A 92,315-nucleotide genomic window follows, 5' to 3' on the forward strand; every position below is an offset into this window, starting at 1 on the left:
CACTTCAATTTTAAATCGAGGAATGAATATTGTTGGTTGAAGCTGTTTAATTTTTAATCATGCCGCGTCGGTGGACGATGATTCCCGTGGTGGTCAGTGCCGTGGCAAAGATGACCAGCAGCCAGATCACCGGCATCCAGGAGCCGCTGAACTGTTGCAGGTAACCAAAGAGAATCGGGCCGACCGCAGCCAGCAGGTAACCGGCAGACTGGGCCATCCCCGAGATGGCGGCTGTTTGGTAAGGGTTCGTCGTCTTCTCCGTAAAGAACATAATAGCGAGGTTAAAGGCCACTCCGGACCCCAGACCAGTGACTAACGAGACGATAGTGAGAAAGGGAACGGAGTTGGTATCGATCAGCCACGTGAGCGGAGCGACGACATATCCTAGTGTCATGATACTCAGTAGGATGCTGACGCCGTGGCGTTTGTTGAAGAGAAGCGGCACCATAAATGAGAGCGGTAGGCCACTGATTTGGAGCAATGTCAGGAGATTACTGGACGTGATGGTCGAGACGCCGTGAACGGCTAGAATCGATGGCATCCAGGTAATAATTGCATAGTAGACTAATGACTGGAGCCCGAAGAATAAGGTAATCAACCACCCTAGGGGCTGGTGCCAGACACTCTGGTAGTGAGGAATGTGGGAACGTTGCTCGTCGGTCAGTGGTTCCTGACGTTTCGTACGAATGTTTGGAAACCAGACAAAGATGGCGATGATGCTGATGATTCCGAGATAGGCTTGAGTCGCAGCAAGACTGGTTCGAGAGATCAGGATTCCCGAAACGGCGGTTCCAATCGCCCCGACGAGAAGCATCGACAGGGTGTACAGGCTCGTTCCCAGGCGAATCTTGTAAGGCATATGTTCCTTGATCAAAGCGGGGACCAGAACGTTACCGCTGTCGATCCCAATGCCGACCAGAAATGTCCCAAAGAGCAGGGCTGGTAAGGTGGGGATGATTCGGAGGTAGGTTCCGATGATCAGTAGCAAAAAGAGGCCAAAGACGGTGCGCTCGTTGCCCCACCGTTGCGCTAATTTCACGATGATCGGTGAAAAGATAGCGAAGGTCACTAGCGGAATCGACGTAATCAGTCCAGCCATCGAACTGGGAAGATTCAGAGATTTTTCAATGCTGGGGAGTAAGGGTGGAATAATAGTGATGGGTAAACGGAGGTTGGCGGCGATCAGCATCATGCCAATCAAGAACCAACGAGGTTGGGTTTGTTTCAAAGTAAGTGCCTCCTATGAATTGTTCGTCAGTCCATTATAGCCCGGGCGGCGGATGGAAGAAAAGGGGCTTGGCGTGATTTCTTTCATGAAAGCAAAATTAAATATAATGTTTTTAGTGTAAAGCTTCTGAAACACAAAAAAGCAGAGAGGGGAGGACCTCTCTGCAAACTTTAGTTGACAACTTAAGGCTGAATCGACACTACTCGTGCGGTTCGGGTAGGTCGTTGACGACGATAACGTTGGGTTCAGCGTGCTGGACCACGTAATTCGTCGTGGAACCCACGATCATGCGGGAGAACGCGTTGGTCCCAGACTTACCCATGACGATGAGGTCGATTTGACTATCTGCGGCGTTAGCAATTTCTACAATAACCTGTTTGGGCGCGCCTTCGCGTACCAGCATCGCGACTTCCAGATTCGCTTCTTCAGCGTGATCACGAGCCGCTTCTAAAATTTCTTGGCTGGTATCGCGGAGACTCTTGATTACGGCTGCGTAGCCACCACCCAGGCCTTGCGCGGAGAACTGGGTAATGTCGATGACCTGCAGAAGAATCAATTTGGCATGCCAGTCCTGAGCCAAGTCAATCGCGGTCTTGAGCGCTTCATTAGCGTTACTGGAGCCATCGAGTGGAACGAGTAGGCGTTTATACATGGGTGTTACCTCCTTCGATATGGTCGGGGGCAGCAGGCAATATGTGGTGACGCTAGTCGATTAACGCTAATCCACTGACGATAAAAGTACCTGGGAGTAACGTCAATGGATTGATTAACTAATGGATTAGATTAGTTAATGATTATATTATGCATTAAAATGATTAGCTTGGCAAGCAAAAAATGGTAAAAAATAAAAAAAGAGACTGGGACAAAATCCCAGACCTCTTTGCTTATCTCAATATTATATGGTTGAAACGTGCGCCAAAAGGCAGCTGGTTCCGCTTAAAACCGCTAACCAAACAATCCAAGTTCGGGATTATTCGGTTAGCGGCCTTAATGCTTGCCAGCTAACCGCCTTTTGTCCCACTCTCGGGGGTGATGAATGCCTGAATCTATTGATTATGTCTGGCAAGAAAATAACTGTAGAGGGCAATTCCTAAGGCAATGATGATGAGGATCAGGCCGATGAGTTTGAACATGAAAATTCTTCTTTCTAAATGAAATGATTATTATTTAGTATAATATACTTTTTCGGGTGGTGTCTAATCTGATTAATTTTCGGCAAAAAAAAGGGAATTTCAAGGACAAACTTGAAGTTCCCAAAAACGTTATTTAGGTAAGGAGAGTACAGGATTTGAACCTGCGCGCCGGTATTAGCCGGTTCGACGGATTTCGAGTCCGTTGCATTACCACTCTGCCAACTCTCCAAGTCACTACTCATATATTTTACCAATAATGACCATAATTGCAAGCGTATTTTTAAATTACGCCATCCGCTAAAACTTTGGGATCAAATGGGTCAATCCATGCGGGGGCAGTCTCTAACAGACTGAGCGGTGAGATATTGGTACTATCCAACTTGGCTGCCAAAACTTGCTTATCTTCTTGACGGGCCGTAGCAATCTCCCAATCGGTCCATTCCGATTGCCAGGTCTCTCGACTAATGATGACTAGAAGCCGGTGGGAACGTTTAATTTCTTTTCTGAGCTGGCGTTTGATGGCTGCAGCGTGCAACCCAGTAAACTTAGCGGACAAGTGCTGTTCATGAAAACTGATGGTGGGAAACGCCCAATCGCGTTGGGTCCACTCGCAGAGTTGCTCGTAAAACGAATGGGCTAGTGGATCGGCTGACTGGTAGCTGATAAATAGATCACTCATAGGGCTAACTCCTTTCTGATTACCAACAGTGTAGTCCGTTAAGAAGTCAAAACCATTACAGATATATTTATTTCTTATGAATCCTATATAACAGAACTAATTTATAAGTAAAGATTTTGCCTAGTTGTCGTAATTTAAGTATAACCGGTTACTGGTGATAGGTAGCAGAGAAGCATCTTGAAAAGGCGTGTTCGTAAAAAGGATGTCGTTAGGTGTGTGGGCAAGAAAAAACGCTTGGCAAACTTTACCAAGCGTTTACATTAATCATTCAATTATGGTGTGCTTACTTTGCCCCAACTTTTTCCTTAGTCGTCACTTTTTGGTGAGCAGCTACGGCGAGTTCTGGGAACCAGATCGCAATCTCATGGTGCGCGTTTTCCCGACTGTCAGCGGTGTGCACGATGTTTCTCAGAATGCCATCTGGGTATTCGTGGGCAAAGTCGCCCCGAATCGTTCCGGGTTGGGCGTCGTTAGGCCGCGTCTTACCCGCTAAATTGTGAACAGCTTTAACCACGTCAGTCCCGGTCACAATGATCGCAACGAGGGGACCTTCCTGCATGTAGGTCTCGATTTCCTTGAAGTAAGGCTTTTCGACTTGCTCCCTGTAGTGCCGCTTTAATTGGTCAGTTGTTGCGTTGACCACCTTGAACGCAGTGATTTGGTAGCGCTTTCTTTCGAGCCGTGAAATAATATCTCCGATATGTCCTTCCGCAACACCATCCGGTTTAACTAATACTAAAGTTTTTTCTGAATTTGCCATGGTAGAGAACCTCCTTGAGTTTTTTAAAGCGTCCAGGTTATAACGGGTATAACGAGTTGTTAATTCAAATTGTAGACTAACCTTTCCGCAACGTCAATCGAATTGTGAATATTTTGATAGCGTTTTCATTATTTTATTTTTAAGCATGAAAAAAGCCCGAATTTACTCGGACTTTTGGTCGATTATTCGGGATCACCCATGACCATCCACAGGATCAAGTAAACGATGATTCCCGGGAAGATAGGGGTAATTGCCAGTAAGAAGAAAATTAGGCGGGCAATACCGGGATTCCAGTCGAAGTGATCGGCAATTCCACCGATGACGCCGGCGAAGACCCGGTTACTCATAGAACGATGAATATTTTTCATGACGTCGTCCTCCTCTAATTAATTTAGGATTGAAAATCAGTTTTGTTGAAGAAATCCACGTGAATGTCATCATCGGTGATTTCTAGCTTGGTAATACTCCCATTGATCGTCGCAATGCCTTCATCCAAATCGGGGGCGTAGCGGTCAATGATTGACCGAATTGTCATTCCGTGAGAAACGACCATGACCTGATCGCCATCTTTGGAGTTTTCCCGTAGCTTGTTAAAGCCGCGGTCGAGTCGTTCCCAGAACATGTCGTTACTTTCAGCTTCACCGTACAAGTCCGCTTGGTGAATCAGGTCCCGCGCTTTTTCCAAGCCGTAAGTGCCGAGCACCTTTGATTCGGAAGTCAGGCCAACCTGGGCGCCAACGAATTGCCACATCTGATTCAAGTCATTGCCTTCAAAGTAGCCGTGACACTGTTCACGAAATTCGGGGTACTGGTAAGTCACAATGTTCATGTTATCTGGATTTTCCCTGAGTGCGATTCGTGCCGTCTCAATGGCCCGCCCAGAGTCACTGCTGTAGGCAGCGGCGAGAGGGATGTTGCTGAGCTGTTGACCAGCACGCTTGGCATCGGCCCGCCCCTTAGCTGTAAGGGGGGAGTCAATCCAGCCCTGAACCTTGTTGTAGTGATTCAACATCGTTTGACCATGACGCACAAAATATGCCGTAAATTTCTTCATTTCTTCTAGGCCTCCGTTGATCAAGTAAGTGTTTACATCCTCAGTATATCAAGCTTGAAAATAGAACGCGAAGATTTTGCCGCAACTTTTGCAAAAAGTGTGTGTGTTCGCTGGAATCCGTTAGGCAAGCATGCTAAGGTGAAAGATATTAGGAGATGATGTGCATGAGTACTGAGAGCAGTTATCGTTATACGGGTGAGAAATCGATTGATTTAGCGCAGTTGGCAACGCACGTTGAGAAGGGGCCAGATCAGGCCGTTATCAACAGTGCATTGGACGCCAACGTGGCGACACTGAGTGACTTGCAGTCCCGGCTATATTCTCAGAAGCAGCACGGGGTTATCGTGATCCTGCAAGGGATGGATACCGCCGGGAAAGACGGCTTGATTCGACACGTCTTTAGCGGGCTGAATCCCTCTGGGACGAGCGTGGTCAGCTTCAAAGAGCCGACTCACGTGCAATTAGCCCATGACTTTCTGTGGCGGGTTAACCAAGCCCTGCCTTCACGAGGAGAGATTCGGATTTTTAACCGCTCCCAGTACGAAGACGTCTTGATCAGTCACGTCCATCCAGAGATGCTAACCACACAACATTTACCAGGCATCAATTCAGTGGCGGATGTTGATGATAAATTCTGGGATCATCGGTACCATGATTTGAAGAATTATGAAAAATACTTACGACACCAAGGCTTTGAAGTCATCAAAATTTTCTTGCATCTGTCCAAGGATGAACAGACACACCGGTTCGAACGACGCATCGAAGTGCCTAGCAAGAACTGGAAATTTGTCCCGAGCGATATGCAAGAACGGGCCTTCTGGGATGATTATCAGGATGCCTATACCAAGATGCTGGAAAACACGGCAACTAAGAAGAGTCCGTGGTATTTGATCCCAGCCGATGACAAGGGTGTGGCCCGGCTGATTGTGTCCAATATCCTGATCGATCGGCTACAGGGCCTGAACCCCCAATATCCTAAAGTTAGTTCAGAGACGAAGCAAAAGTTGCGGTCTGTCCTTCAAGAGCTAAAGGATCATAAATTATAAGATATTGTTAGATACAAGAAGCTACTGTAAAGGCTGTAGTGGTAGACTAGAATACGTGAGATTGTAACATACAAATACTGATATTTGTGCTGAAAACACCCCCTAAATTTAGGCAATGTTCAGCGTGGATGTCAGTATTTTTGCGTCGAATAGGTTAAGACTTTTTAGAGATTCGATTGGGGAGCGTCGGTGAACGACCATGGTGTAGTACAATGAGAGTTAGCGAAATGGTGGGGGTTGTTCACTAATCTGACACTAGACGTCATGAACACTCCTGAACGACGATGTAACACCAAAGTTGTATAATACATAAAGCCTAACGTAGGAGGAAATAACTGATGACTGTGAGTGTTGGTATTGATAAAATCGGGTTCTACACGCCAGACTTGTATCTAGATATGGCCGAATTGGCCACTGTGCGGGGAGAGGACCCCAATAAATATTTGATTGGAATCGGTCAATCGAAGCAGGCTGTTATTCCGCCGACACAAGACATCGTGACGATGGCTGCCAATGCCGCCAGTCAGATTCTGACGTCCAATCTAAAGGCTGAGGTGGCAATGGTTCTGTTTGGGACGGAGTCGGGTATCGATAACTCTAAAGCCAGTGCGGTCTACCTCGCACATCTACTTGGGTTGTCACCACAGACGCGAGCGATTGAATTGAAGCAGGCTTGTTACGGAGCCACAGCTGGCTTGCAACTAGCCGCCGATTACGTTCGAGTCCATCCCCAGGCCAAAGTGTTGGTTATCGGGGCCGATGTGGCGCGGTACGGTCTGCGTACGGCAGGTGAAGTGACTCAGGGTGGTGGCGCGGTTGCTATGTTGGTGACGGCCAATCCGCAAATCTTGGCGTTGGATGGGGTTAGCAGTTATCACACCGAAGACGTGATGGACTTCTGGCGGCCAACCTACCGAACCGAAGCTCTGGTTGATGGTAAATACTCCACCAACGTTTACCTCGACTTCTTCAAGACAGTCTGGGCTGATTATCAGCAGCAAACCGATCGCACCATCGCAGACTTTAACGCCTTTGTTTTTCATTTACCATTTACTAAGATGGGGCGCAAGGGCCTTCGCCAGATCCTGCCCGAAGCCCAACCAGACCAGCAGGAAAGCTTGAAAGCAGCCTTTGAGGCTAGCCAAGAAGATAACCGAAATGTGGGTAATCTTTACACTGGCTCACTGTATCTCAGCCTATTGTCACTGCTTCGGCATGGGCAGTTGGCATCGGGAGCGCGTCTAGGATTCTTCAGTTATGGTTCCGGTGCCGAAGGGGAATTCTTTAGTGGCATACTCCAACCCAACTATCAACAAGGATTTGATGATGTCGCCCTGACGACGTTACTTGCCCAGCGCAAACGGGTGAGTGTCGCTGAATATGAAGACATTTATCACGCCCAATTGAGCAATGACAGCCGCGATGTTCAACTGCCAGTGGGTGAAGAGACCGCCCAGTACTACCTCGCTGGTCGGCAAAACCAGCAGCGTCAATACCGCGAACAATAGCATTTTGTATGACCCAATTAAAAAAGCGCTCCACACCTTTCTTAAGATGCGGAGCGTTTGGTTTATTCAAATTGATTTTTAACGACGTACCCATCCTTAAACACCAGGACAGGAGATTGCTTGCCCACTCTGATTTGCAAGGTGTAGCCCTTACCCAGTGACTTCTCCAACGAGCCACTAGTCTTAGTGAAGTTCGTGACGAAGCGGGGCCACTTGGCTTGCTTGGCCAAGCTCGGCTTCTTATTCAGCGCCGCGATCGTCTGCTTCAGATCACTGTTGGTGACCGTCAGTGTGTAGGTCTTGCTGGACTTGTCAAAGGTAACGTCCCCCAACTTTGTCAGGGCCTTTGCCAACTGTTGCTTAACACTTTGTTCATTGTCGGCCTGAGTCACACCACTTGAACTGGCTGAGAAGGCTTTGCCCGACTGCGAACTGATCTGACTCTGCATAGCCGTGTGAGTCGCCGGTGTGTTGTCCTGAGACCAGTAGGGCAACTTCCAAATGGCGAAGACGGTTCCCAAGAGGGCCAGCGTCATTAGGATAATCGAGCCAACTTTTGAGTCACCGTGTTGAATTGCCGTGGCGAGTGAAAACGCCGCAATTATTGTGATTAGACCGCCCATAATGGCAAATCCAAGAATCATGATGAATCCCCCCAATTTCTGTTGCTTTCAGTATAGCATGAAACAATTATATCGTGAAAGGGGTTACCTGAAACCGTTAAACTCGAATAATATTAATAAATTAATTAAATTAGGGACCCACAACGTTTTATAACCGAATATTAATTAAAATGTAGTCGCTAATGGTTAACCTTTCCGGTATAATATAAAACACATAAGATAGAAATGAGGAGATTAGTGTGACCAACGTTTATTTAGCAGGACCATTCTTTGATGATGAGCAGATTTCACGGATTGAACGGGTGGAACAGGCCTTAGCCGCTAACCCCCGCGTGACAAACTTCTTCAGCCCCCGGAAGAGCGAAATTCCTGGATTAACAATGGGGACACCTGAATGGGCAACGCAAACATTCCAAATGGACGTGAGCCAGATTGATCAAGCCGACGTTGTGGTTGGCATGGTCGACTTTGTTGATGACCAGGTGGACTCTGGAACGGCATTCGAAATTGGCTACGCTTTTCACAGCAAGAAGCCAGTAGTGATTCTTCACGAGAAAGATACCACGTTGAACCTGATGATTGCTGAGGGCCTGCACGCTTACGTTCAGGAGGCTGAAGCTCTGGCGGCCTACGACTTTTCAACCTTGCCCGAAAGTCATTACCACGGTAAAGTGATCTAAAGCACACTTAAATAAGCTGAACAAATAAAAACGGCTCCCTAGTCAGTGACGGGGAGCCGTTTTAAGTCTAAAGTTAGTGGACGTCATCGCGGAACAGGCCAACAACTTTACCTAAGATGCTAACGTTGTTGAGGATGATTGGTGCCATGGTATCATTTTCTGGTTGTAGCCGGAAGTGATCGGCCTCTTTGAAGAAACGCTTGCACGTTGCTTCATTTTCTTCCGTCATGGCAATCACAATATCGCCATTATCGGCATTTTGTTGCCGGCGGACAATAACCTGATCGCCATTAAGAATGCCAATGTTGATCATACTCTCGCCGCGAATGGTCAACATGAAGAGTTGATCGTCGTCGCGCTCGAATTCTGGGGGAACCGGGAAGTAGTCGGTCGCTTCCTGAACCGCCAGGATGGGTTCTCCGGCCGTAACCGTACCCAAAACGGGAATTCGAGTCTGTTGTTCGTGGACACCCAGTTCTTCTAATCCGGCGGGGGTAACTTCTAAGGCCCGTGGTTTTGTCGGGTCCTTCGTCAACAGGCCCTTCTTTTCTAGGCGGGCGATGTGGCCGTGCACCGTAGAGGTTGAGGAGAGAGAGACGGCTTCGCCAATCTCACGGACAGTCGGCGGATACCCTTTTTCGTTGACCCGTTCCCAAATGAAGCGTAGGACGGCTAACTGTTTACTTTCAGAAGCTTTACTCATTTTTTCTGCCACCTCGTTCGTCATTCGTAGTATAGTTTAACCATAGTGTAGCATAGGTTTCCGGCGTTTTCAAACAGATGTTCGGGTAAATTCAGACATTAATATATTTGTGACGCTATGGGTTGGCAAGATTATGCAGATGGTCAATCGACAAACGTTGCTGTTACGGGATTACTAGCTAATCAGTTATCGCTAGTGTTGCGGCGAACAGAGGTGCTGGCGGAGGTTGATTATTTTGGACAGCATCTTTTTTTCGCCTAAAGGCGCAATCAATTCGCTAAAATCGTGTTGTTTGCGGCCGGATAATTGAAATTTGAAATTAACCCTGATATGATAGGGCTTGTCTTGAAATGGCGACGGCAATGATCGTCAAAGTTTCATTTGGAATGTGACGTGGGAATCAAGTGGTCGTGCGATGTTGAAATCGCGGCTGCGTAATGACCCAAATTCAAAAATAAACTTAAAGGAGGATTGTTCATGGCTGAAGAAACGATGGACACCTTATTAGTTCGCATCAACGAACTGGCCCACAAGGCCAAAACAAGTGAAGGCCTCACCCCTGCTGAAACGGCGGAACGGGCAACCTTACGGAAGAAGTACCTGAAGTTATTCCGGGCCAGCTTTAAGAGTCAGGTCGAAATGATGCAGGTTTACGATAAAAGCGGTAAGGAAGTTACGCCAGAAAAGGTCCGTAATATCCAACGTGAAAAGGGTTTACGGGACAATTAATTGCGAGAGCGAGTCTTTTTAATGGATTCGCTCTTTTATTTTGCGTTAAGTTTGTGTAAAATTGTAAACTGAATGACTTTATAAAGGAGGGGAATACCTTGTCAACTTGGATCTGGATCATTATCGTCATCGTTGTCGGCCTTGGCTGTGCTGCTGGAGGCTTCTTCGGTGCCCGTAAGTACATGGAAAACTACCTGAAAGACAATCCGCCAATTAACGAAGATCAACTGCGTGCTATGATGTTGCAAATGGGACAAAAACCATCTCAACGGAAGTTACATCAAATGATGAATGCGATGCAACAACAATCACACAACAAAAAGTAGATCGGGTTTTACTGACGACTCGCTTCCAGTTTCCATGGGGGCGAGTTTTTTGTTTGCATTTTTATTTAATTTCTGTAAAATTGGAAAGTCTGTTACAATTTAATCATATTTTAATCTTAAAGGAGGGACGTTCGTGAGTATCTTTCGTAAATTGGCTTGGTACTTTCGTCTAGAATGGCGAACGTATCTGGTCGGCATCATTGGCTTGATTCTAACGGCCATCATTGCTATTATTCCGCCGCGAATCATTGGGAACATGGTTGACGGCATTCACGGGCAGACCATGACCGGGCGGCTCTTAGCCATCGATTTGGGTTTGGTTACCCTAGCTGCCTTGGGGCAGTATGCCACGCGTTATATGTGGCGTAACGCCATCTGGAGGGGCGCTGCTCACCTGGAACAACTTTTACGGAATCGGCTGTTCAGTCACTTTATGGTGATGGATCGTGAATTCTACCAACATTACCGGACGGGGGATCTAATGGCCCACGCGACCAATGACTTGGAAGCCGTGCAACGGGTGGCTGGTGGGGGCATTCTCCAGTTCGCTGATGCCATCATTACTGGGGGCACGACCCTGATCGCCATGATGGCGTTGATCGATTGGCGGCTCACCCTGATTGCCATCATTCCATTTCCCTTTCTTGCCGTCATCTCGTGGTTCCTCGGACAACGGATTCACCGGGCCTTTGGATCGTCACAGGCGGCTTTCTCACGTCTGAACAACAAGGCTCAGGAAAGTATCAGCGGCATCAAGGTCATTAAGGCCTTGGGACAAGAGGATGCCGACGTGGCTGATTTCGATAGTCAGGTTGCGCGGACGATTAAGATCAACCGGCGTGTGAACCGGTTAGACTCGTTGTTTGATCCGGCAATTACGTTGGTGATCTCATTATCCTACGTGGCGACCATCGTGCTCGGTGGCTTGTTTGTGACCCACAACGTTATTACCATTGGAAACTTGGTCTCCTTTATCAGCTATTTAGCGATGATGGTCTGGCCGATGTTTGCCGTGGGGATGCTGTTCAACACCATGGAACGGGGGAACGCCAGTTATGACCGAGTCATGGAACTGTTGAACCAGAAGACTCACATTATTGACCGAGTCAACGGTTTGAAGACGCGCCCAACCGGGACGTTAAGTTACCACGTCAATCGTTTTGATTATCCCGATGATGCCGGAGCCAGTCTCCAACGGATTGACTTTGACTTGCAGGCGGGCAAGACCCTTGGAATCGTGGGGCGGGTCGGCGCTGGGAAATCAACGATTATGAAATTGATTCTGCGGGAGTTTGACGCCTACGATGGTGAGATTCAATTCGGCGGCCATCCCATCAAGGATTATGCGCTGGATAGTTACTTACCTGCTATCGGCTACGTCCCTCAGGAGAGTTTCCTCTTCTCCTCAAACATTTTCGAAAACATTCGCTTTGCCCGACCAGAAGCGACTCAAGCAGAGGTCGAAGCGGCCGCAGCTAAGAGCGATTTGTCAGGTCAGATTGCGCAGTTACCTGAGGGCTACGATACCCAAGTGGGTGAGGAAGGGATTTCCTTATCTGGTGGGCAACGGCAACGAATGGCCATTGCGCGCGCCCTCCTGATCAATCCGGAACTGCTGATTTTGGACGATGCCTTGTCAGCTGTCGATGCTGAGACCGAGGCTGAAATTTTGGCGAACCTGAAGGCCGAACGGGCCAACAAGACGACCATCATTTCCGCGCACCGGTTGAGCTCCGTAATGGGGGCCGATGAAATCTTGGTACTCGATCACGGTGAGGTCGTCGAACGCGGCACTCACGCGCAATTAATGGCGGCTCACGGATGGTACCAACGGATGTTTGATCAACAACAATTAGAGACGCAAGTGAAGGGAGGCGTTAGTGATGACTGATAAGCACGAATCTGCATGGGCCCATAGCATGACGACCAGGGAGCAGTGGACGGTCATCAAACGCCTGCTGAAGTTTGCGGCACCGTATAAGTGGTTCTTCATTGGGTCGATTGTCTTGTCGGCGGTCATCAGTGGGATCAACGTTTTCCTACCGTGGCTGTTGCAGACGTACATGGACCGCTATCTGCGGACCAGTAACGCGACAATTGCGATTATGTGGATGTTCGCCGGGCTATACTTCTTCGGTATGGTGACACGGGCGCTCATGCAGTTCTGGCAGAACTATACCAGTACCATGGGTGCGGAGTACATGCTGGAAAATGTCCGCCGCAAGCTCTTTAGTCAACTCCACCAAAAGGGGATGCGCTACTTCGACCAGACGCCGGGGGGCTCGATTCTCTCACGGTTGATGAACGACACCATGACGTTCTCTAACTTCTGGGCGTTGCTCAACACACTGATCTTAGCTATCTTTGCGGTTATTTCGTCCTTTGCGGCGATGTACTTCACCGATGTGACGGTAGCGCTGTGGACACTAGTGTTGGTACCGTTTTTGGGTGTGACGATCTGGTATTACCAGCGTTATAGCTCCAAGGTGTACCGGCGGATGCGGGAACGACTGAGTGAATTGAATACCAAGCTGGCCGAGGCCATTACCGGGATCAGTGTCATTCAGGAATTCCGGCAAGAACGGCGAACCGCAGCTAACTTTGAAACGACTAACCAGGCTTACTACGATACCCGTAAGGCCATGATTCGGACGAACTCCTTACTGTTGAGTCCCATCATTAATCTGTTCTATGCGTTGGGTACCGTAATTGTGTTGGGAATGTTTGGGATGCGCGGTCTGCACGAAGTCGTTGCTGCCGGGGTTATTTACGCGTTCATCACGTACCTGAATAACTTTTACAGTCCAATGAGTAACATGATGGACAGCCTGAGCGACTTTCAAAACGGAATGGTGGCTGGTTCACGGGTCCTACGCGTGGTCGATGATCAAACGTTAGCGCCTGCGCAACATCCCGTAGCGGACGCTAAGATCACTCGTGGTAAGGTTGAATTTCGCCACGTGACCTTTGCTTATGACGAAGAGCATCCCGTCCTGCGAGACGTGTCGTTCGTCGTTGAACCCGGCCAGACGGTAGCGTTGGTTGGCCAAACCGGATCTGGGAAAACGTCAACGATCAACGTGTTGATGCGCTTCTACGAATTCCAGTCTGGTCAGGTCCTAATCGATGACCGTGACATTCGCGAGTATCCCGCCGAAGAGTTACGGACGAAGATGGGGTTAGTGCTCCAGGAACCACAGCTGTTTTACGGGGATATTCAGACCAACATTCGGATGTTCAATCCGGATATTTCGGACGATCAAGTGCAACGTGCGGCCCACTTTGTGCAGGCTGACGAGTTCATCGATCAGTTGCCAGAAGGCTACGCAACGCCAGTCCTGGAGCGGGGAACGGAATACTCTGCTGGACAACGGCAACTGATTACGTTTGCCCGCACGGTGGTGACCGACCCTAAGATCCTGATCTTGGATGAAGCCACAGCCAACGTGGATACCGAAACGGAAACCATGATTCAGACGGGACTCTCCCGGATTCAGGAAAACCGGACGACGATTGCGATTGCCCACCGGTTGTCGACGATTCAAAATGCCGATCTGATTCTGGTGTTGAACCGCGGTAAGATTGTGGAACGTGGAACCAACGATTCGCTGATGCAACAACACGGGTACTATTACGACATGATTCAGCTGCAGAACGCGGCGCACGTCGACTAGTTGTCGTCAATTTAATCGTCACTATTGGCAGCCAACTCGCTTCTGAGTTGGCTGCCTTTTTTAGACTGTTCGAAAGCAGCTGGTTGAATAGAGCCCCTCACTTAGTACTAATGTAATTTTCCCGGAATTTGTCTCATGATTTAGAGTAATAGGCCAAAGATTCGTTTTAATGGGCAATTAGTTTCAGATGGAATCTAAAATACGTGGCTTGAGTCGGTCTATTGCTTAAGCAACGGTAGCAAAAAAAGCCATCATGACTAGCAACGTCCTAGTCATGATGGCTTTCAATTTAATCTTGGTGGTCTTCTTTTTCCTTTTCACCAGAAACATCCACGTACTCGAAGTTCGGATTGATCTGCTTGTCCAGTGCGTTGAAGGCGGCCTGCATCTGTTGCTCGATGTCAGCTTGACCGGCTTCATCCAGCTTCAGCTTGCGGTCGATGGTGATTGGATCGCCAAAGGCCACCGTCACGCGCTTTCTGGAGAACAGTCGCTTGAAGGTCAGGGGACCTTGATAGACAGCGGGGACGAGTGGCACTTTTGCCATCTTAGCGATGACGGCCGCGCCCCCCTTGAGTTCCTGCGAATGGCGGGAACCTGAGGGAAACATGATCAGGGATAGGTCACCTTTCCGTAGAATTCGGACTGGCGTTTTGATCGCCGAGGGGCCCGGATGGTCACGATTTACCGAAAAACCATTGACATGGTAGAGCAGCCATCGGAAAATGGAATTTTGGAACAACTCTTCCTTGGCCATGAAACTAAACTTCCGGGGACTGGCGGCCAGCGCAAAGTAGACAGGATCAAACCAGGTCCGGTGGGGCCCCACTAGGACATAGGGGCCATCTGGTAATTTTTCACGGTTGAGATATTTAGCTTTTCCATTTACGATGAATAAGATAACGCGGATGACATTCCGCAGAAACGAATAAAACATAAGTCGTGCTCCTCTCGCAGCGAATCTTCAATGAATCTAGTATGCAAAAAAACTGCCGGGGTTGCAAGTAATCTTAACCAAAAATGAAAGAAGGTGGCAGTCATGACCACGCCAGAATTACAGGCCGGTGAACGAATCGACCAGCTTTATAGCCAAGATATTCAAATTATCCAGAGTCCAGAGGTCTTCGCCTTTTCGTTGGATGCAGTCCTTCTAGCCGACTTTGCCAAGCTCCCACCGCGCCAGTCCAGTCAGACCGTGGACTTGTGTGCCGGTAACGGGGCCGTGGGACTCTTCATGAGCAGTAAGACCAGGGGCAAGATTGCCGAAGTCGAGATTCAACCGCGGCTGGCGGATATGGCCCGGCGCAGCGTGGCGTTGAACGACCTCACGGAACGGGTCACCGTTTACGAGGGCGACTTGGCCCAGGTCAATCAGTGGATTCCTAAGGATTCGGTGGACGTGGTGACCTGCAATCCACCGTACTTTGAGGACCTGCCAGATAGTCAGAAAAACCCCAATCGCTATCTAGCAATCGCACGGCATGAAATCACGACAACACTCGCCACGGTGGTCCAGACGACCAGTGGCCTGTTGAAGATGAATGGCAAAGTCTATTTCGTCCACCGACCAGACCGCTTGCTTCAGCTCCTAGACCTGATGACGGCCCACCGGTTGGCACCGAAACGGATTCGTCTGGTTCATCCCAAACCGGGGAAGGAAGCCAACATGGTCCTGGTCGAAGCCATCAAGGACGGTAAGCCAGGGGGATTACGCTTCTTAGACCCTCTGATCGTGTATGACGGGCACGGCGAATATTCTCCAGAAGTGAAGGCGTTACTCTATGGAACCGACTAAGGAAACAAGCGAAGAACCGACAAAAAAATATTACTTTTACGTCTTGCTCTGTGCGGACAACTCTCTTTACGGCGGATTCACCACTGACGTTGCCAAGCGCTTTGCCACCCACGTTGCCGGTAAGGGCGCTAAGTATACAAAGGTCCACCGACCACTGAAGGTGCTATTTAGCCAGTCCTTCGATAGCAAACACGATGCGCTCCACGCCGAGTGGGCCTTCAAACACCAGTCCCGCCAACGGAAGCTAGCGTTCTTAAAGGCGCAGGGGATTTCCGTCGAAAAGTAGGCGTATTCCCCCTTTAATGGTAAGGACTATGGTACACTTGTGGCGGGTAGTAGATGTTATTTTTCAGACAAGCGAAGGAGGAACTTACTGTGAAAATTATTGCTTATGGCATCCGTGACGATGAACGACCTTACTTAGAAGAATGGTCCCAGGACCAGGGCATCGAAGTTAAAGCCGTGAGTGAATTACTAGACGAATCAACGGTTGATTTAGCCAAGGGTTATGACGGGGCAGTGGTTTACCAACAAAAGCCTTACACAGCGGCGGTCTTAGACCAATTAGCTGCCGATGGTATTACGAATTTATCTCTGCGAAATGTTGGGGTCGACAACGTTGATGCTGATGCGGTTAAACGCAACGGCTTCAAGGTAACCAACGTTCCGGCATATTCACCGGAAGCCATCGCTGAATTTACGGTATCACAACTGATGCAGTTATTACGGCGGGCACCAACGTTTGCACGGAAGCAAGCCCATGGTGACCTGCGTTGGGCACCGGACATTGCCGATGAACTCAACTCAATGACGGTGGGAGTTGTGGCGACTGGCCGGATCGGTCGAGCAGCCATGAAGATCTACCAAGGCTTTGGCGCAAAAGTCATTGCTTACGATGTCTTCCACAATCCAGAGTTGGAAAAGCAGGGCATCTACGTGGATACCTTGGACGAACTGTACGCCCAAGCCGACGTGATCTCTCTGCACGCACCAGCTACCAAGGACAACAACCACATGCTGAATGATGAAAGCTTCGGCAAGATGAAGGACGGTGTGTGGATCTTGAACCCGGCTCGGGGCGCGCTGATTGACACGGATGCACTGATTCGGGCTCTGGATAGCGGTAAAGTTGCTGGGGCGGCGTTGGACGTTTACGAAGATGAAGTTGGTATTTTTAACGCCGACTTCGGTAGCTTTGACGCCATTCCAGACGAACGGCTGAAGAATTTGTTGAAACGTGAGAACGTTCTGGTTAGTCCGCACATCGCGTTCTACACCCGGACGGCCGTTAAGAACATGGTCCAGTTTGCATTGAACAATAACAAACAATTGATTGAAACTGGCAAGGCTGAAAACGAGGTTGCTTTCTAAGCTTAGTTGGGCGAAAAAAGCGTCACGCAATTTGCGCGACGCTTTTATAATGGAAACGTTTAGGCTTCCGAACAGGCAGCTGTGAGCGCCAGGAGTAAGTCCTGCAACTCGAACGAATCCGTCACCGTTTGGTCCGGAATCCACTGCCCGTCTGGAATCTCTAAGTTACGATGATTAAACCAGAAGGCGTGCCAGCCGGCCTGTTTGGCGGCTTTGACGTCCATGCTGTAATTATCGCCAACGTAGGCAACTTCACTCGCCCGCAGGTTAAGCTTGCGGTTCATCAACGTGAAGATCTGGGGATCAGGCTTGGCTAAGCCAGCTTCCTCCGAGGTGATGATGGCGTCCCTAGTCAACCATCGGTGCATCTGGAGCTGCATGACTTTGGCAAGCTGAGCGTCCGTATTGCCATTCGTAATAATACCCAATTGGTACTGCTCGCTGAGTTGATCGAGGGCTGTTTCCAGTCCGGGAAACAACTCGATTTGGCGAAGCCCAGTGGTATAGGCGCGTTGAAAATCAAGCGCTGACTGGACATCGACCGCGGGCAATTGCTGGGCTAAAAGCGCGGTGTTGAGCCGCTTAACGGCCATTTCCTGTTGCGACCACCGGCCATCAGCAACCTGAGCGTAAGCCTGGTCACTTTGCTGGCGGTAAGTCTGGAAGGTCACATTAAGATCAAAATCTTGCGGCAGATTTAAAATCGGCGCAAGGGCGGCCTCGAAGGGCGCTTTTTGATCATAGAGCGTGTCATCGACATCGAAGACGACCGCTTTAATCATATTCGTTTCCTCCTCAGTTATGCCTAAGCAGTTTACCATAACTGGAAATAAAAGCAACGTAAGGTCTGAGATTGTTTTCTGCAGGCGCCTTGCCGGGTAGGTAAAATAGACCGTGACGCGGTGGGCGGACGCCCGGAGCCACAGGGCAGTCTCCAGGCTTGACTTTGAACCTCTGAGAAACGAGTTTCAAGGTCACCAATTGCCTAAGCGGCAAGGTGCGCCACTACGGCAATTCCTTTGCCTACCCTCACGGCTGACAGGGATGAATCTGAGACTTGGGTGGTATCCAGTTGGGACGCGGCTACGTTTGGGGAAAGCAAGTATTTAAGGCTTGTTGTCCACCTGCGGCCGTCAGGGGTTCTGCCGCTGTGGAGACCAGTAAAAGCCATAGGGCGGTCTTTTACCTCGACTTGAAACCTCGAAAACACCGGCGAGTTTCCAAGATCGTCCCATGCCGTAAGAACGGGGAAGACCCACCCGTACTAACGCCATTGTCACGGCTGGCGCCACCCCTGGCGGCCTCCGGTTACCAAGTATTTCTGGTCGCACTGAGCTTTCCATTTTCAGTAAGAGTTTTGTTCTTACGACGAATTTACAAACCGATTAAGACTTCCAGACTTTATTCAGGCGGAGATGGAAAAATGATATTTAAAAACTATGACGCTTATGTGGACTTACAATTGTATACAGCAGAGTGGATAGCGTGGGTTGGACTGATGTTAGCCGTGAGGGAGAGGCAAATTGGCTCAGCCGTGGGACTTACCTTAGCGGCTCGCCGCTTAGATAAGTGGTGGGGCTAAGACTTGGTTCTCAGAGGCTTAGTCCCAAGCCTAAAGACCGATTTTTGGCTTTAGGCGTCCGCCCACCGCGTCCCGGCCGATTTGCCTCTCCCGGTAAGGCGCTGCTCCCATCAGTTCAGCCCATCGGGGGATTAATCGCAGGAATTGTTAACTTTTGCTTGTGTTAGCGCCAGTAGTTTTGTATAATTACTTTCGGTGCGTATGCGCCAATTCACACCTCGCGTGATGACCGGAGGGGTGCTCGCTTGCGAGTTCTCTAGTCAATTGATCGTGGGGGAGGAAATCAAAAACTATTTGGAGGCATTTTATCATGGCTGTTATTTCAATGAAACAACTGCTCGAAGCCGGTGTCCACTTTGGTCACCAAACCCGTCGTTGGAACCCTAAGATGAAGCAATACATCTTTACGGAACGTAACGGTATCTACATCATCGACTTACAAAAGACGGTGAAGTTGATTGACGCTGCTTACAACTACATGAAGGACGAAGCTGCTAAGGGCGCCGTTGTTCTGTTTGTTGGGACTAAGAAGCAAGCTCAAGATTCTATCGAAGAAGAAGCTACCCGTGCTGGTCAATACTACGTTAACCACCGTTGGTTAGGTGGGACTTTGACCAACTGGGAAACCATCCAAACTCGGATCAAGCGTCTTAAAGATTTGAAGAAGATGGCTACTGACGGTACTTTCGATGTTCTTCCTAAGAAGGAAGTTTCCTTACTTAAGAAGTCTCAAGACAAGTTGGAACGGTTCTTAGGCGGTATCGAAGATATGCCTAAGCTCCCTGACGTTATGTTCATTGTTGACCCTCGCAAGGAACAAATCGCTGTTCACGAAGCACAAAAGTTGAACATTCCGATCGTTGCTATGGTTGATACGAACACTGACCCAGACGAAATTGACGTGGTTATCCCATCTAACGATGACGCTATCCGTGCCGTTCGTTTGATCACTTCTAAGATGGCTGACGCTATCGTTGAAGGCCGTCAAGGTGAAGACCAAGTCAACGAAAAGACGTTCGAAGGTAAGAAGTCAGCTGACAAGAAGGGCGACAAGCCTGCTTCTGACAACTCGATGGAAGACATCGTTAACGCCGTTGAAGGCGACAACAAGTAATTAAATGCAAGGTGTCACTCTGACACTTTCCAAATATAAGATTTAAAGCACCTTAGGCTGGCTTAATGTTTAGGACCGATAATGGCCTGAGATTGAGTCAGTCTTTTTTGCGGAATTAGATGAATTCAAAAGGAGGCCATTACACATGGCAAGCAAAATCACTGCAGCACAAGTTAAAGAATTACGGGACAAGACCCAAGTTGGGATGATGGATGCTAAGAAGGCCCTCGTTGCTTCCGAAGGTGACATGGACAAAGCCATCGATTTCCTGCGTGAAAAGGGTATCGCTAAGGCAAAGAAGAAGAGCGGCAATGTTGCTGCTAACGGTTTAGCTCGGGTGAAGGTTAGTGGAAACACTGCTGCCATCATCGAAGTTAACTCTGAAACTGACTTCGTGGCCACTAACGACACGTTCAACGCTTTGGTTGACACGGTTGCTGACACGATTGCCGCACAACAACCAGCTGACTTGGATGCTGCTTTAGCATTGAAGACGACTGATGGCGACACGTTAAACGACGCTATCGTTAAGACGACGCAAATCACCAGCGAAAACGTTCAATTACGTCGTTTCGCTGTTGTGAAGAAGACTGACGGTCAAGTATTCGGTTCATACTTACACCAAGGTGGCCAAATCGCTGCCGTAGTTGTCTTGGAAGGTGCTGACGAAGCCACTGCCAAGGACGTTGCGATGCACGTTGCTGCGATCAACCCAGAATTCGTTTCTAAGGACGACATTCCAGCTGACCGTTTGGCTCACGAACGTGAAGTCTTGAAGCAAGAAGCCTTGAACGAAGGCAAGCCTGAAAAGATCGTTGAAAAGATGGTCGAAGGCCGTCTGCACAAGTTCTTATCCGAAATCAGCTTAGCTGACCAACCATTCGTTAAGGATGGCGACCAAACTGTCAGCCAATTTGTTGCCAGCAAGGGTGGCAAGTTAGTTAACTTTGTACGTTACGAAGTTGGCGAAGGTATCGAAAAGCCTAAGAGTGACTTGGCCAAGGAAGTTAACGACCAAATCAACGGCTAATTTCAGTAAAGAAGCGTAGATTCCGGTTGGAGGCTACGCTTTTTTCATATATTTTTAGCGAAATGTGGTAATTCGTAACCCCTGACTATCACTAGCCCGGGGAATATGATAGAATTATTGTCAGAATACAATAGGAGGAAACACAATGGCGGACGTAAAGTATAAACGGATTATGCTGAAACTGAGTGGCGAGGCTTTGGCCGGCGACAAGGGTTTTGGGATTAATCCGCCTGTGATTAAAACCGTAGCGGAAGAGGTTAAGAGTGTCTATAACTTGGGCATTCAAATCGCTATTGTGGTTGGTGGCGGTAACATGTGGCGTGGTGTCTCTGGTGAGCAAATGGGCATGGAACGCGCCCAAGCCGACTACATCGGCATGCTGGCGACCATCATGAACGCGTTAGCCTTACAAGACAACCTAGAGTCGATTGGCGTACCAACGCGGGTTCAGACTTCTATTGAGATGCGGCAGATTGCCGAGCCGTACATTCGGCGTAAGGCCATCCGGCACTTGGAGAAGGAACGCGTTGTTATCTTTGCTGGGGGTACGGGAAGTCCGTACTTCTCAACGGATACGACGGCTGCTTTACGGGCGGCGGAAATCAACGCTGATGCCATCTTAATGGCTAAGAACGGGGTCGATGGAATCTACTCCGCCGATCCTAACAAGGATCCGGATGCCGTTAAGTTTGACCAATTAACGCAATTGGACATCATCAACAAGGGCCTGCACGTCATGGATACGACGGCTAGTTCGCTTTCGATGGATAATGATATCCCGTTTGTCGTGTTCAACCTCAATGAGAGTGGTAACATTCGCAAGGTTGTTGAAGGCGAGAATATCGGGACTACAGTTAGGGGAAAATAGATATGGCAGATCAGATTATTACAGATGCACAAAGTCGGATGAAAAAAGCCGAAGAAGCTTTGAAGCGGGAACTCGGAACGATTCGTGCCGGCCGTGCCAATGCTAGCATTTTGAACCGGGTCACTGTGGATTACTATGGTGCCCAAACGCCATTGAACCAAGTGGCATCTATCACCATTCCGGAACCACGGGTACTCATGGTGACACCTTACGACAAGTCCGCCCTCGAAGATATCGAAAAGGGTATCTTGGAATCTGACGTGGGGATCACGCCAGCTAACGACGGGACTGCACTGCGGTTAGTGATTCCACAACTGACCGAAGAACGGCGTAAGGAAATTGCCAAGCAAGTTAAGGCTACCGCTGAACAAGGCAAGGTCGCTGTCCGGAATGTCCGGCGCGATGCTATGGACAGCGTTAAGAAGGGCCACAAGAACGGCGATTACACCGACGATGACTTACACAACTTGGAGGACCAAGTCCAAAAAGCAACGGATAAGGCTATCAAGGGTGTTGACGCAATTGCGGCTGACAAGGAAAAAGAAGTCTTAACGGACTAATCCAACTGAGTAAGGAGCGTTTAAAAATGGCAGAAGATAACCAAAATAACCAAGATAACGTTGAAATCACCCCCGGTACTGAGGAATTTGGGAAGATGGTTTTCCGTCTGAACAACCCAGTTAATGCTGAAAATATTTCCGTGTTGAACTACAACGGGGCCGAATTGGAACAGATTCAGGACGGCGTTTATGCCCAACCTGCATACGTTAGTGACGATTTCAACTTATTCTTCGTCGTTACGCAATTAATTGGGGACGACTGGATCGTAGCGTTCTCTAAGGCTACCATTACTAATGGTAACGAAATTACTGATCTTTCAGATCCACTGCCAACTGGGGAAGGCTTGAACCTCTTGGGTCAAACCAGTGCTGACGATGCCAACAATCTCTTGAGCTACTTCGGGACGTTGGTTGACGCTAAGCGCGGTGAATGGCGGTTAATCGAGTAATTCCGGTCAAAAGCTAAAGATTTGCTCAATTTGGGGGCCGGGATAGTTTCCCGGCTCTTTTTTTGTTATGATGAGAGGTTGTAGAGATGAACCTAGAATCAACGGAGGTGCGCAGTGTTTTCATTTTTAAATAAAGATCAAGCCACGGGCGAGGTCACGGAGCGCCAGTTGGACGAACAAAATATTCCGGCCCACATCGCCATTATCATGGATGGTAACGGACGGTGGGCCCAGCAGCGACATTTACCCCGGATTGCCGGCCATAAGCAGGGGATGAATACGGTGAAGACGGTTGCCAAGGCAGCCAGCCACTTGGGCGTCAAGGTGCTCACGCTGTATGCCTTCTCCACGGAGAATTGGAAGCGACCATCTACTGAGGTCAACTATCTCATGAAGTTACCGGTCGATTTCTTTGGCACATTCGTTCCCGATTTGGTGAAGAACAATATTCGGGTAAAGGTCATGGGTTACACGGATCAGTTGCCAGCGGCGACCCAAAAAGCAGTTCGCGATGCGATTGCGGATACGGCCGACTGTACCGGTATGGTGCTGAACTTCGCGTTGAACTATGGTGGTCGGGCCGAACTGGTCACGGCAACGCAGCAATTGGCGGCACAAGTACAGGCCGGCCAGTTGGCGCCCACGGATATTACGGCGGATATGCTCGGACAACAGTTGATGACCGGAGACTTGGCCGAGTTAGCCGATCCCGATCTGTTGATTCGGACCAGTGGTGAAGAACGGTTGTCGAATTTCATGCTCTGGCAGGTCGCCTACAGCGAGTTTGTCTTCATGCAAGAACATTGGCCGGACTTCGATCAAGCAACGCTAGAACAAGCTATTTACACGTATCAGCAGCGTCATCGGCGCTTTGGCGGGCTTAACCCCGCGACTGATACGACTAAAAATTGAGAACATTGAGGAGTTTGTAATATGAAACAACGGGTTATAACGGCGGTCGTTGCCCTGATTATTTTTATCCCCATCATCGTTGAAGGGGGTATCTGGGTCGACATTGCTGCCTTTGCACTGGGTCTTGTGGCCTTGTCAGAAGTCTTAATTATGCGGAAAAAATTGTTAGTGAGTCCGGAGGCCTTTATTTCGGGTATCGGAATCTTATTGGTCATTGCACCACAAGGCTGGTGGGCAGATCTGCCCCATTTCCTAGATCCTTGGTACATCGTTTATTTGTTTGTCCTGCTCTTATTGTTACGGACGGTGGTTTCCAAGAATCGTTTCTCATTTGACGATGCCGGGATGATTACCCTGAGTATGCTGTACATCGGGATCGGTTTTCACTTCTTCATCGCAGCCCGGGCCGTTAGTCTCGTGGCGTTACTGTACGCGCTGTTCATCGTGTGGACCACGGACTCTGGAGCCTACATGATCGGTCGGAAATTAGGGAAGCACAAGCTGGCACCGCATATCAGTCCCAATAAAACCTGGGAAGGATCGATTGGCGGCTCGTTGGTAGCCACGATTGTCGGGAGTGTCTTCTGGTACTTCTTCCCAATTGGCCACTACAGTCTGGTTGTCATGATCATCTTAACGCTGATTTTCTCCGTCGTTGGTCAGTTCGGTGACTTGGTGGAATCTGCCCTCAAACGGTACTACGGCGTTAAGGATTCCGGAAAGATTCTACCCGGGCACGGCGGCATTCTGGACCGGTTTGATAGCTTACTGTTAGTTCTGCCAGTCATTCATTTGTTTGGCCTGATTTAAGTTTTGCTGTTCGCTTGCGCCCCTTGGGGTGGTTAAGGTATGCTATACAGCAGTTAAAAAAACGTAGGATTGCGTCGAACATTAGAAGGGACGACAGCTGTGATTACAACGATTATTACCTTTATTATCGTCTTTGGGATTCTGGTCATCGTTCACGAATTTGGGCATTTTTACTTTGCCAAACGTGGTGGGATCTTGGTCCGAGAATTTTCTATTGGGATGGGTCCCAAGTTGTTTTACCGGCGCGGGAAGGATGGGACGACCTATACCGTCCGTCTATTACCCGTCGGGGGGTACGTCCGCATGGCGGGTGCCGAGGACGACGAGGATGAAATTAAACCTGGGACACCGGTCAGCCTGTATTTAGGCAAGGATGATCAGGTCGAACGGATCAATGCTAGCAAAAAGTCGACGTTGTTTAACGGGATTCCAGTCGAAATCACCGGCTCTGATCTGGAGGATGAACTCTGGATCGAGGGTTATGAAAATGGTGATGAGTCTGAGGTTAAACGTTACCCGGTCGCGCACAATGCGACCATTATTGAGACCGATGGTACCGAGCTGCAGATTGCGCCCAAGGATGTGCAATTCCAAGCAGCTTCGTTAGGTCGGCGTCTCATGACCAACTTCGCCGGGCCGATGAACAACATCATCTTGGCTATCGTGACGTTCATGCTGATGTCATTTGTGCAAGGCGGGGTCGCCATGGGGACCAATCAAATCCAAGTGGCAAGCTCACCGGTGTCCATCGCCAAGAAGGCTGGTATCCAAAACAATGATAAGATCCTGTCCGTGAATGGCAAACAGACCAGGGACTGGACATCATTGAGTACGGCCATTCAACCACGGGCCAACAAGGCCACCAAGGTTGTCATTCAACGCGGTAGCACGCAGAAAACGCTGACGTTGACACCAAAGGGCGAGCAGTCCAACGGTAAAACGGTTGGGATGATTGGGATTACCCAGGCACAGAACAAGCATATCGGGGCCATTTTAGCTTCCGGGTTCACACAGACCTGGACGATGACTAAGGCGCTCTTTGGGGCGCTCTGGAGTATGGTTTCCGGTCACTTTAGTCTGAACGATTTGGGTGGGCCAGTCGCGATCTTTGCAACGACCTCTCAAGCCACTAAATTTGGCCTGGTCGGCGTGTTGAACTTCCTGGCTTTCTTGTCGATCAACTTGGCAATTGTCAATTTAATACCAATTCCTGCCTTAGATGGTGGTAAAATATTATTGAACTTTATTGAAGCTATTCGGCGCAAGCCCCTTTCCGAAAACGTGGAAGCGGGGATTACGCTGGTCGGTGTCGGCTTCCTGGTGATTCTGATGTTACTGGTGACCTGGAACGATATCGAACGCTACTTTATTCACTAGCAAAATAGGGATGTAACGAGAAGGGAATATTTGACTATGAAACAATCGAAATTACTCATTCCAACTTTGAAAGAGGTGCCGAATGACGCTGAGGCTCTGAGCCATCAAATGATGTTGCGGGCCGGCTACATTCGCCAAGTGACGGCGGGCGTTTACGCTTACTTGCCACTGGCCTACCGGGTCTTAGAAAATATCGAAAAGATTATCCGTGAGGAAATGGAAAAGATTGACGCGGTTGAAACCTTGATGCCAGCCATCTTGCCTGCCTCACTGTGGGAAGAATCCGGCCGTTACGAAACGTACGGGCCTAACTTATTCAAGCTGAAGAACCGGCATGACAGTGACTTTATTCTGGGACCAACCCACGAAGAAACGTTTACGATGCTGGTTCGCGATGCGGTTAAGTCTTACAAGCGGTTGCCTTTGGTGATGTACCAAATCCAACCGAAGTACCGGGATGAAGATCGTCCGCGTTACGGGTTATTACGTGGTCGTGAATTTATCATGGAGGATGGTTATTCCTTTACCATCAACGATGAAGATCTCGATCGCATCTACTCACAAATGGAACACGCCTACGAAAACATCTTTGATCGCGTGGGCTTGAACTACCGGGCCATCGTTGGTGACGGTGGTGCCATGGGTGGGAAGGATTCCAAGGAATTCTCCGCCATTGCACCAGTGGGTGAGGACACGATTGTTTACTCTGACTCATCCGACTATGCTGCTAACCTGGAAATGGCACGGAGCCTCTTCATCAGTAAGAAGTCCCACGCTCAATCAGAAGAAATGGAAAAAGTAGCGACGCCGGGGGCCAAAACGATTGATGAAGTCGCCAAGTTCTTAGACGTGAAGCCCACAACGTTGATCAAGAGTATGCTCTACGTGGCCAACAAGGAGCAACCCGTAATGGTGCTGGTTCGTGGTGATCACGCAGTCAACGAAACAAAGCTGAAGAACTACTTGAATGCGGACTTCTTAGACCCCGCAACGCCAGACCAAGCTAAGCAGTTCCTGGGAGCCAACTTTGGTTCTCTGGGTCCCGTTGGTGTGGGTGAAGATGTTAAAATCTTGGCCGACCAATACGTGGGTGACATGGTCAACGTGACCGTGGGTGCCGATGAAGATGGTCACCATTACATCAACGCTAATGCAGGCCGTGATTTCCGGGTCGACGACTATGCCGATTTCCGTGAAGTCCAACCTGGTGATTTGTCGCCAGATGGTGCCGGCGTGCTGAAGTTCACTAAGGGTATTGAAATTGGCCACATTTTCAAGTTGGGGACGCGTTACTCCGATGCTTTGGGCGCAACTGTTCTGGACGAAGGTGGCCGTCAAAAGCCCGTTGTCATGGGATCTTACGGTATTGGTGTGAGTCGTTTGCTGTCCGCGATTGCTGAACAACAAGCTGATGAAAATGGTCTGGTTTGGCCACGGAACATCGCACCATTTGATATTCACTTGGTTCCCGTCAACCTGAAGAAGGAAGACCAAGCCAACCTGACCACTGAACTGGAAGAACAGTTAACGGCCAAGGGTTACCGGGTGCTGACTGATGACCGGAAGGAACGTCCCGGTGTGAAGTTTGCCGATTCCGATTTGATGGGGATTCCGGTCCGCATCACCATTGGTAAGAAGGCCGGCGAAGGCATCGTTGAGATCAAGATCAGAAAGACTGGTGAAACGGTCGAAGTTATTAAGGATGAAGTCGCAAGTACTGTGGAAATTCTCTTTAAAGACATCGACTAGCTTACCGAAAGACCAGCTAGCAGCTGGTCTTTTTAGTCTTTTAGCTTAAAACAACGCGGGCATGTTCGCCTGTGGCTGTCAGGAGCTCCGCCTGCTGTGGGGACCGGTGAAATCCTGAGAAGCGGTATTTCACCTCGACTTGAAACCTCGCTGAAAGCCGCGAGTTTCCAAGCTCGTCCCATGGCGTAAGAACGGGAAGAAACAAGCGCCCGTCCTAACGCCATCGGCACGGCCGGCTACGCTCCTGACAGCCTTCGGCTAAGACTGGTCGTTGTTTTAGGCTACTAGTGGTCGGGTCAAGACCAGCAGCTGGCTGATACTTTACTGGTGGCTGGTACAGAGCTTAAATTTAGCCGAGTTTTGGAAGGCAAATTTGATTCGATGCTTTCAAACCAGTCAAAGTTTTGACCACCATTTTAAATGACAAAATGAGTTTTGGTATTGGATTAATGTCATGGTTAAGAGCAAGCCTAGCCGGAGGAGGCCAGGGATGGAGCCAGCTGTGTCGATGGTCTTGGCTGACGTCTTTTGTCAGCCTAGTCCATGGGACGAGCTTGGAGACGTGTGGTTTTACGCGGCTTCAAGTCGAGCCGAAAGCCCGTTTTTGAGGGCTGAAGGCGGCCCCACAGCAGGTGTAATCCCTGGCAGCCGCAGGCGAAAGCTTCTCGCAACCATCAGTAACCAATGAAAAAGTAGAAGTAAGAAGAGATTCAGACAGTGTGAAAGGAGTTCGCTTGTGGACGAAGATCGCCATGCATTATTTGAAAAATTATTACAACAACTAGATTTGTCCGGTGCGGCCGACCAGCCGTACTACCAAACGGCCACGATCGACCGGTTGACCGTTCACGAACAGTCACGGCGCTGGCACTTTTTCCTTAAAATGCCTAGTATTTTACCCCTGACAGCCTTTGTGGAATTCCACAATCACCTTCAGATTGCATTTCGGGAGATTGCGACGGTGGAGGCTAGCATCGAGGTTGATCAGCCCGAATTGACTAACCGCCTCGTGGGTGATTATTGGGAATGGGTCGTGAAGAACAGTGGCTTGACCAGTAATCTGGTTCAGGAACTCTGTCAATCTCAAGTGCCCCAGCTCGATCCGGATGGCCGGGTCCTGTTATACGCTCAAAATGAAGTTGTGAAGAACTTCTTGGCCAATCAGGCGTTGGGTCCCATTGAGGATACCTACCGCCAGGCCGGTTTTCCGAAATTTAACATCCACGTGATGGTCGATGAATCCAAGTCACAAGCCAAGATCGACGAATTCAAAGCACGACAGGAAAAGACCGACGCTCAGTTAGCCCAACAGGCGGCTGTGGCGATTGAAAAGGCCAACCAAAAACGTGCCAGTCAAAGTAACGGTGACGTTCAAGCCGCCAGTGGTCCGACCCAGATTGGGAAGGCTATTAAGGGCGACCAACCGACGATGCGAATGGTCGATATCACCCAAGAAGAGCGGTCAGTCATTGTTGAAGGGTACATTTTCGACAAGGAAGTTCGAAAGTTACGTTCCGGTCGGCAACTGCTGACGATTAAGATCACCGACTACACGTCTTCCATCGTCGTGAAGAAGTTCTCGCGCGGTGCCGAAGACGAGGCCCAATTTGCCGGGGTTGAAGAAGGTAGCTGGGTCAAGGTTCGTGGGAGCGTCCAAGAGGATAGCTTCATGCGTGATCTGGCTTTGAACGCCTACGACATTAACGAGGTCAAGCACGCGAGTCGGCAAGATACGGCACCCGCCGACCAAAAGCGGGTCGAACTGCATTTGCACACCACGATGAGTCAGATGGACGCAACCAACCCAATCGGGGATTACGTCAATCAGGCGAAAAAGTGGGGCATGCCCGCACTGGCCATCACGGATCACTCTGACCTTCAGGGGTTCCCAGCGGCATTTAACGCGGGAGCCAAGGCGGGTATCAAGATGCTCTACGGGGTCGAAGCGAACCTCGTGGACGATGGGGTGCCGATCGGCTACAACAGCGCTCACGTGCCACTAGATGGCGCCACGTACGTCGTATTTGACGTGGAAACCACCGGACTGTCTGCCATCTACGACAAGGTGATCGAACTATCTGCCGTTAAGATGGAGCACAAGAACGTTATTGCACAGTTTGAAGAGTTCATCGATCCCGGATTCCCATTGTCCGAACAGACGACGAATTTGACCAGTATCACCGATGATATGGTGGCGGGGTCCAAGTCTGAGGAAGAAGTCTTCAAGCTCTTCCGCGAATTCTGTGGCGATGCGATTATCGTTGGGCATAACGTGACCTTCGATGTGGGGTTCATGAACACCGGCTACAAGCGTCACGGGATGTCAGAAATCAGCAATCCAATCATCGATACTCTGACGTTGGCGCGCTTCCTATACCCAACGTTGAAGAGTTACCGGTTGAATACGTTGGCTAAGCGGTTCCACGTCAGTCTGGAGCACCATCACCGGGCCGTCTACGATGCCGAGTCTACGGGTCACTTGAACTACCTGTTCTTAAAGGACGCTGAGGACCGTTATGACATTCAGTATCACGACCAACTCAATGACCATATGACCGATAACGATGCGTATAAACACGCGCGGCCGAGTCATGCCATTCTGATTGCGAAGACGCAGGCCGGCTTGAAAAACATGTTCAAATTGGTCTCGGCTTCCAACGTGGATTATTTCTATCGGGTACCACGGGTGCCCCGAAGTGTGCTCGACCACTATCGGGAGGGAATTATCGTTGGATCAGCCTGTTCATCCGGTGAAGTCTTCACCGCGATGATGCAAAAGGGTCAGGTCGAAGCTGCGGCGAAGGCCAAGTACTACGACTATCTCGAAGTTCAGCCTAAGGCGGCCTATCAGCCGTTGATTGACTCGGGGCTGATTGCCGACGAGTCCAATTTGGAAGAGATCGTGGGCAACATGGTTCAACTCGGTCATGATCTAAACAAACCGGTTGTCGCTACCGGGGATGTGCACTACCTGAACCCCGAGGACTATATTTACCGTAAGATTTTGATTCACTCACAAGGGGGGGCCAACCCACTCAACCGTCAGGAGTTACCCGATGCGCACTTCATGACGACCAACGAGATGCTGGACGACTTCGCCTACCTGGGCGAGGATACGGCCAAGGAAATTGTGGTCACCAATACGCAGAAGATTGCGAACGACGTTGATGAGGTTCACCCGTTAAAGGACAAGCTGTACACGCCGCGGATGGAAGGGGCCGAGGACGAAATTCGCCAACGGACCATGGACACTGCGCACGCGTGGTACGGTAATCCACTACCGGAATTGGTGCAACACCGAGTTGACCGGGAGTTGAAGTCGATCATTGGGAACGGGTTCTCCGTGATCTACCTGATTGCCCAACGGCTGGTAGCCAAGTCCAACAAGGACGGCTACTTAGTTGGGTCCCGGGGGTCCGTTGGGTCCAGTGTGGTCGCAACATTCACCGGAATTACCGAAGTGAATCCGTTGCCGCCGCATTATCGGTGTCCGAACTGTCAGTATTCCAAGTTCTACACTAAGGGTGAATACAGTTCCGGTTACGATTTACCGGAAAAGAACTGCCCGAAGTGTGGCACATTGATGATCGGTGACGGTCATAACATTCCGTTCGAAACCTTCTTAGGGTTCAAGGGAAACAAGGTTCCCGATATTGATTTGAACTTCTCCGGGGACTACCAACCAATCGCCCATAACTACACTAAGGTGTTGTTCGGCGAGAAGAACGTGTATCGGGCCGGAACGATTGGGACGGTTGCCGACAAGACGGCTTACGGTTACGTGAAGGCCTACGAACGGGACACGGAACAGACCTTTAGAGGTGCCGAAATCGATCGCTTGGCTAAGGGCGCGACTGGGGTCAAACGGACCACCGGACAACATCCGGCTGGGATTATTGTTGTGCCGGATTACATGGATATTTACGACTTTACGCCGATCCAGTACCCAGCCGATGACCAAAACGCCGCTTGGCAAACGACCCACTTTGATTTCCATTCGATTCACGATAATATTTTAAAGATTGATATTCTGGGACATGATGATCCAACCATGATCCGGACGCTACAAGATTTGTCCGGGGTCGACCCGCAGACCATTCCAATGGATGATCCGGGCGTCATGGCACTGTTCTCCGGGACGGATTCACTGGGCGTTACGCCGGAACAGATTCAGTCCAAGACGGGGACGCTGGGTGTGCCCGAATTCGGGACGCGCTTTGTCCGGGGGATGCTGGAAGAAACGCACCCGAAGAACTACTCGCAACTACTCCAGATTTCCGGCCTGTCTCACGGGACCGATGTGTGGTTGGGGAACGCTGAAGAGTTGATTAAGGCCGGAACCGCCACCATCGCCAACGTGATTGGGTGTCGTGATAACATCATGACCGACTTGATCAACTTCGGTCTCGATTCCGAAACGTCCTTCCAGGTCATGGAACACGTGCGGAAGGGCCGGGGAATTCCAGACGAATGGCAGGAAAAGATGAAGGCAACGGATTGTCCCGACTGGTATATTGATTCTTGTCTGAAGATCAAGTACATGTTCCCGCGGGCCCATGCCGCTGCTTACGTGCTAATGGCATTGCGGGTGGCCTACTTCAAGGTCTACTTCCCAATCATTTACTATGCAGCGTACTTCTCCGTGCGGGCTGACGACTTCGATGTCGTAGCCATGTCACAGGGAAAATCTGCGGTTAAGGCGGCCATGAAGGCCATCAACGACCAGGGGATGGACGCTTCTACCAAGGATAAGAACCTCTTGACGGTGCTCGAACTCGCCAACGAAATGTTGGAACGGGGCTACGACTTCAAGATGATCGACCTCGAAAAGTCCGATGCTGCGGAATGGATCATTGACGGTAATACGTTGATTGCACCATTCAAGGCGGCTCCCGGACTGGGGTTGAACGTAGCCAAGCAGATTGTGGCGGCTCGAAACGACCGGCCGTTCATTTCCAAGGAAGACCTCGCTAAACGGGGGAAGGTCTCAAAGACCTTGATCGACTTCATGACGGAAAACGGTGTGCTTGCTGGGTTACCAGACGAGAACCAACTCAGCTTATTCGACGATATGATGTAAGCCGCAACTGTTGGAGCGCTCGGTGCGCCTTACCGGGCGGTGTAAATCAACCGGAACGCTGAGGGCGGGCGTCCAGAGCCGAGAAGCGGTCTCTGGACTTGCCTTTGAACCTCTGAGAATCGAGTTTCAAAGGCACCAATTCTCTAAGCGGCATAGCCGCCAAGAGAATTCCCACAGCTGGGTTGATTTACACCGCCCTCACGGCTTACATGGTGTCACCCCACGTAATTGCAGTGACATCAAGTCTCATGTGTAGTTGGACTACAAGTCGGCACTGCGATAATGCCTCCGGGCCGGTTAAATTGGGTAGCCCAAGGCTGATGATGACATCAAATGTGGGTCGTTTAACTGGTTGGTGATACTAAGAGTCATATTGTGCTAGCAAAAGTTAAAAATATGAGGTCCATCACTGTAGCCAAATGGCTGGGTGATGGGCCTTTTTTTATGATTATCCGTGCGCAATGAAAGGAGTCCCTTACTTACTACTAATGTAATTCTGAGGGAATTTGTCTCATTCTTTTGGCAATTAATTGAAAATTCGTTTTAGCTTTGAAGTTATTGTGGAGGGTGAAGAATCTGTAAATCCTTTTGAGGGGAAATTAGTGAATAGAGCCAGAGTGAAGCCTAGTTTAGCCGGAGAAAGCCGGTAGACAGCCTTCGAAATTTCAAAATCCTTGGCAGTTGCAGGCGACAGTCTGCAATTCAATTGCTCAATTAAGAACGCCGGTGAACTAACACAACGTTAAACCCGCTTTTATCAGGATTAATAACGTGGTAAGCGCTTACAGAATCGTTAAATTATGGTACAATAATGGTGAGGAATCAGAGAACCATTACTAAACTTTAACGAAAGCGGGTGTTCACCATGCTACAGCGGTTTGCACGATTACCAGACGGTTGGATGTTTCTGGCAGGCTATTGTTTGATTGGTTTAGGCTATGTGTTGTTTGGCTTGGTATCAACTGTCGCGGCGGTGCCATTCTTGGCAGTCGTCATTGGCTACTTCCTAATTGCATTCATTTTGACCGTAATTAAGGCGATTAGCTTAAAGGAAATGGCATTGAATCGGTTAAACTTATTGGTTTTTGAATTCATTACGATTGCGGGATTCATTTTGCTACTGTTCACCTGCGAACAGTAGCTGGCACAATGGTTGCAATCCCGCGTGAACTGTAGTAAAGTAGGCTTTGTAGTTAAACTCGTTTTTTAAATGAGTGAGCAGTCCATGCTCACTCTTTTTAATGGAAAAATGTAGGAGGCGGAATTCTTTGAGTACAGTCGTTGAGACCGTGACGGACCTGGCCCGGCCAATCGTGGCGCATCATCAGTTTGAATTAGTTGACGTTGAATTTGTCAAGGAAGGTAAAGGCTGGTACCTGCGGGTCTACATTGACAAGCCCGGTGGTATTAACATTGAAGAATGTGCGATGGTGAGTGATGAGTTGTCCGAACAGCTGGACGCGATCGATCCAGATCCCATTCCCCAAGCCTACTTCCTCGAAGTTTCTTCACCTGGTGCAGAACGGCCACTGAAGAAGCCGGAAGATTTTGAACGGGCCGTGGGTGAGTATATCCACGTTTCCCTATATCAAAAGATTGGTCAAAGTAAGGTTTACGAAGGTACGTTGGAAGAATTACGTGACGATGCCTTGGATTTAACCGTTAATTTAAAGGGACGTATCAAGACGTTGACCATTCCACGCGATGCGATTGCCCAAGCCCGGTTAGCCATCAAGTTCTAACTAAATAAGGAGCGAAACACAACATGAGTAAAGAATTATTAGGTGCCCTTGACGTCCTTGAGACGGAGAAGGGTATCCAGAAATCAGTCGTTATCGACGCCTTGGAAGCGGCCTTAGTTTCTGCTTACAAGCGGAACTACGACCAAGCCCAAAACGTTGAAGTTCAGTTCGACCAAAAGAAGGGTGATATCCACGTCTTTGCCGTGAAGAAGGTCGTTGACCAAGTCTACGATTCACGTCTGGAAGTTAGTTTGGATGACGCCTTGGCCATCAGCAAGGGTTACGAAATTGGTGATGACATTAAGTTTGAAGTGACCCCCAAGAACTTTGGTCGGATCGCCGCGCAAACCGCTAAGCAAGTCATCTTGCAACGGGTTCGTGAAGCCGAACGGAACATCATCTACGATCAATACAGCCAGTATGAAAATGAAATCATTACCGGTGAAGTTGAACGTCAAGATTCCCGTTTCGTTTACGTGAGTTTAGGTAAGGTCGAGGCCGTTATGGGCCACCAAGACCAAATGCCTAACGAAACGTACCGGATTCATGACCGGATCAAGGTCTACGTGACCCGGGTCGAAAATGCCACCAAGGGGCCTCAGGTCTTCGTTAGTCGGACGCACGCTGACTTATTGAAGCGTTTGTTCGAACAAGAAGTGCCTGAAATCTTTGATGGGACCGTTGAAATCATGGCAATCGCTCGTGAAGCCGGCGACCGGGCCAAGGTGGCTGTTCGTTCGAACAACCCTGACATTGACCCCGTTGGGACCAGTGTTGGTCCTCGTGGGCAACGGGTCCAAACCATCGTCAATGAACTTGGCGGTGAAAACATGGATATCGTGGAATGGACGGATGACGAAGCCAAATTTATCGCCAACGCCCTGAACCCTGCCGAAGTTCTGGATGTCATCTTTGATCCAAACAACGAACGGGCTTGCCAAGTCATCGTGCCAGACTATCAACTGTCTCTGGCCATCGGTAAGCGGGGTCAAAATGCCCGGTTAGCCGCTAAGTTGACCGGTTATAAGATCGATATTAAATCAGAATCCGAAGCATCTGCTATAATGGAAGCTGATCAGACTGCTGATGCACAACCAGCAGCTGACGATGATGCGCCCGTTGCCACTGATGACACCGCTACAGATACGTCTGTTGACGATGCCCCAGTGACGGAAGACGCACCAGTTAGCGATGAAGTCGCTGACGACGCGACCGATGTAGCTGTTAACGATGATGACGCCACAGATTCAGCAGCTAGTGAGTCAACCACTGACGATTCTTCGTCAGCTGAATAGTACCCATCTAAAGGAGGTTTGGTCCCATGAAACAACGGAAAGTCCCTATGCGCAAGGATATTGTGACTGGGGAAATGGCGCCTAAGAAGCAACTGGTTCGGGTTGTTCGCAACCAGGAACAGGAAGTTAGCGTTGACCCTACCGGTAAACAATCCGGTCGTGGTGCCTACATTGCTTTAGATGTGGACATTGCAAAGCGGGCTAAGAAGGAACGGACCTTCGATCACGTCTTTGGCGTGAAGGTTCCGGATGACTTCTACGATGACTTGATTGCTTACGTGGATCATCAGCAAGCACGGCGGGAATTATTCGACAATGACTAATCCCGAGCGCGCTTTACAACTTTTAGGATTGGTTCGGCGGGCAGGTAAACTGACCACCGGCGAATCCTTCGTTATGGCAGCGGTCAGAGACGGCTCAGCTAAGATGGTTTTAATGGCTAGTGATGCCGGCAAGACCAGTCAGAAGCAGTTTCGTGATAAGACGGCGAGCTATAACGTCCAATTAAACGAGGACTTTACGAAAGACCAGTTGAGCACGGCCATTGGGTCAGCGCGCACGGTCATCGCAATCACCGATCCGGGTTTCGTCCGGAAGTTACAACAATTACTTGCTAAGTAGCCGCCTGACGTTCTCGTGATCGGCAGAATACAAAGGAGTGTGAAGATATGGGGAAAAAGCGAATTTATGAACTCGCCAAAGAAATTAATGTCTCCAGTAAACAGATCATTGCGAAAGCCGAGTCAAAGGGCTTTCCGGTGAAAAACCACATGTCAACGCTCGGCGAGAACGAAGAACGTCAGCTCCGCGAAGCATTTAGCAAGAAGTCTGCTGGTAAGGCAACGACACCGAGTGCCAAGCCTGCTAAGCAACCTGCGACGATGCAAGCGGCCCGGCCTGCTAGTCAGAAGAGTGATCATCCCAAGACCACCAGCCACAAACCTGCTTCACAGGGGAATGGTAACCGGTCAAATGGGGGCAACCGTTCAACCAACAACGGTAACCACAGCAGCAATGGTGGGAACCAGTCGGCTAACGGCGGCAATCGCACCTCTAACCAGCGGTCCAATAGTGGCAACAGCAATAATCGTAATCAACAACGTACGAACAATAACAATAATAAAAATAATAATGGCCAGTCCGGAAGTAATCACACTGAGCAACACAATTCCGGGACCGGCAGATTTGGTGGAAGCTTGAATAATAATACAAATAATAGCAATGGCCGGCGTGGTAGCAGTAACGGAAACAGTCGTGGGGGCCGGAATAACCGGAACAACCGCAACAATCGCCGCCGTAATAATAACAATAACAACCGCTACAAGAAGAACCAACGGATCAAAGACACCAATCAGCACAAGGGTGCACCAGAACGGAAGAACAAGGCATTACCAGATGTATTAGTCTATACGGACGGCATGAACGCTCAGGACTTAGCCAAGATCTTACACCGTTCTTCAGCCGAAATCGTGAAGAAGCTCTTCATGTTGGGCGTTATGGTTAACCAGAACCAATCCTTGGACAAGGACACCATTGAAATCTTAGCCGATGACTATGGCATTCAAGCACAAGAAAAGGTTCAAGTTGACGTGACCGACCTCGACAAGTTCTTCGATGCTGAAATGGCCAACACGGATCATTTGGAAACCCGGGCACCAGTCGTTACCATCATGGGACACGTTGACCACGGGAAGACGACGTTGTTGGATCACTTGCGTCACTCTCACATTACCGAGGGTGAAGCCGGTGGGATCACGCAGGCCATTGGTGCCTACCAAGTCCACTACAACGACAAGTCTATTACCTTCTTGGATACTCCAGGACATGCGGCCTTTACTGAAATGCGGGCCCGTGGTGCTGAGATTACCGATATCACGGTCTTAGTGGTTGCCGCCGATGATGGTGTGATGCCACAAACCATCGAAGCCATTCACCATGCGAAGGCTGCTGGGACGCCAATCATCGTGGCTGTCAACAAGATTGATAAGCCAGGTGCTAACCCGAACCACGTTATGGAACAATTGACGGAATACGAATTAATTCCTGAAGACTGGGGTGGCGATACCATCTTCGTTGAGATTTCTGCGAAGTTTGGAAAGAACATCGACGAATTGCTCGACATGATTCTCCTGCAATCCGAAGTGTTGGAATTAAAGGCTAACCCAGAACAAAACGGGGTTGGTTCCGTCATCGAAGCTAGTTTGGACCAAGGTCGTGGCTCCGTTGCCTCCTTGCTGGTTCAACAAGGGACGTTACGTGTAGGTGACCCAATCGTTGTTGGGAATACCTTTGGTAAGGTTCGGACGATGACCAACGAACGTGGCCGTCGGATCAAGGAAGCCAAGCCATCAACGCCAGTTGAAATCACTGGGTTGAGCGACGTGCCAGAAGCTGGGGATCGTTTCGTGGTCTTTGACGACGAAAAGACGGCCCGGGCCGCTGGTGAAGAACGGGCTAAGGAAGCCTTGGTTCAAGAACGTAAGAACACCAGTCACGTCACGTTGGACAACCTCTTCGACTCTCTCAAGGAAGGCGAAATGAAGGAAGTTGACGTGATCATCAAGGCTGACGTTCAAGGTTCCGTTGAAGCCTTGGCAGGTAGCTTACAAAAGATCGACGTCTCCGGTGTGCGGGTTAACATCATTCACTCCGCCGTGGGTGCCATTAACGAAAGTGATGTTACCTTGGCCGAAGCTTCAGACGCGATCATCATTGGGTTCAACGTGCGGCCTACGCCACAAGCACGGGCCCAAGCCGATAGCGACAAGGTCGACATTCGCTTGCACAACGTCATCTACAATGCCATCGATGAAATCGAAACGGCGATGAAGGGGATGCTGGAACCTACCTACGAAGAAGAAGTTACTGGCCAAATCGAAGTTAAGAACATCTTCCATGCTTCTAAGGTCGGCACAATCGTCGGTGGGATGGTTACTGAAGGTTACGTAACGGCTGACGCCGACGTCCGGTTAATCCGTGACGGCGTGGTCATCTACGAAGGTAAGCTTGGTAGCTTGAAGCGTTTCAAGGACGACGTCAAGCAAGTTAAGATGGGTTATGAATTAGGATTAACTATCGAGAATTTCAATGATATTAAGGTGGACGATGTGATCGAAGCCTACATCATGAAGGAAGTTCCCGTTAAATAAAAATCGGAGGCAAACGTCATGGCACAATATCGAGTTGGCCGGTTGGAACAAGAAATCCAGCGGGAAGTTACGGATATTCTCCTAAAACGTGTCCGCGATCCCCGGGTCGAGGGCGTCACCGTTACCGGCGTGGAAGTCACAGGTGACTTGCAGCAGGCAACGATTTACTACAGTATTTTATCGGACAAGGCTTCTTCAGCGGAAAAGACACAGCAAGGTCTGAACAAGGCTACGGGTCTGATTCGGTCTGAACTGGGTTCACGCTTGAGCATCTACAAGACGCCTGAGTTGAACTTTGAACAGGACTCTTCCGTGCGTTACGGAAGTCATATCGATGAACTGCTGAATGATCTACACCGCCGCGAGTAGTTGCTCACGGTGTTTGAGGGAGGCGTTGGTCCAAGCGGATCAGCGCCTCTTTTTCGTTACTACCGGCGAATGCTGGCAGCAAGACGCCTGCGGCTGCCAGAGATTCTGCCGCTGTATGGACCGGAGCAAGCCAAAGAGCGGTCTTGCTCCTCGACTTGAAGCTTCGTAAAAGACAACGAATCTTCAAATCGTCCTGTCAGATAAATTGGCCCAACACGCCAATTTATCTGACAACCACGGCTGGCGCCATCTCTGGCATCCTCCGGCTATGGTACTGGCAGTATTCGTCGGTGGCACCAGTATTTTCGGTTTGACGATTTAATTAGAGACCGAATATGCCATCATTTAGTATGTAATCAACTAGTATGGGCGAATACTGACGTCCTGACGATATTAGAATCAATTTTATTGGCAAAGGATAGTCGTAACCGGAGGCGGCCAGAGGTGGAGGTAGCTGTGACGACGGTGTTAGCTGAGAATCAGCTTACAGCGTGGGACGTGTTTGGAGACTGACGGTTGGTTTGTGTCGGGCTTCAAACCGAGCCGCAGGACCGCTTCTCAGGCCGCAGGCGGTCCCCACAGACGCCGGAATCTCTGGCAGCCACAGGTGGTTGGATACAACTAAATTTTGCAACGCGAAACGGAGGAAACGAAGATGGATGGGATTATCCCGCTTTATAAGGAACGCGGCCTCACGAGTTTTGACTGTGTGGCGAAGTTGCGCCATATTCTGCATACGAAGAAGGTCGGCCATAGTGGTACGTTGGACCCGAGTGTGGATGGGGTCCTACCCATCTGTATTGGGAGTGCGACAAAGGTTGTGCCCTACCTCATGGCCTCTGGAAAGGTCTACAAGGGCACGGTTACACTGGGCTTGGCAACGACTACGGAGGATTTAGACGGTGAGGTCATTGACCGTCAGCCTTTGACAACGCCGTTTGATCGCGCTAAACTGCTTCAAGCAGCTGCAGCGTTGACTGGTACCATCCAACAGACGCCACCGATGTTTTCGGCAGTGAAAGTGAACGGTCGGCGGCTCTATGAGTACGCACGAGCCGGGGAAACGGTTGAGCGGCCAACGCGGACGATTACCGTGTCCGCCTTTGATCTGGTCGACGATGGCCAGTTCGATGCTGAACAGGGCACCCAGACGATTGCGTTTGAGATTGCCTGCTCCAAAGGGACCTACGTGCGGACTCTCGCCGTCGATCTTGGTCGGCAGCTGGGCGTACCGGCAGTGATGGCCTCGTTGACACGGCTCAAGAGTGGTGGCTTTGACCTGGACCAGACGGTGACGTTGGACCAGGTGGCCGCTGCGATGGCCGCTGAGGACCTTTCCGAGATTCTTCGACCAATCGACTACGCCTTGCGAGATTACCCGCATGTGACGCTGTCAGAGCGGCTCTGGGGCCTCGTAAAGAATGGTGTCTTCCTGGATGAAGAACAGGTCGGTAGTACGGCTCCCGTCGTGGCTCTGACTTATCAGGACCAGACGAAGTGTCTGTACCAGTACCTTCCCGAAAAAAAGCAATATAAGCCGTTGAAAATGTTTACGGTGAATTAAGCGTTAAGAAAGAGGCGTCTCGTAATGGAAGTTATTCGCATACATCACCCGTTGGACCCCCGTCAGATTCCAGCAGATCCGGTCGTTTTGGCCATGGGATTCTTTGATGGTGTCCACCGGGGGCACCAGGCGGTCATTAGGCGGGCTAAGGCGCTCGCTGCGGCCAAACACGTCAAACTGGCGGTGTTAACCTATGATCATCATCCATCGCTGGTTTACCGGCCGTTAGAGGGTGATGATCGCAAATATCTAAGTACGCCCGAACGTAAGCTCCAACAGTTTGACCGGATGGGCGTAGACCGGGTCTTTCTAGTCAGTTATACGGGCGAGTTTGCTGCCCAGAAACCTCAGGAGTTCGTCGACAATTACCTGGTGGCGTTCCACACGGTGACGGCGGTGGCAGGCTTTGACCACACCTATGGTAAGAAAGACGTGGCCACGATGGACCTGTTACCAGCCTATGCGCAGGGACGTTTTGAGGTGGAAACGGTCGCTAAGGAAACTGGTGGTCAGGAGAAAATCAGTTCGACGCGGATTCGCTCGGCCATGAAGGCGGGCGATGTCGATACGGCTAATGACCTCTTGGGTTATCTTTACCGGTCGACAGGGGTCGTTGTCCACGGTGAGGCGCGGGGCCGGACTATCGGCTATCCAACCGCCAACGTCCTGACACCAGAGAATGAATGGTTACCAGGCATTGGGGTCTACACGGCACGATTGAAGGTTGGGGCCATTTGGTATCCCGGCATGATCTCCGTGGGCCGCAACGATACCTTCGGCGATAACCGGCCAATCACGGTGGAGATGAATCTCCTGGATTATCAGGGGAATCTCTACGGCGAAAACGTTGAAGTTGAGTGGCATCACCGTTTGCGGGGACAAGTGAAGTTTGATTCCGCAGAGGGGCTGATCGTCCAACTCAAGAAAGACGAGACGGCCACTAGAGATTATTTCTCTCAGGTCGCCGCAGATTAGACCATTAATTACAGCATAAATAAAGAGCTTGGATAATTTTATCCGGGCTCTTTTGTTTTGAGAAAATAATTGCAAGTCGGGTAATTTTTGATATGCTGGGGACTGGTTAGCAGGTATCTTGAGGTAAAAGACCCGTTTATTGTAGCTGAAATTCGGCTTGTAGGCAGTGAACGACCAGTTGATGGTAAAGGAAAGCTTGAATTTTTTCAGCCGATGGGTGGATAGCGCCGACAATCGTAGCCGGAGGAGGACAAGGGTGGCGCCGGCCGTGACGGCGGTGTTGTCTGACGTTTTTGGTCAGACTACAGCGCGGGACGAGCTTTAAGACGCGTGGATTTCGCGGCTTAAAGTCGAGGTGAAAGACGTTCTTCGGCTTTCACCGGTCCCCACAGCAGGCAGAACCCTTGGCAGCCGCAGGCGGAATTACAAGCAATCATCACAGCCAAGCCAAAAAATTAGCACTTAATTGCAGAGATTGCTAAAAATCCTGCCAGATTTCTTGACTTCAAAACCCGGTTTTGCTACATTATATATGTGTCTTAGCACTTGATTAGTTTGAGTGCTAAAAAAGGGGTGATTGTGATGCTTTCAGAAAGACAAATGATGATTCTGCGAGCCGTTGTCCGCGACTTCACCAATACCGGTGTTCCGGTGGGGTCCAAGGCATTAGCCAAGCAGTTACCCATCCACGTAAGCTCAGCGACAATTCGTAACGAGATGGCAGCCTTAGAAGAGCAGGGCCTGATTAAGAAGACCCACTCATCTTCCGGCCGAATTCCTTCGGTCGAAGGCTACCGGTATTACGTTGATCATCTGGTTAAGCCCGATCCATTACGGCCCAACGATATCGATGTGATTCAGTCATCACTAGGTGGCGATTTTCATAAGATTGACGAAATCATTTCGCAATCCGCGACGATTCTGTCTAACCTGACGAGTTACACGGCGTTCACGTTGAAGCCGGAATTAAAGGATAGTCGCCTCAGCGGTTTTCGGTTAGTGCCTTTGGGCAAGCGGCAAATCATGGCCATTCTCGTCACCGATAGTGGTGATGTGGAGAACCAGACGTTTGACGTGGCCGGAGACGTTGATGGTGAGCAGCTTGAAGCTGTGGTTCGCTTGATTAATGACCAACTGGTGGGACTGACTTTACCGGAAGTCTTACGGAAGTTGCAGGCTGATATTCCCGCAAAGATCGCACACTATCTTCAGAGTCCGCAGGGATTCTTGGATATCTTTGGCGATGTGCTGACGCGGGCCGCTCAGGAGCGGTTCTACGTTGGTGGGCGACTCAACCTACTGAACTTTTCTCAGGATAGCGACGTTGACTCACTGAAGTCCTTGTATTCGTTGATCGACAAGACCGATGACATTGCGAGTGTGCTGGGGCAACCTAGCGATAAGATCTCCGTGCGTATCGGTAATGAAATGACCAACGATGCGTTGCGTAACTTCAGCCTGATCACGGCGACCTATGACGTTGACCAACATGGTCAAGGGATGATCGCGATTCTGGGACCCACGCGGATGCCATATTCTCGGATGCTCGGTATCGTTGGAGCGTTTCGTGAAGAGCTCGCGAAGAAACTATTAGATTACTACCGGTTTTATGACGAGTAAAGAAAGGGAGGGTTTTTATCGTGGCTGACAAGCAACAAGCGTCCACCGATGACCAAACTGCGGCAAAGGCCGCCACGACTAAGCCAGATTCAAAGACTGAATCGGCCGAAAAGGCAGCACCAAAGAAGCCAAAGTTATTTAAGAAGGTTGCGACCGCGGCTGAAGTCGATGAACTCAAGCGCAAGGCCAGTGACTTTGAAGATAAGTATTTACGTGCGGAGGCGGAAGTCCAAAACATGCAAGCGCGATTCCAAAAGGAACAGGCAACGCTTATCAAGTACGATGGCCAACAACTGGCTAAGGACGTGCTCCCCGTAATCGATAACTTGGAGCGCGCTCTAGCAGTCGAAGCAGCGGACGAGGCGGGGCAACAGCTAAAGAAGGGTGTTCAGATGACCTATGATCATTTGGAAGACGCCCTGAAGCGAAACCACGTCACGGAGATTGAAGCCATTGGGAAGACATTCGACCCAACGTTGCATCAAGCGGTTCAATCAGTACCCGCAGAGGATGGCCAAGCGGCCGAAACGATCGTCAAGGTCCTCCAAAAGGGTTACCAACTGAAAGATCGCGTTCTGCGACCAGCAATGGTTGTCGTTGCACAATAAAGCAAATTAAAAAAACTAACAAAGAGGGAATTTTTGATGGCAAGTAACAAGATTATCGGAATTGACTTAGGGACGACCAACTCAGCCGTTGCCGTTCTTGAAGGTAGTACCCCGAAGATTATTGCGAACAAGGAAGGCGCTCGGACGACGCCATCAGTTGTTGCATTTAAAGACGGTGAAACGCAAGTCGGTGAAGTTGCCAAGCGGCAAGCAATCACCAACCCGAACACAATCTCATCCATCAAGAGTCACATGGGTGAAGCAGGTTACAAAGTTTCCGTTGATGGCAAGGATTACACGCCACAACAAATCTCAGCAATGATCTTACAACACTTGAAGTCATTCGCTGAAGACTACATTGGTGACACGGTTGAAAAGGCCGTTATCACGGTGCCAGCTTACTTCAACGATGCCCAACGTCAAGCCACTAAAGATGCTGGTAAGATTGCCGGCTTGAACGTTGAACGGATCATCAACGAACCTACGGCTGCTGCCTTAGCTTACGGCTTGGACAAGCAAGACAAAGACGAAAAGATCATGGTTTACGACCTTGGTGGTGGGACCTTTGATGTTTCCGTACTGGACTTAGGTGACGGTGTCTTTGATGTTCTCTCAACGAACGGTGATACTCACTTAGGTGGGGATGACTTTGATAAGAAGGTCATGGACTGGTTGATCGCTGACTTCAAGCAAGAGAACGGTGTCGACTTATCCAAGGATAAGATGGCTTTACAACGGTTAAAGGATGCCGCTGAAAAGGCTAAGAAGGACCTCTCTGGGGTTACCGAAGCACAAATCAGCTTGCCATTTATTTCCGCTGGCGACAACGGCCCACTTCACTTGGAAAAGTCATTGAGCCGGGCTAAGTTCAACGAATTGACGGCCGACCTGGTTGAAAAGACCCGGATCCCTGTTGAAAATGCGTTGAAGGATGCCGACTTAAAGGCTGGCGATATTGACGTTGTTATCTTAAACGGTGGATCTACTCGGATTCCAGCCGTTCAAGAAGCCGTTGAAAAGTGGACGGGTAAGGAATCTAACCACTCCATCAACCCTGATGAAGCCGTTGCTTTAGGTGCCGCCGTTCAAGGTGGGGTTATCACCGGTGATGTGAAGGACGTTGTTTTACTTGATGTTACGCCATTATCCTTGGGTATCGAAACCATGGGTGGGGTCTTCACCAAGTTGATCGACCGGAACACCACGATTCCTACCAGCAAGTCCCAAGTCTTCTCAACCGCTGCTGACAACCAACCAGCCGTTGATATCCACGTCTTACAAGGTGAACGGCCAATGGCTGCTGACAACAAGACGTTGGGTAACTTCCAACTCGCTGATATTCCAGCCGCACCTCGTGGGGTTCCTCAAATCCAAGTGACGTTCGATATCGACAAGAACGGGATCGTTAACGTTTCCGCTAAGGATATGGGCACTAACAAGGAACAGAAGATTACCATCAAGAGTTCCGGCGGTCTTTCCGACGAAGAAGTTGAAAAGATGATGAAGGAAGCTAAGGAAAACGAAGCTGCCGACAAGAAGCGTAAGGAAGAAGTCGACACTAAGAACGAAGTCGACCAATTACTCTTCCAGACCGACAAGACGCTGAAGGACGTTAAGGGTAAGGTCTCCGATGATGAAATCAAGAAGGCTGAAGATGCTCGTGACGCCTTAAAGAAGGCCCAAGAATCCAACGACCTGGACGACATGAAGGCTAAGAAGGATGACTTGAACAAAATCATCCAAGACCTTTCCGTTAAGTTATACCAACAAGCACAACAAGCTCAAGGCGACGCTAAGGGCGCTGCTGGCCAAGCTGCTGGTGCCGATGGTGCCAAGACTGACGGTAAAGATGGCGACACCGTTGACGGTGACTTCCATGAAGTTCACGATGACGACGATAAGGACAAGAAGTAAAGACTGATTGTCTAATCGCAAATGGTCATGGCAAAAAGTCAGAGTCCGTGGGGCTTTGGCTTTTTGTTTCGAGTATGCTATTCTTACTAGTAGCGAAAAATTTCGGAATGGATTGGGAGGAAAACGATGGCGCAATCGGACTTATATGGCGTTTTAGGTGTCTCAAAGGATGCCAGCCAAGATGAAATTAAAAAGGCCTACCGGAAATTATCTAAGAAGTATCACCCAGATTTGAACAAGGCCCCCGACGCGGCGGACAAGTTTAAAGAGGTTCAGGATGCTTACGATGTTTTAGGTGATAAGGATAAACGGGCTAATTACGACCAGTACGGTTCAGCCGACGGTCCTCAAGGCTTTGGTGGCTTTGGCGGCGGTAATGCCGGCGGTGGCTTCGGCGGTTTTGGTGGCGGAGGCGGCTTCGACGACATCTTCAATCAATTCTTTGGTGGTGGCGGAGGCGGTCAACGCAATCCTAACGCACCACGGCCGGGTCGTGATCTGCAGTACCAGATGGACTTGAAGTTTGAAGAGGCTATCTTTGGGAAGAAGACCAAGATCAAGTATACGCGTGAAGCCCAATGTCATACCTGTGGTGGGAACGGTGCTAAGCCGGGGACTTCACCAGTGACCTGTCACCAATGTGGCGGTTCTGGTTACGTCACGACGGAGACCAACACGCCACTGGGTCGGATGCGGAGTCAACAACCATGTCCTGTCTGCCACGGTACGGGTCAAGAAATCAAAGAAAAGTGCCCAACCTGTGGTGGCTCTGGTCACGAAGAAGAACAGCACGAAGTTGAAGTTTCCATCCCAGCTGGGGTCGATGACGGTCAACAAATGCGGTTACAGGGTCAAGGTGAAGCCGGCATAAACGGCGGTGGCTACGGCGATCTGTTCATTATTTTCCAAGTGACGCCAAGCAAGGACTTCCGGCGTGACGGAACGGAAATCTACTTTGACCAACCAATTTCATTCGTCCAGGCAACGCTGGGGGATGATGTGACGGTTAAGACCGTTCACGGTGATGTTAAATTAAAGGTGCCAGCCGGTACGCAAGCTGGGACGACTTTCCGGCTACGGGGCAAGGGTGCACCGCGCCTACGTGGTAATGGTAATGGTGATGAACACGTCACTGTGAAGGTCATGACACCAAAGAACCTGAACAAGGGTCAACGGGATGCACTCCGCGACTTTGCTAAGGCCAGTGGTGAGACTGTTACAGGTACGGGCAAAGGTAACTTATTTAACAAAATGCGCGATAAATTTAATGAAAATTAGCTTGCGGGCCAACGTGCTCAAATAGCTAATCTATCAAGGCTGCTGAAGATTTCGGTAGCCTTTTTATTTATCATAAAATATAAGAATTTTTATAATTGCAAAAGAAACGCTTAAGCTTGAGTAAGGTTAATTGCAATCCGGTTTTGGCAATGATACTCTCAAAACATAGGGAGCGCGGCTTTGGCTGCGGAACTCCTCACCAATTCACTTGGATTCGTCGGGGAATATACGGGTGAATTGGCTGCGAACGGAAGCTGGTTTGGGGGACGAATCGACCAGCAAAACTTGGGGGTGAATTTCATGAGAGCAAAGTGGCTGGCGTTATGGCATCAGCCGGTGGTGGCCTTCATTGGCTGGACCATGTTTTACTTTGTGATTTTGATGATTTTGGTTTATTTGTATGGTTACAGTGGTTTGAATAACTCGACGTTTATTTACAACGAGTTTTAGTTGCGGGGTCAACTAACCATTAGCCATGATTTCTTCGGGGGGGATATAGAATGATAGAAAACATGATCACAGCGATTGATCAGTTTGCCACTAGTGATCCGGATCGCATCGCTTACGATGATCTGGGGCACACGAACACGTACGGTGAGTTAAAACAGCGCTCGGATGCTTTGGCCGCTCATTTGGATGCCATGCAGCTACCAGCGCACGCGCCCATCCTAGTGTATGGGGGCCAGACGTTTGACATGATGGCGACCTTCTTAGGAATCGTCAAGAGTGGTCACGCCTATGCGCCAATCGATACACATTCGCCGCTCGAGCGGATTACCACGATTAATGAAATTGCCCAACCCGCCGCAGCTATCGCTGTGAGCGCGTTACCCACGACTTTAGGTGAGACGCCGGTACTTACACCGGATAACCTACAGACCATCTTCAGCAGTCCCGTGGTGGACTACCAAGTGGATCATGCCGTGAGTGGGGACGAGAACTACTATATTATCTTCACGTCCGGAACAACGGGGAAACCTAAGGGTGTGCAGATTTCACACAAGAACTTATTAAGCTATGTCAACTGGATGCTGAGCGCCGACTTCGTGTTGCCAACCGCACCGCGGACGCTGTCGCAAGCGCCATATTCGTTTGACCTGTCCGTCATGGATTGGGGGCCAACGCTGGCCAGTGGTGGGACACTCGTCGCGTTGCCGAAGACGGTGACGGATAACTTCAAGCAACTGTTCGAGACGCTACCGCAAATGGATCTGGATGTCTGGGTCTCTACGCCGTCGTTTGTGGACATTTGCTTGTTGGAGCCCACTTTTGATGCCACACATTATCCACGCCTGAGTCGCTTCCTCTTCTGTGGGGAAGAATTGACCCACGCCACGGCACAGAATTTACACCAGCGGTTTCCGGATGCTCGGATCTTCAACACTTACGGGCCAACGGAAACTACGGTGGCGGTGACGCAAGTGGAAATTACGGCAGAAATCTTAGCCGACTACCCACGGTTGCCCATTGGTTATGCCAAGGGTGATACCGAAATCACGGTGGTCGATGACCAACTGCAGCCGGTACCAGCGGGAACTGAAGGCGAGATCTTAATCAGTGGTCCATCGATGTCGAAGGGGTACCTAAATAACCCAGAGAAGACGGCCAAAGCCTTCGTCACTCTGAACGGTAAGACTGTTTACCGGTCCGGTGACCTGGGTGTGGCTATGGCGGATGGTCTGATTATGTATCGTGGGCGAACCGACTTCCAAATTAAGCTCCACGGTTACCGAATCGAATTGGAGGAGGTCAACCACTACTTGTCACAGGAAGACCACATTCAGGTCGGTGTTGCTGTGCCGCGGTATGACCGGAATCACAAGGTCAGCCAACTGATTGCTTGGGTGGTTCCGAGTGGTCATAATTTTGCCAGCGAGTTAGACCTGACCAAGGCGATCAAGGATAATTTGCAAGGTGGCGACATGATGGAATATATGATTCCGCAACGCTTTGTGTACAAGGATAGCCTACCGATGACCCCCAACGGCAAGGTTGATATTAAATCTATTATTGCTGAGGTCAATCAATAATGTTGACTTTTGAACCGTACGGCAACCCAACGTATTTCGCCTTGTTGGGGGTGGCGTTATTGCCACTGATGATTGGTCTTCTGTACGGCAAACGGTCGCGCCTTTACGAAACGTTAGTGTCAATCTTCTTTCTGGTCTTAACCTTTGGGGGTTCTAAATGGACCCAAGGGGTGGCCTTGATAATCTACATTTTGTATGAGGTGGTCTTGACCTGGGGGTATGCCGTTTACCGGAGGAACCATAATTCGGGGCCGTTGTTTTACCTGATGGTGATTCTCGCCATCGCACCATTAACCATCGTCAAGGTGACGCCGGCTGTCGAGAACGGCCAGGCCTCACTGATTGGATTTCTGGGGGTCAGCTACCTGACCTTCAGAGCCGTGCAGACGATGATGGAAACACGGGATGGCACGCTGAAGAACTATAACATCATGACATTCTTACAGTTCATGCTGTTCTTCCCAACCATCTCTTCTGGTCCAATTGACCGGTATCGGCGATTTGAAGCCGATTATCGGTCGGTGCCGGATCGTGACAAGTATCTGGGGATGCTGCAAAAGGGAATTCGTTACCTGTTTGTCGGCTTTATGTACAAGTTTATCCTGGCGTACTATTTCGGGACGATCTTGATGCCGAAGTTGCAGCTGATGGCGATGCACTCGCGCGGTGGCTTCCTGGATATCTCGTGGCCGCTTATCGGCTACATGTACTGTTACAGTGCAGACTTGTTCTTTGACTTTGCCGGGTATAGTTTGTTTGCCGTGGGGACGTCCTACATTATGGGAATCGCTACGCCAATGAACTTCAATCAACCCTGGCGGTCACCGAACATCAAGGATTTCTGGAATCGTTGGCACATTACGTTATCGTTCTGGTTCCGAGACTTTATCTACATGCGACTGGTCTTCTGGTTCATGAAGCATAGGGTCTTCAAGAAGCCAACAACGACCGCCAACGTTACGTATATCATCAACATGCTGATCATGGGATTCTGGCATGGGGTGACCTGGTATTACATCACGTACGGCCTGTTCCACGGGGTTGCGCTAGTGATCAACGATACTTGGTTACGTTACAAGAAGAAGCACCGGCAGAGTGTTCCGCATAATAAGTTTACGCAGATCTTTGCCATCTTCTTAACGGCCAACCTGGTCTGCTTTAGTTTCTTGATCTTCTCAGGGATTCTGGATAAAATTTGGTTTTTGAAGTAAGCAGTAGAGGATGTATTTCATCGAGGGGGAAATAAAAATGGATATCAAAGCAACTGTATTAGACATTTTAAACGATTTAACGGGTAACGATGTTAGTGGCGCAATGGATGACAATCTGTTCGACAGCGGCATCATGGACTCCATGGCTTCTGTTCAATTATTATTATCACTGCAAAGCGAACTGGGTGTTAACGTACCCGTTTCCGAATTTGAGCGGTCAGAGTGGGACACGCCCAACAAAATCATTGCGAAAGTGGAAAGCCTGGCTTAGCCAATGGCAAAGCGATTACTACGGATTTTCGGTCCGTTAATTCTCGCAGCTATTCTGGTTTTTGCGGTACTCGCTTCGCCGGTCACTTTCGGGTTCAAGCACATCAGTACTACCCGAGAACGACAGGCAGCGGTGTCGCTGTCACCCAACGTTTTACGTGGTAAGCACATCAAGGAAGCGGCCTTAAGTGACGGTTACGTGCCATTCTTTGGGTCATCGGAGTGGTCACGAATCGATCCGATGCATCCCTCGGTTTTGGCGCAAAAGTATCACCGAGACTACCGGCCATTTCTATTAGGTGCGCGGGGAACCCAGTCGTTAACGCAATTCTTTGTGATGCAAAACATCCAGGGGCAATTGCGGAACAAGAAGGCGGTCTTCTTCGTTTCACCACAGTGGTTCGTGAAGGGCGGGACGCGTAAGGATGCCTTTGGCTTCTACTACTCACAATTACAGACGGCGGAGTGGTTGACCCACTACCGGCACGATGCAATTGATCAGTACGCTGCCAAGCGCCTCCTGCAGATGCCTGCCGCAAAGTCCGACCATTTCATCTATGCCGCACTACAACGGGTGGCGGCCGGTAAATCATTGACGAAGGATCAGCGGTTCTATCTGCAAACTAGAAAGAACATGTTGACCCAAGAAGATCAATTCTTCTCCGGCATTAATTTACCATCGCAGAACTTGAGTCGTGTCAACCGGCAAGCCAAGAAGTTACCCACTCATTACTCCTATTCGGCGCTGGATCGACTCGGCGGTCAGTTAGGGAAGCAAGCAACGGGCAATAACCCGTTCCAGATCAGCGATAAGTTCTACAATCATGGGCTGAAGCAGGAGATTAAGACGGGGAATTTGAAGGATTTCCAAAAGAACCTGTCTTACCTGCAATCACCAGAGTATAGTGACTTCCAGCTGTGTTTGGATCAATTTGCTCGGCTGCATACCGACGTCTTGTTCATCATTCCACCAATTAATCAACGCTGGCAGAAATACACCGGCTTATCCGAAACGATGCTGAAGCAATTCGACCAAAAGATTCATTATCAATTACAGTCGCAAGGTTTCAACAATATCGTTGATTTATCGGATAAGGGCAACGTGCCGTACTTTATGACCGACACGATCCATCCGGGCTGGCGTGGCTGGTTGGCGATTGATAAGCGTGTGGACCCATTCTTAACCAAGAAGCAGGCCCAACCGCGTTATCACACCAGTGACAAATTCTATGAGAAGCAATGGCAACAGTTGGAACCATCTCAACTGAGCCAGTACGAAAACAACAAGTAATCTGAGAGGTCTGGGTTGATGCCCGGGCCTTTTGTCATCTCTATCGGCGCAAACGGGTTGGGGGCGAGCTGGCGATTGGTGCCGACTTACCTTTTAGTTTGTGATTAACGCTGATGGTTGGTATAATTGTCTGGACATGGTGTTTAAGAAAGTAGGAAATCAACATGGATCTTGAGAAATTAAAAAACCATCAAAAATATATTCGCAACTTTTCCATTGTGGCCCATATTGACCACGGGAAATCCACGATTGCGGACCGAATCTTGGAGTTAACGGATACCATCTCCAAGCGTGACATGCAAGATCAAGTGTTGGATAGCATGGACCTTGAACGGGAACGCGGAATTACAATTAAGCTGAACGCGGTTGAATTGACGTATCACGCCAAGGATGGCCACGACTATGAGTTTCATTTGATCGATACTCCAGGGCACGTGGACTTCTCCTATGAGGTCTCACGGAGCCTAGCTGCCTGTGAAGGGGCCGTTTTGGTCGTTGACGCAGCGCAAGGGGTCGAAGCCCAAACGCTGGCCAACGTGTATCTGGCGTTGGATGACGATTTGGAAATCGTGCCGGTCGTGAACAAGATTGACTTGCCAGCGGCGGACCCAGAAAAGGTTAAGAAAGAAATCGAAGACGTCATTGGTTTGGATGCCTCCGATGCCGTGTTGGCTAGTGCCAAGCAAGGGGTCGGCATTCCAGAATTACTGGAACAGATCGTCCACAAGGTGCCAGCACCAACCGGTGATTTGGATGCGCCGTTGAAGGCCTTGGTCTTTGACTCCGTTTACGACGATTACCGTGGGGTTGTCATGAGTGTGCGGCTGTTCGAAGGAACGGTTCAACCGGGCGATAAGATCTTACTGATGAATAGTGGTAGTGAATACGAAGTGACCGAGGTCGGGGTTAACTCGCCGAAGCCAATTTCACGTGACTACCTGATTGCCGGCGACGTGGGTTACATCACTGCCAGCATCAAGGATATTGCCGATACCCGGGTGGGTGACACGGTGACCAATGCCGCGAAGCCCGCAGAAAAGGCACTGCCAGGCTACCGGGAAATGAACCCGATGGTCTACGCCGGGCTGTATCCGACTGACAATGCCAAGTTGAATGATTTACGGGAAGCGTTGGAAAAGCTGAAGCTGAACGATGCTGCGTTGGAATTCGAGCCGGAAGCCTCACAGGCGCTGGGCTTTGGGTTCCGGTGTGGGTTCCTGGGGATGCTCCACATGGATGTTATCCAGGAACGGTTGGAACGTGAATTCAACCTGGACTTGATCACGACGGCACCATCCGTTACGTACCACGCGTACTTGACGGACGGGACTATGAAGACGGTTGAGAATCCAGCAGAGATGCCGGAAGCCTCAGCCATCAAGCGGATTGAGGAACCAATTGTGAAGGCTACGATCATGGCGCCTAACGAGTACGTTGGGGCGGTCATGGACCTGTGCCAACACCGGCGGGGCCAATTCCTGACGATGGAATATTTAGATGATTATCGTGTAAATATCATCTATAACATGCCGTTGTCAGAAATCATCTTCGATTTCTTTGATAAGTTGAAGTCGAGCACGCGGGGTTACGCATCGTTGGATTATGAACGGAGCGGTTACCAAGAGGCTGACTTGGTCAAGATTGATATCCTGTTGAACGCGGACAAGGTCGATGCACTGAGCTTCATTGCCCACCGGACGTTCGCTGCCCAACGAGGTCGTGAGATTGCATCGCGGCTGAAGAATATCATTCCACGCCAAAACTTTGAAATTCCTGTGCAGGCTGCCATCGGTGCCAAAATCATCGCGAGAACGACGATCAAGGCCTACCGGAAGGACGTGACCGCCAAACTCTATGGTGGTGACCGTACCCGGCGGATGAAGCTGCTGGAAAAGCAAAAGGTCGGAAAGAAACGGATGAAGGCTGTGGGGAAGGTTGATATTCCTCAGGAAGCGTTCATGGCCGTTTTGAAGACTGACGAGGACGAAACCAAATAGAAAGCGTTGATATATCAACGCTTGTGCCACATGTTCGATGATTGAACTTCACTGAACATGTGGCATTTTTAGAACTTTTCCCACATTCTTCCTACATTTTGGTGGCGACGGACATCGTCTCCTGAAGGAGTGGTGTATGTGCGTATGTGCATTGCTGAGAGTGAAAGGTAACAGAGAATTCAACTTAATTGGTCTTTTTTATCGATGGAAATGATAAGTTTATAATCAGTTTGGGAGAGGATAATCACGAGTCATGAAGATAATGAAGCCGAGAACATCAAACTAATGTTAGCCGGTAAACCATATACTCATGATGGTATAACAGAGTATGGTGGTTTGCCACCTATGTTTATTCAGCCTAAAAGTCATAACTCTGGTAAACGACGTATGCCAGACAGTGAGTATCAAGCGCTTATTGATAAGTTTGTTGCATTGCAGAAGAAAAAGTAATCAGCACTATTTAGAGCCAGTTTGCAAATTACAAATTGAAGCTTTCTGATGGGGTGTTGATGAAGGGATTTGCAGAGGCTCAATTCACTTTCGAGTTGGACCTCTTTTCCGTATTCTGATTTTGAATTCGATCTGGGTGCGATAACTGAGGTTTATCTAATTTTGATAACCATAAGCAGTACGCTTTATTTACTTGATCTTATGAATGATACCTTCTATAAAACCAGAAAAAAATTGAACTAAATGAAAATTATCGGCGACAATAATGATATTAGGAAGTATTTCGTGAATAATTAACTGATACTGAGAATTAAGATCCATTACGATGCGAGTGACGTTGCTTCGATTGGTTCGGGAATAGTGGTTTAAAAAGAATTCTTTGATGTTTATATTTCTTTGTCCTGACAAGAGAGTAAACAGGCCATCGTTCGGTCAGTAGTTACTGCATTTTAAACAACTCAAAAACCTCAACCACTAGATGTGAAATTTAGTAGTTGAGGCTTTTGATATCTCATGACGATCAATTTTAAAGTAATACATTTTTAATTGTACTGTACCGCAGCATTAAGCTTACGACGATAACATAGATAAATAATTGCTGTTAAAGGAATGATCAGCAGCATCACTGGATAAAAGAACTTGAGTGGAAAAATAGTGGGTAGAATGCCACCAATGATGGGTCCAAGAGACATCCCAATATCGCTGCCCAAATAGTAAGTCGCGTTAGCAAGTCCCTGTTCTTTCATGGGTGCCAATAAGAGGGCAGTTGATTGGGAAACAGAAACCATAACGCCAAAACCGACCGCCATTAATCCAGCCGCCAAGATCATTTCGAAGTTGTTCTGCATTATAGTTAATAGGATGATGTAACCTATTGTTGCGATTATGCAGATAGAAAACCAAATGCCAAACGAAATCGTATCAAAATAATCTTTTAATAGAATTCGAATGACAATCAAAGCCAGTGAGTAGCATAAAAAGAAGAGACTTACGGTAATATTCAAATGCCGTTCTTGAACGTACATGACAATGTCAGCTTGGGTCACAAAGTAGGGAATGGACAGCAGCGAAAAAATTAGTGCTACCGGTAGTGCGTCTCGTTGAATAATCTTAAAGTGGCGATCTTCTTTTAATTCGATTGAAGGTTTCGCATGGTTATGGATGAATTGGATGACAACGACCATGGCTATTGAACTCAAAACTGCCAGCATGATAACGAATTTGTATCCGAGAAGTTGATAGATGCCAATCGCTAGGGCGGGAGCAATCGCCATGGCAAGCGCGTTTAATAATCCGTAGTACCCCATCGCCGCCCCAAGATGTTGTCGCGGAACTAGAAAGGCCATCCAGGTTGCTAGACAAATGGTACATAGGACGAAGCCCAAGCCATTGACGATTCTAAAAGTTATTAGCCAAGACACGTCGGCAGCAAACAGGTAGCCCAAGTCGCTAACTGCACACAGACTAATGCTAGACGATATTTAGAAACTTGATCGGTTAAATTTCCAGCAAAAGGTCTTAATAACATTGAAGTGATACTCATCGCACCCACAATGATACCAGCGAAAGTACTATTAATCCCTAAATTACGGGCATAGCCATTCATCAGGGGGTTAACGGCCTGAATACTAAATTGATAAAAGAATGTTGCCAACATGACGCAAATGATATCCCTTGAAAAAAACGAAAACTTCTCTGTCAAAATTTATTCTTCTCTCTTAAAACCGATTTTGGCCAAATAAAAAGGGTGCTATAAGCACCCTCTTATGAATATTAATTATGGACGAGAGATACCCTTAAATAGCTGGAGCACTGTTTTAGCATGTTCAACGCCGTTATAAGGCCGTTGACCAATATCTTTGATAATTATTTGGTCGACCTTCGTTGGTGACCATAGCTTTTCATGCTGATCAGTCGCAAAGTTAAGCAATGCTTGACTGATAAAGGCATCACGATCGAGTTGTTCTTGACTAGCATCGGGTGCGGCTTGACCGACAATCCCATACATGTCGGTCCCAAGATAGGCGGGGGAACCTTCGGCTGGGCCAACGCTCAGCTGATATACGCGTCCACCAGCTTGAGCATGATCATGGGCTTCTCGAATAGCAGGTAAGGTAAAATTATAATCTGTAAAGAAGCGGGTCCTGACATTAAGGGGTGAATCCTTGCCAGCGCCACAATGTAGGGCGATGGCCTCAGCCTGTTTACGGGGAATATGGCAATCGTAAACCATTTCATCAATTACGGCTTCGATTGTTTTGGGATCAATATTATCTGGCATGTGAGCTGCATACCAGCTTGCTTCAGCCATTGTTGAGGTGATGATTAAGTCCACATCTTTATGGCTACCGCTTTTAATAACGTCAGCAGGATTAGCCTTTAAAACGCCATTTGGCAGAAATTCATCTTCAACAATGCCAATTGAAAGTGTATTTAAATTACCACGTTTCAAAACGTCGGTCGGTAAAACTTGATTAACGGCATTTGTCAGTGACTTGGCATCAACCGTTAATAATTGGTCTGGTGACGTTAAGTCTAATGTTTTTAAAACTTTATCTGCCAGTTCTTCGGCCCACCAAGCTGGGATATAGCGAGCGGCATAGCCAGAAAACGCAGCTAGTCTCTTATATAATCCGTCAGCTTCAGGCACAGCCAAAAGCGTTAACAGTGAGAATGAACCAGCACTGTGGCCCGTAAGCGTCACTTGGTTGGCGTCACCGCCGAATAATCCAATGTATTGGTGAATCCATTTTAGGGCGAGGATGATGTCTTGCAAGCCTAAGTTGCTGGCATCTTTAAACTTCCCACCATATTAGGATAATTCAAGCCAACCAAGTGCTCCTAACCGGTAATTAATGGAGACGCCGATTACCTTACCACTAGCGACTAAGCCGGATAAATCCGACGTGTCTTGAGAGTTAGCGCCATAAGTCCAACCGCCTCCGTGGATATACACGACAACTGGCAGTTTTTCTTGAACATTGTCTGGCGCCCAGATGTTAAGATTTAAGCAGTCTTCGCTTTCACCTTTGTCGGAAGTTAAAAAGGCGGGATCTGTAAATTGCACCGATGCTGGGCCGCTTTGACTATAGTCTTGATTGGCTTCGAATGGGACCATTTGAGCTTTTTGGAACCGGTCAGCAGTACCATAGGGGACGCCAAGCCATTCCTGAACGTTATCAATTTTTTTGTTAGGATGTGACATTTCAAATTCCTTCTTCCACATTTTTTGTATCGCTTGCTTTAGTATGTTTTTATCCACCAAAAGATGGCGGTTTATCGGCAATTGAAAGAAGATCGTCATTAGATGGTCTGTTGTAAAATAGCGGTACTATCTATCAGAGATATCAATGATAGTTATAATTATTTTTAAGAGTGGAAGTGTAATAATGAAAAGTAATCTAGGCCCCATGAAATATCATGTAGGTGATAATGTTATTTTTGATTTTAACGGTAAGATTCTTGAAGGCCGTATCTGGAATGCCGATTTCGGTGGGTCGCTTGAAATGCTGGGGAAATGTCATTCATACGATCTAGAAAGTCAGATTGATGGTGAAACGGTATTGTTAAAGCATGTTCCGGAGGCGTCGGTTTTTAGAATATTGTCAGCAAAGAATAAGCACTCATGATTCGATTGCAATCAAATAGCCCGCAAAGATGTTAGAAGGCATCCTTGCGGGCTATTTGTGAAAGCTGGTTACTGTTCATAAAACGATATCGTTATTACTGGTTCAATTGTAAAGTCGCATCAAAATCTTTGTAAGCATCATCGTCATCCATGTCGTCAGTATCGTAATCTGCTGACCATTTCAAACGAATACTGGTTAAGTCAGACACGTCGTCCAGCTTCGGCAGTAAGAAGTAAATATTACCATCCGTTTGCGTCCCGGAGTCTAATTCACCATCGAAGTCATCACTATCGGACATGTCGGCATCGACTTGTTGGCCATTACTGGTACTGAGCGTGGCTTGCGTGGGGTAGGCGTCAATATCGCGACCAGCATCGATGGCCATATGGACTTTGACAATGCCATTGAAGGAAGTCTTATCGTGACCGCTCCCTTCAGAATACTCGCCATCAGTTTGGTAAACCGTGACCTTGTCGATGCTAAATGTTGATTCAGACCAAGTTTCAGAATAATTCAGTGAGTAGCTTTGCTTATCAGCAATATCAATAGTGGAATCATCTAAGTCAATTGAATCAGTGCTGGTGGAATCAGAATCGCTATCGGTGTCAGTATCATCACTCGTTGAGGAATCTTCCGAATTACTGCTGGTACTAGTCGTGTCATTGTATGACGATAACTCACTGTCAGCAATAACCTGGGCCGAGTAGCCAAAGGTAATCGTAAGGACAATCGTCACAAGGGCCAGAATAACCCAGGTCCACCATTGCTTGACCCAGGGTTTGTGGGGCGTTGCTGATTCGAAACGGGTCCCGGCAGCGTTAGACTTTTGCGCGAGGAGAACGATGACCACGATCGAACCAACGATAGGAATCAAAAGCAACCATAGAAAATGGCCTGACCGATTTGTATCGTGAAGTCGCCGAATCTCAGCAGTGAATAGACCAATAGTCGTGAGCGCGTAGATGATTGCTAGTAAGAATAGAATTACTGGCCAGATAATGTTGGCAGAGTAGGCCATTTGTTTCAGAACGGGAGATAAACAAAGGTTTAAGATCACGCCGATAATAAAGATGTCCAGGTATAGCCACCAAAAGTCAGCTCGGTCTAGTCGTTTGGAGATGGTGAAAAGATCGCGCATACTTAGCTTGAGCGCTGTTAGCATATTAGGTTTATCTGGCTTGTCAGAGTGCGGCGCGTTGCGGTGGTCAGTTTCGACGGGTGTCGTCTCAGTAGCCATGTTTGAAACATTGGTTTGTTCCGTGCCACAGAATGGGCAGAATCTGACCCCAGCAGGAATCTCCTTGCCACAGTGAATACAGTACATTTTAGGCTTGTCAGTCATGAAAAATCCTCCAGTTATATGTATACAGCTTTTAAGGTCTTCGGTATTTGGACGAAAATATTGCTAGTAAATCGGGGCCTCAGGTAATTTAAAGTTTAAGCATTAGCAGGTTTAGATTCAAAAATAGAGGATTTAAGGTTGGCAAAAAATACGACAATATTAAGAATACTACGGGATTTGGATAATTAAAAGTGATATTTGTATAAATATTCTAAATATTGGGGATGTTACTGACTGTTATGGCAGTTATTTAACGCTTTGCCTGAATATAGCACGAAATAGTTTTGTTTCGTTCATAAACTGGCCTGCCCAGACAAGTCGACTTATAGCCGTTTTCCGAACAACAATGGTAACCTACAAGCATACTAGACAACGTATCATCAAGGGGGAGTTTCCAATGACGAAAGGATTAGCATTTCGGTTTCACGGGGGTGCCACGGCCTTTATTGACCGGTTGGCAGTGGTGATCGATGATTTAGACGATGGGGACATTCAGTTGCTCGATCAGATTACGCAGTGGTCCTGGACCAATGACTGTGTGATTCCCAATGGGGGCATTCAGTTGTCGGCCGAGGAAGTTGAACATCGTCTGGAAAAGTTCAGTCAGCTTGAATTGCTCGACTATGGCAGTCGGGTGTAAACAAAGAGGGACGCTACTCATGGCGAGTGGCGTCCCTTCTATCATTCATGATTAATCTTCTGCACGTTCATCGTGGAGCGTCCGTAATAGCACACAGATTGCAATGAGGTGCAAGATAATTGAAATAATATTCAAACACTTAGTTGTTTTCCGAATCATGCAGAGACCCCCTTCGTGGCTACCTTCAGTGTAGCCGTTTTAGAGGCCGCTGCCTAGGCCTAATTGCTAAATGCAGCAAACGCCTAAGCTTGCGGATGAATCTCCAATACCGGGTGCCGTTTTGTCCCGGTCAATTCCACGTGGAGGTCATCGTGGGCGGCCAGTTTTTCCTGAATAGTTGCCACTTCTTCCTCGGTGAAACCCTCGACATCGTACATCAAGTTGCGCTTGGCCGGGAGCTTGGCAACCTTAGCTAGAATTGTCTTGATCAGTGTATCCATGATGCATCGTCTCCTTTATCATTATTATCAGTTGGTTGGTCAATCACGCTATCATAGTCAGCGCTTCACAGCTCCAATTAGTTACCGCCGTGATAAGCTAAGGCTAAGCTATTTTGGGGTAATTAATCTTGGGGGAGATGAAATTGATGGAATTTGAATTTAAGAATGGCGTTCACGCCTTCAGTCGGCGGTTGAATCAGGTCATTGATCATCTGGATGCAACGGAAATTGCGTTGATTGAAACACTGCTAGACATTGCCGTTGCACCAGAACAACCCATGACGGTCAAGGCGCTTCGTGAAAAACTGGGGATTACCACCGCCGAGTTATCGTTTTACCTGTCGCGACTGGTGCACCTGGATCTCATTACCTGGACGCCTGAAGAGTCCACCGTTGTTGCCAATTAAGAAAGCGCGTAGGGCCACTGGTCTTACGCGCTTTTAGCTGTCCTATTCCCGTTCGGCATCCTCTGCCAGCTCCAACCAAATCGTGAGTTGAGAGGGGATGTAGTCCGGCCACGCTTCCATCTTCTTCGCACAACGTTTGAGCAGATGACTCTGTCCATCGTTGGCGAGATCATCGAAGACGGTGAGCGCCTGTGAATTGTCTTCCAAGTCCGTGATCAACGTTGGTAGCTGATGCTTCCACTCTTCAATCAAATCTTGATAGATCACAATCCGTCGTGCTAGTAGAATCGTATAGTCGACGCCCTCAACGTGTAATTGCTTGACGAAGCGGTCGTATTCATTGAAGACGGCCGTTTGAGCGCGTTGCCAATCAGTCTTGGTAAGTTCAATTTTCTCATTTCTCATATGCTCATCCTCTTGTCGTTTCATAATTTATGTAATGCCGATTTGTCGATGCAAATCAGATTGATTACGAAACCGTATCCCTCAAATAGTATAGCATTATCTCCAAGAATGGTAAGCAAACTTGCAAATTAATCGTACCCGCGGTCGAAGCCATTAACTTACACGACTATATCCAATGGTGTAATCAATGGTATAACCGGGTTCGACATTGAAAATATAAACGTTAAAATGAACCGCGTTGGAGCCAATGGACTGGGCACGCATCTGCACCCCTCGAGCGACGAGCTCATTACCCTTGAAGATTGGTGTCACTGCGTAGCGAACGTAGTGGCTCTTGCTCTCCTTGAGGTAGGTTGCCACGTCCATTTCGTTGTGGAGCATGCAGGGACTGTTCAGCGTTCGGGTTCCCGTCATCAGATTCTTAGGATTGTTATTTTGCCCGGTAAATTGATAGCCGATCAAGTGGCTACGGTTATAGAGCCATCCGTGGCTGGTTCGCTTGTTATGCCAACCCGTTGGATCGACCGTCAGTGTTTCTCGTTTAGCGCTAGGCATCAGCGACTGATTCAGAAGGGCGGCTGCACCGGTGACCCGGTTCAAGCTGTCCAGGTTGTGATAGGTTGCCCAGGCACCATTCTTCGTGGACAGTTCGGCCCGGCTGAATCCAGGTTTATTCTGGTTGACGGTAATTTCCTGTTGCCCGCTGTAGGTCAGACTAGAAAGGTTGACTCCGGATGATTTAGTCGTCGCTGGCGCAGAGGTCGTTGACTTGTGGGCAGCGGCTTTGTTGGCTGCCTTGAGACTGGCCTGCTGACTGTTGAGCTTGGATTGGCGTTTATCCAGCCGGGCCTTTTCAGTGGAATTAGCCCGCTCCAAACTGCTGGCTTTCTTCTGTGGACCGTGGTCGTACATAACCTTGGTACTGGAGCTAGCCGACTTGGCGGTCGATTTTTGCTGACCGCAGCCACTGAGGCCAATTCCGAGAATGGCCAATAGACTGGCGGTGAGTGTAATTAATTTTTTCATTAGCGCAGCGCCTTTCTATAGCCCGCCGCCTTGGCCTGGGCTTCCGTACTGAAATAAACGGCATTGCTACTGTTCATGTGGTAGCCGGCTTGGTCGGGGGTATGGTAAATTTTAGAATTGCGATTACCAACGATTTTCTTCGCCTTGTTGGTATCAAGATCGCCTTGCTTGTGGCTGGCACGGCTCGTCTGGGTCGCTTGACTACTGGCTGCAGCGGCAGCTTGCTTGGCGGCCTGTGCTTCAGCCTTGGACACGGATCGTGCACTCGCCTTCGAGCTGGCAACTGCTTCGCTAGCGCTATCCGCACGGGACTCGCTAGCTGACTCGGAATCGGCCACCTGACTGTCGACCACGGCAAAGGCCTTGGCCTGACGGCTGGACGAGGCAGCCAGCTGGCGGGACTCGCTCTGGGCAGCGGTCAAACGCTGTGTGCCGACCTTGACCGTCTTCGTTTGGACCGTGGGCTGGCTGGCACCCAGCGCGACCAGTCCGCCAAAGACAAAGAGCACAGTGCTGAGGGCCACCAGCCATTTACGATGGTGGGTAAACGCCCAGTAGCCACCGCCAGCACAGGCGGCTAGCCAAATAAGTGTGAGAAAAATGATGAGCCACTCCTTTATGTAGATTGAAATTCCTAACATAGCGGCTTCAGCCGCTGCTAGGGTGAAGTTATGTTAAAACGTTCCCTCTAATTCTATGAGGTCAGTTGGCGGATTTCAAGCGAAACCTAGGCTTTTTGTTAAGTTTGGGGCCGACCAAGTTGAATTTAGTTTTAATTCCGTACAGGGAAAATAAAAAGGTCGCCACTAGGACGACCCACATTGTTACGGTATTAAACGGTTACTTTTCATCTTTCTTCAGCAACTCGACGATTTCCTTCAGGTATTTTTCCTCGCCGGTTGGTTCCGGTTCAGTCGTTTCTTCGGCTGGTTTTGGTAGCAGCTTATTCAATAGCTTGATCAGTAGGAAGACCACGAACGCGATAATTAAGAAATTGATGACGGAGTTGATGAATGCCCCGTAGCGGAAATGGGCCTTGCCGACCGTTAGGACCAAATCTGAAAAGTCAATGCTCCCGATGAAGATTCCCAGGAGGGGGTTGATCAGATTTTCCACCAGCGAATTAACGATGGCCGTGAAGGCAGCCCCAACAATAACCCCAACGGCCAGGTCCATCACGTTGCCGCGGGCAATAAACTCTTTAAATTCCTTTATCAAAATAATTTCCTCCCTCGCGACTCGGCGCCGCTTCGTTTACCCTCTATTTTTAACGATTTATTGATAAATTGCAACCGAAACGCGGCGGAGAGGTTTTTCGCTGGCTTTACCGATACTTTTACTTCGGTGGAAATAGTAAGGGGCGTTTGAGATTGTCAACTTCAATAGTCTAAAAATCTCCTACAATTTCACGCTAAGTAATGGGAACAAAGACTACAGATTTTTAAAGATGCCTTAATACGGGCATTTCGGCCGATTTAAGGTTTCAATAAAACGCAAAAAATAGTATAATGTAAGTGTTTACAAAGCGGTGAAGACTTATCTGAAATCAAGCTTCACAAAAGTTGTGGTGGGTGAACTTTTTACTTGCATTCTGGCGTAAAATCAACTATTATCAATTATTGATACATTTTAAAATGGTAAGGCAGTCTAAACGGCCCTGAAAGCTAGGAATCGTGCTGATTGTCATTGTATAGGAGGTGATTACCATGCTGAGTCGAACCAAAGAGTTTTTGCGGCAGAACAACTACCGTTATGAAAAATCGTATATTCGGCCGTTGATGGCGCCAGAGAGCGTCTACGTCTTCAAATTCGGAAAAGATTCGCTCAATAACCGGGTAATCATTCGTTATGGGCATACGTGGACCGGGCGTCAGCGAATTAACGAGATTGATTTGCGCCTGCATAAACAGAAGCATCCCCGCGTATTCCAAAATGAGGCGGACATGTTGGACTATCTCGAAACACGTCTTGCCCAGCGAAAGCAAAAAAACGCTGACCACCCGTCGAAAACCGAGAAGGTCTAGGCGGCCGTCTTCGTCAATTTCTTAAATGTTTAGCGGTGAGCTGGTGACAAGGTTGTTGTCCCGGCTCTTTTTTTACATAGATTAAGGAGGAAATAATTCATGGAATGGACCGAAGTCAGTGTTTTAACCACGAACGAGGCCGTTGAAGCGGTCAGCAACATCTTGCAAGAAGCCGGTGCCAGCGGGGTCAAAATCGATGATGCCGCCGACTACGCTAACTTAAAGGCCGGTAAGTTTGGTGAAATCGTGGACCTCAAGACGATTCCCCATCGGACCACGGGCGCGCTGATCACCGCGTACTATCCCGAGACGGTCTTTGTTCCCGAAATTCTGCCAACTATCAAGCAGCGGGTCAACGAACTCAGTCAGTTTGGCCTCGATCCCCAGCCAGGGACGGTGACGACCAAGGCTGTTGACGATGTGAGCTGGGCAACTGCCTGGCAGAAGTACTACCATCCAGTCCGCGTGACGCGCTATTTGACGGTTACCCCCAGTTGGGAGAACTATCAACCTGTTCAAGCTGGTGAGAGCGTCATTCGCCTCGATCCCGGCATGGCCTTTGGGACGGGGACCCATCCAACGACGCGGCTCTCGATGACCGCCCTGGAAATGGTCGTTCGTGGTGGCGAATCCATGTACGATGTGGGAACGGGCTCCGGTGTGCTGAGTATCGCGGCCAAATACATGGGGGTTAAGGACATTACGGCGTTTGACCTCGATGAGGTGGCCGTTCGTTCCGCCAAGACCAACCTGGATTTGAACCCGGTAGCTAAGGACGTTGTGGCTAAGCCTAACGACTTACTGAAGGGCATTCACCAGCCGGTTAACCTGGTTGTGGCGAACATTTTAGCTGAGATCATCCTACCTTTAGTGCCACAAGCGTGGGAAAACTTGACCGATGGTGGTTACTTCCTGACGTCGGGCATCATTGCTGACAAATTAGATGAAGTGGTTGCTGCGCAAGAAAAACAGGGCTTCATCATTGATAACATTTTGCAGATGAAGGACTGGCGTGGTGTGATCGCGCACAAACCAACGGAGGATGAATAGGCATGCAACGGTATTTCTTAGATGACAGCCATCAGACCGGCGATCGCGTGGCCTTACCCGAGACAATTGCCCATCACTGGGTGACGGTTCTGCGGGCTGAGGTCGGTGCCACGGCAGAATTTGTCGATACCCAGGCCCATCTTTTCTACGGCGAACTGACGCAGACGACCACTGAGGCGGCAACCGTAACGTTGACGGCTGTTCCCACGCCGAAAGTGGAATTACCGGTTCACGTGACGATTGCTTGTGGGCTGCCTAAACAGGAGAAGGCCGAGTGGATTACCCAGAAAGCGACCGAGCTTGGGGTCGATCGAATCATCTTCTTCGGTGGTGACTGGTCCGTTGCCAAGTGGCAGGGGAATAAAGTTGATAAAAAAATAAAACGACTCACTAAGATTGCCCACGGTGCGGCTGAACAATCTCATCGGTTACGGCGACCGGTCGTGAGCTATGCTCAGAACCTCGCAGCGGTCCTTCAGGAGCCCGTAGACGTGCGCTTAATGGCCTATGAAGAATCAGCCAAGCAGGGTGAACAGAGTGCCTTAAATCAACAACTACAGGCCATTACACCGGGACAGAGCCTGTTGACCATCTTTGGTCCTGAAGGCGGTATTAGTCCAGCCGAGGTGGCTGCATCCCAGGCCGCTCAGACGACACTAGTTGGTCTAGGCCCCCGAATTTTACGAACGGAAACTGCTCCATTATACCTGCTTTCAGCCGTTTCGATGGTGATGGAACTTCAACAACCGAGATGATTTAATGAAATCTCCGTGAAAACATGCTAAAATGGTTCCAATTATAAGAGAGAATTGGGTGAATGTGGATGGCGTTTTTGGAGAGAGTGGGTTGGCGTTACTGGGCGGTTGGTCTGGTGATGGGAATGATCGTTCCTGCAGTGTTGAGTTGGTTGGGAATCAGTCCAGTCTGGCGCTTTGCGGGATTACTGGTCATTGTCAATGGTGGCTTGGCCGTGGCACTGGGACGACGAATCTATCGCCGGACTCAACCCGGCTGGTGGCTCGTTATTTGGCCACTGGTCTACTTACTGGGGTCCTATCTATTCTTACCTCAGTACACGTGGTCCTTCGCGGTGGTCTATCTGTGCCTAGCTTATCTGGGCTATGGTTTAACGGAAACGAAGCAAGCAATCGAATCATAATTTATAACTAAGGGTGGTGGCGTCCAATATGACCAAAGAACGCGTCTGGACGGCTGAAGAAGTAATTGCCAGAGTCGGTAAATATATGAATGCGCAACACGTTGAGAGGGTGGTCAAAGCCTGTCATTTCGCAACAGTTGCCCACAAGGACCAGCATCGCCAATCTGGTGAACCCTACATTATGCACCCCATTCAAGTGGCGGGAATCCTGGCTGATCTGAACATGGATCCCGAAACGGTCTCCGCTGGTTTCCTGCACGATATCGTGGAGGATACCGGTGTGTCGTTGAGTGACGTGCGGGAACTTTTCGGTGACGACGTGGCTTTGATTGTGGACGGCGTGACGAAGCTTGGGAAGATAAAATACAAGTCTAACCGCGAGCAATTGGCTGAAAATCACCGAAAGCTGCTGCTCGCGATGTCCAAGGATATCCGGGTCATGATTGTCAAATTAGCCGATCGCCTGCATAATATGCGGACACTGCAACACCTGCGGCCCGATAAGCAACGCCGAATCGCTAATGAAACGTTGGAAATTTATGCACCGCTGGCCGATCGGTTAGGGATTAGCACTATCAAGTGGGAGCTGGAAGACATTTCGCTCCGTTACTTGAATCCCCAACAGTATTACCGAATCGTTCACCTGATGAATTCACGGCGGGATCAACGGGAACAGTACATTGCGGGGGCCATCAAGGTCATCCAATCCTCTATTCAGGATCTGAAGTTACAGCCCGAAATCTATGGTCGTCCCAAGCATATCTACTCGGTCTACCGCAAGATGAAGGACCAGCATAAACAGTTTAGCCAAATCTACGACCTGTTGGCGATCCGAGTCATCGTCGATACCATTAAGGATTGTTATGCCGTGCTGGGAGCCATCCACTCACAGTGGAAGCCAATGCCCGGCCGGTTTAAGGATTACATCGCGATGCCCAAGGCCAACATGTACCAATCTCTGCATACCACGGTGATCGGTCCCGAAGGCAAGCCACTGGAAGTCCAGATTCGGACGAAAGAAATGCACGCGGTCGCTGAATACGGGGTCGCTGCGCACTGGGCTTACAAGGAAGGTGTCAAGGACAAGGTCCAAGAGACCAATTCCGGAGATAAGCTCAATATCTTTAAGCACATCATTGAATTACAGGAAGATACTGATGATGCTTCCGACTTCATGGATAGCGTCAAGGGGGAACTCTTTGGGGACCACGTTTACGCGTTTACCCCTAAGGGCGACGTGCTTGAATTGCCTAAGGGTGCCGGTCCGTTGGATATGGCCTACGCCATTCACACCGAGGTCGGGCACCACACGACCGGAGCGACGATCAACGGTAAGATTGTCCCATTGAACTACGAGATTAAGAACGGGGACATCGTTGATATTCGGACGTCTTCGAGTTCTGCCGGACCCAGTCGTGACTGGCTCAAGCTAGTTTCGACGCGGCGAGCACGGAACAAGATCAAACAGTTCTTCCGTCAGACTGACCGTGAACAGAATATCGTGGCGGGGCAGGATGCCGTGGAACGGACGATTCGCGAACTCGGCTACGAACCCAAGGCCTTGATGAACAAGGAAAACTTGGAAAAGGTCACGGCTAAGATGCACTACCAGCACGCCGATGATTTATTGGCAGCCATTGGGTTCGGTGATATCCAACCGCGCGGTGTGGCCAACCGGCTGACTGAGGGCGTACGTAAGGCCGAGGAGGACGAACGGCAGCGCCAGGAAGAACGCGAGTTGCTGGAGGAACACCAAACCATTAAGAACGATCCAGACGCTGATAAGAAGGATCGAAAGGGTAAGGATTCTGATGGCGTCGTGATCGAAGGGGTCGACAACCTGTTGATTCGGCTGAGTCACTGCTGTTCACCGGTTCCAGGCGACGATATTGTCGGATACATTACCAAAGGTCGTGGGGTTTCCGTGCACCGGAAGGATTGTCCGAACGTGAAGCAAGCCGAGAAAAACGGTGAACGGATCGTGGCGGTTCGCTGGGGCGATATGGCTGGCGATAAGACCAACTACAATGCCGACATCGAAGTCCAGGGCTACAACCGTAATGGCTTGCTGAACGATGTATTGCGGACCATCAACAACAACACCAAGTACCTGACGTCCATCAACGGCAAGGTCGATCACAACCGGATGGCTGTTATCTCGGTCAGCGTGGGGACACGAAACCAGTTTGAACTGCAACGGATTCTCGATAACATTAAAAATATTCCGGACGTCTACGTGGTTAAGCGGGCGTTTCATTAAAGAAAAAGTGAGAAAAAAGGCGGTTAGCTGACGAGCATTAACGTCGATAAGCTGAGAATACCGGGCTTGTATTCTTGGCTTATCGGGGTTAAGCGGAATCGGCTGCCCTTTTTTTCACGTTTCGGCCAGGTCGCCCCGAAGCGAGCGAACCTCAGCCGATTACATAAGACAGAAAGGCAGGGTCACCATGCGAGTATTACTCCAAAAAGTAAGCGAGGCATCCGTCACCATCGACGGTCAAGTTCACGGGGCCATCCAGCAGGGATTCTGCCTGCTGGTGGGTGCTCAGGACAGCGATACCAGTGAAGAGGTCGACTACCTCGTCCATAAGATCAGTAAGTTGCGGGTCTTTGAGGACGACACGGGTAAGATGAATCTGAGTTTGGCCGATGTTGATGGCCAGATTCTATCCGTCTCCCAATTCACGTTATATGCAAGTACCAAAAAGGGCAACCGCCCGAGTTTTACGGCGGCTGGCGAACCAACTCATGCGAAAAAATTGTATGAAGAACTCAACGCAAAGTTGGCGGCTGAAGGCATCAAGGTCGCAACGGGCGTCTTTGGCGCCGACATGCAGGTGGCCTTGGTCAACGATGGCCCCGTTACGATTTGGTTTGACACGGATCACAAATAAATTAGCAGAGCGGGTCTGGGCGGTAAGCGTTCGGGCTCGTTTTTTCGGGAGGAAACAACATGCGTTATCAGCAAGTATTTTGGGATTTTGATGGCACCTTAGTCGATACCTATCCGGGGATGGTCAAGGCCTTTGGTGAGGCGTTGGTCGCTTGTGGCGTGAATGATTTTGAAATCGACAGCGAAGATATCTACCGGGCAATGCGTCAGCACAGTTTGGGTACGGCTTATCAGCGCTTTACCGCGGAGTATCAAGTGGACCGTGACCGACTATCCAAGATCTATGAACAGCTTGCAGTGCCACTGCTGAATGAGACTGTGGCTTTTCCTGGGGTAGCCGAGTTATTGGCAACCGTTGTGGCCAGCGGCGGCCGGAACTTCTTATTAACCCATCGTAACCGGCGGGCCTTGGATCGGCTGACGACGTTACACTTGGATCAGTATTTTAGCGGTTATGTGACGAAGGATGACGATTATCCGCGGAAACCAGACCCCACCAGTCTGTTGGCACTCTGCCAACAATATTCAGTCGACCCACACGCGGCCATCATGATTGGCGATCGTAACCTGGATGTGGCGGCCGGTCATCGTGCCGGGATGGCAGGAGCGTTGTTCGATCCGGAACATTTGATTGTGGACGAGAGCCAGCCGGAGATTCGCGTGACCCGAATGGCCGATTTGCAGGCGTGGATGACCGAAAAATAGACCGATGAATTACCAATAGATAGCTTATTGTCTATTACAAACTATTTAGCGGAAATTCGGGCTGAATTTTAGGGTATTGGTGCGATTGAGAAACAATTTTTCGCCGATATAGTCTGATGGTAAATGCATCTAGTTGTACAATGAAATCAATCTAAATTGGCATCTTGCTATATGCAAGAAGCTGATAATACGCCAATTACAAATGAAAGCGCAGATTGCCTTGCTCGGGCAGTCTGCGCTTTTGAAATTCACATTAAATTAGAAGAATCTATCCCCGAGCCAACGTCTGGTCGACGGCCTCGCCGTAAGTCTCACCGAAAAGATTCAGGTGAGCCAGTAGGTAATAGAGTTGGTAATGGGGCAAGCGTTCGGTGTAGCCAGTCGTTAGTGGATAAAGATCCTGATAACCGCGGTAGAAGTCGGCCGTAAAACCGCCGAAGATGGTAGTCATGGCCAAATCGAATTCGCGGTCGCCGTAGAGGACGTCCGGGTCAATCAACGTTGGCACACCCTCCGCCGTGAACAGATAGTTACCAGCCCAGAGATCGCCGTGCAACAGCGATGGCTGAATCTGCCGGCCTTGGTTCTCCGTGATAATGGCCTGCCGTACATGGTCGTATGCGGCTTGGCGGGATGCATTCCAGAGATGATGCGTCTGAGCACGCTGCACAAGTGGGTCGAGTCGTTGTTTCAGGTAGAAGGTCGTCCAGTCGTCTTGCCAGGTGTTATTCTTAGGCAACTTGCTGACGAGATTGCTGTCGGCGAAGCCAAACTGCTTGGCGGTGACGTGGTGGACCCGGGCAACTGTTTGGCCCAGTTCGTACTGGCTCCCGTGACCAGTCTCCAGAAATTCCAACACGAGGTAGGCATCGGAGCCAATCTCACCAGTGGCGATGACCTCTGGTGCATTAGCGGCTTGGCTCAGTGCCTTCAGTCCGGCAACCTCGTGGGCGTAAAAGCTGACGGGTTTACCCGGCTGAACCAGAAGAAAGTATGGCCCTTCGGCGGTATCTAGTTGAAAAGCTTCATTGATGTCCCCACCAGAAACGGGGTGAGCGGCTTGGATTTGCGGTAACGGCAATTGGTTTAGCCATTCCGACGTAAGTTGCATGGTAAGATCTTCTTTCTAAATGACTAGGACTGAGAACTGAAGTAGGCGCTGAGCCCCCTGACGACTCGGGTCGCAACCTGTTTTTGGTACGTGGTGCTGTGAATATATTTGAAATCCTGCTTGGTATTGATGTACCCCATCTCTAATAGAAGGGATGGCCGACTATTGTCGCGAATGACCTCGAAGTTTCCGTACTTGATGCCGCGGTTGGTTAGGGGTAAGTCACCCATTTGATCGTTGATCGCCTCGGCTAGTTTGTAGGACGTGTCGCGATGGTAATAGTAGGTTGTCGTCCCCGAAGCCAGGTTATTGGTTGGGGAAGAGTCGAAGTGAAAACTAATGAAGGCACTCGCCTGATTAGTGTTAGCGAGACTAGGTCGGTTGGCGAGACTGACCGATTTATCGTTGTCACGAGTCATAATGACATGTGTGCCACGCGCACGAAGCTGCTTAGCAACCTGTTTGGCCAGGGCCAATGTGTAGGTCTTCTCGTCATGCTTCTGATCGATTGACAGGGCGCCGGAGTCGCTGCCACCGTGACCAGGGTCCAAAACGACCGTGGCTTCTGACAGGCTGGTCGCTTTTTTGAGGTTTCCCGGATGATCAACCAGCCAGCTGGCAACCCAGCCAAAGTGATTCTGACTGTCGCGGACGTGGTACCAGTTGTTCTTTTCGCCCAGGATGGTCAGGCGACTGTTGCGTTTGATTTTATAAGTTGTTTTATAGGTCAGGCCGGGGCCGTTGCGCAGGTTGAGATTACTGACGGTGGCGGTGACGGAATTGTTGCGGGTGAAGCTGAAGAGCAGCCCCCCGGCAACTAAGAGGATAACTAGCGCGGTAATGATTCCCGGCCAGTTGCGTGGTTTAAAATGCATGCTGAATTCTCCTTCATCAAATTAGGTTTAATTATACCACGAATGGTTTTCATAACTCTTAAACTTTGTGAGGGGACGCCTTGACTTTTCACGGTAGTTTCAGTAAGCTTAGGAAGAATAAAATAGATTGCCAATGAGAAAGATTAGTAGGAGAAAGCCCGTTACTAGAGAGACCGCGTTGCTGGGAGCGGTCAACGGTGTGACCCTGAAGACACTTTTGAGGCTAATGACGCTCGTCGTCATTCGTTTGCAACGTTATCCTGCAGAGAACTTTAAAAAGGTGGTACCGTGCATACCTGCGCCCTTGTCAATTGACAGGGGCGCTTTTTATGCTCTTATAGCTATGCTTGTCACTAACGCGTTGAAATTTATTGTACATGTCGTTGGTGGCAAGCGTCAGCCGGGAGGGTGGTCCTGGAGATGCTCAGTGGTGTCGTTTACCTTATTCGAGGGAACTTCTCGGATTAGGTAAAGGCCGCGCTTGAAGACTCAGGCTTTGTGGGGCTTCAGGTCGTGCCCACTACGTTCCAGTATCTCCAGAACTGCCCGAGAGGCGGATGGATACCACTAACATAAAAATTCGTTGCAGGCGTAGAAAGGGAGAATGCTCATGCGTTATCAACGACCAAAGGGAACGGCCGACATTCTACCAGGCGATTCACAGACCTGGCAATTCGTCGAAGCCACCGCGCGTCAGTTGTTTGCTAATTACCGCTTCGAAGAAATTCGGACACCGATGTTTGAAAACTTCGAAGTCTTTTCACGGACTTCCGGGGATACCTCCGACATCGTGACCAAGGAAATGTACGACTTCAAGGACAAGGGGGATCGTCACTTATCCTTGCGGCCAGAAGGGACTGCCGGTGTTGTGCGGGCCTTCGTTGAAAACAAGCTTTATGGTCCAGAGACCAACAAGCCTTACAAGGTCTACTACATGGGGCCTATGTTCCGTTACGAACGGCCACAATCTGGTCGGCAACGGCAATTCCATCAGATTGGGGTGGAAGCCTTTGGGAGTGACGCGCCAGAATTAGACGTTGAAGTCATTGCCTTAGGGATGAACCTGCTGGGCAAATTGGGCTTGAAACACTTGCGCTTGGCGTTGAACACGCTGGGTGACAAGGAAAGCCGCGATGCTTACCGTCAAGCCCTGATCGACTTTCTAGAACCACACTTTGATGAACTGAGTGATGACTCTAAGGTTCGGCTGCACAAGAATCCACTGCGGGTCTTGGACAGCAAGGACAAGCACGATCAAGCGATTGTCGCCGATGCACCGTCCATCCTGGACTTCCTGACGCCTGACGCCACGGCCCATTTCGACCGGGTCAAGGCTAGTCTGGACGCCCTGGGGATTGACTACGATGTCGATGCCACGATGGTCCGTGGGTTGGATTACTACAACCACACCATCTTCGAAATCATGGCTGACTCACCCGCACTGGGCGAAGGTTACACGACCGTGCTGGCCGGTGGCCGGTACAACGGCTTAGTCGAAGAACTCGGCGGTCCAGAGATGCCCGGCGTTGGTTTCGGCCTCGGGGTCGAACGCCTGGTTCTGTTGATGCAAGCCGAAAAGGTTGTTATTCCTAACGATCACCCCCTTGACGTTTACGTCGTGGGTATCGGGGACGACACGTCCTTAGAAACGTTGAAGTTGGTTCAGGCCATTCGTGCAGCTGGTCTAACCGCTGATCGTGACTACTTGGCGCGCAAGCCTAAGGCCCAATTCAAGACGGCCAACCGCTTAGCAGCCAAGTACACCTTAACCATTGGTAACCAAGAGTTAGCCGACCAAACGGCTAATTTAAAATCCATGGAGACTGGTGAAGAAGTCAGTGTACCGTTAGCTGACGTTTACCAAGATTTCCAAAACGTTGTAAACACTAAGTTTGCGGCAAAATAAGAGGGGATAAGAATGGAAAAGAATTTAAAACGAACCACGTACGCCGGGTTAGTTAACGAGGACTACCTCGACCAAACCGTTGTCTTAAAGGGTTGGGTACAAAAGCGCCGTGACTTGGGTAGCTTGATCTTCGTTGACCTCCGCGATCGCGAAGGCATCGTTCAACTGGTCTTCAGTGAAGAATTCGACAAGGACGCTTTGGCCGTTGCTGACCAACTGCGTAGCGAATACGTCATTGAGATCCAAGGAAAAGTTGTCGCACGGGCACCTAAAGAAATCAACCCCGACATGCATACGGGTAAGGTTGAAGTCCGGGTTACCGGCATCAACCTGTTGAACAAGTCTAAGGAATTGCCATTTGAAATCAAGGATGGCGTTAACGCTTCCGATGACCTGCGTCTGAAGTACCGTTACCTGGACTTACGGCGGCCAGAAATGCAAAAGTCACTGTTGTTACGGAACCGGATTGTACAGTCCGTTCACAGTTACTTTGACAAGAACGGGTTCATCGACATTGAAACACCAGATTTGACCAAGTCAACGCCAGAAGGGGCCCGGGATTACCTGGTACCTTCACGGATCTACCCTGGTCACTTCTACGCCTTGCCACAATCTCCACAATTGTTTAAGCAATTACTGATGGGGTCTGGCTTCGACCGTTACTACCAAATCGCCCGTTGCTTCCGTGACGAAGATTTGCGTGGGGACCGTCAACCTGAATTTACCCAGATTGACTTGGAAACGTCCTTCTTAACTGCTGAAGAAATCCAAGACCTGACTGAAGGCCTGATTGCCAAGGTCATGAAGGATACGTTAAACGTTGACGTTAAGCTGCCATTTGAACGGATGGACTGGGACGATTCTATGGCCCGTTTCGGGACCGACCAACCAGATGTCCGCTTCGGCATGGAATTAAAAGACCTGTCCGACATCATGGCCAACACCGACTTCAAGGTATTTTCCGGCGCCGTTGCTAACGGTGGTCAAGTCAAGGCTATCGCCGTTCCTGGTGGTGCTGACAAGTACAGCCGCAAGGATATCGACAAGTACGGCCAATACGTTGAACGCTTCGGCGCCAAGGGCTTAGCTTGGATGAAGGTTACCGACGACGGCTTTAGCGGTCCGGTTGCCAAGTTCTTCAAGGAAGGCGACTGGTTCGCCCAAATCACTGAGAAGACTGGTGCCAAGAGTGGCGACCTCTTGTTGTTTGCTGCTGACTCCAAGCGTGTCGTTGCCCAAACCTTGGGTTACTTGCGGGTAGCCATTGCCAAGGAACAGGACATGATCGATCAAAACAAGTGGGCCTTCTTATGGATCGTCAACTGGCCACTGTTTGACTACGATGTCGACCTCGAACGTTGGGTTCCAGCGCACCATCCATTCACGATGCCTGCCGAAGGGGATGCACACTACTTGAATGACGGCGAAGACCCACACAAGGCCTACGCTCAGAGTTATGACATCATCCTGAACGGTTTGGAATTAGGTGGGGGCTCCATCCGGATTCACACCCGTGAACTGCAGATGAAGATGCTCAAGGCCTTAGGCTTCACGCCTGAACGCGCCGAAAAGCAATTTGGATTCCTCCTGAAGGCCTTAGATTACGGGTTCCCGCCTCATGGTGGTCTGGCTATCGGGTTGGATCGTTTCGCCCGGTTGCTGGCTAAGCGCGACAACATTCGTGACGTGATTGCCTTCCCTAAGAACTCGAAGGCCACGGAACCAATGACCGAAGCCCCATCGACGGTTGCGGACAAGCAATTGCTTGATTTGGACTTGTTGATCGCTAAAAAAGAAAATTCAGACGCAGACAAAGACTAGTTTTGTCTGGTGAAACGTCAGCCGTATTTGCGGTTGACGTTTTTTGCTTACTGAAGACATATGATGGCGGAAAAACTGTCGCCTGCGGCTACCAAGGATTTCGCCGCTGTGGGGACCGGTCAAAGCCTGTGGCGCGGTCTTTGACCTCGACTTTAAGCCGTGAAGAGCACCCGGCTTAAAGCTCGTCCCGCGCAGTAGTCTGGTAAAGAACATCAGACAACACCGCTGTCACAGCTGCTCCATCCTTGGCCTCCTCCGGCTAAGCTAGTTTTTCTCCATAAGTGTCGCGTAAATGACAAAACGCAATTTAACTGAGTATCAGTTAATCGTGACGCTATCTTCAAAACAAGGTTAATCAAGCTTTTTAGCCATGAAAAATTTGATGTGAAGGTAATTTGGATAGCTATTTCCGCCACCCGGTAAGGCGAAATGAGATCAATGCTGTGACGAAAAGTAAGTAACCCTTGACGCCGCCCGTGAAAAGCCGTTTAATGGAATCATTAGAAAATGGAGTGATTATGATGAGTGAGAGAATTGAAACTGCAACGTTTGCTGGTGGCTGCTTTTGGTGTATGGTCCGTCCGTTTGATACCTTTCCAGGCATCGTGAAGGTCCTGTCTGGCTATACCGGAGGCACCGTGACCAATCCGACGTATGAACAGGTTAAGAGCCAAACCACTGGGCATACCGAGGCGGTTAAAATCTGGTTCGATCCTAGTCAGGTGACCTACCAACAGTTAGTTGAGTTGTACTGGCAACAAACCGACCCTACGGATGATGCCGGTCAGTTTCAAGATCGAGGCGACAATTACCGCCCCGTAATCTTCGTGAATAGCGCAGAACAGGCGGCAACGGCAGCAGCCTCGAAGACAGCTTTGCAGGACCGTGAACAGTTTGATAAGCCTATTGTGACCAAGATTCAGGTTGCTCAACCGTTCTTTGTGGCGGAGGAACGACACCAACAGTTCTATAAGAAGAATGCCGAACGTTTTGAACAAGAAGAGGCTGGCGGCCGGGCTGACTTTGTCCAACAGCACTGGCAAAATCATTAGAACTCGCTAAAAGATACGCGGGAACGTGGCCGTGGCGGGGGATAAATGCTATACTAAGCCGAGCATAGTATGAAATATGACAAAAGAGTAAGCGAGGTTGGTATTTAAATCATGGATGATGTGCAGCAGTTGTTAAAACGGCATACCTATACGGCGAAATTCTCCGTGGCGTTCTTCTACGGAGTCTTGGTGTCGATTGCGGTGAACTTCTTCTGGACACCGGGGCATATTTACTCCTCCGGTGTGACCGGGTTAGCACAGTTGGTTAACAGTTTGACGGCAGGGTTGGGAATGTTTCATATCTCCACGGCTCTGGGGCTGTTTCTGATTAACATTCCCATGTTTGTCCTGGCTTGGAAACAAATTGGTAAGTCTTTTACGGTTTTTACGTTCATTTGTGTCCTGTTCGCGTCTATTATGATTCGGTTTATTCAACCCGTTCATTTGACTAGTGACCCGATTATCTGTGCGATCTTCGGGGGTGCGGTCAACGGTTTCGGGACGGGGTTCGCCTTAAAGAATGGGATTTCGACCGGTGGGCTGGATATTATTGGTATCGTGTTGCGGCGTAAGACTGGCCGAAGCATGGGAACCATTAACATTGCCTTTAACAGTTTGATCGTCTTGAGTGCCGGGTTCGTTTATGGCTGGCCATATGCGCTGTACTCCGCGTTGGGACTGTTCGTGAACGCCAAGGTCATCGACATGACGTTTACCCGTCAACAACGGATGCAGGTCATGGTCATCACCGACCGGCCTAAGACGGTCATCGACAGTATTCAGAACCATATGCGTCGGGGAATCACCATTGTCCACGGGGCTGAAGGGGCTTACCGGCACGATGAGAAGACAATCTTGTTCACGGTCATCACGCGTTATGAAATGGACGAGTTGGAAGTCGCCATGGAAGAGGCTGATCCACACGCCTTTGTCAGCATCTCCGATACGGTGAAGGTGTTGGGGCACTTCTACGAGCCGAAATGGTAAATCGATACAGCGATGAAGGAGAAGCCTTCGCCGCTGTATTTTTTGTCAAACGGGGGCTGCTACTTATTACTAATGTAATTTTTTCGGAATTGGTCTCATGAATTTGACACTTACGCAAAAAAATCGTGTTAACCTATGAGCCATTGTGGGTAGAAAGCAATTCAACAGAACACGACGTTTCCATGCTTTTTTCACCAAGCCACCCGCTAAGTTCCAGTGGATTTTCAACGTGTTTCTTAAAGGTTCTTAAATTTCTCTAGGTTCCCCCCGGAGATGTGGTATAATTCTCGGTGTTATGGACAGCGAAAATAAGTGATATTGGTGATAGCGTGAAAGATATTTATTTAGGGTTAATCCGACTGATGTCGCTCTTGTGTGGTGGCCGCCGGCAGCGTAACTTTGTTTACCTGATGAGTTTTGGCGACAACCTCGCGTTTATTCGTGCCTTGGCACAGGCGTCACCGGTCGATCGACCGTTAGTCGTGTTTTACCGACCGCAACAGGAACGGGCGGCGCAGCGTTTGGCGCGGTCCGGGATTGATGTGCGGCCGTTTCGTGATGATTTGGCCTTTGTTCTAAAGGGCATTCCCCAGATCATGCGCGCGCGGGTCTTGTTTTGTGACAACTACTACGCGTTTCTCGGTGGCTTGCACCATCCCCAACGGATGCGGATCGTGCAGGTCTGGCATGCGGCGGGGGCCATCAAGCGCTTTGGTTGGGATGATCCTACCACGGCGCAGCGTTCTGCCAGCGACCGGCGGCGGTTTCAAGCAGTCTACGATCACTTCGATGAGTACGTCGTGGGGTCGCCGGCAATGGGCCAGGTCTTCGCTAGAAGTTATCGGGTGCCAGTTGACCGGATGCAGGTCTTAGGTTATCCGCGATCGGACCGGTATTCCGATCCGAAGTGGCAGCAGTTGTCACGTGATGCGGTTGCCGAAGCTGCGCCGGAATTGGTGGACCACCGGGTCATTTTGTATGCCCCGACCTACCGTGAAGGCGTGACCTTTACGCCACCAGCAGGATTGGCAGCGGCATTGACCGCTGATCCCAATGCGAAGGTAGTCGTGAAGATTCATCCGGCGTTAAAAGCCAGTGCGCAGAAGTTGCAGGCGCAATTGGGACAACAGGTCGTGGTGACTGAGGACATCAGTACCACGGACTTGTTGAACGTTGCGGAAACGGTCGTTACGGATTATTCTTCAGTGGCCTTTGACTACAGCCTGGTGCCCAACGCACACAGTCTGTTGTTCTTCCTGTTCGATCTGGACGATTACCGGCGAGATCCCGGTGTTCAACCGGACTTGGAAGACTGGTTGCCTGGGTCAATCATCAAGACGACCGATCAGTTGGCGGCAGCGATTAAAGCCGACGCACCAACCGATTTAACCCAGTTTAACCAACGGTGGAATTCCGCCAACGATGGGGCGGCCACACAGCGGGTCGTTGACTGTTATGCTGCGTTGCTAGATTAGCACCAGCGATTAAAATTTAAAGGAGTGCAGTGCCTTGAAAGAGGTCATGACCTTATTCAAAGAACAGGTCTCGAGTCTCGGAATCATTTTTCGGATTTCGCGCTACGAAGATCAAGCAAGTTATCAAAGTCATTACTTAGGTTTAATGTGGGAGTACTTATATCCGTTGATTCAAATCGGTATTTACTGGTTAGTCTTCGGTGTGGGTCTGAAGCACGGTCAACCCATTAGTGGGGTTGGCTATCTGCCATGGATGGTTATCGGAATTTCACCTTGGTTCTTCATGAACCGGGCCACGTTGGATGGGTCCAAGAGTATCTACCAACGGGTCAACATGGTGGCCAAGATGAAGTTCCCCGTGTCCGCGCTGCCAACGATCAAGATCGTCAGCAATCTGAGTTCCTTCTGGACCATGATGGTCTTCACCATCTTTATTGGCCTGTTGAACGGGGTTTACCCTAAGGTTGCCTGGTTCCAGTGGATCTACTACTTCTTTGCCATGATTTGTTTACTCGTGGCTCTGGGAATCTTCAACTCATGTATCAGTGTGCTGGTACGGGACTACCATATCCTGTTACAATCCCTGATGCGGATGTTGTTCTACGTGTCCGGTGTGCTGTTTAACTTCGTGACACCATCATTCCCAACACCATTCATCCACTTACTCGAACTTAACCCGTACTACTACATCGTTGCGGGTTTCCGGGAATCCTTCTTAGGGACCGGCTGGTTCTGGGATAAGCCAATGTTAACGTTAGAATTCTGGCTGTTCGTGTTCTTCTTACTGCTCGTGGGTTCCCACCTGCACTACAAGTTCCGGTCACGCTTTGTTGATTTAATATAAATTAGGCAGAATTCCCTTGCTTTCAAACAGGGGATGAATGCCGTTATGCCCTTCGCTGACTGGCAATGTAGTTTTCTACGGTTTCCTTGCTCATATTACCAAGGGTACTCATGAAGTAGCTAGGAGACCAGAGATGTCCACTCCAAAACTTCTGGGCTTTTATCTCTGGATGTAACTCAAAGAATAAGCGCGCTGAACCGCCTTTGAAGGCCTTGACAACGTTCGTTGGCGCATACTTGGGCTTAAAGCTTAGTAATAAGTGAATATGATCAGGCATTACTTCCATTTGCTCAATGGTCACTTCGTTTAGTCGGGCTATTTTCGTTAGAATGTCAGACATTTCAGCGACTAACTTTGGCGTTGTAAATGCTTCGCGCCGGTATTTGGTGACCCAGACCAAGTGAAAATGAAAGTTGTAAACATAACCTCGCTCGTGAATTGATCCGGCAATGTCTTTACTCATATGGTACCTCCATAAATATTATTATAAGTTGTTTTGTTATGAATACAGTATACTCATATGGTATGATACCATCAAGCAAGAATCTCCTGCACCACGTCTCTACGGCCTTGATCAAAAACCACGATTTAGTCGTAGCTGAAGAACTGCGGAGTAAAAATATGTTGCAGAACCACGCTTTGGCAATGAGCATCACGGACGTTGGCTGGCGAACACTATTGGCTATGCTGTCCTACAAAGCTGATTTGTACGGCCGGAAATTTTTGACTATCAATCCCCGAAATACAACGCAAACTTGTAGTGATTGTGGTCACGTCCTGACTGATAAGAACAAGTTGACGTTAGCTGATCGCAAGTGGACGTGTCCTAGTTGTGGCACGTTTCATGTGCGTGATCATAACGCAGCTAAAAATATTTTAGCTAAGGGTTTAGCAACCTTGTAAGAAACGAGTCCGTCTGGCAACCTGCGGACCTAAAAGGCTTTGGTAATTAGTGGATAAGTCCTATTCGTAGGCTAGCGCTGTATCTAAGCAAATTGTGGTCACCATGCCATGGGGTGTGGTTCTCGCGAGCGTCCGTTGTTAAACGGGCGTGGTTGATTATAATTGAAAGGAGCAACCTCAAATGGCGAACGGTTTCCAAAAAATCACGCAGTCATTGAAGCTAGTTGCTCGCTATGGGCTCATCGTGATGAACGATGGGCTTATTTGTTTACCTATTAAACGGCGACTAGTGATGTTTGAAAGCTTCAACGGAAAGGATGTCAACGACAATCCGGCGGCCATCTACCGCGCATTGGTGGCGGCGGATCCCCGTTACCGGGAGACGGCGTACTTTAGCGTCAAACCTCGTGAATATGCGGCATTGAAACGTAAGTACCCGGAGATCCAACTAATCAAGCGCTTTACACCCAAGTGGGTCTGGTTGATGGCCCGGGCTCAGTACTGGGTCTTAAATTCCCGGTTACCGAACTGGTGGCGGTCAAATCGGCATACCCGGACCATTCAGACTTGGCACGGGACGCCCCTGAAGAAGTTGGGTGCCGACATCGAACACGTGGCAATTCCGGGGACCAGTACGGCTGACTATCACCAACAGTTTGTGACGGCCTCGTCGCGCTGGGACTACCTGATTGCGCCGAACCAGTATTCTCGTGATATTTTTAAACGGGCCTTTGGCTACCGCGGGCACTTCCTGACGATTGGCTATCCCAGAAACGACGTGCTCTACACGGATGATCAACCGGATAAGGTGGCGGCACTGCGCCAACGCCTGTTGGGCAAGGTCACTGGACCAGTTGTGACCTATGCGCCAACTTGGCGTGACGACATGGCGGTGCGACCAGGGGTTTATCGTTTTGACCTGCCGTTTGACCTGGGTGAATTCTTTAAGCACGTACCAGCGGGGACCCACCTGATTATTCGCCCCCATTATCTGGTTAAGGACGCCGTGGATATTCGTGGCTACGAGGACCGAGTGACGGTACTGGCCGATACCGACATTGCCGAACTCTACCTGATTACGGATCTTCTGATCACGGATTATTCGTCGGTGATGTTTGACTTTGCTAACTTAAAACGGCCCCAATTATTCTTCGCCTACGACCTCGAACACTACCGCGACCAGCTTCGCGGGTTCTACTTCGATTACCAAAAGGAAATTCCGGGGCCACTCGTCACGACGGCGAACGCCTTCTATGAGCAACTCGATGGGTGGCGCGACCAGGGGAGCTTCCCAGCGTATCAGGCTCAGCAGGACGCCTTTTATCAGAAGTTTTGTGATTGGGAAGACGGCACGGCTAGCCAGAAGGTGGCCAGCCTGATCATCAGTGGAAAGGATGAATTGTAATGGCTGAATTTTTAATCGGCTCACACGTTAGTATGAAGGGTAAAGACATGTTTCTGGGATCGGCGCAAGAGGCCGCTCAGTATGGCGAAAATGTCTTTATGATCTACACGGGTGCGCCCCAGAATACCCGGCGTAAGCCAATCGATGAATTGAATATTCCGGCGGGAAAGCAGTTCATGGCTGACCACAATCAGCGGGCCGTCGTGATTCACGCGCCGTACGTGGTCAACTTGGGAAATACGACCAAGCCGCAGAACTACGCCTTTGCCGTGGAATTTCTGACCAATGAAGTGAAACGGGCGGCAGCTCTCGGGGCTACGCAGATTGTGCTACACCCCGGCGCTCATGTGGGTGCTGGCCCGGACGCTGCGATTGCCCAGATTGCCAAGGGCCTCGATGAGATCTTGGCTGCGGCCGATGAGCCCGTGCAGATTGCCTTAGAGACGATGGCTGGCAAGGGGACTGAAGTTGGTCGAAACTTCGAAGAGCTGGCCGCCATCATGGATGCAACTGCTGCCAATGACCGGTTGTCGGTCTGCTTTGACACTTGTCATACCAGTGACGCTGGTTACGCCATTGCCACGGATTTTGACGGCGTACTCAATGAATTCGACCACGTCATTGGTGTCGACAAGCTCAAGGTGGTTCACCTGAACGATTCCAAGAATCCACAGGGAAGCCACAAGGACCGGCACACCAATATCGGATTGGGAACGTTAGGGTTTGACGTGTTGAACAGTGTCGCCCACCATCCCCAATTAACGGCGGTGCCGAAGATTATGGAAACACCTGTGATTGGGCCAGACCGTAAGCATGGGGTCAATCCTCACGGCTATGAAGTTGCCATGCTGAAGGCGCAGAGATTCAATCCTGATTTAGAGGCCGACGTTTTAGCTGCGAAGCCGGTCGATGAATTTTTGACGCGGCAGTAATATGATATAATTGCTTAGCTTGTTTAGTAGGCGTAGGGAACTATAGGGGGAGAAATTGAATATGAAAAAGGGTGTCGATGCGCCATTAGTGCCAATCGTGTTTTTACTCGTTGGTATCGTGGGGATGGTGATGGCGGTTACTTCCGGGGAGTGGACCAATTACCTTTTCCCAATCGCTCTGTTCTTGTTTGCGGGCATGTATTTGTATACATCGTTGTGGGGAAAATACAAGCTTATCAAACGCGTCGTTGCAGAAATGCAGCTTGACGGTCACGAACGGGTGTTGGATCTCGGTACGGGCCATGGGGCCTTCTTACTGGAAATTGCGCGGCGGTTGCGTGTCCCGGGAAAAGTGACGGGTTTAGATATTTGGAATAGGGGAGACCAATCAGGCAATTCAACCGAGGAGACGCAACGTAACATTGACCAGGCGGGTGTTAGTGACGTCAGTGAGTTAGTCACCGGCGATATGACACAGTTGTCCTTCGAGGATGATTGTTTTGACTATGTTGTGGCGAGTCTTGCCATTCACAATGTAAAACCCAAGGCTAGTCGTCAGCAAGCGATTACGGAGGCCTACCGGGTATTGAAGCCGAACGGGCATCTGGTTATTTTGGATATTGAACATGTCGGTGAATATCGGAATCAATTGAAACAACTTGGCGTGAAGGAAGTTAGTGTCCAGCACGCTGGTCTTAATGGGATGTATGCGTTGCTGAGTACGAGAATTCTGATAGCTCAGAAATGAAGGAATGCGGAGACGCGTTGATTCTGACTGATAGTGATAGCAAAAAACAAAGTGCTCTGTGACCGAAATTGGTCACGAGCACTTTGTTTTTTAGACGGTTAATCAGCTAAGGGATGGGGAATTAAGTCGTAATCCACACTCTCCATAATCAGCGTAGCGGTCTCTTCAATCGACTTATTTGAGACGTCGATCACTAGACAGCCAATCTTTTTATAGATCTTCTGAGCGTAGTCCAATTCTTCGCTGATCTTCTTGGTATCAGAGTAGGCACTGTCTGCGGGTAAGCCATAAGACAGCATCCGTTCCTGACGAATCTTTCTGAGTGATTCTGGTTTGTTGGTCAGGCCAAAGATTCGCTTAGGGTCAACCTGCCACAGTTCGTCTGGAAGCTGCGTAGTGGGGCCTAGCGGTAGGTTAGCGACCCGTAAGTTCCGGTTGGCCAGGAAGAGTGACAGTGGCGTCTTAGAGGTCCGTGAGACCCCGAGAATCACGATGTCTGCTTTGAGTAGGCCAGTCGGGTCCTTGCCGTCGTCGTAGGTTACGGCGAATTCCATGGCGGCAATCCGATCGAAGTAGGTGTCGTTGAGGTTGTGAACCAGGCCGGGGACGCCTTCAGGAGTTAAACCGGTGGCGTTCTGCATGACCCCCATGGCCGGCTGGATACAGTCGAACTGTTGGAGCTGGTTAGTGGTCGCAAATTCTCTGACCTTTTTACTCAGCTTGGCGTTGACCAGCGTGTGAAAGATCATCGCCCGCTGTTTCTTAGCGAGGTTGAGAATCCCATCGAGAATTGAGTCGGTTTGAATAAAGGGAAACCGTTGATAGCTGGCTTGCACGGTGGGAAACTGAGACACTGCCGTTTGGGCAACGGTCAGCGCCGTCTCCCCGGAAGAATCGGAAATGATGAAGATGGTAATCTGCGGCATAGCGAGCAACTCCTCTACATTTTTTCTTAATGATTACCCCTAGTTTACCCCGTCCGTTAAAACGGTTCAAATTTTATTGTCTTGCGTTATTGACGCCGTTTGGATGATTATGTATAATAGTTAAGAACCGTTACGCCGGTGGTAAAAAGCTAACCGGCGTTATTACTTGTGCTCGGAGGGAGGGAATTTTATATGGCAAAGACAGTCGTTCGCAAAAACGAGTCTTTTGACGACGCTCTTCGGCGCTTCAAACGTACGGTTTCCCGTAGCGGTACTTTACAAGAATACCGTAAACGTGAATTTTACGAAAAACCAAGTGTGAAGAAAAAGTTAAAATCAGAAGCTGCGCGTAAGCGTAAAGCCAAGAAGAAGCGTTTCTAAGCTCTTTTTGCAATTTAACTTAAAAAACCGCTGACCTTAATTGGTTAGCGGTTTTTGTATCCATTCTGTAAATGATGGTGGCGTTTAAAGTAGCCACCAGTTTTGAAAGCCATTTGCGGGTAATGTCAGTCAGTTAGCCAAAACGACCTTCCCAATCATCCGTTTAGTTTCCACTAACGCGTGGGCAACTCGCAGATTAGCGGCGTTAATGGGGGTAAGTGTCTTGGCTAGCGTAGACTTAAGTTGCCCGTTGTCTAGCAATTGCCGAATGCGTTCCAGCGTCTCGTGCTGGCTAATCATGTCGGCCGTCTCAAAGTAGGACTTGGTGTACATCCATTCCCAGGCAAAGGTCGCGCGCTTTTGTTTTAAGGCCCGGAGGTCGATGGGTTGGTCGTTGCCAGTAATAGAGACGATGTGACCGCTGGGCGCGATGAGCGTGACAATTTCGGCCCAGTGCTGATTGAGGTTGCTGAGTTCTAGAATGTAGTCGACCGTGTTGTAGCCCAGTGCGTGGACCTCTTCAACGAGGTTCTTGCGATGATTGACGACGGCATCCGCACCGTGGGCCTTGGTCCAGGCAATGGTCTCCGGCCGTGATGCCGTGGCAATCACGGTCAGACCAGCCAGGTGAGCGAGCTGTGTAGCCGTTGAGCCAACGCCACCGGCGCCATTGATAATCAACACGGTTTTCCCGGCGTTGTCTTGGGGATGGTCGAAGGCAATTGACATCTGTTCGAAGAGGGCTTCCCACGCCGTTAAGGAGGTCAGGGGCATGGCCGCAATCTCCGCCGGATTCAGCGTAGTTGGCGCGTGGCCCACGATGCGTTCATCGACGAGGTGGTATTCGCTGTCCGTTCCAGCGCGTTTGAAGGAACCAGCATAGAAGACCCGGTCGCCGGGTTGAAATAGACTGACAGCATCGCCAACCGCGTCAACGATGCCGTAAGCATCCCAACCGATCACCTTAGGCGTGGTGAGGACACCCTTCGTCCCACGCCGTACACCGGTGTCCACGGGATTGACCGAGGTCGCCTGGACCTTCACCAAAAGGTCGTGACCCGTGGGTGTTGGCTTAGGTGTAAAGAATTCAAAGAAACTTTTTTCATTTTCAATCGGTAAATTCTGAGTGAAGCCGATGGCCCGCATGTCTGACATGGCAAAACTTCCCTTCTTGATTGGTGATTCAGTGTTAGCGTAAATCATCGGTCGGTGAAAAACAATCCTGAATTTTTTGTCAGTAACTGACAGATCTGTCAGTTACTAGTTGTGCTGTAGTCTTGAATGAAAGGTAAGTGCTGTCACTTGTTATCTGGCGCATTCGGCGTAGACTAGGTCCAGTTGACAGAGGAGGCAGAGAATCATGGAGCGAAAAAAATATGATTGTGCTGTTGGCTGTCCGGTAGAGAGTACCTTACAGTTTGTTGCGGGGAAATGGAAAAGTGTCATCTTATACCGACTGTTTCAAGAGCGAGTGGGCCGCTACAGTGATTTCAAACGTTGGTTACCCGGTATTTCGGAACGGATGCTGGCGCGGCAACTTCACGAGCTAGTATTAGATGGACTCCTGACCAAAAAGGTTTACGTGGAGATGCCACCGCGAACAGAATATCGGCTGACACCGTTTGGCCAGTCACTTTGGCCAGTAATCACGGCGATGGCGGCTTGGGGTCAGCATTATAACCAAAGCCAGACGGGAGCAACTTCAGCTGACGCATCCGCTAAATAGGTGTAAACTAGAAAGTAATCACGATTTTTAGGAGGAAATGTAATGAGTTTAGAGACCCAACTCAACACAGATTTAAAGACGGCTATGAAGGCCCACGATAAGTTATCCTTAAACGTTATCCGGATGATGAAGGCTGCTTTGACCAACGAAAAGGTTAAGCAAGGCCATGATTTGACCCCTGACGAAGAATTGACGATCGTTTCCCGTGAATTGAAGCAACGTAAGGAATCCATGGAAGAATTCGCCAAAGGTAACCGTGACGACTTGGTAGAAGGCGTTAAGGCCGAAATCGCCATCGTTGAAAAGTACGCGCCTAAGCAAATGAGCGAAGACGAAGTTGCTAAGATCGTCGCTGACAGCATCGCTAAGGTGTCTGCTAGCGGTATGGGTGACTTCGGTAAGGTCATGGGCGTTGTGATGCCACAGGTTAAGGGCAAGGCTGATGGAGCCGTTGTCAACAAGACCGTTAAGGCCCAATTAAACAAGTAAATTCATTAGAATCATCACGGTCGGACCGTGATGATTTTTTTAACGAGGGGGGTGGTCATCATGGCCTTGGTTTATCAGAAATTTGAGCGGCCCACGTCGGCTCAAAATGACCTGTTGTTAAGCGCTGATCCCAGTCAGAGTCTGATTGACAGCTACCTAAAAACGGGAACAGCCTTCGCTGCTAGTGATTCTCGGGGGTTGATTGGCGTGTTGGTGCTCCTGCCGCGCGCCAATCAAATTCTGGAGATTGCCAATCTGGCCGTTACCCCTAGCCGTCAGCGGCAGGGCTACGGCAAGGCCCTCCTGGAGTTTGCCCGGCAGTGGGCCAGCGACCACGGCTATCACATGTTACGGGTGGCCACGGGGACCACGAGCTTCACTCAACTCTATCTCTATCAACGGCAGGGTTATCGCGTCGTGGCGGTGGAGGCCGATTACTTTACGACCCACTACAATCACGATATTATGGAAAACGGCTTGAAGCTTCGGGATCGACTCGTGTTGACCCGAAGAGTTGTGAGCCCAACTGATTAAGAGTGGTGAGGGTGACTGCAACCAGACCGGTCTGAATCGGTGATTAGTGGCAGTTATTGGCGCTTCTCCTGGCTTTTCGCGCGGAATCCTTTTACAATCCCCGGCAGTATGCTAAAATTTGACTATTAGACACTAACTAAAAACAAAGGAGCCACCGTATTTGACTGAAAACACAACGATTGAAAAAGAATATATCTTGGCCCGGCCTGAAGATGAGGTTGCTTTACTGGGAGCGCAGGATCAGTTCGTCACGATCCTTGAAGAAGGCTTGCAAGTAACAATCAAGCCTTTCGGTAATGTGATCAAGGTCTCTGGTGCTGCGGATACGGTCGACCAAACGCTGGCTATCTTGCGCAACATGAGCGACCTACTGGCCAAGGGGATCAAGCTCAACAGTGCCGATGTCATCAGTGCCATGAAGATGGCGGGTAAGGGCACATTGACGTACTTTAAGGATTTCTACAATGAAACGTTGATTAAGGACGCTAAGGGGCGTGCTGTGCGGGTCAAGAACTTTGGCCAGCGCCAGTACATTGACGCCATTAAGCACAACGACATTACCTTTGGGATTGGGCCGGCCGGGACTGGGAAGACCTTCCTAGCCGTTGTCATGGCCGTGGCTGCCCTGAAGCGCGGTGACGTGGAGAAACTGATCATTACCCGTCCCGCCGTGGAAGCTGGAGAAAGCCTGGGGTTCCTGCCTGGGGACTTGAAGGAGAAGGTCGACCCTTATTTGAGGCCAATCTATGATGCCCTGTACGCTATTTTAGGGGCAGAACATACGACCCGCTTGATGGATCGTGGAGTCATCGAAATTGCGCCACTGGCCTACATGCGGGGGCGGACGCTGGAATCAGCCTTCGTCATTTTGGATGAAGCTCAGAACACGACTAACATGCAGATGAAGATGTTCCTGACGCGATTGGGCTTTGGGTCCAAGATGATCGTCAACGGGGACATTTCGCAGATTGACCTGCCGCACAACGCCAAGTCTGGGTTGATTCAGGCTCAGCATATCCTGCAGAATGTGGCGCACATTAACTTTGTGACCTTCAGTTCTGATGATGTGGTCCGGCACCCAGTCGTTGCCAGCATCATTAACGCTTACGAAGCCAACGATACTAAACCAAATGGAGCTAAAAAATAATGGATTTAGAGATTTATGATAAAACCAAAGACGGCGTGCCAGCAAAGCACGTGGACATGATTAAAGATGTTTTGGAATATGCCGGGAAGTATCTTGAACTTGCCGAAAATACCGAAATGTCCGTGACTCTGATGAACAATGAAGACATTCACCGCATCAACAAGCAGTACCGCGGGGTCGATCGGGCAACCGATGTCATTAGTTTTGCGATTGAAGATTCTGAGGATGAAGACGCTGATTTTCCATTAGTCATGGATCCTGAGATGGCCGCCGAGATTCCCGAAAATATCGGTGATATCTTTGTTTCCATGGATAAGGTCGAAGAACAGGCGGAATATCTGGGCCACTCCTACGAACGGGAACTCGGATTTCTCGTGGTCCACGGCTTCTTACATCTGAATGGCTACGATCATATGAAGCCAGAGGATGAGAAGGTCATGTTCAAGCTGCAAGCCGATATCCTCGATGCCTATGGGCTCAAACGATAAGCGCAAGCAGACGGGAAAGAACCGGGCGTTCGTGCAGTCGTTAGGTCACGCGTGGGATGGCCTGCGGGCACTGTTTCATTACGAACGGAATTTCCGGAAGCACTTGGCAGTAGGAACGCTGGCGGTGATTGCCGGCATTATTTTAAGACTAACGTTAAATGAGTGGCTGTGGCTGGTGCTCGCCATCTTCTTGGTGTTGATCGCCGAAACGCTCAATACGATTGTTGAGGCTGTCGTCGACCTAGTGGTGGGCACGACCTATCACGATTTGGCGAAACGGGCCAAGGATGTGGCCGCCGGTGGGGTCTTACTCGCCGCGACTTTTGCCATCATTGTCGGCGCACTCGTCATGCTGCCAGCGCTGAGTCGTTGGTTCTAAGTGGAGGAAAATATGGATAATCCAAATTATAAATCAGGCTTCGTGGCTATCGTTGGCCGGCCCAATGTGGGAAAATCAACGTTTTTAAACCGCGTGATCGGTCAAAAGATCGCTATCATGTCGGACACCGCGCAAACTACGCGGAATAAGATTCAAGGGATCTACACGACGGATGAAGCGCAGATCGTCTTCATTGATACGCCGGGGGTCCACAAGCCTAAGAGTAAGCTGGGCGACTACATGGTGCAGTCCGCAATGTCGGCTTTGAACGAAGTCGACGCCGTCCTGTTCATGATCAACGCTGCTGAAAAACGGGGGGCCGGGGATAACTTTATCATTGACCGTCTGAAGGGCATCAAGGCACCGGTCTACTTGTTGATCAATAAGATCGATCAGATTCATCCGGACGACCTGCTGGCCATCATGGAACAGTATAAGACGGCGCTGCCATGGAAGGCCGTTTACCCCATTTCCGCGCTTGAAGGCAATAACGTGGATGAATTTCTGGGTGACTTGGTTGACGAGATGCCAAACGGTCCCCAATACTACCCTGAAGATCAGGTGACCGATCACCCAGAACGTTTCGTGGTCAGTGAACTGATTCGCGAAAAAATCTTCATGTTGACGCGTGAAGAAGTGCCACATTCAGTGGCGGTTGAAATCGAAAGCATGAAGCAAAAGGATGAAGATCACGTGCACATCGAAGCCACAATCATCGTCGAACGGCCGACCCAAAAAGGTATTATGATCGGCAAGGGTGGCAGTATGCTCAAGAAGATCGGCACGATGGCCCGGCGCGACATTGAACACTTGTTGGGAAGCAAAGTCTACCTGCAACTGTGGGTCAAGGTCCAACCAAACTGGCGTGACAAGGCAACGTTGTTGAAGAGCTATGGTTACCGCAAGGACGACCTGTAAAGCAACTGTATTTGAAAGAAAGCGGGGATGACGGTGGCACGTAATGTGACGGATTTTCACGGCATCCTGCTGTTTCGGCGCGACTATGCTGAGCGGGACTTCCTGATTAAGTTTTTGACGCGGGAGTTCGGCAAGAAGATGTTTCTGGTGCGTGGTGCCAAGAAGAAGGGCTTCAAGATGGTCGCGGATATCCTACCGTTTACGGTGGGCAGTTACGTGGGGGACATTGCCGATGATGGCTTGTCCTATATTCGTACGGCCAGGGAGACCAGCCAGTATCAGAATATTAGCGCGGACATTTTTAAAAATGCCTACGCCACGTATATCATGAGCCTGGTGGATGCCGCCTTTCCCGATAGTCAGCCGTTACCCGAGTGGTATCACCGGGTGCAGCGTGCACTGACGCTGATTGACGATGGTGTGAATGCGTCGATTGTGACCAATATCATGGAAATTCAGTTGATGCCGGCCTTTGGGGTAGCGCCACAGCTCCAAGGCTGTGCGGTCTGTGGTAGAAATGATCTACCCTTTGATTATTCGGAAAGCTACGGCGGCCTGTTGTGCCAGCAGCATTGGCAGATGGACCCACGCCGGCTTCATCTGAATCAGCGGACAATTTATTACCTGCGGCAGTTCTCGGTGCTCGACCTGGATAAGCTCCACACGATTAGCGTGAAGCCTCAAACGGAGCACGCCCTGCGGCAATTGATGGATGAAATCTACGACAGCCAGATTGGGGTTCATCCCAAGAGTAAACGGTTCTTGGATCAGATGCAGTCCTGGTCGGCGCGGTTGATGCCGTTGAAGGATAAGTCGGATGACACAGTGAACTAATTGTCTGAAGGCGTCCGTTTTCTAACAATAGAAATATTCAAGTGAAGGAAGGCCGTGATTTTTTAATCACGGCCTTTTTCGTTTAAGACGGCGAATTTTATAATCAAGTTA

Annotated in this window: 90 protein-coding genes, 1 tRNA gene and 3 pseudogenes; 68 read left to right on the forward strand and 26 right to left on the reverse strand. The window is 49.5% G+C overall.

Features of this window, described 5'->3' with window-relative positions; translation table 11 throughout:
* Positions 1–46 precede the first annotated feature (46 nt).
* From FD07_RS02055 to FD07_RS02085, 7 genes are all read right to left on the reverse strand, one after another.
* Positions 47–1,228: a CynX/NimT family MFS transporter gene (locus FD07_RS02055; RefSeq protein WP_020088617.1), complete on the reverse strand. Its 1,182-nt coding sequence runs from the start codon at positions 1,226–1,228 to the stop codon at positions 47–49.
* Between the two features lie 199 nt (positions 1,229–1,427).
* Positions 1,428–1,880: a universal stress protein gene (locus tag FD07_RS02060; protein ID WP_020088616.1), complete on the reverse strand. Its 453-nt coding sequence runs from the start codon at positions 1,878–1,880 to the stop codon at positions 1,428–1,430.
* Between the two features lie 621 nt (positions 1,881–2,501).
* Positions 2,502–2,589 (reverse strand) — tRNA-Ser (locus FD07_RS02065).
* 52 nt (positions 2,590–2,641) lie between these two features.
* Positions 2,642–3,040 (reverse strand): TIR domain-containing protein, encoded by a 399-nt coding sequence (locus tag FD07_RS02070; RefSeq protein ID WP_020088615.1) that lies wholly within the window; start codon positions 3,038–3,040, stop codon positions 2,642–2,644.
* Between the two features lie 283 nt (positions 3,041–3,323).
* Complete coding sequence (gene ndk / locus FD07_RS02075; RefSeq protein ID WP_020088614.1) at positions 3,324–3,800, reverse strand: nucleoside-diphosphate kinase; 477 nt, start codon at positions 3,798–3,800, stop codon at positions 3,324–3,326.
* A 182-nt stretch (positions 3,801–3,982) separates the two neighbouring features.
* On the reverse strand, positions 3,983–4,168 hold the full coding sequence (locus tag FD07_RS02080) for a PspC domain-containing protein (protein ID WP_020088613.1): 186 nt from the start codon (positions 4,166–4,168) through the stop codon (positions 3,983–3,985).
* 23 nt (positions 4,169–4,191) lie between these two features.
* The gene (locus tag FD07_RS02085) at positions 4,192–4,854 is read right to left on the reverse strand and encodes a histidine phosphatase family protein (RefSeq protein ID WP_020088612.1); all 663 of its coding nucleotides are present in this window, start codon (positions 4,852–4,854) and stop codon (positions 4,192–4,194) included.
* A 164-nt stretch (positions 4,855–5,018) separates the two neighbouring features.
* On the opposite strand from FD07_RS02085, the gene FD07_RS02090 reads away from it, so the two are divergent.
* Positions 5,019–5,900: a PPK2 family polyphosphate kinase gene (locus tag FD07_RS02090; protein ID WP_020088611.1), complete on the forward strand. Its 882-nt coding sequence runs from the start codon at positions 5,019–5,021 to the stop codon at positions 5,898–5,900.
* A 338-nt stretch (positions 5,901–6,238) separates the two neighbouring features.
* Positions 6,239–7,408 (forward strand): hydroxymethylglutaryl-CoA synthase, encoded by a 1,170-nt coding sequence (locus FD07_RS02095; RefSeq protein WP_020088610.1) that lies wholly within the window; start codon positions 6,239–6,241, stop codon positions 7,406–7,408.
* Between the two features lie 62 nt (positions 7,409–7,470).
* Here FD07_RS02095 and FD07_RS02100 read toward each other — a convergent pair whose 3' ends face one another.
* Positions 7,471–8,052 carry a hypothetical protein gene (locus FD07_RS02100; protein WP_020088609.1) on the reverse strand — a complete coding sequence of 194 codons (582 nt, stop codon included), beginning with the start codon at positions 8,050–8,052 and terminating at the stop codon, positions 7,471–7,473.
* A 218-nt stretch (positions 8,053–8,270) separates the two neighbouring features.
* On the opposite strand from FD07_RS02100, the gene FD07_RS02105 reads away from it, so the two are divergent.
* A complete protein-coding gene (locus FD07_RS02105) occupies positions 8,271–8,711 on the forward strand; it encodes a nucleoside 2-deoxyribosyltransferase (RefSeq protein ID WP_020088608.1) in 441 nt (146 codons plus the stop codon).
* 73 nt (positions 8,712–8,784) lie between these two features.
* On the opposite strand, the gene lexA is transcribed toward FD07_RS02105, so the two are convergent.
* Positions 8,785–9,414, reverse strand: a complete 630-nt coding sequence (lexA, locus tag FD07_RS02110) for a transcriptional repressor LexA (RefSeq protein WP_020088607.1) — start codon at positions 9,412–9,414, stop codon at positions 8,785–8,787.
* Between the two features lie 477 nt (positions 9,415–9,891).
* On the opposite strand from lexA, the gene FD07_RS02115 reads away from it, so the two are divergent.
* From FD07_RS02115 to FD07_RS02130, 4 genes are all read left to right on the forward strand, one after another.
* Positions 9,892–10,143, forward strand: coding sequence for a DUF896 domain-containing protein (locus FD07_RS02115; RefSeq protein ID WP_020088606.1), 252 nt, complete (start codon positions 9,892–9,894; stop codon positions 10,141–10,143).
* Between the two features lie 98 nt (positions 10,144–10,241).
* On the forward strand, positions 10,242–10,469 hold the full coding sequence (locus FD07_RS02120; RefSeq protein WP_020088605.1) for a YneF family protein: 228 nt from the start codon (positions 10,242–10,244) through the stop codon (positions 10,467–10,469).
* A 133-nt stretch (positions 10,470–10,602) separates the two neighbouring features.
* Positions 10,603–12,360 (forward strand): ABC transporter ATP-binding protein, encoded by a 1,758-nt coding sequence (locus FD07_RS02125; protein WP_020088604.1) that lies wholly within the window; start codon positions 10,603–10,605, stop codon positions 12,358–12,360.
* The gene (locus FD07_RS02130) at positions 12,353–14,143 is read left to right on the forward strand and encodes an ABC transporter ATP-binding protein (RefSeq protein WP_020088603.1); all 1,791 of its coding nucleotides are present in this window, start codon (positions 12,353–12,355) and stop codon (positions 14,141–14,143) included. The genes FD07_RS02125 and FD07_RS02130 overlap by 8 nt, the downstream gene beginning before the upstream one ends.
* Positions 14,144–14,432: 289 nt before the next feature.
* On the opposite strand, the gene FD07_RS02135 is transcribed toward FD07_RS02130, so the two are convergent.
* Positions 14,433–15,080: a lysophospholipid acyltransferase family protein gene (locus FD07_RS02135; protein ID WP_020088602.1), complete on the reverse strand. Its 648-nt coding sequence runs from the start codon at positions 15,078–15,080 to the stop codon at positions 14,433–14,435.
* Positions 15,081–15,182: 102 nt separating this feature from the next.
* On the opposite strand from FD07_RS02135, the gene FD07_RS02140 reads away from it, so the two are divergent.
* The 3 genes from FD07_RS02140 to FD07_RS02150 all read left to right on the forward strand — a co-directional run bounded on the left by FD07_RS02140 (position 15,183) and on the right by FD07_RS02150 (position 17,309).
* Entirely contained in the window at positions 15,183–15,938 is a 756-nt protein-coding gene (locus tag FD07_RS02140) for a tRNA1(Val) (adenine(37)-N6)-methyltransferase (protein ID WP_020088601.1), read from the forward strand.
* Entirely contained in the window at positions 15,925–16,224 is a 300-nt protein-coding gene (locus tag FD07_RS02145) for a GIY-YIG nuclease family protein (RefSeq protein WP_020088600.1), read from the forward strand. Before FD07_RS02140 ends, FD07_RS02145 begins: the two co-directional genes overlap by 14 nt.
* A gap of 89 nt (positions 16,225–16,313) precedes the next feature.
* Entirely contained in the window at positions 16,314–17,309 is a 996-nt protein-coding gene (locus FD07_RS02150; protein ID WP_020088599.1) for a D-2-hydroxyacid dehydrogenase, read from the forward strand.
* A 59-nt stretch (positions 17,310–17,368) separates the two neighbouring features.
* Here FD07_RS02150 and FD07_RS02155 read toward each other — a convergent pair whose 3' ends face one another.
* Positions 17,369–18,091, reverse strand: a complete 723-nt coding sequence (locus FD07_RS02155) for an HAD family hydrolase (protein ID WP_020088598.1) — start codon at positions 18,089–18,091, stop codon at positions 17,369–17,371.
* A gap of 1,110 nt (positions 18,092–19,201) precedes the next feature.
* On the opposite strand from FD07_RS02155, the gene rpsB reads away from it, so the two are divergent.
* From rpsB to lepA, 29 genes are all read left to right on the forward strand, one after another.
* Positions 19,202–20,005: a 30S ribosomal protein S2 gene (gene rpsB / locus FD07_RS02165; RefSeq protein WP_020088596.1), complete on the forward strand. Its 804-nt coding sequence runs from the start codon at positions 19,202–19,204 to the stop codon at positions 20,003–20,005.
* A gap of 145 nt (positions 20,006–20,150) precedes the next feature.
* Complete coding sequence (tsf, locus tag FD07_RS02170) at positions 20,151–21,035, forward strand: translation elongation factor Ts (RefSeq protein ID WP_020088595.1); 885 nt, start codon at positions 20,151–20,153, stop codon at positions 21,033–21,035.
* Between the two features lie 145 nt (positions 21,036–21,180).
* On the forward strand, positions 21,181–21,903 hold the full coding sequence (pyrH, locus tag FD07_RS02175) for a UMP kinase (protein WP_020088594.1): 723 nt from the start codon (positions 21,181–21,183) through the stop codon (positions 21,901–21,903).
* Positions 21,904–21,905: 2 nt separating this feature from the next.
* Positions 21,906–22,463, forward strand: a complete 558-nt coding sequence (gene frr / locus FD07_RS02180; protein WP_020088593.1) for a ribosome recycling factor — start codon at positions 21,906–21,908, stop codon at positions 22,461–22,463.
* A gap of 26 nt (positions 22,464–22,489) precedes the next feature.
* A complete protein-coding gene (locus tag FD07_RS02185) occupies positions 22,490–22,912 on the forward strand; it encodes a hypothetical protein (protein ID WP_020088592.1) in 423 nt (140 codons plus the stop codon).
* A gap of 114 nt (positions 22,913–23,026) precedes the next feature.
* The gene (locus tag FD07_RS02190) at positions 23,027–23,824 is read left to right on the forward strand and encodes an isoprenyl transferase (RefSeq protein ID WP_020088591.1); all 798 of its coding nucleotides are present in this window, start codon (positions 23,027–23,029) and stop codon (positions 23,822–23,824) included.
* Between the two features lie 21 nt (positions 23,825–23,845).
* Positions 23,846–24,634, forward strand: coding sequence for a phosphatidate cytidylyltransferase (locus FD07_RS02195; protein WP_020088590.1), 789 nt, complete (start codon positions 23,846–23,848; stop codon positions 24,632–24,634).
* Between the two features lie 99 nt (positions 24,635–24,733).
* Positions 24,734–26,011: an RIP metalloprotease RseP gene (rseP, locus tag FD07_RS02200; protein ID WP_020088589.1), complete on the forward strand. Its 1,278-nt coding sequence runs from the start codon at positions 24,734–24,736 to the stop codon at positions 26,009–26,011.
* Between the two features lie 36 nt (positions 26,012–26,047).
* On the forward strand, positions 26,048–27,760 hold the full coding sequence (locus FD07_RS02205) for a proline--tRNA ligase (RefSeq protein ID WP_020088588.1): 1,713 nt from the start codon (positions 26,048–26,050) through the stop codon (positions 27,758–27,760).
* A 736-nt stretch (positions 27,761–28,496) separates the two neighbouring features.
* Positions 28,497–32,840, forward strand: a complete 4,344-nt coding sequence (locus tag FD07_RS02215; protein ID WP_020088586.1) for a PolC-type DNA polymerase III — start codon at positions 28,497–28,499, stop codon at positions 32,838–32,840.
* A gap of 865 nt (positions 32,841–33,705) precedes the next feature.
* Positions 33,706–33,981, forward strand: a complete 276-nt coding sequence (locus tag FD07_RS02220; protein ID WP_020088585.1) for a hypothetical protein — start codon at positions 33,706–33,708, stop codon at positions 33,979–33,981.
* 127 nt (positions 33,982–34,108) lie between these two features.
* Positions 34,109–34,582, forward strand: a complete 474-nt coding sequence (gene rimP, locus FD07_RS02225) for a ribosome maturation factor RimP (protein ID WP_020088584.1) — start codon at positions 34,109–34,111, stop codon at positions 34,580–34,582.
* A gap of 23 nt (positions 34,583–34,605) precedes the next feature.
* Positions 34,606–35,877 (forward strand): transcription termination factor NusA, encoded by a 1,272-nt coding sequence (gene nusA / locus FD07_RS02230; RefSeq protein ID WP_020088583.1) that lies wholly within the window; start codon positions 34,606–34,608, stop codon positions 35,875–35,877.
* 26 nt (positions 35,878–35,903) lie between these two features.
* Positions 35,904–36,200 carry an RNase P modulator RnpM gene (gene rnpM, locus FD07_RS02235; RefSeq protein ID WP_020088582.1) on the forward strand — a complete coding sequence of 99 codons (297 nt, stop codon included), beginning with the start codon at positions 35,904–35,906 and terminating at the stop codon, positions 36,198–36,200.
* Positions 36,193–36,498, forward strand: coding sequence for a L7Ae/L30e/S12e/Gadd45 family ribosomal protein (locus FD07_RS02240; RefSeq protein WP_020088581.1), 306 nt, complete (start codon positions 36,193–36,195; stop codon positions 36,496–36,498). Before rnpM ends, FD07_RS02240 begins: the two co-directional genes overlap by 8 nt.
* Positions 36,499–36,545: 47 nt before the next feature.
* A complete protein-coding gene (gene infB, locus FD07_RS02245; protein WP_020088580.1) occupies positions 36,546–39,026 on the forward strand; it encodes a translation initiation factor IF-2 in 2,481 nt (826 codons plus the stop codon).
* An 18-nt stretch (positions 39,027–39,044) separates the two neighbouring features.
* Positions 39,045–39,395 (forward strand): 30S ribosome-binding factor RbfA, encoded by a 351-nt coding sequence (gene rbfA, locus FD07_RS02250; protein WP_020088579.1) that lies wholly within the window; start codon positions 39,045–39,047, stop codon positions 39,393–39,395.
* Between the two features lie 655 nt (positions 39,396–40,050).
* On the forward strand, positions 40,051–40,959 hold the full coding sequence (gene truB / locus FD07_RS02255) for a tRNA pseudouridine(55) synthase TruB (protein WP_020088578.1): 909 nt from the start codon (positions 40,051–40,053) through the stop codon (positions 40,957–40,959).
* A 24-nt stretch (positions 40,960–40,983) separates the two neighbouring features.
* Entirely contained in the window at positions 40,984–41,934 is a 951-nt protein-coding gene (ribF, locus tag FD07_RS02260) for a riboflavin biosynthesis protein RibF (RefSeq protein ID WP_020088577.1), read from the forward strand.
* 582 nt (positions 41,935–42,516) lie between these two features.
* Positions 42,517–43,554 (forward strand): heat-inducible transcriptional repressor HrcA, encoded by a 1,038-nt coding sequence (gene hrcA, locus FD07_RS02265; RefSeq protein ID WP_033388572.1) that lies wholly within the window; start codon positions 42,517–42,519, stop codon positions 43,552–43,554.
* A 20-nt stretch (positions 43,555–43,574) separates the two neighbouring features.
* Positions 43,575–44,162: a nucleotide exchange factor GrpE gene (grpE, locus tag FD07_RS02270; RefSeq protein WP_020088575.1), complete on the forward strand. Its 588-nt coding sequence runs from the start codon at positions 43,575–43,577 to the stop codon at positions 44,160–44,162.
* 36 nt (positions 44,163–44,198) lie between these two features.
* On the forward strand, positions 44,199–46,076 hold the full coding sequence (dnaK, locus tag FD07_RS02275) for a molecular chaperone DnaK (RefSeq protein ID WP_020088574.1): 1,878 nt from the start codon (positions 44,199–44,201) through the stop codon (positions 46,074–46,076).
* 126 nt (positions 46,077–46,202) lie between these two features.
* Positions 46,203–47,354, forward strand: a complete 1,152-nt coding sequence (gene dnaJ, locus FD07_RS02280; RefSeq protein ID WP_020088573.1) for a molecular chaperone DnaJ — start codon at positions 46,203–46,205, stop codon at positions 47,352–47,354.
* Between the two features lie 300 nt (positions 47,355–47,654).
* Positions 47,655–47,804 carry a teichoic acid D-Ala incorporation-associated protein DltX gene (locus FD07_RS02285; RefSeq protein ID WP_027825899.1) on the forward strand — a complete coding sequence of 50 codons (150 nt, stop codon included), beginning with the start codon at positions 47,655–47,657 and terminating at the stop codon, positions 47,802–47,804.
* 50 nt (positions 47,805–47,854) lie between these two features.
* Positions 47,855–49,384, forward strand: a complete 1,530-nt coding sequence (dltA, locus tag FD07_RS02290) for a D-alanine--poly(phosphoribitol) ligase subunit DltA (RefSeq protein ID WP_020088571.1) — start codon at positions 47,855–47,857, stop codon at positions 49,382–49,384.
* A complete protein-coding gene (dltB, locus tag FD07_RS02295) occupies positions 49,384–50,595 on the forward strand; it encodes a D-alanyl-lipoteichoic acid biosynthesis protein DltB (RefSeq protein ID WP_020088570.1) in 1,212 nt (403 codons plus the stop codon). Before dltA ends, dltB begins: the two co-directional genes overlap by 1 nt.
* A gap of 37 nt (positions 50,596–50,632) precedes the next feature.
* Entirely contained in the window at positions 50,633–50,866 is a 234-nt protein-coding gene (gene dltC, locus FD07_RS02300) for a D-alanine--poly(phosphoribitol) ligase subunit DltC (RefSeq protein ID WP_020088569.1), read from the forward strand.
* A 3-nt stretch (positions 50,867–50,869) separates the two neighbouring features.
* Entirely contained in the window at positions 50,870–52,156 is a 1,287-nt protein-coding gene (gene dltD, locus FD07_RS02305) for a D-alanyl-lipoteichoic acid biosynthesis protein DltD (RefSeq protein WP_020088568.1), read from the forward strand.
* Positions 52,157–52,320: 164 nt separating this feature from the next.
* Positions 52,321–54,153: a translation elongation factor 4 gene (lepA, locus tag FD07_RS02310; RefSeq protein WP_020088567.1), complete on the forward strand. Its 1,833-nt coding sequence runs from the start codon at positions 52,321–52,323 to the stop codon at positions 54,151–54,153.
* A gap of 639 nt (positions 54,154–54,792) precedes the next feature.
* On the opposite strand, the gene FD07_RS12080 is transcribed toward lepA, so the two are convergent.
* The 4 genes and pseudogenes from FD07_RS12080 to FD07_RS02320 all read right to left on the reverse strand — a co-directional run bounded on the left by FD07_RS12080 (position 54,793) and on the right by FD07_RS02320 (position 57,907).
* Positions 54,793–55,011 carry a transposase gene (locus FD07_RS12080; protein ID WP_162254215.1) on the reverse strand — a complete coding sequence of 73 codons (219 nt, stop codon included), beginning with the start codon at positions 55,009–55,011 and terminating at the stop codon, positions 54,793–54,795.
* A 134-nt stretch (positions 55,012–55,145) separates the two neighbouring features.
* On the reverse strand, positions 55,146–55,451 hold the full coding sequence (locus FD07_RS12785) for an MFS transporter (protein ID WP_409347366.1): 306 nt from the start codon (positions 55,449–55,451) through the stop codon (positions 55,146–55,148).
* 63 nt (positions 55,452–55,514) lie between these two features.
* Positions 55,515–56,260 (reverse strand): annotated as a pseudogene (locus tag FD07_RS12790) (MFS transporter); the annotation flags it as partial.
* Positions 56,261–56,380: 120 nt separating this feature from the next.
* Positions 56,381–57,907: pseudogene (locus tag FD07_RS02320) on the reverse strand (carboxylesterase family protein).
* Positions 57,908–57,992: 85 nt separating this feature from the next.
* On the opposite strand from FD07_RS02320, the gene FD07_RS12520 reads away from it, so the two are divergent.
* Positions 57,993–58,232, forward strand: coding sequence for a hypothetical protein (locus FD07_RS12520; protein WP_020088562.1), 240 nt, complete (start codon positions 57,993–57,995; stop codon positions 58,230–58,232).
* 94 nt (positions 58,233–58,326) lie between these two features.
* Here FD07_RS12520 and FD07_RS02335 read toward each other — a convergent pair whose 3' ends face one another.
* Positions 58,327–59,574 (reverse strand): DUF805 domain-containing protein, encoded by a 1,248-nt coding sequence (locus FD07_RS02335; protein ID WP_020088561.1) that lies wholly within the window; start codon positions 59,572–59,574, stop codon positions 58,327–58,329.
* 397 nt (positions 59,575–59,971) lie between these two features.
* Here FD07_RS02335 and FD07_RS02340 point away from each other — a divergent pair, with 397 nt between their 5' ends.
* Positions 59,972–60,214, forward strand: coding sequence for a hypothetical protein (locus tag FD07_RS02340; protein WP_020088560.1), 243 nt, complete (start codon positions 59,972–59,974; stop codon positions 60,212–60,214).
* Positions 60,215–60,456: 242 nt separating this feature from the next.
* On the opposite strand, the gene FD07_RS02345 is transcribed toward FD07_RS02340, so the two are convergent.
* Positions 60,457–60,654, reverse strand: coding sequence for a hypothetical protein (locus tag FD07_RS02345; protein WP_020088558.1), 198 nt, complete (start codon positions 60,652–60,654; stop codon positions 60,457–60,459).
* 146 nt (positions 60,655–60,800) lie between these two features.
* Here FD07_RS02345 and FD07_RS02350 point away from each other — a divergent pair, with 146 nt between their 5' ends.
* Positions 60,801–61,061 carry a hypothetical protein gene (locus FD07_RS02350; protein WP_020088557.1) on the forward strand — a complete coding sequence of 87 codons (261 nt, stop codon included), beginning with the start codon at positions 60,801–60,803 and terminating at the stop codon, positions 61,059–61,061.
* Positions 61,062–61,103: 42 nt separating this feature from the next.
* On the opposite strand, the gene FD07_RS02355 is transcribed toward FD07_RS02350, so the two are convergent.
* From FD07_RS02355 to mscL, 4 genes are all read right to left on the reverse strand, one after another.
* Positions 61,104–61,466, reverse strand: a complete 363-nt coding sequence (locus tag FD07_RS02355; RefSeq protein WP_020088556.1) for a hypothetical protein — start codon at positions 61,464–61,466, stop codon at positions 61,104–61,106.
* A 153-nt stretch (positions 61,467–61,619) separates the two neighbouring features.
* On the reverse strand, positions 61,620–62,492 hold the full coding sequence (locus FD07_RS02360) for a DNA/RNA non-specific endonuclease (protein WP_020088555.1): 873 nt from the start codon (positions 62,490–62,492) through the stop codon (positions 61,620–61,622).
* Positions 62,492–63,133, reverse strand: a complete 642-nt coding sequence (locus FD07_RS02365) for a sunset domain-containing protein (protein ID WP_155823026.1) — start codon at positions 63,131–63,133, stop codon at positions 62,492–62,494. Before FD07_RS02365 ends, FD07_RS02360 begins: the two co-directional genes overlap by 1 nt.
* Positions 63,134–63,332: 199 nt before the next feature.
* Positions 63,333–63,710 carry a large-conductance mechanosensitive channel protein MscL gene (gene mscL, locus FD07_RS02370; RefSeq protein ID WP_020088553.1) on the reverse strand — a complete coding sequence of 126 codons (378 nt, stop codon included), beginning with the start codon at positions 63,708–63,710 and terminating at the stop codon, positions 63,333–63,335.
* Between the two features lie 488 nt (positions 63,711–64,198).
* Here mscL and FD07_RS02375 point away from each other — a divergent pair, with 488 nt between their 5' ends.
* The 7 genes from FD07_RS02375 to FD07_RS02405 all read left to right on the forward strand — a co-directional run bounded on the left by FD07_RS02375 (position 64,199) and on the right by FD07_RS02405 (position 70,323).
* Complete coding sequence (locus FD07_RS02375; protein WP_020088552.1) at positions 64,199–64,516, forward strand: hypothetical protein; 318 nt, start codon at positions 64,199–64,201, stop codon at positions 64,514–64,516.
* Between the two features lie 99 nt (positions 64,517–64,615).
* Positions 64,616–65,566: a 50S ribosomal protein L11 methyltransferase gene (prmA, locus tag FD07_RS02380; RefSeq protein WP_020088551.1), complete on the forward strand. Its 951-nt coding sequence runs from the start codon at positions 64,616–64,618 to the stop codon at positions 65,564–65,566.
* Between the two features lie 2 nt (positions 65,567–65,568).
* Positions 65,569–66,321, forward strand: coding sequence for a 16S rRNA (uracil(1498)-N(3))-methyltransferase (locus FD07_RS02385; protein WP_020088550.1), 753 nt, complete (start codon positions 65,569–65,571; stop codon positions 66,319–66,321).
* A gap of 68 nt (positions 66,322–66,389) precedes the next feature.
* Complete coding sequence (locus tag FD07_RS02390) at positions 66,390–66,725, forward strand: hypothetical protein (protein ID WP_027825895.1); 336 nt, start codon at positions 66,390–66,392, stop codon at positions 66,723–66,725.
* A gap of 28 nt (positions 66,726–66,753) precedes the next feature.
* Entirely contained in the window at positions 66,754–68,985 is a 2,232-nt protein-coding gene (locus tag FD07_RS02395) for a RelA/SpoT family protein (protein ID WP_020088548.1), read from the forward strand.
* Between the two features lie 187 nt (positions 68,986–69,172).
* The gene (dtd, locus tag FD07_RS02400) at positions 69,173–69,619 is read left to right on the forward strand and encodes a D-aminoacyl-tRNA deacylase (RefSeq protein WP_020088547.1); all 447 of its coding nucleotides are present in this window, start codon (positions 69,173–69,175) and stop codon (positions 69,617–69,619) included.
* 59 nt (positions 69,620–69,678) lie between these two features.
* Complete coding sequence (locus FD07_RS02405) at positions 69,679–70,323, forward strand: HAD-IA family hydrolase (protein ID WP_020088546.1); 645 nt, start codon at positions 69,679–69,681, stop codon at positions 70,321–70,323.
* 268 nt (positions 70,324–70,591) lie between these two features.
* Here the strand turns inward: FD07_RS02405 and FD07_RS02410 are convergent, their stop codons facing one another.
* Positions 70,592–71,434 carry a fructosamine kinase family protein gene (locus FD07_RS02410; RefSeq protein ID WP_020088545.1) on the reverse strand — a complete coding sequence of 281 codons (843 nt, stop codon included), beginning with the start codon at positions 71,432–71,434 and terminating at the stop codon, positions 70,592–70,594.
* A gap of 23 nt (positions 71,435–71,457) precedes the next feature.
* Positions 71,458–72,309, reverse strand: coding sequence for an N-acetylmuramoyl-L-alanine amidase (locus FD07_RS02415; protein ID WP_020088544.1), 852 nt, complete (start codon positions 72,307–72,309; stop codon positions 71,458–71,460).
* A 610-nt stretch (positions 72,310–72,919) separates the two neighbouring features.
* Here FD07_RS02415 and hisS point away from each other — a divergent pair.
* The 6 genes from hisS to FD07_RS02450 all read left to right on the forward strand — a co-directional run bounded on the left by hisS (position 72,920) and on the right by FD07_RS02450 (position 80,394).
* Positions 72,920–74,215 carry a histidine--tRNA ligase gene (gene hisS / locus FD07_RS02425; RefSeq protein WP_020088542.1) on the forward strand — a complete coding sequence of 432 codons (1,296 nt, stop codon included), beginning with the start codon at positions 72,920–72,922 and terminating at the stop codon, positions 74,213–74,215.
* A 12-nt stretch (positions 74,216–74,227) separates the two neighbouring features.
* Positions 74,228–76,036, forward strand: a complete 1,809-nt coding sequence (gene aspS / locus FD07_RS02430) for an aspartate--tRNA ligase (RefSeq protein ID WP_020088541.1) — start codon at positions 74,228–74,230, stop codon at positions 76,034–76,036.
* 521 nt (positions 76,037–76,557) lie between these two features.
* Positions 76,558–77,088: a peptide-methionine (S)-S-oxide reductase MsrA gene (msrA, locus tag FD07_RS02435; protein ID WP_020088540.1), complete on the forward strand. Its 531-nt coding sequence runs from the start codon at positions 76,558–76,560 to the stop codon at positions 77,086–77,088.
* Between the two features lie 111 nt (positions 77,089–77,199).
* Entirely contained in the window at positions 77,200–78,075 is an 876-nt protein-coding gene (locus FD07_RS02440) for a YitT family protein (RefSeq protein WP_020088539.1), read from the forward strand.
* A gap of 362 nt (positions 78,076–78,437) precedes the next feature.
* Positions 78,438–79,550, forward strand: coding sequence for a CDP-glycerol glycerophosphotransferase family protein (locus FD07_RS02445; RefSeq protein WP_020088538.1), 1,113 nt, complete (start codon positions 78,438–78,440; stop codon positions 79,548–79,550).
* Positions 79,551–79,584: 34 nt separating this feature from the next.
* On the forward strand, positions 79,585–80,394 hold the full coding sequence (locus FD07_RS02450; RefSeq protein ID WP_020088537.1) for an ABC transporter permease: 810 nt from the start codon (positions 79,585–79,587) through the stop codon (positions 80,392–80,394).
* Positions 80,395–80,437: 43 nt separating this feature from the next.
* Here the strand turns inward: FD07_RS02450 and tnpA are convergent, their stop codons facing one another.
* Positions 80,438–80,857 carry an IS200/IS605 family transposase gene (gene tnpA, locus FD07_RS02455; RefSeq protein ID WP_020088536.1) on the reverse strand — a complete coding sequence of 140 codons (420 nt, stop codon included), beginning with the start codon at positions 80,855–80,857 and terminating at the stop codon, positions 80,438–80,440.
* An 80-nt stretch (positions 80,858–80,937) separates the two neighbouring features.
* Between tnpA and FD07_RS02460 the strand changes: the two are divergent.
* The 4 genes and pseudogenes from FD07_RS02460 to FD07_RS02475 all read left to right on the forward strand — a co-directional run.
* A pseudogene (locus FD07_RS02460) lies at positions 80,938–81,297 on the forward strand (RNA-guided endonuclease InsQ/TnpB family protein); the annotation flags it as partial.
* A gap of 181 nt (positions 81,298–81,478) precedes the next feature.
* Positions 81,479–82,702, forward strand: coding sequence for a CDP-glycerol glycerophosphotransferase family protein (locus FD07_RS02465; protein ID WP_020088534.1), 1,224 nt, complete (start codon positions 81,479–81,481; stop codon positions 82,700–82,702).
* Positions 82,702–83,634 (forward strand): deoxyribonuclease IV, encoded by a 933-nt coding sequence (locus FD07_RS02470; RefSeq protein ID WP_020088533.1) that lies wholly within the window; start codon positions 82,702–82,704, stop codon positions 83,632–83,634. The genes FD07_RS02465 and FD07_RS02470 overlap by 1 nt, the downstream gene beginning before the upstream one ends.
* Before the next feature lie 61 nt (positions 83,635–83,695).
* Complete coding sequence (locus FD07_RS02475; protein WP_020088532.1) at positions 83,696–84,382, forward strand: class I SAM-dependent methyltransferase; 687 nt, start codon at positions 83,696–83,698, stop codon at positions 84,380–84,382.
* Positions 84,383–84,480: 98 nt separating this feature from the next.
* Here FD07_RS02475 and FD07_RS02480 read toward each other — a convergent pair whose 3' ends face one another.
* Complete coding sequence (locus FD07_RS02480) at positions 84,481–85,308, reverse strand: pyruvate, water dikinase regulatory protein (protein WP_020088531.1); 828 nt, start codon at positions 85,306–85,308, stop codon at positions 84,481–84,483.
* Positions 85,309–85,500: 192 nt separating this feature from the next.
* Between FD07_RS02480 and rpsU the strand changes: the two genes are divergently transcribed.
* Entirely contained in the window at positions 85,501–85,689 is a 189-nt protein-coding gene (rpsU, locus tag FD07_RS02485; protein WP_011667518.1) for a 30S ribosomal protein S21, read from the forward strand.
* A gap of 129 nt (positions 85,690–85,818) precedes the next feature.
* Here rpsU and FD07_RS02490 read toward each other — a convergent pair whose 3' ends face one another.
* The gene (locus tag FD07_RS02490) at positions 85,819–86,835 is read right to left on the reverse strand and encodes a zinc-binding alcohol dehydrogenase family protein (protein WP_027825893.1); all 1,017 of its coding nucleotides are present in this window, start codon (positions 86,833–86,835) and stop codon (positions 85,819–85,821) included.
* Positions 86,836–87,049: 214 nt separating this feature from the next.
* Here FD07_RS02490 and FD07_RS02495 point away from each other — a divergent pair, with 214 nt between their 5' ends.
* The 8 genes from FD07_RS02495 to recO all read left to right on the forward strand — a co-directional run bounded on the left by FD07_RS02495 (position 87,050) and on the right by recO (position 92,204).
* Positions 87,050–87,415: a winged helix-turn-helix transcriptional regulator gene (locus FD07_RS02495; RefSeq protein WP_020088529.1), complete on the forward strand. Its 366-nt coding sequence runs from the start codon at positions 87,050–87,052 to the stop codon at positions 87,413–87,415.
* Positions 87,416–87,457: 42 nt separating this feature from the next.
* Complete coding sequence (locus tag FD07_RS02500; RefSeq protein ID WP_020088528.1) at positions 87,458–87,904, forward strand: GatB/YqeY domain-containing protein; 447 nt, start codon at positions 87,458–87,460, stop codon at positions 87,902–87,904.
* A 60-nt stretch (positions 87,905–87,964) separates the two neighbouring features.
* Positions 87,965–88,438: a GNAT family N-acetyltransferase gene (locus FD07_RS02505; RefSeq protein ID WP_020088527.1), complete on the forward strand. Its 474-nt coding sequence runs from the start codon at positions 87,965–87,967 to the stop codon at positions 88,436–88,438.
* 160 nt (positions 88,439–88,598) lie between these two features.
* On the forward strand, positions 88,599–89,585 hold the full coding sequence (locus FD07_RS02510) for a PhoH family protein (protein WP_020088526.1): 987 nt from the start codon (positions 88,599–88,601) through the stop codon (positions 89,583–89,585).
* A complete protein-coding gene (gene ybeY / locus FD07_RS02515) occupies positions 89,585–90,073 on the forward strand; it encodes an rRNA maturation RNase YbeY (RefSeq protein WP_020088525.1) in 489 nt (162 codons plus the stop codon). Before FD07_RS02510 ends, ybeY begins: the two co-directional genes overlap by 1 nt.
* Positions 90,051–90,452: a diacylglycerol kinase family protein gene (locus tag FD07_RS02520; RefSeq protein WP_020088524.1), complete on the forward strand. Its 402-nt coding sequence runs from the start codon at positions 90,051–90,053 to the stop codon at positions 90,450–90,452. The genes ybeY and FD07_RS02520 overlap by 23 nt, the downstream gene beginning before the upstream one ends.
* A gap of 12 nt (positions 90,453–90,464) precedes the next feature.
* Positions 90,465–91,370 carry a GTPase Era gene (era, locus tag FD07_RS02525; RefSeq protein ID WP_020088523.1) on the forward strand — a complete coding sequence of 302 codons (906 nt, stop codon included), beginning with the start codon at positions 90,465–90,467 and terminating at the stop codon, positions 91,368–91,370.
* Positions 91,371–91,397: 27 nt separating this feature from the next.
* Positions 91,398–92,204, forward strand: a complete 807-nt coding sequence (gene recO, locus FD07_RS02530; RefSeq protein ID WP_020088522.1) for a DNA repair protein RecO — start codon at positions 91,398–91,400, stop codon at positions 92,202–92,204.
* Positions 92,205–92,315: the final 111 nt, after the last annotated feature.

Source organism: Levilactobacillus parabrevis ATCC 53295, from assembly GCF_001434055.1.
GTDB lineage: Bacteria > Bacillota > Bacilli > Lactobacillales > Lactobacillaceae > Levilactobacillus > Levilactobacillus parabrevis.

Coding starts and splice junctions, on each gene's coding strand:
- FD07_RS02060 (WP_020088616.1), bottom strand. CDS start 1,880: ATGTATAAACGCCTACTCGTTCCACTCGATGGCTCCAGTAACGCTAAT.
- FD07_RS02070 (WP_020088615.1), bottom strand. CDS start 3,040: ATGAGTGATCTATTTATCAGCTACCAGTCAGCCGATCCACTAGCCCAT.
- ndk (WP_020088614.1), bottom strand. CDS start 3,800: ATGGCAAATTCAGAAAAAACTTTAGTATTAGTTAAACCGGATGGTGTT.
- FD07_RS02080 (WP_020088613.1), bottom strand. CDS start 4,168: ATGAAAAATATTCATCGTTCTATGAGTAACCGGGTCTTCGCCGGCGTC.
- FD07_RS02085 (WP_020088612.1), bottom strand. CDS start 4,854: ATGAAGAAATTTACGGCATATTTTGTGCGTCATGGTCAAACGATGTTG.
- FD07_RS02090 (WP_020088611.1), top strand. CDS start 5,019: ATGAGTACTGAGAGCAGTTATCGTTATACGGGTGAGAAATCGATTGAT.
- FD07_RS02095 (WP_020088610.1), top strand. CDS start 6,239: ATGACTGTGAGTGTTGGTATTGATAAAATCGGGTTCTACACGCCAGAC.
- FD07_RS02100 (WP_020088609.1), bottom strand. CDS start 8,052: ATGATTCTTGGATTTGCCATTATGGGCGGTCTAATCACAATAATTGCG.
- lexA (WP_020088607.1), bottom strand. CDS start 9,414: ATGAGTAAAGCTTCTGAAAGTAAACAGTTAGCCGTCCTACGCTTCATT.
- FD07_RS02115 (WP_020088606.1), top strand. CDS start 9,892: ATGGCTGAAGAAACGATGGACACCTTATTAGTTCGCATCAACGAACTG.
- FD07_RS02130 (WP_020088603.1), top strand. CDS start 12,353: ATGACTGATAAGCACGAATCTGCATGGGCCCATAGCATGACGACCAGG.
- FD07_RS02135 (WP_020088602.1), bottom strand. CDS start 15,080: ATGTTTTATTCGTTTCTGCGGAATGTCATCCGCGTTATCTTATTCATC.
- FD07_RS02140 (WP_020088601.1), top strand. CDS start 15,183: ATGACCACGCCAGAATTACAGGCCGGTGAACGAATCGACCAGCTTTAT.
- FD07_RS02145 (WP_020088600.1), top strand. CDS start 15,925: ATGGAACCGACTAAGGAAACAAGCGAAGAACCGACAAAAAAATATTAC.
- FD07_RS02155 (WP_020088598.1), bottom strand. CDS start 18,091: ATGATTAAAGCGGTCGTCTTCGATGTCGATGACACGCTCTATGATCAA.
- rpsB (WP_020088596.1), top strand. CDS start 19,202: ATGGCTGTTATTTCAATGAAACAACTGCTCGAAGCCGGTGTCCACTTT.
- tsf (WP_020088595.1), top strand. CDS start 20,151: ATGGCAAGCAAAATCACTGCAGCACAAGTTAAAGAATTACGGGACAAG.
- pyrH (WP_020088594.1), top strand. CDS start 21,181: ATGGCGGACGTAAAGTATAAACGGATTATGCTGAAACTGAGTGGCGAG.
- frr (WP_020088593.1), top strand. CDS start 21,906: ATGGCAGATCAGATTATTACAGATGCACAAAGTCGGATGAAAAAAGCC.
- FD07_RS02185 (WP_020088592.1), top strand. CDS start 22,490: ATGGCAGAAGATAACCAAAATAACCAAGATAACGTTGAAATCACCCCC.
- FD07_RS02195 (WP_020088590.1), top strand. CDS start 23,846: ATGAAACAACGGGTTATAACGGCGGTCGTTGCCCTGATTATTTTTATC.
- FD07_RS02205 (WP_020088588.1), top strand. CDS start 26,048: ATGAAACAATCGAAATTACTCATTCCAACTTTGAAAGAGGTGCCGAAT.
- FD07_RS02220 (WP_020088585.1), top strand. CDS start 33,706: ATGCTACAGCGGTTTGCACGATTACCAGACGGTTGGATGTTTCTGGCA.
- nusA (WP_020088583.1), top strand. CDS start 34,606: ATGAGTAAAGAATTATTAGGTGCCCTTGACGTCCTTGAGACGGAGAAG.
- rnpM (WP_020088582.1), top strand. CDS start 35,904: ATGAAACAACGGAAAGTCCCTATGCGCAAGGATATTGTGACTGGGGAA.
- FD07_RS02240 (WP_020088581.1), top strand. CDS start 36,193: ATGACTAATCCCGAGCGCGCTTTACAACTTTTAGGATTGGTTCGGCGG.
- infB (WP_020088580.1), top strand. CDS start 36,546: ATGGGGAAAAAGCGAATTTATGAACTCGCCAAAGAAATTAATGTCTCC.
- rbfA (WP_020088579.1), top strand. CDS start 39,045: ATGGCACAATATCGAGTTGGCCGGTTGGAACAAGAAATCCAGCGGGAA.
- truB (WP_020088578.1), top strand. CDS start 40,051: ATGGATGGGATTATCCCGCTTTATAAGGAACGCGGCCTCACGAGTTTT.
- ribF (WP_020088577.1), top strand. CDS start 40,984: ATGGAAGTTATTCGCATACATCACCCGTTGGACCCCCGTCAGATTCCA.
- hrcA (WP_033388572.1), top strand. CDS start 42,517: ATGCTTTCAGAAAGACAAATGATGATTCTGCGAGCCGTTGTCCGCGAC.
- dnaK (WP_020088574.1), top strand. CDS start 44,199: ATGGCAAGTAACAAGATTATCGGAATTGACTTAGGGACGACCAACTCA.
- dnaJ (WP_020088573.1), top strand. CDS start 46,203: ATGGCGCAATCGGACTTATATGGCGTTTTAGGTGTCTCAAAGGATGCC.
- FD07_RS02285 (WP_027825899.1), top strand. CDS start 47,655: ATGAGAGCAAAGTGGCTGGCGTTATGGCATCAGCCGGTGGTGGCCTTC.
- dltA (WP_020088571.1), top strand. CDS start 47,855: ATGATAGAAAACATGATCACAGCGATTGATCAGTTTGCCACTAGTGAT.
- dltB (WP_020088570.1), top strand. CDS start 49,384: ATGTTGACTTTTGAACCGTACGGCAACCCAACGTATTTCGCCTTGTTG.
- dltC (WP_020088569.1), top strand. CDS start 50,633: ATGGATATCAAAGCAACTGTATTAGACATTTTAAACGATTTAACGGGT.
- dltD (WP_020088568.1), top strand. CDS start 50,870: ATGGCAAAGCGATTACTACGGATTTTCGGTCCGTTAATTCTCGCAGCT.
- lepA (WP_020088567.1), top strand. CDS start 52,321: ATGGATCTTGAGAAATTAAAAAACCATCAAAAATATATTCGCAACTTT.
- FD07_RS12785 (WP_409347366.1), bottom strand. CDS start 55,451: ATGCAGAACAACTTCGAAATGATCTTGGCGGCTGGATTAATGGCGGTC.
- FD07_RS12520 (WP_020088562.1), top strand. CDS start 57,993: ATGAAAAGTAATCTAGGCCCCATGAAATATCATGTAGGTGATAATGTT.
- FD07_RS02335 (WP_020088561.1), bottom strand. CDS start 59,574: ATGACTGACAAGCCTAAAATGTACTGTATTCACTGTGGCAAGGAGATT.
- FD07_RS02340 (WP_020088560.1), top strand. CDS start 59,972: ATGACGAAAGGATTAGCATTTCGGTTTCACGGGGGTGCCACGGCCTTT.
- FD07_RS02345 (WP_020088558.1), bottom strand. CDS start 60,654: ATGGATACACTGATCAAGACAATTCTAGCTAAGGTTGCCAAGCTCCCG.
- FD07_RS02350 (WP_020088557.1), top strand. CDS start 60,801: ATGGAATTTGAATTTAAGAATGGCGTTCACGCCTTCAGTCGGCGGTTG.
- FD07_RS02355 (WP_020088556.1), bottom strand. CDS start 61,466: ATGAGAAATGAGAAAATTGAACTTACCAAGACTGATTGGCAACGCGCT.
- FD07_RS02360 (WP_020088555.1), bottom strand. CDS start 62,492: ATGAAAAAATTAATTACACTCACCGCCAGTCTATTGGCCATTCTCGGA.
- FD07_RS02365 (WP_155823026.1), bottom strand. CDS start 63,133: ATGTTAGGAATTTCAATCTACATAAAGGAGTGGCTCATCATTTTTCTC.
- FD07_RS02375 (WP_020088552.1), top strand. CDS start 64,199: ATGCTGAGTCGAACCAAAGAGTTTTTGCGGCAGAACAACTACCGTTAT.
- prmA (WP_020088551.1), top strand. CDS start 64,616: ATGGAATGGACCGAAGTCAGTGTTTTAACCACGAACGAGGCCGTTGAA.
- FD07_RS02385 (WP_020088550.1), top strand. CDS start 65,569: ATGCAACGGTATTTCTTAGATGACAGCCATCAGACCGGCGATCGCGTG.
- FD07_RS02390 (WP_027825895.1), top strand. CDS start 66,390: ATGGCGTTTTTGGAGAGAGTGGGTTGGCGTTACTGGGCGGTTGGTCTG.
- FD07_RS02395 (WP_020088548.1), top strand. CDS start 66,754: ATGACCAAAGAACGCGTCTGGACGGCTGAAGAAGTAATTGCCAGAGTC.
- dtd (WP_020088547.1), top strand. CDS start 69,173: ATGCGAGTATTACTCCAAAAAGTAAGCGAGGCATCCGTCACCATCGAC.
- FD07_RS02405 (WP_020088546.1), top strand. CDS start 69,679: ATGCGTTATCAGCAAGTATTTTGGGATTTTGATGGCACCTTAGTCGAT.
- FD07_RS02410 (WP_020088545.1), bottom strand. CDS start 71,434: ATGCAACTTACGTCGGAATGGCTAAACCAATTGCCGTTACCGCAAATC.
- FD07_RS02415 (WP_020088544.1), bottom strand. CDS start 72,309: ATGCATTTTAAACCACGCAACTGGCCGGGAATCATTACCGCGCTAGTT.
- hisS (WP_020088542.1), top strand. CDS start 72,920: ATGCGTTATCAACGACCAAAGGGAACGGCCGACATTCTACCAGGCGAT.
- aspS (WP_020088541.1), top strand. CDS start 74,228: ATGGAAAAGAATTTAAAACGAACCACGTACGCCGGGTTAGTTAACGAG.
- msrA (WP_020088540.1), top strand. CDS start 76,558: ATGAGTGAGAGAATTGAAACTGCAACGTTTGCTGGTGGCTGCTTTTGG.
- FD07_RS02440 (WP_020088539.1), top strand. CDS start 77,200: ATGGATGATGTGCAGCAGTTGTTAAAACGGCATACCTATACGGCGAAA.
- FD07_RS02445 (WP_020088538.1), top strand. CDS start 78,438: ATGTCGCTCTTGTGTGGTGGCCGCCGGCAGCGTAACTTTGTTTACCTG.
- tnpA (WP_020088536.1), bottom strand. CDS start 80,857: ATGAGTAAAGACATTGCCGGATCAATTCACGAGCGAGGTTATGTTTAC.
- FD07_RS02465 (WP_020088534.1), top strand. CDS start 81,479: ATGGCGAACGGTTTCCAAAAAATCACGCAGTCATTGAAGCTAGTTGCT.
- FD07_RS02470 (WP_020088533.1), top strand. CDS start 82,702: ATGGCTGAATTTTTAATCGGCTCACACGTTAGTATGAAGGGTAAAGAC.
- FD07_RS02475 (WP_020088532.1), top strand. CDS start 83,696: ATGAAAAAGGGTGTCGATGCGCCATTAGTGCCAATCGTGTTTTTACTC.
- FD07_RS02480 (WP_020088531.1), bottom strand. CDS start 85,308: ATGCCGCAGATTACCATCTTCATCATTTCCGATTCTTCCGGGGAGACG.
- rpsU (WP_011667518.1), top strand. CDS start 85,501: ATGGCAAAGACAGTCGTTCGCAAAAACGAGTCTTTTGACGACGCTCTT.
- FD07_RS02490 (WP_027825893.1), bottom strand. CDS start 86,835: ATGCGGGCCATCGGCTTCACTCAGAATTTACCGATTGAAAATGAAAAA.
- FD07_RS02495 (WP_020088529.1), top strand. CDS start 87,050: ATGGAGCGAAAAAAATATGATTGTGCTGTTGGCTGTCCGGTAGAGAGT.
- FD07_RS02500 (WP_020088528.1), top strand. CDS start 87,458: ATGAGTTTAGAGACCCAACTCAACACAGATTTAAAGACGGCTATGAAG.
- FD07_RS02505 (WP_020088527.1), top strand. CDS start 87,965: ATGGCCTTGGTTTATCAGAAATTTGAGCGGCCCACGTCGGCTCAAAAT.
- ybeY (WP_020088525.1), top strand. CDS start 89,585: ATGGATTTAGAGATTTATGATAAAACCAAAGACGGCGTGCCAGCAAAG.
- FD07_RS02520 (WP_020088524.1), top strand. CDS start 90,051: ATGCCTATGGGCTCAAACGATAAGCGCAAGCAGACGGGAAAGAACCGG.
- era (WP_020088523.1), top strand. CDS start 90,465: ATGGATAATCCAAATTATAAATCAGGCTTCGTGGCTATCGTTGGCCGG.
- recO (WP_020088522.1), top strand. CDS start 91,398: ATGACGGTGGCACGTAATGTGACGGATTTTCACGGCATCCTGCTGTTT.